Source organism: Pseudomonas sp. BW16M2, from assembly GCF_014268865.1.
GTDB lineage: Bacteria > Pseudomonadota > Gammaproteobacteria > Pseudomonadales > Pseudomonadaceae > Aquipseudomonas > Aquipseudomonas peradeniyensis.
Genome location: NZ_JABWRI010000014.1, coordinates 1 through 114,494, shown reverse-complemented (window position 1 = coordinate 114,494; position 114,494 = coordinate 1). Strand labels below are relative to the sequence as shown.

The 114,494-nt window shown below is 66.0% G+C and carries 99 protein-coding genes (1 of these 99 running past the window's edge); 43 read left to right on the top strand and 56 right to left on the bottom strand.

All coding sequences use genetic code 11. The features are described 5' to 3' along the window. The 4 genes from HU735_RS14840 to HU735_RS14825 form a co-directional block, all read right to left on the bottom strand. A protein-coding gene (locus HU735_RS14840) for a cytochrome c (RefSeq protein WP_186714116.1) crosses the window boundary here: on the bottom strand, positions 1-902 show its 5' portion. Its footprint begins 310 nt before the window's first position; the window shows 902 of its 1,212 coding nt (coding positions 1-902); the start codon lies at positions 900-902; its stop codon lies off the left edge, out of view. Between the two features lie 2 nt (positions 903-904). Further along, complete coding sequence (locus HU735_RS14835) at positions 905-1,444, bottom strand: (2Fe-2S)-binding protein (RefSeq protein ID WP_110738705.1); 540 nt, start codon at positions 1,442-1,444, stop codon at positions 905-907. Further along, entirely contained in the window at positions 1,437-4,268 is a 2,832-nt protein-coding gene (locus HU735_RS14830; protein ID WP_186714115.1) for a xanthine dehydrogenase family protein molybdopterin-binding subunit, read from the bottom strand. Before HU735_RS14830 ends, HU735_RS14835 begins: the two co-directional genes overlap by 8 nt. Positions 4,269-4,629: 361 nt before the next feature. Continuing rightward, complete coding sequence (locus HU735_RS14825) at positions 4,630-5,973, bottom strand: OprD family porin (protein ID WP_186714114.1); 1,344 nt, start codon at positions 5,971-5,973, stop codon at positions 4,630-4,632. 279 nt (positions 5,974-6,252) lie between these two features. On the opposite strand from HU735_RS14825, the gene HU735_RS14820 reads away from it, so the two are divergent. After that, positions 6,253-6,576 carry a DUF2790 domain-containing protein gene (locus tag HU735_RS14820; protein ID WP_110739211.1) on the top strand — a complete coding sequence of 108 codons (324 nt, stop codon included), beginning with the start codon at positions 6,253-6,255 and terminating at the stop codon, positions 6,574-6,576. A gap of 1 nt (position 6,577) precedes the next feature. Here HU735_RS14820 and HU735_RS14815 read toward each other — a convergent pair whose 3' ends face one another. Together HU735_RS14815 and HU735_RS14810 are read right to left on the bottom strand one after the other, a co-directional pair. Then, positions 6,578-7,732, bottom strand: a complete 1,155-nt coding sequence (locus HU735_RS14815; RefSeq protein WP_186714113.1) for a GGDEF domain-containing protein — start codon at positions 7,730-7,732, stop codon at positions 6,578-6,580. 120 nt (positions 7,733-7,852) lie between these two features. Continuing rightward, a complete protein-coding gene (locus HU735_RS14810) occupies positions 7,853-8,737 on the bottom strand; it encodes a LysR substrate-binding domain-containing protein (protein ID WP_186714112.1) in 885 nt (294 codons plus the stop codon). Between the two features lie 104 nt (positions 8,738-8,841). On the opposite strand from HU735_RS14810, the gene HU735_RS14805 reads away from it, so the two are divergent. The 10 genes from HU735_RS14805 to HU735_RS14760 all read left to right on the top strand — a co-directional run bounded on the left by HU735_RS14805 (position 8,842) and on the right by HU735_RS14760 (position 19,147). Further along, a complete protein-coding gene (locus HU735_RS14805) occupies positions 8,842-9,798 on the top strand; it encodes a DMT family transporter (RefSeq protein ID WP_186714111.1) in 957 nt (318 codons plus the stop codon). Positions 9,799-9,906: 108 nt separating this feature from the next. Beyond that, positions 9,907-10,743 (top strand): glutathione-dependent disulfide-bond oxidoreductase, encoded by an 837-nt coding sequence (gene yghU / locus HU735_RS14800; protein WP_186714110.1) that lies wholly within the window; start codon positions 9,907-9,909, stop codon positions 10,741-10,743. A gap of 174 nt (positions 10,744-10,917) precedes the next feature. Then, positions 10,918-11,481, top strand: a complete 564-nt coding sequence (locus HU735_RS14795) for a hypothetical protein (protein WP_050705157.1) — start codon at positions 10,918-10,920, stop codon at positions 11,479-11,481. 16 nt (positions 11,482-11,497) lie between these two features. Beyond that, positions 11,498-12,082, top strand: coding sequence for a hypothetical protein (locus HU735_RS14790; RefSeq protein ID WP_186714109.1), 585 nt, complete (start codon positions 11,498-11,500; stop codon positions 12,080-12,082). Positions 12,083-12,267: 185 nt separating this feature from the next. Then, positions 12,268-13,971 carry an amidase gene (locus HU735_RS14785; RefSeq protein ID WP_186714108.1) on the top strand — a complete coding sequence of 568 codons (1,704 nt, stop codon included), beginning with the start codon at positions 12,268-12,270 and terminating at the stop codon, positions 13,969-13,971. Between the two features lie 142 nt (positions 13,972-14,113). Continuing rightward, on the top strand, positions 14,114-14,800 hold the full coding sequence (locus HU735_RS14780) for a PAS domain-containing protein (protein ID WP_186714107.1): 687 nt from the start codon (positions 14,114-14,116) through the stop codon (positions 14,798-14,800). 15 nt (positions 14,801-14,815) lie between these two features. Further along, a complete protein-coding gene (locus HU735_RS14775; protein WP_186714106.1) occupies positions 14,816-15,730 on the top strand; it encodes a pyridoxal-phosphate dependent enzyme in 915 nt (304 codons plus the stop codon). Between the two features lie 84 nt (positions 15,731-15,814). After that, positions 15,815-16,429: a TetR family transcriptional regulator C-terminal domain-containing protein gene (locus tag HU735_RS14770; RefSeq protein ID WP_186714105.1), complete on the top strand. Its 615-nt coding sequence runs from the start codon at positions 15,815-15,817 to the stop codon at positions 16,427-16,429. 345 nt (positions 16,430-16,774) lie between these two features. Then, positions 16,775-17,872 carry a carboxynorspermidine decarboxylase gene (gene nspC, locus HU735_RS14765; RefSeq protein WP_186714104.1) on the top strand — a complete coding sequence of 366 codons (1,098 nt, stop codon included), beginning with the start codon at positions 16,775-16,777 and terminating at the stop codon, positions 17,870-17,872. 30 nt (positions 17,873-17,902) lie between these two features. Continuing rightward, positions 17,903-19,147 (top strand): saccharopine dehydrogenase family protein, encoded by a 1,245-nt coding sequence (locus tag HU735_RS14760; RefSeq protein ID WP_028691662.1) that lies wholly within the window; start codon positions 17,903-17,905, stop codon positions 19,145-19,147. Between the two features lie 41 nt (positions 19,148-19,188). On the opposite strand, the gene HU735_RS14755 is transcribed toward HU735_RS14760, so the two are convergent. From HU735_RS14755 to HU735_RS14720, 8 genes are all read right to left on the bottom strand, one after another. Next, entirely contained in the window at positions 19,189-19,905 is a 717-nt protein-coding gene (locus HU735_RS14755; RefSeq protein ID WP_186714103.1) for a putative DNA-binding domain-containing protein, read from the bottom strand. Next, positions 19,898-20,731 (bottom strand): DUF692 domain-containing protein, encoded by an 834-nt coding sequence (locus HU735_RS14750; protein ID WP_050705156.1) that lies wholly within the window; start codon positions 20,729-20,731, stop codon positions 19,898-19,900. The genes HU735_RS14755 and HU735_RS14750 overlap by 8 nt, the downstream gene beginning before the upstream one ends. A gap of 94 nt (positions 20,732-20,825) precedes the next feature. After that, entirely contained in the window at positions 20,826-21,317 is a 492-nt protein-coding gene (locus HU735_RS14745; protein WP_050705144.1) for a hypothetical protein, read from the bottom strand. Between the two features lie 167 nt (positions 21,318-21,484). Further along, on the bottom strand, positions 21,485-22,051 hold the full coding sequence (locus tag HU735_RS14740; RefSeq protein WP_186714102.1) for a DUF4174 domain-containing protein: 567 nt from the start codon (positions 22,049-22,051) through the stop codon (positions 21,485-21,487). Positions 22,052-22,258: 207 nt separating this feature from the next. Beyond that, on the bottom strand, positions 22,259-26,728 hold the full coding sequence (locus tag HU735_RS14735; RefSeq protein WP_186714101.1) for an NEL-type E3 ubiquitin ligase domain-containing protein: 4,470 nt from the start codon (positions 26,726-26,728) through the stop codon (positions 22,259-22,261). A 94-nt stretch (positions 26,729-26,822) separates the two neighbouring features. After that, positions 26,823-31,265 (bottom strand): NEL-type E3 ubiquitin ligase domain-containing protein, encoded by a 4,443-nt coding sequence (locus HU735_RS14730; RefSeq protein ID WP_186714100.1) that lies wholly within the window; start codon positions 31,263-31,265, stop codon positions 26,823-26,825. A 77-nt stretch (positions 31,266-31,342) separates the two neighbouring features. Beyond that, positions 31,343-33,703: a DNA polymerase II gene (locus HU735_RS14725; protein ID WP_186714099.1), complete on the bottom strand. Its 2,361-nt coding sequence runs from the start codon at positions 33,701-33,703 to the stop codon at positions 31,343-31,345. Between the two features lie 168 nt (positions 33,704-33,871). Next, positions 33,872-35,077, bottom strand: coding sequence for an MFS transporter (locus HU735_RS14720; RefSeq protein ID WP_186714098.1), 1,206 nt, complete (start codon positions 35,075-35,077; stop codon positions 33,872-33,874). A 114-nt stretch (positions 35,078-35,191) separates the two neighbouring features. Here HU735_RS14720 and HU735_RS14715 point away from each other — a divergent pair, with 114 nt between their 5' ends. Next, positions 35,192-36,103, top strand: a complete 912-nt coding sequence (locus tag HU735_RS14715) for a LysR family transcriptional regulator (protein ID WP_186714097.1) — start codon at positions 35,192-35,194, stop codon at positions 36,101-36,103. Here HU735_RS14715 and HU735_RS14710 read toward each other — a convergent pair. After that, positions 36,084-37,004, bottom strand: a complete 921-nt coding sequence (locus HU735_RS14710) for a LysR substrate-binding domain-containing protein (protein WP_050705137.1) — start codon at positions 37,002-37,004, stop codon at positions 36,084-36,086. The two genes, HU735_RS14715 and HU735_RS14710, sit on opposite strands and share 20 nt — an antisense overlap. 189 nt (positions 37,005-37,193) lie before the next feature. Between HU735_RS14710 and HU735_RS14705 the strand changes: the two genes are divergently transcribed. The 5 genes from HU735_RS14705 to HU735_RS14685 all read left to right on the top strand — a co-directional run bounded on the left by HU735_RS14705 (position 37,194) and on the right by HU735_RS14685 (position 41,175). Further along, positions 37,194-37,970, top strand: a complete 777-nt coding sequence (locus HU735_RS14705; protein WP_186714096.1) for a YqcI/YcgG family protein — start codon at positions 37,194-37,196, stop codon at positions 37,968-37,970. Positions 37,971-37,972: 2 nt separating this feature from the next. After that, positions 37,973-38,605, top strand: coding sequence for a LysE family transporter (locus HU735_RS14700; protein ID WP_186714095.1), 633 nt, complete (start codon positions 37,973-37,975; stop codon positions 38,603-38,605). 26 nt (positions 38,606-38,631) lie between these two features. Then, positions 38,632-39,732 carry a hypothetical protein gene (locus tag HU735_RS14695; protein ID WP_238349822.1) on the top strand — a complete coding sequence of 367 codons (1,101 nt, stop codon included), beginning with the start codon at positions 38,632-38,634 and terminating at the stop codon, positions 39,730-39,732. A gap of 91 nt (positions 39,733-39,823) precedes the next feature. Next, the gene (locus tag HU735_RS14690; RefSeq protein ID WP_186714094.1) at positions 39,824-40,549 is read left to right on the top strand and encodes a sel1 repeat family protein; all 726 of its coding nucleotides are present in this window, start codon (positions 39,824-39,826) and stop codon (positions 40,547-40,549) included. Between the two features lie 128 nt (positions 40,550-40,677). Then, entirely contained in the window at positions 40,678-41,175 is a 498-nt protein-coding gene (locus HU735_RS14685; RefSeq protein ID WP_186714093.1) for a DoxX family protein, read from the top strand. Between the two features lie 87 nt (positions 41,176-41,262). On the opposite strand, the gene HU735_RS14680 is transcribed toward HU735_RS14685, so the two are convergent. From HU735_RS14680 to HU735_RS14670, 3 genes are all read right to left on the bottom strand, one after another. After that, a complete protein-coding gene (locus tag HU735_RS14680; RefSeq protein WP_186714092.1) occupies positions 41,263-44,409 on the bottom strand; it encodes a CusA/CzcA family heavy metal efflux RND transporter in 3,147 nt (1,048 codons plus the stop codon). Positions 44,410-44,424: 15 nt separating this feature from the next. Next, positions 44,425-45,621, bottom strand: a complete 1,197-nt coding sequence (locus HU735_RS14675; protein WP_186714091.1) for an efflux RND transporter periplasmic adaptor subunit — start codon at positions 45,619-45,621, stop codon at positions 44,425-44,427. A gap of 105 nt (positions 45,622-45,726) precedes the next feature. Beyond that, positions 45,727-46,929 (bottom strand): TolC family protein, encoded by a 1,203-nt coding sequence (locus tag HU735_RS14670; RefSeq protein ID WP_186714090.1) that lies wholly within the window; start codon positions 46,927-46,929, stop codon positions 45,727-45,729. Between the two features lie 333 nt (positions 46,930-47,262). Here HU735_RS14670 and HU735_RS14665 point away from each other — a divergent pair, with 333 nt between their 5' ends. From HU735_RS14665 to HU735_RS14655, 3 genes are all read left to right on the top strand, one after another. Beyond that, a complete protein-coding gene (locus HU735_RS14665) occupies positions 47,263-48,483 on the top strand; it encodes a putative DNA modification/repair radical SAM protein (protein ID WP_186714089.1) in 1,221 nt (406 codons plus the stop codon). Next, a complete protein-coding gene (locus tag HU735_RS14660; RefSeq protein ID WP_186714088.1) occupies positions 48,480-49,343 on the top strand; it encodes a TIGR03915 family putative DNA repair protein in 864 nt (287 codons plus the stop codon). The genes HU735_RS14665 and HU735_RS14660 overlap by 4 nt, the downstream gene beginning before the upstream one ends. Positions 49,344-49,449: 106 nt before the next feature. Beyond that, positions 49,450-51,615 carry a TonB-dependent siderophore receptor gene (locus HU735_RS14655; protein WP_186714087.1) on the top strand — a complete coding sequence of 722 codons (2,166 nt, stop codon included), beginning with the start codon at positions 49,450-49,452 and terminating at the stop codon, positions 51,613-51,615. Positions 51,616-51,791: 176 nt separating this feature from the next. On the opposite strand, the gene HU735_RS14650 is transcribed toward HU735_RS14655, so the two are convergent. From HU735_RS14650 to HU735_RS14630, 5 genes are read right to left on the bottom strand one after another with little or no spacing between them, the layout of a single operon-like run. Beyond that, positions 51,792-52,547: an ABC transporter permease gene (locus HU735_RS14650; RefSeq protein WP_186714086.1), complete on the bottom strand. Its 756-nt coding sequence runs from the start codon at positions 52,545-52,547 to the stop codon at positions 51,792-51,794. Next, a complete protein-coding gene (locus HU735_RS14645; RefSeq protein WP_069017216.1) occupies positions 52,547-53,752 on the bottom strand; it encodes an ABC transporter substrate-binding protein in 1,206 nt (401 codons plus the stop codon). Before HU735_RS14645 ends, HU735_RS14650 begins: the two co-directional genes overlap by 1 nt. Beyond that, complete coding sequence (locus HU735_RS14640) at positions 53,739-54,560, bottom strand: ABC transporter ATP-binding protein (protein ID WP_186714085.1); 822 nt, start codon at positions 54,558-54,560, stop codon at positions 53,739-53,741. Before HU735_RS14640 ends, HU735_RS14645 begins: the two co-directional genes overlap by 14 nt. Continuing rightward, positions 54,557-55,621, bottom strand: coding sequence for an acyl-CoA dehydrogenase family protein (locus HU735_RS14635; RefSeq protein ID WP_186714084.1), 1,065 nt, complete (start codon positions 55,619-55,621; stop codon positions 54,557-54,559). The genes HU735_RS14640 and HU735_RS14635 overlap by 4 nt, the downstream gene beginning before the upstream one ends. Before the next feature lie 47 nt (positions 55,622-55,668). Beyond that, entirely contained in the window at positions 55,669-56,229 is a 561-nt protein-coding gene (locus HU735_RS14630; RefSeq protein ID WP_186714083.1) for a carboxymuconolactone decarboxylase family protein, read from the bottom strand. Between the two features lie 102 nt (positions 56,230-56,331). On the opposite strand from HU735_RS14630, the gene HU735_RS14625 reads away from it, so the two are divergent. Next, the gene (locus HU735_RS14625) at positions 56,332-57,240 is read left to right on the top strand and encodes an AraC family transcriptional regulator (RefSeq protein WP_186714082.1); all 909 of its coding nucleotides are present in this window, start codon (positions 56,332-56,334) and stop codon (positions 57,238-57,240) included. An 11-nt stretch (positions 57,241-57,251) separates the two neighbouring features. Here HU735_RS14625 and HU735_RS14620 read toward each other — a convergent pair whose 3' ends face one another. The 4 genes from HU735_RS14620 to HU735_RS14605 all read right to left on the bottom strand — a co-directional run bounded on the left by HU735_RS14620 (position 57,252) and on the right by HU735_RS14605 (position 61,555). Then, a complete protein-coding gene (locus tag HU735_RS14620) occupies positions 57,252-58,130 on the bottom strand; it encodes a DMT family transporter (protein ID WP_186714081.1) in 879 nt (292 codons plus the stop codon). Positions 58,131-58,298: 168 nt separating this feature from the next. After that, complete coding sequence (locus tag HU735_RS14615) at positions 58,299-60,398, bottom strand: EAL domain-containing protein (protein ID WP_186714080.1); 2,100 nt, start codon at positions 60,396-60,398, stop codon at positions 58,299-58,301. Positions 60,399-60,539: 141 nt separating this feature from the next. Beyond that, positions 60,540-61,040 (bottom strand): GNAT family N-acetyltransferase, encoded by a 501-nt coding sequence (locus tag HU735_RS14610; protein WP_186714079.1) that lies wholly within the window; start codon positions 61,038-61,040, stop codon positions 60,540-60,542. Positions 61,041-61,135: 95 nt separating this feature from the next. Beyond that, positions 61,136-61,555 carry a RidA family protein gene (locus HU735_RS14605; protein WP_050706097.1) on the bottom strand — a complete coding sequence of 140 codons (420 nt, stop codon included), beginning with the start codon at positions 61,553-61,555 and terminating at the stop codon, positions 61,136-61,138. Between the two features lie 133 nt (positions 61,556-61,688). Here HU735_RS14605 and HU735_RS14600 point away from each other — a divergent pair, with 133 nt between their 5' ends. After that, positions 61,689-62,438 (top strand): NAD-dependent deacylase, encoded by a 750-nt coding sequence (locus tag HU735_RS14600; RefSeq protein WP_186714078.1) that lies wholly within the window; start codon positions 61,689-61,691, stop codon positions 62,436-62,438. Positions 62,439-62,482: 44 nt separating this feature from the next. Here the strand turns inward: HU735_RS14600 and HU735_RS14595 are convergent, their stop codons facing one another. Together HU735_RS14595 and HU735_RS14590 are read right to left on the bottom strand one after the other, a co-directional pair. Then, complete coding sequence (locus tag HU735_RS14595; RefSeq protein ID WP_186714077.1) at positions 62,483-62,950, bottom strand: FAD/FMN-containing dehydrogenase; 468 nt, start codon at positions 62,948-62,950, stop codon at positions 62,483-62,485. Positions 62,951-63,011: 61 nt separating this feature from the next. Continuing rightward, complete coding sequence (locus HU735_RS14590) at positions 63,012-63,626, bottom strand: LysE family translocator (protein ID WP_186714076.1); 615 nt, start codon at positions 63,624-63,626, stop codon at positions 63,012-63,014. A gap of 112 nt (positions 63,627-63,738) precedes the next feature. On the opposite strand from HU735_RS14590, the gene HU735_RS14585 reads away from it, so the two are divergent. The 3 genes from HU735_RS14585 to HU735_RS14575 all read left to right on the top strand — a co-directional run bounded on the left by HU735_RS14585 (position 63,739) and on the right by HU735_RS14575 (position 67,521). Further along, positions 63,739-64,191 carry an Lrp/AsnC family transcriptional regulator gene (locus HU735_RS14585; RefSeq protein WP_186714075.1) on the top strand — a complete coding sequence of 151 codons (453 nt, stop codon included), beginning with the start codon at positions 63,739-63,741 and terminating at the stop codon, positions 64,189-64,191. A gap of 394 nt (positions 64,192-64,585) precedes the next feature. Beyond that, positions 64,586-65,998, top strand: coding sequence for a cytosine permease (locus HU735_RS14580; RefSeq protein WP_186714074.1), 1,413 nt, complete (start codon positions 64,586-64,588; stop codon positions 65,996-65,998). A 170-nt stretch (positions 65,999-66,168) separates the two neighbouring features. Then, on the top strand, positions 66,169-67,521 hold the full coding sequence (locus HU735_RS14575) for an SPFH domain-containing protein (protein WP_186714073.1): 1,353 nt from the start codon (positions 66,169-66,171) through the stop codon (positions 67,519-67,521). A 198-nt stretch (positions 67,522-67,719) separates the two neighbouring features. On the opposite strand, the gene HU735_RS14570 is transcribed toward HU735_RS14575, so the two are convergent. Then, entirely contained in the window at positions 67,720-68,949 is a 1,230-nt protein-coding gene (locus HU735_RS14570; RefSeq protein WP_186714072.1) for an acyl-CoA dehydrogenase, read from the bottom strand. 139 nt (positions 68,950-69,088) lie between these two features. Here HU735_RS14570 and HU735_RS14565 point away from each other — a divergent pair, with 139 nt between their 5' ends. Beyond that, on the top strand, positions 69,089-70,030 hold the full coding sequence (locus HU735_RS14565; protein WP_050706105.1) for a LysR family transcriptional regulator: 942 nt from the start codon (positions 69,089-69,091) through the stop codon (positions 70,028-70,030). Positions 70,031-70,075: 45 nt separating this feature from the next. After that, on the top strand, positions 70,076-70,294 hold the full coding sequence (locus HU735_RS14560) for a DUF2970 domain-containing protein (protein WP_028691446.1): 219 nt from the start codon (positions 70,076-70,078) through the stop codon (positions 70,292-70,294). 407 nt (positions 70,295-70,701) lie between these two features. Here the strand turns inward: HU735_RS14560 and HU735_RS14555 are convergent, their stop codons facing one another. Beyond that, positions 70,702-71,778 (bottom strand): ABC transporter substrate-binding protein, encoded by a 1,077-nt coding sequence (locus HU735_RS14555; protein WP_186714071.1) that lies wholly within the window; start codon positions 71,776-71,778, stop codon positions 70,702-70,704. 217 nt (positions 71,779-71,995) lie between these two features. Here HU735_RS14555 and HU735_RS14550 point away from each other — a divergent pair, with 217 nt between their 5' ends. The 3 genes from HU735_RS14550 (at position 71,996) to HU735_RS14540 (ending at position 75,861) form a co-directional block, all read left to right on the top strand. Continuing rightward, a complete protein-coding gene (locus HU735_RS14550; RefSeq protein ID WP_186714070.1) occupies positions 71,996-73,648 on the top strand; it encodes a nitrite/sulfite reductase in 1,653 nt (550 codons plus the stop codon). Next, positions 73,632-74,126, top strand: a complete 495-nt coding sequence (locus HU735_RS14545; protein WP_028691443.1) for a DUF934 domain-containing protein — start codon at positions 73,632-73,634, stop codon at positions 74,124-74,126. Before HU735_RS14550 ends, HU735_RS14545 begins: the two co-directional genes overlap by 17 nt. Before the next feature lie 169 nt (positions 74,127-74,295). After that, on the top strand, positions 74,296-75,861 hold the full coding sequence (locus HU735_RS14540) for a hypothetical protein (protein ID WP_186714069.1): 1,566 nt from the start codon (positions 74,296-74,298) through the stop codon (positions 75,859-75,861). A gap of 77 nt (positions 75,862-75,938) precedes the next feature. On the opposite strand, the gene HU735_RS14535 is transcribed toward HU735_RS14540, so the two are convergent. Both HU735_RS14535 and HU735_RS14530 read right to left on the bottom strand, forming a co-directional pair. Continuing rightward, entirely contained in the window at positions 75,939-76,799 is an 861-nt protein-coding gene (locus HU735_RS14535; RefSeq protein ID WP_186714068.1) for an AraC family transcriptional regulator, read from the bottom strand. A gap of 131 nt (positions 76,800-76,930) precedes the next feature. After that, positions 76,931-77,977, bottom strand: a complete 1,047-nt coding sequence (locus HU735_RS14530; protein ID WP_186714067.1) for a methyltransferase domain-containing protein — start codon at positions 77,975-77,977, stop codon at positions 76,931-76,933. A 195-nt stretch (positions 77,978-78,172) separates the two neighbouring features. On the opposite strand from HU735_RS14530, the gene HU735_RS14525 reads away from it, so the two are divergent. From HU735_RS14525 to HU735_RS14515, 3 genes are all read left to right on the top strand, one after another. Beyond that, entirely contained in the window at positions 78,173-78,661 is a 489-nt protein-coding gene (locus tag HU735_RS14525) for a signal peptidase II (RefSeq protein ID WP_186714066.1), read from the top strand. A 171-nt stretch (positions 78,662-78,832) separates the two neighbouring features. After that, on the top strand, positions 78,833-79,393 hold the full coding sequence (locus tag HU735_RS14520; RefSeq protein WP_186714065.1) for a hypothetical protein: 561 nt from the start codon (positions 78,833-78,835) through the stop codon (positions 79,391-79,393). Beyond that, complete coding sequence (locus HU735_RS14515) at positions 79,383-79,580, top strand: hypothetical protein (protein WP_050706115.1); 198 nt, start codon at positions 79,383-79,385, stop codon at positions 79,578-79,580. Before HU735_RS14520 ends, HU735_RS14515 begins: the two co-directional genes overlap by 11 nt. A gap of 47 nt (positions 79,581-79,627) precedes the next feature. Here the strand turns inward: HU735_RS14515 and HU735_RS14510 are convergent, their stop codons facing one another. Together HU735_RS14510 and HU735_RS14505 are read right to left on the bottom strand one after the other, a co-directional pair. Next, a complete protein-coding gene (locus tag HU735_RS14510; RefSeq protein ID WP_186714064.1) occupies positions 79,628-80,482 on the bottom strand; it encodes a type 1 glutamine amidotransferase domain-containing protein in 855 nt (284 codons plus the stop codon). A 14-nt stretch (positions 80,483-80,496) separates the two neighbouring features. Beyond that, the gene (locus HU735_RS14505; RefSeq protein WP_186714063.1) at positions 80,497-80,802 is read right to left on the bottom strand and encodes a putative quinol monooxygenase; all 306 of its coding nucleotides are present in this window, start codon (positions 80,800-80,802) and stop codon (positions 80,497-80,499) included. Positions 80,803-80,889: 87 nt separating this feature from the next. Here HU735_RS14505 and HU735_RS14500 point away from each other — a divergent pair, with 87 nt between their 5' ends. Further along, positions 80,890-81,816, top strand: a complete 927-nt coding sequence (locus HU735_RS14500; protein ID WP_186714062.1) for a LysR family transcriptional regulator — start codon at positions 80,890-80,892, stop codon at positions 81,814-81,816. Here the strand turns inward: HU735_RS14500 and gspF are convergent. From gspF to gspG, 7 genes are read right to left on the bottom strand one after another with little or no spacing between them, the layout of a single operon-like run. Continuing rightward, on the bottom strand, positions 81,797-83,002 hold the full coding sequence (gene gspF, locus HU735_RS14495; RefSeq protein WP_186714061.1) for a type II secretion system inner membrane protein GspF: 1,206 nt from the start codon (positions 83,000-83,002) through the stop codon (positions 81,797-81,799). The genes HU735_RS14500 and gspF overlap by 20 nt on opposite strands. Continuing rightward, entirely contained in the window at positions 83,002-84,423 is a 1,422-nt protein-coding gene (gene gspE, locus HU735_RS14490) for a type II secretion system ATPase GspE (protein ID WP_186714060.1), read from the bottom strand. Before gspE ends, gspF begins: the two co-directional genes overlap by 1 nt. Continuing rightward, a complete protein-coding gene (gene gspD / locus HU735_RS14485) occupies positions 84,420-86,789 on the bottom strand; it encodes a type II secretion system secretin GspD (RefSeq protein WP_186714059.1) in 2,370 nt (789 codons plus the stop codon). Before gspD ends, gspE begins: the two co-directional genes overlap by 4 nt. Then, a complete protein-coding gene (gene gspM, locus HU735_RS14480) occupies positions 86,786-87,307 on the bottom strand; it encodes a type II secretion system protein GspM (protein WP_186714058.1) in 522 nt (173 codons plus the stop codon). Before gspM ends, gspD begins: the two co-directional genes overlap by 4 nt. Next, positions 87,297-88,217: a type II secretion system protein GspL gene (gene gspL / locus HU735_RS14475; protein ID WP_186714057.1), complete on the bottom strand. Its 921-nt coding sequence runs from the start codon at positions 88,215-88,217 to the stop codon at positions 87,297-87,299. Before gspL ends, gspM begins: the two co-directional genes overlap by 11 nt. Further along, positions 88,214-89,146: a type II secretion system minor pseudopilin GspK gene (gene gspK / locus HU735_RS14470; RefSeq protein ID WP_238349821.1), complete on the bottom strand. Its 933-nt coding sequence runs from the start codon at positions 89,144-89,146 to the stop codon at positions 88,214-88,216. Before gspK ends, gspL begins: the two co-directional genes overlap by 4 nt. A 24-nt stretch (positions 89,147-89,170) precedes the next feature. Next, positions 89,171-89,617: a type II secretion system major pseudopilin GspG gene (gene gspG / locus HU735_RS14465; protein ID WP_186714055.1), complete on the bottom strand. Its 447-nt coding sequence runs from the start codon at positions 89,615-89,617 to the stop codon at positions 89,171-89,173. Positions 89,618-89,765: 148 nt separating this feature from the next. Here gspG and gspI point away from each other — a divergent pair, with 148 nt between their 5' ends. Continuing rightward, positions 89,766-90,125, top strand: a complete 360-nt coding sequence (gene gspI, locus HU735_RS14460; RefSeq protein ID WP_346655366.1) for a type II secretion system minor pseudopilin GspI — start codon at positions 89,766-89,768, stop codon at positions 90,123-90,125. A gap of 10 nt (positions 90,126-90,135) precedes the next feature. Here gspI and HU735_RS14455 read toward each other — a convergent pair whose 3' ends face one another. Beyond that, the gene (locus HU735_RS14455) at positions 90,136-91,134 is read right to left on the bottom strand and encodes a bile acid:sodium symporter family protein (protein ID WP_186714053.1); all 999 of its coding nucleotides are present in this window, start codon (positions 91,132-91,134) and stop codon (positions 90,136-90,138) included. 142 nt (positions 91,135-91,276) lie between these two features. Here HU735_RS14455 and ampC point away from each other — a divergent pair, with 142 nt between their 5' ends. From ampC to HU735_RS14425, 6 genes are all read left to right on the top strand, one after another. Next, positions 91,277-92,416 (top strand): class C beta-lactamase, encoded by a 1,140-nt coding sequence (gene ampC, locus HU735_RS14450; RefSeq protein ID WP_186714052.1) that lies wholly within the window; start codon positions 91,277-91,279, stop codon positions 92,414-92,416. Position 92,417: 1 nt separating this feature from the next. After that, on the top strand, positions 92,418-93,041 hold the full coding sequence (locus HU735_RS14445; RefSeq protein WP_186714051.1) for a glutathione S-transferase: 624 nt from the start codon (positions 92,418-92,420) through the stop codon (positions 93,039-93,041). Positions 93,042-93,348: 307 nt separating this feature from the next. Beyond that, entirely contained in the window at positions 93,349-93,681 is a 333-nt protein-coding gene (locus tag HU735_RS14440) for a hypothetical protein (RefSeq protein ID WP_186714050.1), read from the top strand. Positions 93,682-93,819: 138 nt separating this feature from the next. After that, complete coding sequence (locus HU735_RS14435; protein ID WP_186714049.1) at positions 93,820-94,599, top strand: DNA/RNA non-specific endonuclease; 780 nt, start codon at positions 93,820-93,822, stop codon at positions 94,597-94,599. A gap of 112 nt (positions 94,600-94,711) precedes the next feature. Continuing rightward, positions 94,712-95,164: a hypothetical protein gene (locus tag HU735_RS14430; protein WP_186714048.1), complete on the top strand. Its 453-nt coding sequence runs from the start codon at positions 94,712-94,714 to the stop codon at positions 95,162-95,164. A gap of 149 nt (positions 95,165-95,313) precedes the next feature. Next, the gene (locus HU735_RS14425; protein WP_186714047.1) at positions 95,314-96,648 is read left to right on the top strand and encodes an MFS transporter; all 1,335 of its coding nucleotides are present in this window, start codon (positions 95,314-95,316) and stop codon (positions 96,646-96,648) included. Positions 96,649-96,763: 115 nt separating this feature from the next. Here HU735_RS14425 and katG read toward each other — a convergent pair whose 3' ends face one another. The 6 genes from katG to HU735_RS14395 all read right to left on the bottom strand — a co-directional run bounded on the left by katG (position 96,764) and on the right by HU735_RS14395 (position 105,421). Further along, positions 96,764-98,998 (bottom strand): catalase/peroxidase HPI, encoded by a 2,235-nt coding sequence (gene katG, locus HU735_RS14420; protein ID WP_186714046.1) that lies wholly within the window; start codon positions 98,996-98,998, stop codon positions 96,764-96,766. 316 nt (positions 98,999-99,314) lie between these two features. After that, on the bottom strand, positions 99,315-100,727 hold the full coding sequence (locus HU735_RS14415; protein WP_186714045.1) for a DOPA decarboxylase: 1,413 nt from the start codon (positions 100,725-100,727) through the stop codon (positions 99,315-99,317). Between the two features lie 124 nt (positions 100,728-100,851). Then, positions 100,852-101,796 carry a LysR family transcriptional regulator gene (locus tag HU735_RS14410; protein WP_186714044.1) on the bottom strand — a complete coding sequence of 315 codons (945 nt, stop codon included), beginning with the start codon at positions 101,794-101,796 and terminating at the stop codon, positions 100,852-100,854. A gap of 86 nt (positions 101,797-101,882) precedes the next feature. Continuing rightward, the gene (locus HU735_RS14405; protein ID WP_028688730.1) at positions 101,883-102,593 is read right to left on the bottom strand and encodes a YebC/PmpR family DNA-binding transcriptional regulator; all 711 of its coding nucleotides are present in this window, start codon (positions 102,591-102,593) and stop codon (positions 101,883-101,885) included. Between the two features lie 105 nt (positions 102,594-102,698). Continuing rightward, complete coding sequence (locus HU735_RS14400; protein WP_186714043.1) at positions 102,699-104,090, bottom strand: FAD-dependent oxidoreductase; 1,392 nt, start codon at positions 104,088-104,090, stop codon at positions 102,699-102,701. A 14-nt stretch (positions 104,091-104,104) separates the two neighbouring features. Next, on the bottom strand, positions 104,105-105,421 hold the full coding sequence (locus HU735_RS14395; RefSeq protein WP_186714042.1) for an MFS transporter: 1,317 nt from the start codon (positions 105,419-105,421) through the stop codon (positions 104,105-104,107). A gap of 246 nt (positions 105,422-105,667) precedes the next feature. Here HU735_RS14395 and HU735_RS14390 point away from each other — a divergent pair, with 246 nt between their 5' ends. Then, complete coding sequence (locus tag HU735_RS14390) at positions 105,668-106,537, top strand: LysR substrate-binding domain-containing protein (protein WP_062363416.1); 870 nt, start codon at positions 105,668-105,670, stop codon at positions 106,535-106,537. Positions 106,538-107,476: 939 nt separating this feature from the next. On the opposite strand, the gene HU735_RS27115 is transcribed toward HU735_RS14390, so the two are convergent. The 5 genes from HU735_RS27115 to colR form a co-directional block, all read right to left on the bottom strand. After that, positions 107,477-107,707 carry a hypothetical protein gene (locus HU735_RS27115; protein WP_050703873.1) on the bottom strand — a complete coding sequence of 77 codons (231 nt, stop codon included), beginning with the start codon at positions 107,705-107,707 and terminating at the stop codon, positions 107,477-107,479. Continuing rightward, complete coding sequence (locus HU735_RS14385) at positions 107,704-108,405, bottom strand: lipopolysaccharide kinase InaA family protein (RefSeq protein WP_186714041.1); 702 nt, start codon at positions 108,403-108,405, stop codon at positions 107,704-107,706. Before HU735_RS14385 ends, HU735_RS27115 begins: the two co-directional genes overlap by 4 nt. 6 nt (positions 108,406-108,411) lie before the next feature. Further along, positions 108,412-109,092, bottom strand: coding sequence for a class I SAM-dependent methyltransferase (locus HU735_RS14380; protein ID WP_050703871.1), 681 nt, complete (start codon positions 109,090-109,092; stop codon positions 108,412-108,414). Positions 109,093-109,199: 107 nt separating this feature from the next. Continuing rightward, the gene (locus HU735_RS14375; protein ID WP_186714040.1) at positions 109,200-110,528 is read right to left on the bottom strand and encodes a HAMP domain-containing sensor histidine kinase; all 1,329 of its coding nucleotides are present in this window, start codon (positions 110,526-110,528) and stop codon (positions 109,200-109,202) included. Then, positions 110,518-111,201, bottom strand: coding sequence for a two-component system response regulator ColR (gene colR / locus HU735_RS14370; protein ID WP_028689695.1), 684 nt, complete (start codon positions 111,199-111,201; stop codon positions 110,518-110,520). Before colR ends, HU735_RS14375 begins: the two co-directional genes overlap by 11 nt. A gap of 179 nt (positions 111,202-111,380) precedes the next feature. On the opposite strand from colR, the gene HU735_RS14365 reads away from it, so the two are divergent. Next, positions 111,381-112,115: a phosphatase PAP2 family protein gene (locus HU735_RS14365; protein ID WP_186714039.1), complete on the top strand. Its 735-nt coding sequence runs from the start codon at positions 111,381-111,383 to the stop codon at positions 112,113-112,115. 126 nt (positions 112,116-112,241) lie between these two features. Here the strand turns inward: HU735_RS14365 and groL are convergent, their stop codons facing one another. Together groL and HU735_RS14355 are read right to left on the bottom strand one after the other, a co-directional pair. Continuing rightward, positions 112,242-113,882, bottom strand: coding sequence for a chaperonin GroEL (gene groL / locus HU735_RS14360; RefSeq protein WP_186714038.1), 1,641 nt, complete (start codon positions 113,880-113,882; stop codon positions 112,242-112,244). Between the two features lie 48 nt (positions 113,883-113,930). Next, the gene (locus HU735_RS14355) at positions 113,931-114,224 is read right to left on the bottom strand and encodes a co-chaperone GroES (protein WP_028689692.1); all 294 of its coding nucleotides are present in this window, start codon (positions 114,222-114,224) and stop codon (positions 113,931-113,933) included. Positions 114,225-114,494: the final 270 nt, after the last annotated feature.

Here is a 114,494-nt window from a genome sequence, read left to right as displayed (position 1 = left end):
CGGCCGCGCTTGGCGCTCTCGCCCATGGTCTCGTGGGCGACTGCCTGCACCACCTTGGCCGCCGGCGGCTGGTCGCCGAGCAGGTAGGTGGCCATGGCCGACAGGTCGCTGTCTTCCAGATGCTGGGTGCTGTGGTGCACCACCGGGTACATCTCGTTGAACATGCTGCCCTGGGCGCTGACACCGTGCTTGAGGAAGGTCGCCAGGTCCGCATGGTTCCAACCGCGGTCGGCCAGGTCCTGGGCCAGCAGGCTCGGCGCCAGGTAGCCCAGCAGCAGGCCGCCGGTCAGGCGCTTGTCCTGCTGCAGCGCGCCAATCGGGTTGCGCGGGGTGTGGCACTCGCCGCAGTGGCCAAGCACCTCGACCATGTACTGGCCGCGCTTCCACGCCTCGCTGTTGCCCTTGCCCTCCTCCAGCTGCACGCTCTTGCCGTACAGCAGGTTCCAGCCGATCAGGCCGGTGCGCACGTTGAACGGGAAGCTCAGGCTGGTTTCCGGGGCCGGACGGTTGATCGGCGCCACGCTCATCAGGTAGGCATGGATCGCGTCGGAATCCTCGCGCTTGACCAGGTGGTACGAGGTGTACGGCATGGCCGGGTACAGGTTGGCACCGTCCTTGCGCTTGCCCTCGGTGAGGGCGGCGAAGAACTCGTCGCGGCTGTAGTTGCCGATACCGTACTGCTTGTCCGGGGTGATGTTGGTACCGTAGATGGTGCCGAACGGCGAATGGATCGGCAGGCCGCCGGCATACGGCGCGCCGCCTTCGGCGGTGTGGCAGGCCATGCAGTCGGCGGCGCGGGCGAGGTATTCGCCGCGCTTGATCAAGGCCTCGTCCGCCGCCTGGGCGTTGAAGGTGACCAGTGCGCCAATGGCCAGGGCCAGGCTGCTCAGAACGCGCGTCATGCTCAACCCTCCTTGACCAGGCCGAGGTCGCCCAGCACTTCGCGGGTCGCCTCGTAGTAACGCACGTAGCCGGTGCAGCGGCACACATGGTGGCCGAGGCTGGCCTCGATGGCGCCCTCCAGCTCGCTCTGCTTCAGCGGCTTGCGCTGGGCCTTTTCCACCAGCACCGTGGCGGCGTTGACGAAGCCCGGCGCGCAGTAGCTGCACTGGAAGGCGAAGCGGTCGACGAACTTCTGCTGGATCGGGTTCAGCTCGCCGGGGTTGCCGGCTTCGTCGAGCTTGGCGTGGCCTTCGATGGTGCGGACTTTCTTGCCCTCGAAGTAATGCGCGCCGGTGATGCAGGTGCGCACTTCCTCGCTGGTGCCGTCGGGGTTGTCGACGATCACCACGCAGGCGTGGCAGATACCCTGGCCGCAGCCCAGGCGGGAGCCTGTGAGGTTCTGGTATTCGTGCAGGAAGTCGATCATCGCCAGGTCATCGGGGACCACTTCGGTGACGACAGGTTGACCGTTGAGGGTCAGTTGCAGCTTGCGGTCAGCCATTGAGGGCCTCCTTGACTCGGGCGGGGGTGATGGGCAGGTCGCGTACGCGCTTGCCGATGGCATGGGCCACGGCGTTGCCGATGGCGCCGACCACCGGGATCATCACCACTTCGGCGATACCCTTGGATGGGTCGGTCGGCGACAGCGGCGGCAGGATCTCCGAGGTCTGCTTCCACACCGCCACATGCCTGGCCATCGGCAGGCGGTAGCGGTTGAAGTTCCAGTCGCCCTCACCCGGGCCACCCTCGTACAGCGGCATTTCCTCCAGCAGCGCGTGGCCGATGCCCATGGCGATACCGCCCTCGAGCTGGCCCTTGACCAGCTCCGGCACCAGCACCCGGCCGCACTCGACCCAGCTGTGGTGGTTGAGCACCGTCACCTCGCCGCTGCCCTTGTTGACCTTGACCTCGACGATGGTCGCCACCGGGCTGTAGTAGGTGACCATGGCGTTGTTCAGCTGGGTGGCCGGGTATTCGGCGTTCTGCCGGTCGAGCAGGTGGAAGCCGGCGCTGTTCATCTGCGCCTTCTTCGCGTTCACCGCACCGTCACCGTATTTCACCGCCACGGCATCGAGCGGCAGGCGCTCGCGCACGCCATCGATGACGAAGTCGGCCTCGGCCCAGCTCCAGCGGTTGAAGCCGTGCACGCTGACACCGGTGACCAGGCCCATTTCGTGGGCTTTCTTGGCCAGCGTGGCGAACGGGATCGGCGCCAGGCCGTTGCCGGTCAGCTCACCGTTGACCCACACCGCGTTCTCACGGCGCACCACCAGCGGGTTGGCCTGGCCGCCATACGGGCCCTGGCTCCACAGGGCCATGGCCGCCGGCCACAGGCCGTGGTTGAACAGCACACGGGCCGCTTCGCGGGTGGCGTGGCTGAAGTAGAACGCCGAGTTGGTCGCCGACGAAGGCGAAGCCAGCTTGCCGACCCAGCGCGGGTTGCGCAGCGCGGCGTCCTGCTCGGCCTGGCTGATCAGGTAGGGGTTGCCGCTGGTGGTCAGCGCCAGCTCCGGCCATTCGGTCTGGGCGGTCATCACCTCGTCGGCGACACGGCCGAGGAAGTCGCTGACCACCAGGGCCTGGGAGGTGGACATGCCAGTGCCCAGCTCGGTGCCGATATGGCGCAGGCTGATGCGACCGTCAGCGCTGAACTCGACCGCCGCCATCGGCGCCTCGGAGCCGGTGCCGAAGTCTTTCTGGGTGATGGCAAAGCCCACGCCGTACCAGTTGTCGTGGTCCTTGGCGTCCTCGGCCTGCTTGCGCGCGTGGCGGTTCTTCCACCAGTCGTGCGCGGCGGCCTTGTCGAGGATCTCGTGCAGACGCAAGGCACCGGCGGGCACTGCGCCCTGGGTGTTCTTCATGCCTGACTTGAGCGCGTTCTTGCGTCGCAGCTCGATGGCGTCAACGCCCAGGCGGTCGGCGATCTCGTCGACCATCATCTCGGTGGCGGCCATGCTCTGCAGGGTGCCGTAGCCGCGCATGGAGCCGGCCTCGACGCCACGGGAATGGTAAGCGGTCACCGACAGGTCGTTCTGCGGCATGTAGTAGATCGACTGCGCCGCGGTGGCGCCCACGGCGGCCACCGACGGGCTGTAGTTGATGCGCCCGCCGCCGTCGACGCTCATGTCGGCGCGGAAGATCTTGAAGCTCATGTCCTTCTTGTCGACGGCCAGCTGGTAGCGGATGTCGAACGGGTGGCGCTTGATGCCGCTCTGGAACTGCTCGTAGCGGTCGTTGGCCAGGCGGATCGGCACGCCTGCGCCGTACAGCGCGGCGACGGCGGCGTAGAACACGAAGATGTTGTTGTCCTTGGAACCGTAGCCGACGGTGTAGCCCGGGTGCATGTTCAGGTGCTTCAGGCCGAAGCGCGACGGCTTGATCATGTGCACGCATTCCTGCGCCACTTCGAACGGGCACTGGGTGGCCACGACGAAATGCAGGGTGCCGGTGGCCGGGTCGAACCAGCCGTTGCCGTTGTCCGGCTCGAGGGCCGCGGGCTCGATCGACGGGGTCTTGTAGCGCTCGTCGAACAGCAGCCAGTCTTCCGGCGGCTGCTTGAGCTGCTCGTCGATGCGCTGGGCGTAGAACATGCCCTGCTCGGTGAGGGTGCCGTGCTGCTTGGGCTCGGCGGTCCATACCGGCTTGCGCGCCAGGATGGTGGGGAACAGCATGGTGTTCTTCAGGCTCGAGTATTCGTCCTCGTCGAACGGCGTCTTGCCGCCCACGCGCACGAAACGGAAGCTGCCGTAGGGGTCGCGCTGGTACAGCGGGGCCTGGGCGCCGTAGCGGATCGCCTGGTCGTTGAATTGCAGCTTGAGCTTGGCCTTGCGGAAACGCTCGAAGTCGTTCCAGATCAGGATCGCCACCGGGTGGCCGATGAACATCGGCACCTGGCCCGGGGGCAGCAGCGGGTCCGGCGAATGGGCTTCGGGCCAGGCGATGCCGTCCTTCTTCAGGTCGTCGGCGGTGACGATGCGGTCCGGCTGCAGCTCGGCGCCCAGCAGGGACAGGTCGTAGCCTGCGTAGAGGCGGTCGGCCTTGGTGGCCTTGAGCAGCATGGCGTGGCCCTGCTGCTGCGGCCAGCCGGGCATGTCCTTGGCGCGGATGTCGCGGGCGAACACTTTGTTGCCACAGACCTTGGACAGCGCGTCGTTACGGAAGCGCGCCTTGCCGTCGTGGTTCATCCACTTCTGCGGCGAGGTGGTGACCTTGTTTTCCATCAGGGCGGCGAAGGCCTGGCTGCCGAGCGGCGCCAGGGTCACGCCGACACCGGCGATCAGCCCGCCTTGCAGGAACGAGCGCCGGGAAATATCACGGTTGGACATGGTTGATCCTCTGGGTAGCTCTTGGGCTGCCCATGCTTTTTCTGGTGCTTGAGAAACTGGGAGGGCGCGCACGATCACAAAAACTGACTACGAAGTCAAGTTAACGATCGTAGGATGCCTCTGCAAGTCAAGCAGACAACTTGTCGCGGGGTGAGGCCTTCGATTGGATAGGGCCCATGGCGAGGGCAACCGAGGAATCGCTACTGCTTGGCACGGGCGTTGCCCGTGATCGCGGGACAAGCCCGCTCCTGCAGGTGGGGGCGTAATCGGGGGCAAAAAAAGGCGCCTCATCAGAGGCGCCAAGACATTCACCTGTAACCAAAGGAGCACGTGGGCTTCTCAAGGTGAATTCGGGAAATACTCAGAGGATCGACAGTGGGTACTCGACGATCACCCGCACCTCGTCCAGGTCCGATTCGAAGGCCGTGGCCCGGGTGGTGGCTTGGCGCACGCGCAGCGAAAGGTCCTTGGCCGCGCCGGTCTGCACCACGTACTTGACCTCGATGTCGCGCTCCCAGCGCTTCTGGTCGGTGAGCGGGTCGCCGTTGTCGTCGCGGCGCATGTAGTAGGCGTTGGCATGGCTGTAGTCGGCGTCGCTGCCACGGCCGTAGCGGGTCATGAACGACAGCCCCGGCACACCGTAGGCGGCCATGTTCAGGTCGTAGCGCAGCATCCATGAGCGCTCCTTCGGCGAGTTGAAGTCGCTGTACTGGATGGAGTTGTCGAGGAAGATCGAGTCGGACTGGCGCAGGTAGTCGAAATCGTCGTCGCCGTTGTTGCGCTGGTGGGTCAGCGCGAGGGTGTGGGCGCCGTAGCGCACGCCGAGCTTGGCGCTCCAGATGTCGTTGTCGAACTGCCCCAGGCGCTGACGCCCTTCATCCTTGGCATTGTAGAAATTGAACCCGCCGATCAGCGCCAGTTCGTCCGACAACGGCCAGGTCACGCTGGTGCCGGCGTAGTACTGGTTCCACACGTCCTTCAGGCGGCTGCCAAACAGGCTCACGCTGACGTTTTCGTTGATCGCGTAGTCGCCGCCGCCGTAGGCGATCCATGGCGAGTCCACCGGGCCGCCGTAGAAGGTCACGAAGTTCTCGCGCAGGTCGCTGGACACCGGCTGGCTCATGGCGTGCAGGCGCCCGGCCTGCAGCGTCAAGCCTTGCAGGCTGGTGTTCTCCAGGGTCACCCCGCGAAAGCTTTCCGGCAGCAGCCGCGAGTCGCCGGCAGCGACCACCGGGTTGACCGGGAACACATCGCCCACCCGCAGCACGGTGTCGAACAGGCGCACCTTGGCCGCGCCCCCGACCTTGCTGTATTCGTCGCGGGCCTGGCCATCACGGTCCACCGGCAGCACGTCGAACGAACTGCGCCCGCCGTTGCGTCCGCCACCAGTATCGAGCTTGAGCCCGAGCATGGCGAAGGCATCCACGCCGACACCCACCGTGCCCTGGGTGAAGCCGGATTCGAAGCGGGTGATGATGGCGTGGGCCCAGGCTTCGGAGTAGCCGTTGTCGCTGGCCTTGCCGGGGTTGTAGGTGGGCGCGCGACCGTCGCGATGGTCTCGATTGAAGTAGTAATTGCGGTTGAGCACGCTCAGGCGGCTGCCCTCGATGAAGCCCTCCTGCTGCTCTTGCGCGGCCCAGGCCGCCGGGCCGAAGCCGGCCAGCGCCACCAGGGCGGCCAGGGAAAGTGTTGGATTGCTTGTCATCCGATGCTCCTTCGATTGCGGCTGTTCTTGTTGTCGGGCCTTGGCGCTGGAGCGTCCCTGGTCTGGCCAGATGCGTGCGCACCCAGCCCCGTTGGCCGAGCCTGATGCTCGCCGCTGGCGGATAACGGGAAGGTGATGGGAGGATTACAATCGTGTCATTCGCGGCCGTGGAATCGGCATCCCCGGCCACCTTTCATATCTGTAACCCGGGCGTCATGCCGCTGTCGGCTGCCCATCGCTAGCGTGGACTGCGAAACGAACCTTTCGGAGACACGCACCATGCTACGACCGACCCTGATCGCCGCCCTGCTGGCGCTTTCCCTTTCGGCCCAGGCCACGGGCTTTTCCAGGCAAGACAGCGAGCAGCTGCTCGAAGACCACCAGCAGGCCGTGGCGGCCTACGCGGCGCAACGCGCCAAGCCGATGCCGGAGATCGTCGACTACCGCTATGGCATGAAGCTCGACGTCGCCCGCCTCGTGCGCCAGTCGGGCGACCCGCGCACCTGCGAGGTGGTACCCCGGCTGATGACCTTCGAGGACAGCCAGGGCACCCTGCGCACCGTGCGCTACTCGGTGCAGTCGCAATGCATCAACAACAAGTAGCTCAGCCGCGCAGCCCGTCCACCAACTGCAGGCTGTTGCGCCCGCCGCGCTTGGAGGCGTACAGCAGCACGTCCCCCTGCTCGATCAGGGCCGCCAGGCTGGCCGGTGGGCGGTCGAACAGATTGGCGCCAATGCTCAGGGTCACCGCCTCGGGGGTGCGGAACGATTGCTCGGCCGTGGCCTGGAACTGCCGGCGCAAGGTATCGGCCAGCTGTTCAATGGCCTGGCGCGAAGCATCACCCAGCAGGATGACGAACTCGTCACCGCCCAGGCGCGCGGCGATCGCCCGCTCCGGCAGCAATGCCCGGATCATCTCGCTCAAGGCCACCAGCAGGCGGTCGCCGGCGGCGTGTCCGTGCAGGTCGTTGACCAGCTTGAAATGGTCGATATCGATCAGCAGCAAGGCGCCCGGACGTTGCGGCGAGACCTCCTTCAGCAGGTTCGCCGCCCGCACCTCCAGGGCGCGACGGTTGTACAGCGCGGTCAGCGGATCGCGCGCGGCCAGGCGCTCGATGCGTTCCTCGCGGCGGTAGCGCACGGTGCCGGTCATCGACAGGGCGATCAGCATGATTGCCATGGCACCCTCCACCAGCGACGCCTGGATGATCTGCCCACGGAACGCCGTGAGGTCGATCAGCGTCCCCGGCAGCAGCGCCGGCAAGGTCTTGGCCAGGTAGAACAGGCCGTGCAGCAGCAGGATGTAGCGCAACTGCACCGCCCCCACGCTCAGGGACTTACCGTGCGGGCGCAGCAACGCGCTGGCGTACAGGGTGAAGCTGGCGACCAGCAGCGAGTTGAGCACCAGGAAAGTCTTCGACCACAGCGGCCATTGCGGCAGCAGCAACAGGCCCGACCAGAGCAGCGGTGCCAGGTAGCAGGCCCGTGACAGCCGCGTCTCGGTGAAGCGCGACACCCCCAGCAAAAACAGCCAGTGAGCGGCGACCAGCATGCCGTTGGCAAACCAGATGCCGACGAACAGATAACCGCTGCCGCGCAGCAGGGCAAGCGAGGAGCCGACGCTGATGGTGGCGAAGCTGGCGCTCCAGCACAACAAGGAGGACTCGCGCACGCTGATCCATTCCACGGCCAGGTACAAGGCGGCGACCGCGGCCAGGGCAATGGAGAGGGTCAGCAGGGTGGAAGCGTCGAACGCCATGGGTGGGGGTGGCCTGTGTATTACCGTTCAGAGCGCTGATTGTATGCGCTCGACGGCGTTTGCACAGGCACATTTGATATCCAAATGATGGCATCCTGACGAACAACCCATCCGCCCGCGCTATTGCCCGGAAAGGAAGTTCACCAGCTGCCGCCCATGGGAGCTCAGCGCCTCCCAGCCACGGAAGCAGATGCGCAGTTCCAGGGTCGCCCAACGCTCCTCCAGTGCCACCCGGCGCACCGCCAGTTCCTGCTCGGCGCGCACCGCGGCGGTCTCGGGCAACATGGCGATGCCGGCGTGCTGGGCCACCAGCTGGGCGATGGCTTCGAAGCTGGGCGCGCGCACCCGCACCTTCAGCGGCATGGCCAGGTTCATCGCCAGCTCCTCGACGAAACGCTGCATGGCGCGCTCGGCCGGCAGGCAGACGAAGGGAAACCCCAGGGCATCCGCCAGGCGCAGCTGGCCACGCCCGGCCAACGGGTGATCGAGCGGCACCAGCAGCACCAGGCGCTCGGTGCGAAACGGCAGCGACACCAGGCCATCGTTGACCAGGTTGCCGTCGTACACGCCGATCTCGCACTCCCCGGCCAGCACCACCCGCAGCACATCGATGCTCTTGTGCTCGACCAGTTGCAGGTCCACTTCCGGGTAATCGGCCAGGAACGGCCCGAGCACCGCCGGCAGCAAGGTGCTGTTGGTCACCGTGGAGGCCGCCAGGTGCAGGGTGATGCGTCGCTGGCCGGCCAACTCGCCGAGGGTGTCGTGCAGTTTCTGCGCCTCGCCCAGCACGCCGCGTGCCGACTCCAGCACCAGGCGCCCGGCGGGGGTCAGCTGCATGCCGTCGGCCTTGCGCAGGAACAGGGTCAAGCCACAGCGCGCCTCGAACAGGCGCAGCCGGGTGCTGGCGGCCGACACCGCTACCGGAAAGGTCGCCGCCGCCTTGCTCAGGCTGCCGGTCGCGGCAATGGCCGCGAGCAGGCGCAGGTCCGCCAGGTCAAAGTGCATCAGGGCTTCTCCAAATCAGAACGCCATGTTCGAGAAAAAGCGATTCTAGCCTGCCTGCGTTCTGCGCAGAATAAGCCACGCCCCCTTGCCGTCACGGACCTGTCATGACCCGCCTGCCCGCCCCGCTCCACCGCGCCCTCGCCAACGGCAGCCTGTATGCCGTGCTCGCGGCCCTGGGTTTCAGCTTCAAGGCCATCTTCGTCAAGCTCGCCTATGCCGCCGGCCCCGTGGACGCCATCAGCCTGCTGGCGCTGCGCATGGCCTTGTCGCTGCCGCTGTTCGCCTGGCTGGTGTGGGCCAGCCGCGGCCAGGGCGGCGCGCCGCTGAGCGCCGGCGATGGCCTGCGGGTGGCCCTGCTCGGCCTGTTTGGCTACTACCTGGCCAGCCTGTTCGACTTCTATGGGCTGCAGTTCATCAGCGCCGGTCTCGAGCGCCTGATCCTGTTCACTTACCCGACCCTGGTGCTGGTGATCCAGGCCGTTGTTCAACGCGAACGCCCCACCCTGCGTACGCTGGCGGCCATGGGCCTGTGCTACCTCGGGTTGGGCATTGCCTTCGTGCATGACATCGGCAGCACGGGCGCCGGCAACCAGGTGCTGGTCGGCTCGCTGTGGGTGTTCGCCAGCGCGGTGACCTACGCCCTGTACTATTCCGGCACCGGGATGATGCTCAAGCGCATGAACTCGATGCGCCTGGCCGGCCTGTGCGGCAGCGCCTCGTCGCTGATGGTGCTGGCCCACTACCTGCTGGTGGCGGATGTCGCGCCGTTGCTGCAGTTGCCGAGCACGGTGTGGCTCAACGCGACGCTGATGGCGTTGTTCTCCACCGTGCTGCCGATCTACTGGGTGGCCCTGGCGATCCAGCGCATGGGCCCCACGCACACGGCGGCGGTGGGCAACCTGGGGCCGGTGCTGACCATGCTGGCGTCGTGGCTGATCCTCAGCGAGGCTGTTTCACTGTACCAGGTGGCCGGGTTGGTGCTGGTGCTGTTCGGGGTGTCGCGGCTCAAGCCTGCGAAAAAGCCCGAGCCCCAGGCAGCAGCCCCTGCACGGTCCCTGTAGGAGCGGCCTTGTGTCGCTCCTACAAAGAGCATGTCGCGCTTGTGACAATTGGCGAAACCATGGCATAGAAAGCAGTCCACCTGCATAGCGCCTACTTGGAGACTCCCCATGAGCAAGCCCTACGTTCCGCCCAAGGTCTGGACCTTCGAGGCGCCCTCCGGCGGCCAGTTCGCCAGCATCAACCGCCCGGTGGCCGGCCCCTCCCACGACAAGCCGCTGCCCACCGGCAAGCACCCGCTGCAGCTGTATTCCCTGGCCACGCCCAATGGCGTCAAGGTCACCATCCTCCTGGAAGAACTGCTGGCCCTCGGCCACGGCGGCGCCGAATACGACGCCTGGCTGATCCGCATCGGCGAGGGCGACCAGTTCGGCAGCGGCTTCGTGCAGGTCAACCCCAACTCGAAGATTCCCGCCCTGCTCGACCACGGCATCGAACCGCCGGTACGGGTGTTCGAGTCCGGCGCAATCCTGCTGTACCTGGCGGAAAAGTTCGACGCCTTCCTGCCCAAGGACCTCGCCACGCGCACCGAAACCCTCAACTGGCTGTTCTGGCAGATGGGCTCGGCGCCTTACCTGGGCGGTGGTTTCGGCCATTTCTACGTCTACGCGCCGGAAAAGTTCGAGTACGCCATCAACCGCTTCACCATGGAAGCCAAGCGCCAGCTCGACGTACTCGACCGCCGCCTGGCCGAAAGCGCCTACCTGGGCGGCCCCGAGTACAGCATCGCCGACATCGCCGTGTGGCCCTGGTATGGCCAGCTGGTGCGCGGCAACCTGTACGGCGCGGCGGAGTTCCTCGCGGTACACGAATACCCGAACGTGCAGCGCTGGGCCGAAGCCATCGCCCAGCGCCCGGCCGTACAACGCGGCACCCGGGTCAATCGGACCTGGGGCGACGAAGCCAGCCAGGTGGCGGAACGCCATTCGGCGGCGGACCTTGCCTGATATCGAACGGGGTCGATTGCCGGCCCTGCTCCCAGGGCAATATCAATTTAATATCACTGCATCCTAAAGTTCCCTGCAACGCGGCCGTCATCCTGCTCAGATTTCAAACCTGCGCAAGGGAGTCCCACGTTGAACACACTGCTGCGAGCCGCCACCCTGGCGGCTCTGCTGTCCATGACCGGTTGCATTTCCTATAACGTCACCGGCCCCGTCGGCACCCCGCCACACCCTGCCACCATCACCAGCCCACGCACCGCGCAGATTGCCGATGTGGTGGTGTCCGCCCCCGGCATCGACGAAGCCACGCGCACCACCATCAGCCGCTCGCTGACCAGCCAGCTCGGCCAGTATGTGGAAAAAGGCGGCTACTTCAAGGCAATCAGCGAGTACCCCACCCGCCTTGACGAGCAGGACGTGTTGCTGAAATTCGACATGACCTCCCTCAAGGGTCGTCGCGCCCCGCATCCGGGCTACTTCCCCGGCGCCTTGCTGACGCTGACGCTGTGGATCTGGGTCAATGGCCCGATCTATGTCGACAGTTTCGATGTCGCCGGCGACCTGGTCATCGTCGACCGCAACGGTACCGAGCTGGCCAGGGCCAAGGACCAGGTCAAGCTCGAGCGCAATGTCGGCCTGTATGGCCGCGAATACTGGGCACCGACCATGGGTTCGAAACAGCTCAACCAGCTGGTGACCGAGCTGATGGATACCGCCACCGTGCAACTGGCCAAACGTTGAAAGCAGGGATCGCCCCATGAACGGCTTCAAACACCTGCTGCTGCTCGGCGCACTGCTGCTTGGCGGCTGCGTCTCCTACTCCACCGGCGACCTCGCCCCGGTCGACACCTGGCCGCCCAAGGCCAGCATCGAGGCGGTCAAGCCCAATGCCTACCTGCGCAACACGTCGCTCTTCAAGGCCAACAACAACCCGGCTACCGCCGCCGCCGGCGCGCAGGCGCAGATGTGGGAAAAGACCCTCACCGAGACTTACCAGGAGTCCGGACGCTTCACCCAGGTGACCACGCAGAAAGGCACGGCCGACCTGTACGCCGAATCGACCCTGACCAACCATGAGCAGTTCGTCGTGGCCTCGGCGTTCATCACTGGCTTCACCTTCTTCATCGTGCCGTCGACCGCCAAGAACACCTTCACCCTGGAGACCGTGTTCAAGGACAAGGACGGCAAGGAAATCGGCCGTGTCAGCAAGAGCGAGTCGGTGCGTACCTGGATGCAACTGGTGCTGATCGTCGGCCTGCCATTCCAGGCCGATACCCGCGACGTGGTCCGCGAACTGGCCCGCAGCACCCTGGACGAGGCGGTACAGCGCAAGTTGCTGTAATCACCAAAGCCCATCGATAACGGGGGAGCGGCGGTTCGCCGCTTCCCCGTTATTCTGCCCTGCCCCGCAAGCGCCTGAATGCCGCGCTGCAACGAAGCATTTCCCCGCTGCATGCCTGCGCCCATCAGGACCTTCTTGCTACACTCGCGCCATGATTTTTCCACCTGCACAACTGTGGTGACAGCATGATCGAGGTAACCGAGGTTTCCATTGCCGAGCTGCGCGACGCGCTCGAGTCCGGCCGCACGACCGCCGTCGAGCTGGTCAAGGCCTACCTGGCGCGCATCGACGCCTACGATGGCAAGGACACCGCCACCGCACTCAATGCCGTGGTCGTCCGCAACCCTGAAGCGCTCAAGGAGGCCGAAGCCTCCGACGCCCGCCGCGCCCGTGGCGAGACCCTCGGCCCGCTGGACGGCATTCCCTACACCGCCAAGGACAGCTACCTGGTCAAGGGCCTGACCGCCGCCTCCGGCAGCCCGGCGTTCAAGGACCTGGTCGCCCAGCGTGACGCCTTCACCGTCGAGCGCCTGCGCGCCGGCGGCGCCATCTGCCTGGGCAAGACCAACATGCCGCCCATGGCCAACGGCGGTATGCAGCGCGGCGTCTACGGCCGCGCCGAAAGCCCGTACAACGCCGCCTACCTGACCGCGCCCTTCGCCTCCGGCTCGTCCAACGGCGCCGGCACGGCCACCGCCGCCAGCTACAGCGCCTTCGGCCTGGCCGAGGAAACCTGGTCCAGTGGCCGTGGCCCGGCCTCGAACAACGGACTGTGCGCCTACACCCCGTCGCGCGGGGTGATCTCGGTGCGCGGCAACTGGCCGCTGACGCCGACCATGGACGTGGTCGTGCCCTACGCCCGGACCATGGCCGACCTGCTGGAGATCCTCGACGTGGTGGTGGCCGACGACGCCGACAGCCGCGGCGACCTGTGGCGCCTGCAGCCGTGGGTGCCGATCCCGGCCGCCTCGAGCGTGCGTCCGCAGTCGTACCTGGACCTCGCCGTGGGCGCCGAGTCGCTCAAGGGCAAGCGCTTCGCCGTGCCACGCATGTACATCAACGCCGACACCGAAGCCGGTACCTCGGAAAAACCCGGCATCGGCGGCCCGACCGGCCAGCGCATCAACACCCGCGCCAGTGTGATCGAACTGTGGCAGCAGGCCCGCCAGGCCCTGGAAGCGGCCGGCGCCGAAGTGGTCGAGACCGACTTCCCGCTGGTCTCCAACTGCGAGGGCGACCGCCCGGGCGCGCCGACCGTGTTCACCCGCGGCATCGTCAGCAAGGAATTCCTCCATGACGAACTGTGGGAGCTGTCCGGCTGGGCCTTCGACGACTTCCTGCGCGCCAACGACGATCCCAAGCTCAACCGCCTGGCCGATGTCGACGGCCCGCAGATCTTCCCCCACGACCCAGGCACCCTGCCCAACCGTGAGGACGACCTGGCCGCCGGCATGGACGAATACGTCAACATGGCCAAGCGCGGCCTGAAGACCTGGGACCAGATCGCCACCGTGCCCGATGGCTTGCGCGGCCTGGAAGCCACCCGCAAGCTCGACCTGGAAGACTGGATGGACGCCCAGGGCCTGGACGCGGTGCTGTTCCCCACCGTGGCCGACGTCGGCCCGGCGGACGCCGACGTGAACCCCGCATCGGCGGACATCGCCTGGAGCAACGGTATCTGGGTGGCCAACGGCAACCTGGCGATCCGTCACCTGGGTGTGCCGACCGTGACCGTGCCGATGGGCGTGATGGCCGATATCGGCATGCCGGTGGGGCTGACCTTCGCCGGCAAGGCGTACAGTGACAACAATCTGTTGAAATTCGCTGCCGCCTTCGAGTCGACCGGCTCGCGCCGCATGATCCCGCCGCGCACGCCCAAGCTGGCCTGATCGCTAGACATCGCGGGGCAATCTCCGCTCCCAAACGCACAATTGCGTGGGAGCGGGCTTGCCCCGCGATGCTTTCTACCTCAGTGGAATTTTTCAACAAGGCATGCAAAAATCAACTAACTGTTGATAATGCGATGCCACCATGACGCCTTCCCAAGAACGCCAACTCACCCTGACAGTCCTCCAGGCCACCCTGCAGGCCCTGGGCAGTGTCGTCCCACGCAACGTCGAAATCCTTCTGCATAACCTCGAGCACCCGGAGCGCTCGGTGGTGGCGATCGTCAACGGCCATCTCTCCGGCCGCCGCGTCGGCAGCCCGATTCTCGCCGCACCCGAGCAGGACCAGGGCTTCAAGGCGCTGATGCAGGCCTCGGCCGACCAACAGGGCTCTGCGCCAGTGGTGCTGCCCGACTACCCCACCACCCTCAAGGGTCGCAGCCTGCGCAGCGCCACGGCGATCTTCCGTGATCGCGATGGCCAACCCTTCGCCAGCCTGTGCGTGAACACCGACGTCACCGGCCTGGACGCGGCCATGGCCTTTCTCCAGCACTTCCAGCCACTGGGCGCCACACCGGCGGTGGTCGACGAGGCGGCCGACATGCCCGCGCTGATGGCCGGGATCATCCAGGACGCGCTGCAACGCAGCGGCCAGGGGCGGATGAACAAGCAGGCCAAGGTCGAGGCCGTGCGCATCATGCAGGAGCGCGGCCTGTTCATCGTCAAGGGTGGCGTGGAGAAAGCCGCCGAAGCCCTCGGCGTGACCCGCTATACCGTCTACAACTACCTGGAGCAGCTGCGCGGCGAGCCCGCCACGGCTGCCCGCGACTGAACCCCGGAGCCCCTCATGCCGCTGCACATTCCTACCCCGCTGATCGAATCCCGCCCGCTGTCCCTGAGCGCCGGCCGCCCGGTGTGGCTCAAGCTCGAAGCCCTGCAACCGTGCGGCTCGTTCAAGCTGCGCGGCGTCGGCCATGCCTGCGAGGTCCACCATGCCCGGGGTGCCCGGCATTTCGTCTCGTCGTCCGGTGGCAATGCCGGCCTGGCGGTGGCTTATGCCGGCCGCAAGCTCGGCGTGCCGGTGACCGTGGTGGTGCCCGAGACCACCACCGAACGGGCCAGGGAACTGCTGCGCCTGGAAGACGCCAGCGTGGTCGTGCGCGGCAGTTCCTGGCAGGAAGCCAATGAACACGCCCAGACCCTGGTCGGCGCGGACGACGCCTTCATCCACCCGTTCGACGATCCGCTGCTGTGGACCGGCCACGCCAGCATGATCGACGAAGTCGCCGCAGCAGGTTTCAAGCCCGACGCGGTGGTGCTTTCGGTGGGCGGCGGCGGCCTGCTCCGCGGGGTGGTCGAGGGCTTGCAGCGCAACGGCTGGCACGACGTGCCGGTACTGGCGGTGGAGACCGATGGCGCGGCGTCGCTGCATGCCGCCATGGCCGCCGGACATACCGTGGAACTGCCGCGCATCGCTTCAGTGGCCACTTCGCTGGGCGCCAAGCGGGTCGCCGAGCAGGCGTTGGCCTGCACCCGCCAGCACCCGGTACTCAGCCACCTGGTCAGTGACCGCGAAGCCCTCGATGCCTGCGAGCGACTGCTGCGCGACCATCGCCTGCTGGTGGAGCCGGCCTGCGGCGCCGCGCTGGCCCTGCTCGAGCGCCCCGAGGCCATCGCGGCCTACGGCAATGTGCTGGTGATCGTCTGCGGCGGCGCCACCGCCACGCTGGAACAGATCCGCGCCTGGCGAGCGGCCTGCTGATCCAGGCTGAATCTGCGCAGCTGTCGGCGAACACGTTATCGATATATACTTTTGAACATATCGATTCAGAAGTACGTGTTTGCCATGCCCAGTATCCGTGACCGCAACCTGCAACTGATCCTCGCCGCCGCCAGCGAAGAGTTCGCCCATCACGGCTTCGCCGCCGCCCGGGTCGATGACATCGCCGCCCGCGCCGGCCTGCCCCGGGCCAATGTGTTCTATTACTTTCGCAACAAGCGCCTGCTCTACGCGGCCGTGCTCGACCTGGTGATGGAGCCCCTGCTGCGCGCCGCGCGCAGCCTGGTGCCGGACGCCCACCCCGAGCAGGCCCTGCCCCGCTACTTCAAGGCCAAGGCCGAGGTGGCGCGGCGTCATCCCGGTGCCGTGCGGGTCTGGCTCAAGGAAATGCTGCATGGCGCCCGGCAACTGCCAAGCGAGCGCGCCGAACTGCTGCAGCAGAGTGCCCGGCAGACCCTGGCCTGCCTGGCGCAGTGGATGGACCGGGGGCTGATCGTGCGGACCGCGCCGGAACATCTGCTGCTGTTCCTCTGGTCCACGTCGCTGGCGACCTTCCGCTTCGGCATGGCCCCCGGCAGTTCGGGCCAGATCAAGCCGACCCACGCATCCACCCAGGCCCAGGCCGACCTGCTGCTGCGCAGCCTGCGCCCGGAACCGTGGCCACTGGGCAGGATCGCCTGAACGCTATATCGCTAGAAACATAACGATCACCCTGTCCGCCAAGCATTGAGTGATCGCTCTCTTCCCGCGCTCATCGGATTCTCCCTGCGCCCGGGAACAGCCGATTACGATAGTCACATTTGTTTGTTCGACTTGCCGATGCCCCAGCAGGAAAAGGCTGTCGGTCGGCCATCGCGGCACGGACCGGTCCGGCACCAGGGACGGCACAGCCACGGGCCTGATGGCGCTTCGCCAACGAAGTGCGCGCGCAACTCGGACGAAATGCGCCTCGCGCCCTTTCGTAGCGCGGCAAGTGAAGGCACAATGCGTGTCCTTTTTTTGGCCGGCCTGGCCGGGGGCCTTTAAATGATCAAGACGCCGTACTACCTCATCGATAAACAGAAACTGCTGGGCAACATGGAAAAGATTGCCTACGTGCGCCAGCAGTCCGGGGCCAAGGCCCTGCTCGCCCTCAAATGCTTCGCCACCTGGTCGGTATTCGACCTGATGCAGCAGTACATGGACGGCACCACCTCGTCCTCGCTGTACGAGCTCAAGCTCGGCCGCCAGAAGTTCGCCGGCGAAACCCACGCCTACAGCGTGGCCTGGGCCGACGATGAAGTCGAAGAGATGCTCGAGAACTGCGACAAGATCATCTTCAACTCCATCGGCCAGCTCGAGCGCTTCGCCGAGCAGTCCGAGGGCAAGGTGCGCGGCCTGCGCGTCAACCCGCAGGTGAGCAGCTCCGACTACCTGCTGGCCGACCCGGCACGCCCGTTCAGCCGCCTCGGTGAGTGGGACCCTGAGAAGATCGAGAAGGTGATCGAGAAGATCTCCGGTTTCATGTTCCACAACAACTGCGAGAACGGCGACTTCGGCCTGTTCGACAAGATGCTCACGCACATCGAGGAGCGCTTCGGCCACCTGCTGCACAAGGTCGAGTGGGTCAGCCTCGGTGGCGGCATCCATTTCACCGGCGAAGACTACGCGGTGGACGCGTTCTGCGCGCGCCTGAAAGCCTTCTCGCAACAGTACGGCGTGCAGGTCTACCTGGAGCCGGGCGAAGCGGCCATCACCAACAGCGCCTCGCTGGAAGTGACCGTGCTCGACACCCTGTACAACGGCAAGCACCTGGCCGTGGTCGACAGCTCGATCGAGGCACACCTGCTCGACCTGCTGATCTACCGCCTCAACGCCAAGATGGCGCCCAACGACGGCGCGCATACCTACATGGTCTGCGGCAAGTCGTGCCTGGCCGGCGATATCTTCGGCGAGTATCAGTTCGACAAACCGCTGCAGATCGGTGACCGCCTGTCGTTCGTTGACACCGCCGGTTACACCATGGTCAAGAAAAACTGGTTCAACGGTCTGAAAATGCCGTCCATCGCGGTCAAGCAACTCGACGGCAGCGTCGAGGTGGTGCGCGAGTTCGGGTTCGAAGACTACGTTTCGAGCCTGTCGTAAGACAGGCTTTCATGAAGGAGAAAAGCTGAATTGAAGAAGAACGTTCTTATCATTGGTGCAGGAGGTGTCGCCAAGGTGGTGGCCCACAAGTGCGCACAGCATAACGACGAACTGGGTCGTATTGCGATTGCGTCACGGAACATCTCCAAATGCCAGGCCATCATCGACAGCGTCAAGGCCAAGGGTAGCCTCAAGGTACCCGCCGACATCCAGGCCTTCTCGCTCAACGCCCTCGATGTCGAGGCAACCAAGGCACTGATCCGCGAGACCGAATCGCAGATCGTGATCAACGTTGGTTCCGCCTTCCTCAACATGTCGGTGCTGCGTGCCTGCATCGATACCGGTGTCGCTTATCTTGACACCGCGATTCACGAAGAACCGGGCAAGATCTGCGAAACCCCGCCCTGGTATGGCAACTACGAGTGGAAGCATCTCGAAGAGTGCCAGCAGAAGAACATTACCGCCATTCTCGGTGTCGGCTTCGACCCGGGTGTGGTGAACAGCTACGCGAAACTCGCGCAGCAGCAGTATTTCGACCGCATTGATTCAATCGACATCCTCGACGTCAATGCCGGTTCCCACGGCAAGTACTTCGCCACCAACTTCGACCCGGAAATCAACTTCCGCGAGTTCACCGGGCAAGTCTGGAGCTGGCAGAACAGCCAGTGGACCAGCAACACCATGTTCGAGGTCAAGCGCACCGACGACCTGCCGGTGGTGGGTTCGCAGAACCTGTACCTGACCGGCCACGACGAAGTGCACTCGATCTCGAAGAACCTGAACGTACCGAACGTGCGTTTCTGGATGAGCTTCGGCGAGCACTACATCAACGTGTTCACCGTGCTGAAGAACCTCGGCCTGCTTTCCGAGCAGCCGGTGAAGACCGCCGAAGGCCTGGAAGTGGTACCGCTGAAAGTGGTCAAGGCCGTGCTGCCGGATCCGGCTTCGCTGGCCCCGGGCTACACCGGCAAGACCTGCATCGGTGACCTGGTCAAGGGCACCAAGGACGGTCAGCCGCGCGAGGTGTTCATCTACAACGTGGCCGACCACGAGGAAGCCTACGCCGAGACCGACAGCCAGGGCATCTCCTACACCGCCGGCGTGCCGCCGGTGGCCGCGGCGCTGCTGGTTGCCCGTGGCGAGTGGGACGCAGGGCGCATGGTCAACGTCGAGGAGCTGCCGGCCGAGCCGTTCCTCAAGGCGCTGGACGTGATGGGCCTGCCGACCCGCGTCAAGGATGAAAAAGGCGATCGTCCGTGGGACGCTGAAGCCTAAGCTGCACGACGAAGGGGCGCCAGATGGCGCCCCTTCTGTTTTTACGGCACCGCGCGCTGCACGGTCCCGACAATGATGCCCTGCTCGCGCAATTGTCGCAGCAAGAGCAGCCCCTCCTGCAGATGCTGATCGCCCAGCGCGCGCAAGCGCTCGCGGCCAGTGCCGGGCAGCCCCATCAGCAGCTGCCAGGCCAGCGGCGCCAAGCGGGCGAAACGCACCTGCAGGCCGGCGTCGCGGTACACCAGCAACAAGGTGGGTTGGTCCGCTGCCTCGTTCGGCTGGTGGTCCGGGCCGATGCGCTCCACTGGCCAACGGTAGGCCAGCACCCGTGCCACGCACGACAACAATGGCTCGCCTTCGAGCAGGTCACCCTCAGGATCGTGCGGCGGATCCTCGGCATCGCTCAGGTACAGCTGCGCCTCGATCCATTCATAGTGCGCCAGTTCCAGCTGCCAGGGCGTATCGGGCTCGACACCCTGCAGGTAGTCGATGAATGCCTCGGCGACTTCGGTGAACAGCGGTGTCTGGCTGCGGTAATGGGCGTAGAAATCGCGCACCCGCGCATGCCAGCGCTGATCGCCCAAGGTCCGACGCAGCACCGGGAAGCTACCGGCCAGCAGCCCTTCGATGGCGCCGTAGAACAGCTCGCGATAGACCTTCAGACGCCGTGCCTCGATGCCGGGCGGCGGCGGGTTGGCGGTCGGGTCGCGCAGGTGGCGCGCCAGGGTGAACTGCTGGGTGCGCAGGGTCTCAGTCATGGCCTGGCGCTCCATGGGCACGTTGCAGGCTGCGGATCCGCGCCGTCTCGGCCAGCAGCTCGGCCAGCGGCGGGTAGTTGAAGTCGCGCTCGAGCACGGTGGGCTGTGCCCCGAAGCGCCGGCAGGCGTCGGCGAACAGCACCCAGACATCCTCCTTGACCGGCGCGCCGTGGGTGTCGACCTTCAGGTCCGGCGCCTCGTCGTAATGACCGGCCACATGCATGCCCACCACCCGCTCACGGGGGATGCCGGCGAGGAAGGTTCGGGCGTCGTAGCGGTGGTTGCAGGCATTGACGAAGACATTGTTCACGTCCAGCAGCAGGTCGCAGTCGGCCTCGTCGAGCACGGCTCGGACGAAGTCCAGTTCGGGCATCGCCTGGTACGGCGCAGCGTAGTAACTGATGTTCTCCACGGCGATGCGCCGGCCTAACACATCCTGGGCCTGGCGGATGCGTGCGGACACATGGTGGACGGCTTCTTCGGTGAACGGGATCGGCATCAGGTCGTAGAGGTGGCCGTCGTCGCTGCAGTAGCTCAGGTGCTCGCTGTACATCCGCACCTGGTGGCGGTCGAGGAACTGGCGGGTGCGCTCTAGGAACCCCTGGTCCAGCGGCGCGGTACCGCCCAGTGACAACGACAGGCCATGGCAGGCGATGGGAAATCGCTCCGCCAGGCGCGCCAGGCCCTGGCCGAAGGCGCCGCCGACGCCGATCCAGTTTTCCGGGGCGCACTCGAGAAAGTCCACCGCGCCCGCCTCCATCGTCAGCAGGTCGGGCAGCAGGCCACGGCGCAGGCCGAGGCCGGTGTGCAATTGGGGATGGGGCATGATTGCAGGGCTCCGTGAGGCGTTGAGCGGCATCGCGGGGCCAGCCCGCTCCCACGCATGGCAGTGTGGAAGCGGGCTGGCCCCGCGATAAGCTTCAGGACTTGCTGGTCAGATGGCTGAACAGCCCATCAGGCATGGCCTTGCCGTTGGCCTTGTAGATCGCCGCCAGGTGATCGTGGGCCTCCTGCTCGGAGATGAAGCCGTCGTGATTGCGGTCGATCTTGTCGAAGTCGGCCGCGCGGTCCTTGGCCACGGCCAGGAATTCCTCGCGGGAGACCTTGCCGTCGTGATTGCTGTCAGTGCGGGCGAACGAGGCGTCGCCGCACTTGCCCTCACCGCACTTGCCCTCGGCTCCGGCCTTGGCGCTGGCGCCACACTTGCCTTCGCCGCACTTGCCTTCACTCTGCGTGGCCTTGCCGCCGGCACCACACTTGCCCTCGCCGCACTTGCCTTCGCCCGGGGTCTTGGCGGCGGCCAGCTGGTAGCCTTGGGCCAGGGGTTCTACGGCAAAAGCACTGTTGCCCAATACCATGCCGCCGAGCAGGGTGGCGCCGAGCAGGCCGAGGGTTTGACGGGTCGTTTTCATGGTGTCGCTCCACTGTGGTTGGAAAGTGGAACCATTGAGCCGCAGCGGTGTGTCGCGGATGTATCGAGGCAGGCGATGTTTTGTATGCCAATGGGTCGAGGCGAAGCGCAGATACACAGTGATACATGAACGACCCCCTGATTGCGCAGAGGGCCGTGATAGAGCGGTCAGTCCTCCAGCGGCTTGGGCGGTGCGGCCGGCTTGGCGGGCTTGGCCTTGCTGTCCTTGGTCTTGCTGTCCTTGGCCTTGGGCTCCTCGGGTGCGGCGGCGACGGGCTCGGGCGCGGTGACTGCCTTCTCGCTGGCCGGCAGTTCGTCGACCGCCTTGAAGATCACCTGCGGGTCGAGCTTCGCGCCGCTGTCGTCGTCCTTGAGCACATGGCGCTCGCCGTCCTTGCCCACCAGGATCACCTTGGTGCCCTTGCTCGCACCCAGCTTGAGCTCGCGGATCAGGGCCATGGTGGTCTGCTGCTCGAGGTTCTTGTCCTCGCGCTTGCCCATCATGTTGGCGACGCTGTACAGCACCAGGTTGCGCTCCTTGAAGCCGGCCTGGGTGGCGGAGTCTTTCAGTGCCTCTTCCAGGCCGCGCAGGGTCGGGTCGGCGGAACTCGGGGCAATGACCACCAGGGGCCTGGCCTTGCCCAGTTCCTTGGCCAGGGGCGCGTCGCTGTCGGCGGCGTACAGAGGGCCGGCGACGGCGAGCAGGGTAGCGAGGGTCAGTGACCGGACGAGCATGGGCATCTCCTTATTCTCTCGATAAAACCAAAGACTGCGGATCAGGGAGAAAGATCCGACGCGCGGGAGCCTAAACCACCCGGGCAGGCCGGTGCTTGGGCTAAAGGTAACTTGCCATTACCGGATCCTTCCTGACTGGCCGTTGCCTCCCGGAAACCGTCTACGGCTGAGCTGAGCATAGTTCAATGCCCGCACCCGTGAGGCGCTTCAATGCAGCGGCACCTGCCAGGTCCGCGCGTTCCTGGCCAGGGCCTCGCGGGTCAGCGCCACCAGGGTGTCGTGCTCGCGCCGCAGGATCCGCGCATGCAGGCGGTCGATGGCCTCCTCCGGGGCATCCAGGGCCAGCAGGTCGTCCAGGGTGTCGTGGTCGGCCTGGGGAACCCGCAGGCGTTCGGCAAAGGTCGTTTCCAGGTATTGCCGCCAGAAGCGCAGACCCACCATCCACTCGCTGATCGCATTCTCGGTCTGCGCCGCCCGGATCCAGTTGCGCGCCCAGGCCAGATCCGCCGGCTTGAGGTTGGCCACACCGCGGTAGAGCATGTCGCTGAGCTCGACCGGCAAGTCTAGCTCGTCGCGCAGGTCGATCCGATAGGCCAGCGCCACCTCCAGCGACTCCACGCCCGCGGTCGGCATGAGCTCGGCGTGGGTCCAGGCCAGTTCGTCGAGTCGCTGCAGGCGCCAGAGCTGGCCGCCCAGATGCAGCAGGGCCTGTTCGCGCTGGCCAGGCAACTTGCCCTGTTCGGCCTGCCAGACTTTCAGCCGTACCTCCAGGTCACTGAAGCGAAACGTCGCGCTGTCCTCGCAGCGGGTCACCACCGAGTTGTCGAACAGTTCGTCTCGCAACGCCGGGCTCTCCTGCATCGCCTGCAACATGCGCAACAGTCGCGCCGCCAGGTAGCGAGCAGCGAACTCGCCTTGAAAGTCCGCAGAATCGGTGAGTTCGGCCAGCAGGTTGAAGAACTCTGCGGAGTTGGCCTGCCCCTCCAGTTGAGTCCAGAGCGCCGCCATGTGGTCGCGCACGTCGCGGTCCACCAGATCAAGCCAGCGCAACTGATAAGGCACCCGGGTCTGCGAGACAGGGTTCCAGGCATTCACCGCATCCGCGCTCGCGGCCAGGAGATTGCCGAACAGCCTTACCCTGCCCTCGCGCCACAGGTGGGATTGGTAAAAGTCTTCGGGCAGCGTCTCGATACCATTGTCGCTGAGGTCCAGCGTGTGCAGGCGCGGAGCTTGCAGAACCCCATCGGGCAAAGCGGTCGCCTCCGTGTTGCTGAGCAGCAAGGCATTGAGCTGCGGCATGCCCCGGACAGAGAACGACCTGCGCAGCGGGTTGTACGACAGGTTCAGGTAGAACAGCGATCTGCAGTTGGCCAGGGTCCGTTCCTGCTCGGCATCCAGGGTGATCCGGTTACCGGACAGATCTAGCACTTCCAATCGCTCGTTCAGCGACGCCGGCAACTGCTGCAGCTTGCAGTAGGTAATCTCCAGAGTTCGCAAATTGGGAAAGGCGTGCAGAAACGCGTCGGGAATCTCACGTAGCCGCATGGCCCGCAGCGCCAGGCTCGACACATGGGGAAAACTGACCTGGGCTGGGAGTGTCGGCAGTTGTTGCAGGCGACTGCGGGTCTGGGTCAGCAGATAGCCTCCCGTCGGCTGCGCGGCATTGGCCTGTTCGGGAATCAGGAACCGCCAGCAATCCATCAACCCGCGCCCCAGGTCGCGTCGCGCCTCCCATTCGGTGGTGGCGAACGCCTTGCGCTTCCAGGTGGTCAGTGTCTTCTTCAGCAGGGCATGCTGCTGCTCCAGCTCACCCAGCGCGGTATCGGCATCCCGGCCGGTCTGCTGCAATTGTTCGAGCCATTGCTGGAGCTGGGTATCGCTGTACGCTGGATACAGATCGCGCAGTCTGGCCGTCAATGCGCGCGGCCGGTTGTTGCTGATGCCCAACCAGCGGCGCCAGCCGCTGAGTGGATAACCGAGGCGACCGTCCTCGAGCCGTTGTGGGACCATGAACGAAACCGGGGCGCGATCCAGGCCCAGTAGGCTCGCGACGGACTGACGTTGCTGCAACGCCTGCCGGGCCAGCGCCGCCTGCAGGAGCTCGGCGAACGGTTCACCAACACCAGTCGCCGCCCGCTGATCGGCGTCGTAACCCTGAGCCAGCACCGCGAACAGCTCACCCGGCTGGCCAATGGCGGCACCGTTGTGGTCCGCGAGCTGGAAGTCGCCGTCGCGATGCACCAGTTGCCACGCCCTTCCCGCGCCCTGCGTGCCAAGCAAGGGCTCACCGGCAGCACCATCGTAAAGCCGCCAGGCCGGTGCCATGACCGAGCCGGGCATCTTGTCGAGCAGCATCAGGACAACCTTTGCCAGGTCGAGATTCTGCGGCGTATCGAAGGTCAGCGCCTCCAGCACCCTGGCCAGGCGAATGCGCCGAACCCGCGTGCTGGCCGCCTGGGCCATCGCCAGGGGCACCTGGCGATCAGCGAGCAGCCGTTGCCGGTCGCTGTCGCTCGCCTCACGCAGCAACGCCTGCGCGGATGGCTGATGCAGGCTGGCGAAGTCCCGACGCAAAAGCCGCGTGGCTTCCGTACCGAGATGCGGTTCATCGTACAGCTGCCGGAACACGATCCGGCGCCCCCTCCAGAGATGCTCCGCCAACTCCTGTTGGCTCATTTGGCCGGCGCCCGGCAGGCCTCTGGCTTTCTCCAGCACGTCTGTATCGACAACCTGAGCGCCCGTACGCAATTGAGCGACCACATCCTGAATCCGTTCGGCAAGCACCAGGCGCTCCACCGTATCGACCAGTTCCGCCTGCGGTGCCCTGCCGTAGACATGCACGCCTCGCAGATGACTGCCATCCAGGCCGTGAATCGCCAAGGCCTGGTCGATCCGCGCATCGTCCAGGCGCTCGAATACACCGCCAAGTCGGCGAAACATCCGGTGCCAGTCCTCCCACTCGCCCGGTGACTCACTCCACAGCCGCCAGGCACCCGCGCCGTTATGACGCAGCAAGGGTCCATGGCCCTGGCGCGGGCGCAACTGCCATTGCTCGTCGCTCGCCCGCCAGCGCACCGGATAGTAGTGCCGCTCCATGCGGATCCAGCAGTGCTCGCCCAGCCGCAAGACGCCCTGCTCGTCCATTTGCGCCGCTGCGGGGGGTGCTTTACTGCGAAAAGGCGCAAGCTCGCCGTTCCACAGTTTCTCGCTGCCATCCTCCAGCCGTGCCGGCACCAGTTCGTCCACCCAGCTCCAGGCCCGCCGCACCGCCACCACGCCGGCCACTGTCGCCCCCACCAGTGCCATGCTCCTGCCCACCGTCAACAGGTGCTCCAAGGCGGCGCTGGTATCGCCTTCACGCCAGTCCTCGACGGCCTGGAAGGTCTCTTTCAGCAGGTCCCAGGCCATGACCGCCAGTAGCGCGATACCGACCTGGGGTATGAACAACCCGGCCAGCCCAAGCAAGGTCCAGCCTTCGGCCGCCAGGCGTTTGTCGTGCTCGACCTGCATCGCACGGTCAAGCTGGGCCACGGGCGGCGCGATCATCGCGGCGTCGTCCTTGATCTGGGCGATACGGGCGCTGGCCAGGTGCTCGAACAATGCACCGGGGTAGGCCTGCATGTGCTCGTCCAGGTCCCGGGTCGCCCAGTCGGCTAAGTCCCCCAGCCGCTCCTGGACCTTGGTGAAGAAGGCCTGGCTATCGCGCCTGCGCACAAAACGTCGGAAAAAGCGTTGGTATTCGACTTCACGCAGGCGCTTGCCGAGCACTCGTCGGGCAAAATCCTCCAGGTCCCCACGGGCGCTCCAGGGGCCGTGGGGGTCGCCCGGGATATACACCAGCACGCGCTTGCTGGTATCGCGCAGCCAACCCTTGTCGATCACATCCAGCACGACGATCTGCTGCAGGTCGCAACCGAATGCCCTCATCTGTTTGGCGACCACCGGAGCACCGGCGAGCGTGCCCGGCTTGTCATCGTGATAGAGGCCGATGATCAACGTCAGCTCGGCCTCGGTGAGTACACCCTCGGCCCTGGCCTTGCAGGCATCTACCAGCAGGTTGGCCCCCTGCGATTGCCTGAGCAGCGCCTTGACGTTCTGCCCGGCGGCAGTTGAATCCAGTACTCCGGCGAGATGGCGTTGATACTGCGCACCCAGGTCGAGCGCGCGGCACAAGGCGGCAAAACCCTTGGCGTCTGGAGCAGCCAGAGCCGTTCCCGCGTCGTCGACCACCGCATTGCGCCGCGGCTGCCCGTTGACGCCAGCTTCCTGTGCGGTGAAGTTGCACAAGGCCGCTTCCAGCAAGGGAATCTCGTAGTCACTCGTGCCCTGCAACGGGTAGCGCCCGGCAATCAGGCCACCTTCATTGGCAAAGTGGAAATACTGTCGGCGAAAGAACAAGGTATCGACATCCTGCACGACACCCTGCCGGTCGCGCAGCGCCTGTTGCAGCAAAGGCCTGGCGAAGTGATCGATGCCCTGGATTCGAGCAAGCGCCTTGCTCAAGCCCTGTCGGCAGCGCAGGCTGGTCTTGAGCGCTTCGCCCAGCACGGCGAGCTGCGCCTGGTTCAGCCCACGCAGCCATGACGGCAGGTGCCGGGCGACCAGGCGGTCCTGATAGGCCTGCTCGATGGCCAGCGTATCGATCTGCCTTGTTGCCCCTTTGACTGCGCTGCCCATGTCGTTACTCCGCCTCGGAAAGGTGTAGGAGCCTAACGGACACATCGGCTAACCTGGCGCTAGCTAATTACCACCTTTACGCATTCCAGTTTGCTCATGAAGCGCCCAACGATATTGTCCTGGTCCGGCCCATGGCCTCGCGAGTCAACTGCAGCATCACCTCATGCTCCCGTTGCTGGTTGTCGATATGCAGACGTGCGATCTCCTGTTCCCTGTCGCCCAGATCCATAAGCCGTTGCAGCTCTTCATGCATGCCAGATGGCACCCTGAGCCGTCCGGCATAGTTGGCCCGCAGGTGATCCTGCCAAAACGGTTGCCTGGCCAGGTACTGAGCAAGGTTGTTCGCCGATTGCTCGGCGATGACAGCATGCGTGGCATTGTGCAGGTCCCAGGGAGTGAGGTTGGGAATGCCAAAGTAGAGCATGTCATCCTGCTGGATCGGCAGGTCGAGCTTGCTGCGCAGCGCAATGCGATAGGCCAGGGCGAACTCGATCGACTCGTTGCTCGCGCCCGCCCTGAGCGCATGCTCGGCGGCGAATTGATCCAGCACGTTCATCCGCCAGAGTTGCCCGCCCAGGTGCAGCAGTGCCTGTTCCGGCTGGCGCGCCAATTCACTGTGCCGCGCACGCCACACCCGTACACGCAATTCGAGGTCGGTGAAGCGGATAGTCGCGTTATCCTGGCAATCGGTCACGGCGGCGTTGTCGAACAACTCCCGCTTGAGCACAGGGTCCCGACTCATGAATTCGAACATGTCCAGCAGGCGCACCGCGAAATTCCTGGCCAATGGCGCCGACTTGAAGTTACCCGATGAAGTCAGCGCGGCCAGCGTGTTGAAAAAGTCGGCAGAGCCCTGTTCCGTTTCCAGCTGCGTCCACAAGGCAGACATATCGTCGCGCCTTTCGGCTGGCACGACATCCAGCCAGCGCAGGCGGTAAGGCACGCGACTGGCTTCCAGCCAATGCCATCGACTCAAGGATTCCGGCGCTGCGGCGAACAGGTTGCCACGCAGGTTCACCCTGCCCACCCGCCACAGATCCGACTGGTGAAAATCCTCAGGCAACTCATAAAGCGCGTTGTCCCTGAGGTCCAGTGTGTGCAGCTCCGGGCTGTCCATGACGCCGTAGGGAAAGGTGTCCAGCTGGCTGGCTTGAAGGTGCAAGGCATTGAGCCTGGGCATGCCGAAGACCGAAAAGCTCCTGCCCAGTGGATTGAACGAGAGATTGAGGTACACCAGCGACTGGCAGCTGGCCAGGACCAGGGCTTGCCCCTCATCCAGGGCAATCTGGTTCCCCGACAGGTCAAGCACCTCCAACTGCGCGGCCAGGGTTTGCGGCAGGGGCAGGCGCTTGAGCCGGCACTGGGTGATTTCCAGACTACGCAAATTGGGGAATGCCTGCAGAAAGTCATCCGCAATCACCTCCAGACGCATGGCATGCAATCCGAGGATAGAGATATGGGGAAAACTGACTGACGGCGGAATGCTCGGCAAGCGCTGCAGCCGACTGCGGGCCTGAAACAACATGAAGCGTCGTGGTTCCTCCAGGCCACCCTGCATCTCCGGGACCAGCCAGCGCCAGCAGTCGATCAGGCCCTTGCGAAATGCACGCCGGGCCAACAGTTCGAACGTGGGAAATGCTCCGCGAACCCACTGATTCAGGTGGGTATTCAGTACGTTGTACTGTTGCTCCAGCGCTTCCAGGCGCGCCTGCGCGCCCTCTCCTTCAAGCCAGCGTCCGATCTGCTCGTCGCTGAACGCCGGATACAGGTCTCGCAGCCGCGCCTGAAGGGCCCGCGGCGGGCGTTGACCCATGGTTGCCCAGAATCTGCCGCCGCTCAACGGATAGCCGACCCTGCCGTCACCAAGCGGCAACGGGGCCAGAAACGCACTGCTTGGCTGATCCGCGCCAAGCCACGTCGCGATCAAGTTCCGCAGGCTGCCGGCATCCGTCGCCAGTCGTGCGCGCAATACGGACGCATGGGGCTCGTCAAACCCCAGCGAGGCCCACTGCTCGTTACCGTAGGCTTTGGCCAGGATGTCGAACAGATCACCCTCGGTCGCCTGGGGCTCAGCGCCTGTCATACGACAGCTGAACACGCCATTGCGGTGGATCAGATCGAACGGTGTTCCATGCCCCGCAATGCTCAACAACGGTTGGTCGGCATCGCCATCGTACAGCCGCCAGCCAGGCCTGGTCGCAGCCCCCGGCAAACGGCCGAGCAGATTCAGAACGACCCGTCCGAGGTCCAGTGTCTGCGGTGTGTCGAATAGCAGCGCTTCGTACACACGCGCCATACGGATGCCCATGACCTGGCGCCTGGCGGACTGTGCCATGGACAATGGTACACGCCGCGTGTCCAGCAAGGCCGCCTGGTCGTCGGCACTGGCCATGCGCCAGACCTCGTCTGCCGCCAGACGGTGCAGGCTGGCAAAACTGCCGCGCAGGATGGAACTGGCTTCGGTATCGGGAAAATCCGAGTCATACCATTGCTGCAGCAGGACACGGCGCTGACGCCATACCACCTCGGCCAGGGACTGACCGTCCTGCCCCTCTGCCCCAGGCAGGCTACGCGCGCGCCGAAGCAGCGTGGCGTCGGTGATGGCCGCGCCACTGCGCAACTGCTGAGCCAGTTCACCGATGCGGCTTGCCAGCAGGATGCGACTGGCCGTGTCGGTCAGTGCCGCGTCCGGGCGGCGGCCATAGACATGCAAGGCCCGCAGGTGGTCTTCTTGCACATCGTGAATGGCCATGACGTGGTCGATCTGTTGCTCATCGAGCGAACTGAACGGCCTGCCTAGCCGGCGAAACATCATGTGCGAACCGCTCCACTCGACCGGTTGCTCGTGCCAGAGCCGCCAAGCCCCCGCACCGTTGTGACGCAGCTGCGGGCGGTGTCCGCGATAAGGCAATAGCCGCCAAGGCTCGCCAGCACGGTCCTGGCCGACCCGATACCAGTACCCCTGCATCTCGATCCAGCGGTTCGCTCGATGCCGGTGGATTCCTTGCTCGTCGATGACGGCGTCACTCGGCGGCCCTTGGTCGCGGTAGGGCTGCAGATCACCGTTCCACAGTTTTTCACTGCCATCGTCCAGCCGCGCCGAGACCAAGCGGTCCACTTTGCTCCAGCCGCGGCGAACCACGGTGACGGTTGCCGCAGTCGCAGCCAGCGTCACCACGCCCTTGCCAACGTTCAACCAGTGTTCGAGTGCGGCATCACGCTCGTCGTTGCGCCAGTCGTCGATGGCTTGAAAGGACTCGCGCAGCAACTCGTAGACCATCAGCGCCGCCAGCGCCGCGCCAAGCAATGGCACGAACAGTCCGGCCACGGTCAGCAACATCCAGCCTTCGGCCCGCAGGCGCCTGTCGTGTTCAGCCTGCACCTGACGGTCCAGTTGCGCCACGGGCGGGGCGATCATCACAGCGTCATCCTTGATCTGTGCAATCCAGGCGTCCGCCAGATGATCAAACAGCGGCAGCTGGTAGCCTGTGGTCTGCTCGTCGAGATCGCGGGTCGCCCAATCCGCCACGTCATCCAGACGCTGGCTGAGCGCGGTAAATACCCGATGGCTGTCGCGACGGCGCACAAAGCGGCTGAAGAATCGACGGTAGTCCTTGTTGCGCAGCCGTTTGCCAAGCACGTGACGTGTGTAATCCTCAAGATCGTCATTGGCGCTCCAGGCACCCCGCGAATCACCCGGGACATACACCAGTACCCGCTTGCTGGTATTGAAGACCCATCCCTCATCAATGACATCCAGCACCACGACACGCTGCACCGGGCAACCGAAGATCTTCAGTTGCCGGGCATGCACCGACGCACCCTCCAGGCTGCCAAGCTTGTCATCGCGGCACAGGCCGATCACCAGTTGCAGCTCGGCCTCGCTCAGCCCCCCTTGCGCCTTGGCCTGCAAGGCATCGGCAAGCATGCTGCTGCGCAGGAACTGCGCCAGCAGTGTCTTGACACTGTGGGCGCCTGTGCCTGCGAGCAGAATCGAATCCAGGTGATCCTGATACTGCTTCCCCATGTCGAGCGTTCGACACAGTCTGGCGAAGGTCAACGCGGATAGCCCCCCCTGACGAACACCTTTGCCATCTACCACGGCATTGCGCCGAGGTTGCTGTCGACTCTCAGTTTCAGGGAAGTTGTAGAGCGCGGCCTCCAGCAATGGCAAATCGTAATAGTCACTGTCCGGAACGAGCACACGACCTGCCAGGTAGCTGACCGTGTTTGCCTCGTAGACATACCAGCGCCGAAAGTACATCGCCCCGGGATCAAGGTTGCCGTGAGCTTTGAGCGCCTGTTGCAACAAGGGCTTGGCGAAGACATCGATATTGCTGATCCGGGCAAAAGCGGCCGAAAGCTTTTGCTCGCAGTCCAGGAGACTGCGCAGGGGATCACTGAGCAGCGTGAACTCGGCCTCGCTCAACCGCGTGACCCACTCAGGCAGACGCTTGACGATCAGTTGGTCCTGGTAGGCCTGGGCCACCGCCAGGGTATCGACTGCAACCGATGGCTGCTGGTTACTGCTCTGCATGCTGACCTCCGTAGTGCGTGGAGGCCCGAGGCTAGGCTAAGCGAGGCGATAGCAATGATTAGATAGCTAACACCCGCTCAGAACAGCAGCAGTTGTCGATCAGTCAGACGGGTGAAATCATCGTTGACGAACGGCAGGATGGCATCCGCCACTGGCTGCAGCTGGCGGCTCAGGTAATGCTGGTAGTCGATCGGTGCCTGCAAATCTTCCAGCGGTTGCGGGCCGGCGGTGGTGATCAGGTAGCTGATCCAGCCGCCGCGCTGGTACTGCAAGGGCCGGCCGAGACGGCTGTTGTAATCGTCCGCCAGCCTCGCCGCGCGCACATGCGGCGGCACGTTGCGCTGGTAATCGGCCAGCGGCCTGCGCAGGCGCTTGCGGTAGATCAGCAGCTCGTCCTGTTCGCCGGCCAGGGTGCGTTCGACGTAACCACGCACATAGTCACGGTACGGCTGGCCACGGAACACCCGGCCGTACAGCTCCTGCTGGAACTGGCGGGCCAGCGGCGACCAGTCGGTGCGTACCGATTCCAGGCCCTTGTAGACCATCTCCTCACTGCCGTCGGCGCGGCGTACCAGGCCGGCGTAGCGCTTCTTGCTGCCCTCGTCGGTGCCGCGGATGGTCGGCATGAGAAAACGCCGGTAGTGGGTTTCGTACTGCAACTCCAGGGCACTCTCCAGGCCGAGGGTATCGGCCAGGTGCTGCTGCCACCATTGGTTGACCTCGGCCACCAACCCGCGGCCGATGCGCGCGGCGGCATCCTCGTCCTGGGCCCCCTTGAGCCAGACGAAGGTGGAGTCGGTGTCACCGTAGATCACATCAAATCCCCGCGCCTCGATCAGCGCCCGGGTCTGGCGCATGATCTGGTGCCCGCGCAGGGTGATCGACGAGGCCAGGCGTGGGTCGAAGAAGCGACAGCCACTGGAGCCGAGCACACCGTAGAAGGCGTTCATGATGATCTTCAGTGCCTGCGAAAGCGCCGCGTTGCCCGCGCGCTTGGCCGCCTCGCGCCCCTGCCAGACGCGCTCGACAATCGCCGGCAGGCAATGCTGGCTGCGCGAGAACCGTCCACCGCGAAAACCCTCCACCGAGTGTGCGTCGTCCGGCTGGCGCAGGCCCTCGACCAGGCCCACCGGGTCGATGAGGAAGGTGCGGATGATCGAGGGGTACAGGCTCTTGTAGTCGAGCACCAGCACCGAGTCGTACAGTCCTGGCCGCGAGTCCATGACGAAACCGCCTGGGCTGGCCTCGCCCTCGCCGCCGACGAGGTTCGGCGCGACATAGCCCAGGCGGTGCATGTGCGGGATGTACAGGTGGCAGAACGCGGCCACCGACCCGCCGCTGCGGTCCACCGCCAGGCCGGTGACCGAGGCGCGTTCAAGGAGGAAGTCCAGCAAGCGGGTATGGGCGAAGATCCGCGTCACCAGCTCGCAGTCCTTGAGGTTGTAGCGGGCCAGGGCCGGCTTGTCCTCGGCGAAGCGGCGGTTGATCTCTTCCATGCGCTGGTACGGTGTGTCGATGGCCTTGCCCTCGCCCAGCAACTGTTGCGCGACGCTCTCCAGGCTGAACGAGGGGAAACTCCAGGTCGCCGAGCGCAAGGCCTCGATGCCGTCGATCAGCAATCGGCCTGGGGCCTCGGCAAAAAAGTGGCTACGGCTGCCGTGCTCGCGCAGGTGCATCGGCGCGCCGTCACGGCCCAGGCACAGCGGCACCTTAAGGCGCTGGGCATGCTCGTGCAGCAGGCGCAGGTCGAACTGCACCAGGTTCCAGCCGATGATCGCGTCGGGGTCGTGGCGGGCCAGCCACTGGTTGAGGCAGACGATCAGCTCGGCGCGGTCGGCGCAGTAGTGCAGGTCGAAGTCCAGCTCGTCCGCCTCGCCATTGGCCGGACCGAGCATGTAGACCTGGCGTTGGCCACAACCTTCCAGGGCGATGCTGTACAGCTCGCCGCGTTCGCTGGTCTCGATGTCCAGCGACACCAGGCGCAGCGGCGGGCGGTAGTCCGGGTCGGGCTTGAGCTGGGCATCGTGCAGGACGCCCTGGCTGTCGGGGCGGCCATCGAAAAGCACCGGGGCGGTGATGAAGCGCTCCATCAGATAGCGTTCCGGGGGGCGGATGTCGGCTTCGAACACCTCGACACCGGCAGCGCGCAGGCGCTTTTCAAGGGTGATCAGCTGGCGGTGCTGGCGGCAGTACAGGCCCATTACCGGGCGCAGATCGAAGTCGCGCAGTTGCAGCGGCTTGAGTTCGACGCCCTGTTCATCGGCCAGCAGCGCCCGGGCGTAGGCGGCCTGGGCCGCGGCGATGAACGCCACCGAGGGCTGGGCGGCCAGGCGCAGGCGCCGTGGGCCCTGGTCGGTGGCCAGCCAGAATTCCACGCAGGTGCCCTCGGGCGTGTCATGCCAGTGGCGGGTCAGGACGAAGCCTTGTTGCAACGGCACTGCGGGGACCTCGGATCGCTGCTTTTCTCACATAGGCCGATTGTACCGTTCCTCTTGCCATAAAGGGGTATTTCCAGGTCTGGCCCTATCGCGGGGCAAGCCCGCTCCCACGCCCTGCCAGGATTCGAACGTGGGAGCGGGCTTGCCCCGCGATTGCGTCCGATCAGGCTAACGTGCGCCCGCGACGAACCCGGTCCGCCGCCCGCTCAACACCAGCAGCCACGCCAGCGCCACCAACCCCAGCACCACCGCACCAAACGACCCGACCCCGGCGCCGACCAGCAGCAGCCCGCCAACAACCCCGCCCAGGGCAATCGCGCTGTTCCACACCGTCACCAGCATCGACTGCGCCACATCCCCGCCCTCACCCGCCGCATCGGCACAGGCGGTCTGCAACAGCGTCGGCGCACCGCCATAGGTCATCCCCCACAGCGCCACGCTGACATGCACCAGCCAGGCAGCACCCTGCGCCTGCCCCAAGGCCAGGGTCGCCAGGGCGAACCCGGCCAGGCACAGCAACACCAGCCCGCGCAGATGACGGTCGACACCCAGGCCCACCAGCACGATGCCGGCCAGCGAGGCCAGGCCGAAAGTCATCAGCACCTGGCCCACCTCGGCTGCCATGCTCGCCGCCGCCAGCAGCGGCACGATGTAGGTGTAGAGGATGTTGTGCCCGAGGATCCACGCCAGGATCACCAGCAACACCCGCGCCACGCCCGGCGTGCGCAGCACCGCCAGTGCCGCGGGGCGCTTGCCGGTGGCCTGGCCGGGGAAATCCGGCACCGCCCGCACCACCCAGACGGTCAGCAGCAACGCCGCGACCGTGACCACCACGAAGGCCGCGCGCCAGCCCAGCCAGGCGCCGAGCCAGGTGCCGATGGGCAGGCCCAGCGACAGCGCGATGGGCTGGCCCAGCATCGCCACCGCCATGGCCCTGCCCTGCTGGGCCGGCGCCACCATGCGTCGTGCATGGCCGGCAATCAGCCCCCAGGCCAGCCCGGCGGCGGCACCGGTGAGAAAGCGCAGGCACAGGGTGAGGGTGTTGTCCGGCGACACGGCGGTCAGCCCGTTGAACAGGACAAAGCCGGCGATCGCCAGCAGCAGTGCGCGGCGTCGCCACCAGCCCTGGGTCAGGGTTACCAGCGGAATGGCGGTGAGCAGCGAACCCAGGGCATAGGCCGTGACCCACTGCCCGGCCATGGCCTGGCTGATCTGCATGCCGTCGGCGATCTGGTCGAGCAGGCCGGCCGGCAGGGTTTCGCTGAGGATGGCGATGAAGCCGGTCAGGGCCAGGGCCAGCAGGCCACTCAGGGGCAGGCGCGTGGCGCTGGCGGGGGATGCGGCGACGCTCGCGGTCGGGGAAGGTGAATGCATGGTTGTCTCCGGCTATCGATCAAGGCAGGCATGGTGCGCCGCTGAGGTATTGCGGAAAAAGCCGGGTACAATTCCACTCAGTCAGGACATCAATGTCCGCAATCGGAGAGCAGCATGGACAGCCTCAGCGGCTTCATGATCTTCAACCGGGTCGCCGAGACCCGCAGTTTCGTCGCCGCCGGCCAGTCGCTGGGGATCAGCGCCTCCGCCGTGGGCAAGCGCGTGGCGCGGCTGGAAGAACGCCTGGGCGTGCGCCTGTTCCACCGCAGCACGCGCAGCATCACCCTGACCGCCGAGGGCACGCTGTTCCTCGAACGCAGCCGGCGCATCCTCGCCGAAATCGAAGCCACCGAACAGGAACTGTCCCAGGCCAGCGGCGCGCCTCGCGGCCGTCTGCGGGTGAGCCTGCCGCAGGTGACCGGGCTGGTGATGCCGGCGCTGGCCGAGTTCATGGCGCGCTATCCCGAGATCGAACTGGACCTGGACTTCAGCGACCGCATGGTGGACATCGTCGGCGAAGGCTTCGACGTGGTGATGCGCGGTGGCCAGCCGCTGGATTCGCGGCTCAACGCCAAGTTCCTCGGGCACTTCCAGCATCGCCTGGTGGCGTCCCCGGAGTACCTGCGCGAGCGCGGCACGCCGCAGCATCCCCGTGAACTGGCCGGGCACAGCTGCCTGCACTACCGCTTCCCCAGCAGCGGCAAGCTGGAGGCCTGGCCGCTGCGCCGGGAGCACCCCGAGCAGGACTACGCGATTCCCATCTCGATGGTCTGCAACCACGTCGAGACGCGCATCTGCTTCGCCCTCAACCACCGTGGCATCACCTGCCTGCCGGACTTCAGCGTGCGCAAGGAACTGGCGGCAGGCAGCCTGGTGAGCGTGCTCGACAGCTTCATGGAGCGGCGCGGCAGCTTCTACCTGCTGTGGCCATCGGGTCGGCAGATGCCGCCCAAGCTGCGGGTGTTCATCGACTTCATGCTCGAACGCGTGCTGCCCGCCACCGACCTCAGCCGTACAGGTAGCTGATGTCCTTGTGCGACAACGCCGGCACCTGCGCCACCAGGTAGTCGCGCAGCTTGTGCATCTGGTGGGCCTTGGGGCTGGCCTTGAGCCAGGTCATGTAGTAGCCGTCGCCGGTGGCCACTGCGTGGGGGAACGGCGTGACCAGGTTGCCCGCGGCCAGGTCGGCGCTGGCCAGCACCAGGTCGACCACCGAGATACCCAACCCCTGCTGGGCGGCCGAGATGCCTTGGTCGAGGGTGTCGAATACCTGGCCCTGGTCGATGCTGATGTCCAGCGCGTCCATGCGCGCCAGCCAGCGCCGCCAGTCGCGGCGGTCCGGCGAGGGGTGGAGGAACTCGCAGCCGGAGAGCACCGACAGTTCCGGTCGGGCCTGCTCGAGGTAGCTCGGGTGGCACACCGGGATCAGCCATTCATCGAACAGCTTCAGGCTCTCCACGTCTGCCGGGAAGCGCCCGTTGCCCAGCAGGATGGCGCAGTCATAGGGTTCGGAATAGAAGTCCACCGCGTCGATGTCCATCCACACGCTGGACAGTTGCACCGAGCAGCTGTTGTCGACCCGCTTGAAGCCGTCCAGGGCCCTGAGCAGCCAGCGCACGGTGAGCGTGGACGGCGCCTTCAGGCGCACGCCGTAGCGGTCCTGGCGCAACAGCGCGCAGGCGTTCTCGATGATCTTGAAGCCGACCTTGAGTTCCTGGGCCAGCAGCCGGCCATGCTCGGTCAGGCGCAGCTTGGGGCCGCGACGCTCGAACAGGTCGCAGCCGAACAGGGCTTCGAGGGTCTTGATGTGGTGGCTGACCGCGCCCTGGGTCAGGGCCAGCTCCTGGGCCGCGCGGGTGAAGGAGCCGTAGCGCGAGGCCACTTCGAAGGCGCGCAGGGCGTGCAAGGCTTGAATCCGTTCCGACATGGCGCCTTCCAGAGCATGAGTTAAGCTAATAGTAGGTCATAGATCCAGGCGTTTTACAACGCGCGAACCATCTCGGAAAATGCCGGTAAATAACAATTAAATATAGCAAACCGGCTGAGATGTAACGAAAACGATCTATTGAACGAGAAGTCCTACTAAACACTGCATACGGATATGCCTGGGGAAATCATGTTTACGGGTTATGGAAACTGCTACCGCCTGGATGCGCTGGAGCTCGCCGATGAACATGTCCAGAACCGCCACCACTGGACGCACAAGACCATAGAACATTTCAAGGAAACCCTCGCCAACCCCGACTTCCCGTGCCTGTTCGGGCGCAAGGCGGTCAATGCGCGCACCTGCCATATCGTCTTCGCCCGTGCCGATCGGCTGGCCGACGATATCGCCCGGGGCCTGGGCGACTACATCCGCACCATCGAACCGATTCCGCTCAAGCAGCGCATCGGCAACCCGCTGATGGTGTTCCTCGAAACGGCGCCCGACACAACGCTGCAGGCGCAGCAGGCACTGGCGTGGGATGTGCTGAACCAGGTCCATGCACGCGACCCGCAGCCCTGGCCCGAAGAGGTACCGCAGGACCCGCACGACACGCGCTGGTCGTTCTGCTTCGCCGGCATGCCGCTGTTCATCAACATGAGCTTCCCCGCCCACCGCTTGATGAAAAGCCGCAACCTGGGCCGGCACATCGCCTTCGTCATCAACCCGCGGGAAAGCTTCGACGAGGTCGCCAGCGCCAGCACCGAAAGCGGCCAGCGCATCCGCGCACGCATCCGCGATCGGGTGCGCCACTACAACGACGGCGTCATGCCCGACACCCTGGGCTTCTTCGGCCAGGACGACAACTTCGAATGGAAGCAGTACCAACTGCAGGAGCCCGGTTCGCCGAGCCCGGCGCGCTGCCCGTTCCATGCCCACGCAACCGCTGCAACCCTCACCGAGAACTGATCGTGAATACCGCACTGACCGCCACCTACGCCCTCACCGTCCTGCTGCTGATCGCCACACCCGGCCCGGTGGTGGCCCTGATCGTCAACACCGCCGCCGCCTCGGGCTCGCGCAAGGCCCTGTTCACCGCCGTCGGCACCAACTGGGCGTCACTGGTGCTGATCGGCGCGGCCGCCTGGATCATTCTCACCAGCGCGGCCATCGACAAGACCTGGCTCAGCGCCATGAGCCTGCTGGGCTGCCTGTTCATCGGCTACATCGCCCTGGGCACCCTGCGCGAGGCGCTGCAGGCCCCGGTCGACAGCTCCCCGCAGGCCCCGGCCAGCACGCAAGCGGGCCGCGGGGGCCTGCTGCAGGGCTTCATGGTCGGTATCTCCAACCCCAAGGACATCATCTTCTTCATCGCCTTCTTCCCGCAGTTCATCCAGATCACCGAGTCGTTCGGCAAGAGCATGGTGGTGCTGTCGGCGCTGTGGATCGCCATCGATTTCGCCGTGCTCAGCCTGTACATCTTCGCCATCGGCAAGATCGCCTCGCCGCGCAGCAACCGGGTGATCAGCCTGGCCTCGGGCGTCGCCCTGCTGCTGATCGCCGCCGTCGGCCTGGCCTACAACCTCAAGGAGCTGGCCGCCTGAGCCAACCCCGAAAAGAAGGAGCGCCCATGACCCCGATCGACCCCGCCGCCACCGGCAGCATGGGCACATCCGACCCCCTGGCGCAGGATTACCAGCGTTTCCTGCAGTTGGGCAGCCGCCGCGCGCCGCACACGCTGTACGTGCACGAGCGCGGCTATCGCTCCGGCACCATCAACACCGATGCCCTGGGCATGCGCTACAGCCATTGCGCCGGCAAGCGCTTCTCGGTGGCCGAGCGCGGTGGCGCGGCGCGGGTCAACCTGCTGGTGGGCGGCTCCACCGCCATGGGCATCGGCGCCAGTTCCGACGAACACACCGTGGCCTCGTACCTGTCGGTGCTGACCGGCGAGATCTGGCTGAGCCTGGCCGGCTGCGGGCTCAACGCCACCCAGGAACTGCTGATGTTCCTCACCCATCAGCACCGTTTCGGCCAGATCGGCCACGTGGTGGTGCTCAGCGGCCTGAACACGCTGGCCCAGGAGGCCCTCGCCGAGGTGCTGTCCGGCGCGCAGGACCCGCACCGGGCGCAGGCCTACCAGGATTTCCTCAACCGTTTCAACGAAGGCGTGCAAACGCCAGGCGAAGCGCGCCGCGAATCATTCTGGCAACGCCTGGGCCAGCTCCTGGCGCCGGCCCGGGAGGCACACTGGCCGCAGGTGGAGCCGCTGTCGAGCCCGGACAAACGCCTGATCCGCGCCGCCGATGCCGTGGGCCGTACCCTGCGCCAGTGGGACCGCCTGCTGGCGGACGGCCACACCACCCTCACCTTCATCCTGCAACCGCTGCTGCCCTGGTGCCGCGAGGCATTGCCCAGGGCGGAACAGGCCATGCTCGCAAATCTTGAGCGCCAGCCGTCGAATTTCGACCGCCTGCTCGGCGACACCTTCGACAGCCAGTTGCACATGGCCTTCTTCCGTCGCATCAAGAGCCAGGCCGACCCGGTTCCCTGCTACGACATGAACAGCATGCTCAGCAGCTCGCCGGTGTTCGCCGAGCACCTGTTCGTCGACCGCCTGCACTTCAATGATTTGGGTAACAACGCACTGGCCAAGGTGATTACCGCCAAGCTGGGGCTGGCCCAGGAAAGACAGGCCCTGCGCAAGGTCGCGCCGATAAAGCTGGTCTGATGAGCGGACACCGGGCTTTCGGGGAAGGCACGCGGACGGATAGAATAGGCCGTCGTCGCTCCTGATTCGCCCGAGGCACCGTGTAACTGCCATGACCATTCCCGCCGTCCCCTCGCTTCTGGCCCGCCCCCGCGCCTGTCTGGTCGCGTCGTTGCCGTTGCTGCTGGCCGCCACAGGCGCCCAGGCCCTGGACGTGAACATCGACCCCCATGCCGACCTGCTCTATCGCCAGGCATTGCCGCTGCTGGAGCAGGCTGACAGCCAGGACGACGGCGCCAGCCCGCTGCGCACCGCCGGCGGCGACCCCGAGCTCAGCCGCCAAGGCCAGGCGATGGCCCACACGCTGCCAACGGCGGTGGCCCTGCTGAAGAGGTCCGTGGCCCTCGGCCACCCGGTGGCGCAGTACCGCCTGGCGCTGTACTACACCACCTATCTGCCGGCAGGACAGATCGCCGAGGCCGCCTGCCCGTTGCTGGAGGCCAGCCTCAAGCAAGGCTTCGCCCCGCCTGCACTGGCCATCGCCCACTGGTGTTCACCGTACAATACCAGCCCCGCCTACCGCGAGGCCCTGGAGGCGGTCCCCAGCATGGCCACCCTGTACGCCGCCTACTACCCCCAGCCGGCCACCCGCCTGGCGTGCAGCCGCACCCGCCCGCAAGGCCTGCAAATGCAGTGGGGGCGCCAGCGCGACTACCAGGCCGAGATCTACCGGCTGCTCGGTGAGCTCGACCCCCGCCAGCGCCAGGCCTTCCTGCAGAAGGCGGTGGACATCAACGGCTGCGCGGCGGCGCAACAGCGCCTGACCAGCAACCGCTAAGCCTCGCTACACAGCGATACATAAACCCATCGCTCCCGACACACTGCCGATACCCCCGCCCTACACACTCCCGGCCACAACAGCGCGACGGCACCCCGCCGTTGCCGCCTGCACCGGGAAGCCTACCCATGAAAGCCCTGCCACTGTTTGCTGAATGGAAGCTGTTCAACGCCCTTGATCACACCGGCAACTGGAGCGCCGACCTGCCACTGCGCCTGTTCCTGGCCTGGGAGTTCTTCGAATCGGGCCTGGAGAAGTTCAACGGCGCCAACTGGTTCGCCGACCTGCAAGGTAGTTTTCCGTTCCCGTTCAACCTGCTGCCGGCAGACCTCAACTGGCAGCTGTCGATGTGGGCCGAATTGATCTGCCCGCTGCTCCTGCTGTTGGGGCTCGGTACCCGGCTGGCCTCGGCGGTGCTGATGATGGTGACGGTGGTGGCGATTGCCGCGGTGCACTGGCCGAGCCAGTGGTCGAGCCTGGCGGAACTGGGACGGGGGTATGCGATCACCGACCAGGGCTTTGGCAACTTCAAGCTGCCGCTGATCTACCTGGTGGCGTTGCTGCCGTTGCTGTTGAAGGGGGCTGGCAGGTTGAGCCTGGATCACTGGCTGTGGCGGCGGCGCTAAAACCATCGCGGGGCAAGCCCGCTCCCACGAAGCGACACCTTCGTGGAAGCGGGCTTCGTGGGAGCGGGCTTGCCCCGCGAAAGGGCCCTACGCTACCCCTGGTTCATCCCGCCGATGCGCCCACTGATACAACGCCGGCAACACCAGCAAGGTCAGCGCCGTCGACGACAGGATCCCGCCGATCACCACCGTCGCCAGCGGCCGCTGCACCTCGGCGCCGGTGCCGGTGGCCAGGGCCATGGGAATGAACCCCAGCGACGCCACCAGCGCGGTCATCAGCACCGGCCGCAGACGTGTCAACGCACCCTCTTCCACTGCCGCGCGCAGGCCCCGGCCTTCCTCGCGCAGGTTGCGAATGAAGGCAATCATCACCAGGCCGTTGAGCACCGCCACGCCCGACAACGCAATAAAGCCCACCCCCGCCGAGATCGACAGCGGGATATCCCGCAGCCACAGCGCCAACACCCCGCCGGTCAAGGCGAAGGGGATACCGGTGAACACCAGCAGGCCATCCTTGAGATTGTTGAACATCATCAGCAGCAAGGCCATGACCAGCAGCAACGAGACCGGCACCACTACCCGCAGGCGCTCGGCCGCCGACTGCAGCTGCTCGAACTGGCCACCCCAGCGGGTCCAGTAACCCGGCAGGATCTGCACCTGGTCGATCAGCGTCTGCGAGGCCTGTTCGACGAACGAGCCCAGGTCACGCCCGCGCACGTTGGCGCTGACCACCACCACGCGCTTGCCATCCTCGCGGCTGACCTGGTTGGGGCCCAGTTGCAGGTTCAGGGTAGCCACCTGCGACAGCGGGATGAAGCCGATCTGCGAGGCACCGGCGGCCGCGCTGGCCGGAACCGGTATAAGCAGGCCAGACAAGCCGTCGACATCGGTGCGCAGCGCCTCCGACAGGCGCACCACCATGTCGAAACGGCGGTCGCCTTCGTATAGGGTGCCGGCAGTGCGCCCCCCCACGGCGATGGCGATGGCGTCCTGCACGTCGCCCACGTTCAGGCCGTAACGGGCCGCCTTGTCACGGTCGATATCGATGGTCAGCACCGGCAGGCCTGTGGTCTGCTCGACCTTCACCTCGGAGGCTCCCGGCACCTGCTGCAGGCTCGCGGCGATCTGCGCGGCGGTACGGTTGAGCACCTCCATGTCGTCGCCGAACACCTTCACCGCGACATCGCTGCGCACCCCGGAGATCAGTTCGTTGAAGCGCAGCTGGATCGGCTGCGACAGCTCGTAGTTGCTGCCCGGCACGCTGGCGGCGGCGCGCTGCACCTCGGCGATCAGCTCATCGCGCGGCTTGCCCGGGTCCTGCCATTGCTCGCGGGGCTTGAGCATCACGTAGGCATCGGAGATGTTCGGTGGCATCGGGTCGGAGGCGATCTCGGCGGTGCCGGTGCGGGCGAACACCCGCTCGACTTCCGGCACCTGGGCGATGATGGTCTTCTCCAGGCGCTGCTGCATGTCCACCGACTGCGACAGGCTGGTGCCCGGTACACGCAGGGCCTGCAGGGCGAAATCGCCCTCGCTGAGGCTGGGGATGAACTCGCTGCCCATGCGGCTGGCCAGCACACCGGACAGCAGTACCAGAGTGGCGGCGCCGGCGAAGGCCAGGTTGCGCCGGCCCAGCACCCAGTCCAGCACCGGGGCGTAGCGGCGGCGGGCGGTGCGCATGACCACGCCCTCCTCCTCCTTCACCTTGCCGGTGACGAACAGCGCCAGGGCCGCCGGCACGAAGGTCACCGAGAGGATCATCGCCCCCAGCAGCGCCATTACCACGGTGAAGGCCATGGGATGGAACATCTTGCCCTCGACCCCGGTCAGGGCAAAGATCGGCAGGTACACCACCATGATGATCAGTTGCCCGTAGATCAGCGGGCGGCGCGCCTCGCGGGCGGCGGCGAACACTTCGTGGAAGCGCTCGGAACGGGTCAGCATGCGGCCATGATGCTGCTGGGCATGGGCCAGGCGGCGGATGGCGTTCTCGACGATCACCACCGCGCCGTCGACGATGATGCCGAAGTCCAGCGCACCCAGGCTCATCAGGTTGGCGCTGACCTTGTTGCTGAACATGCCGGTGAAGGTGAACAGCATCGACAGCGGGATGACCATGGCGGTGATCAGCGCCGCGCGGATGTTGCCCAGGAACAGGAACAATACGGCGATGACCAGGATCGCGCCTTCGATGAGGTTCTTCTTCACCGTGGCGATGGCTTTTTCCACCAGGTTGGTGCGGTCATAGACGGTGATCGCCACCACGCCCTTGGGCAGGCTGCGGTTGATCTCCTCGAGCTTGGCCGCTACCGCCTGGGATACCGTGCGGCTGTTCTCGCCGATCAGCATGAACACCGTGCCCAGCACCACCTCGCGACCATTCTCGGTGGCCGCGCCCGAGCGCAGCTCCTGGCCCAGGCCGACCTGGGCGACATGGCTGACGCGGATCGGCGTGCCATCGACGCTGGAGATGACGATGTTGGCGATGTCCTCGGCCGAGGCCACCTGGCCCGGGGCACGGATCAGCAACTGCTCGCCGTTGCGCTCGATGTAGCCGGCGCCGACGTTGGCGTTGTTGCGCTCGAGCGCCGCGACCAGGTCGTTGAGGGTCAGCTTGTAGGCCGCCAGGCGCTTGGGCTCGGGGGCAATCAGGTACTGCTTGGCATGGCCGCCGATACTGTTCACCTCGGCCACGCCCGGCACGTTGCGCAGTTGCGGCTTGATGATCCAGTCCTGGATCACCCGCAGGTCAGTGGCGGTATAGGGCGTGCCGTCATCCTTCAGCGCGCCCTCCTTGGCCTCGACCGTCCACAGGAAGATCTCGCCAAGGCCGGTGGAGATCGGCCCCATGGCCGCCTCGATGCCTTCGGGCAACTGCTCGCGGGCCACCTGCAGGCGCTCGTTGACCAGCTGGCGGGCGAAGAAGATGTCGGTGCCGTCATCGAAGATCACCGTCACCTGGGACAGCCCCGAACGCGACAGCGAGCGGGTCTGCTTGAGGCCCGGCAGGCCGGCCATGGCGGTCTCGATGGCGAAGGTGATGCGCTGCTCGGTCTCCAGCGGCGAGTAGCCGGGCGCGGCGGTGTTGATCTGCACCTGCACGTTGGTGATGTCGGGCACGGCGTCGATGGGCAGCTTCTGGTAGCTGTGGATGCCCACGGCGGCCATCAGCACCACGGCGAGCATCACCACCAGGCGTTGCTCGATGGCGAACTGGATAAGACGTTCGAACATGAATGGCGTCCCCGGTCAGTGGCTGTGTTCGGCCGAGCCTTTGCCCAGCTCGGACTTGAGGACGAAGCTGCCAGCGGCGGCGACCACGGTGCCGGCGGCCAGCCCTTCGCGCACTTCCACCTGGCCGGCGTCGCGACGCCCGGTCTTCACCGGGCGGGCCTCGAAGCCCTCGTCGGTGCGGGCGAACACCACGGTCTGCTCTTCCCAGGTCTGCAGGGCGCTTTCCGGCACCACCACGGCGGCGTCGAAACGCTCGACGGTGACCGCGATGTTGACGAACAGCCCGGGGCGCCAGGCACCATTGGGATTGGCCAGGGTGGCGCGCACGGTGGCGGCGCGGTTCTGCTCGCCGAGCAGGCTGCCGACGTAGTTGACCTTGCCCTCCACCTGGGCACCGAGGTCCGGCGCGCTGACGCTGACGCCACGGCCGCTGACCACCTTGTCCAGGTCGCGTGGAGCAACGGCGAAGGTGGCCCAGACCCGACTGAGGTCAGACAGCGTGAAGGCGTTGCTGGTCTCGTCCACCACCTCGCCCACGGTCAGGTGCTTTTCCACCACCACCGCGTCGAACGGCGCGCGCAACTCGTAGCGGTTGCCCTTGCCGGCCGGCGCCACGGCGGCGACCTTCTGCCCGGCGTTGGCGGCGGCGATCTCGGCCTCCTGCAGCGCCTGGCGGGCCTGCAGGTAGTCCTGCTCGGCGCTGATGCGCTCCTGCCACAGCTGCTTCTCGCGCTCGAAGGTCAGGCGCGCCAGCTCCAGGCGGCGCTGGGCGGCCTGCTGCTCGCTGCGCAGTTCGGAGATCTGCTGGCTGGCGATCACCGCCAGCACCTGACCGCGCTTGACCGCCTGACCTAGCTCGGCCTGGACCGACTCGACCACGCCGGGGACGCGGGGCACCACGTGGGCGGTGCGGTCCTCGTCGAAGCGGATCTCACCGGGGAAGCTGATGGCGGTGCCCAGGGTGCGCGGGCCGGCGGTGGCCAGCTGCACGCCGGCGGCCTGGATCTGCTCGGCGGAGAGGTGCAGCTGGCCCTCTTCGTCGGCATGCTCCTCTGCCTTTCCTTCTTCATGGCCATGGCCTTCCTCGCCATGGTCGTCGTGCTGGGCCTGGTCGCTGCCGGCCTTGCCGAGGGTGCCGGTCCAGGCCGCGCCACCGAGGCCGAGAACGGCCAGGGCAGCGGCGAGGATGGCGAGCTTGCGTGGGTTGGTCATTGTTGCTCCTGCTGGAAAAGTCGTTGCAGTTCAGGGCCCATCGCGGGGCAAGCCCGCTCCCACGCATTCCCGTGGGAGCGGGCTTGCCCCGCGATGGGTCGAAGCTCAAAGCTCGCCGTAGATTCGTTCCACCTGCGCCCGGGCATCGGTCGCCTGGGCCAGCGCCTCGAGGTACAGCCCGCGTGCCTCAATCAGCGTGCGCTGGGCATCGAGCACATCGAGGAAGGCGAACTTGCCCATCTCGAAGCCACGGGTGGCGGTGTCCACCGCCTGCTGGGCGGCGGGCAGGATGGTGCGGTCGTAGGCCTGGACCTCACCCATGGCCGTGCCCCACTGCTCCAGGGCGCTGCGGGTTTCGCTGCGCAAGCGCAGATCCACGGCGTTGCGCAGGTCGCGGGCCTGGTCGGCGCGGCGGGCGGCGGCCAGCACGTTGCCCTGGTTGCGGTCGAACAGCGGCAGCGGCATCGACAGCCCGACCACGTTGACCCGCTCACGGTCCTCGCGGCTGTACTGGCTGCCCAGGCTGACGGTCAGGTTGGGAATGCGCTGGGCCTTCTCGGAACCGAGGCTGGCATCGCCACGCTCGACCTGCGCTGCGGCCAGGCGCCATTCGGCGGTCTGCTCGACCTTGGCCAGCAGGGGCTCGCTCTGCGGCGCCGGGCCGGGCGAGAGATTACTCGCGTCGAGCCGCTCGAAGCGGGCCTCGGCACTGCCCGTCAGGCGCGCCAGGGCCTGGTTGGCCACGCCTCGTTCGGTGCGTGCCCGACGCACTGCCGCCTCGGCCTGGGCCAACTGGACCTGGGCACGGGTGGCCTCCACCGGCGAGGACTGCCCGGCCCGCACCCGCCCTTCCACCACCCGCAGGCCGCGTTCGGTCAGCGCCTGCGACTGTTGTGCCAGATCCAGCGCGGTCTGTGCCCGCAAGGCGGCATGGAAGGCCTGGATCACATCGGCGCGCAGGCTGTTGCGCTGGCGTTCGAGCTCCAGCCGGGCGATCGCCTGGCCGGCCTCGGCGACTTCGATCCGCGCGCCGCGCTTGCCGCCCAGCTCCAGGGCCTGGCTGAGGGTCACGGTGGTGGTGCTGGTGTCGCGGCGGGTGTCCTCGACCTCCCAGGACAGCTCTGGGTTGGGGATCAGCCCGGCCTGGCGGCGCTCGCCCTCGGCGATGCCGATTTCGCGGCCGATGGCGGCGAAGTCCGGGTTCTGGGCGAAGGCGGCGTCGAGCGCCTGGTCCAGGCTCAGGCCCTGGGCACCGGCGGGGCCGGCCAGCAACAGGCAGAGCAAGGCGATCTTGCGGGGGATGGGCACGGCGGAAGTCCTCGTCGACAAGCGGCGGAATGCTTTGGCGAGGGACTTTAGGCAGGGGTGGTTATCGGGGGGGTGGCGGGAAGATTACAATTTTGTAATCAGGGATGCCGAGGGTGGATCGCCTTGAGATGAGGGTCTTTCAGGGGGTTCGACGTTAGAGTTGCAGCGCCTATCAGATCGAGCGCCGCGCGGGCGGCGCTCGATCTGATAGGCGCTACAGAACTCTCGCCAGGCACCTCTGTGCCATCACGCAATCAAAACCCGCCCGCAAACACTTGCCATCAGCTCAATCTCGAAATACTGTATGAATAAACAGTAATCTCGGGCAATCCCATGCAGCTCATCGCCAAGCTCGGCATCCTCGCCGACGCCGCCAAGTACGACGCGTCCTGCGCCAGCAGCGGCGCCCCCAAGCGCAGCTCCCGTGGTCGCGACGGCCTCGGCGCCACCGACGGCATGGGCATCTGCCACAGCTACACCCCCGACGGGCGCTGCGTGTCGCTGCTCAAGGTACTGCTGACCAACTTCTGCCTGTACGACTGCCAGTACTGCGTCAACCGCCGTTCCAGCAACGTGCCGCGGGCGCGCTTCAGCCCCGAGGAAGTGGTGCGCCTGACCTTGGACTTCTACCGGCGCAACTGCATCAGCGGCCTTTTTCTCAGCTCCGGCATCATCCGCTCGACCGACTACACCATGGAGCAGTTGATCCGGGTGGCCCGCCTGCTGCGCGAAGAACATGACTTTCGCGGCTACATCCACCTCAAGACCATCCCCGACGCCGACCGGCTGCTGATCGAGGAAGCCGGGCGCCTGGCCGACCGCCTGAGCGTGAACATCGAGCTGCCCACCGACGCCAGCCTCGAACGCCTGGCCCCGGAAAAACGCGCCAGCACCATCCGCCAGGCCATGGGCGTGATCCACCACGGCCAACTGGCCGTCGCCGGCGAACCAAGGGCGCCACGCTTCACCCCCGCCGGGCAGAGCACCCAGGTCATCGTCGGTGCCGACGCCACCGATGACAGCTCCCTGCTGCGCAACGCCGAGTCGCTGTACCAGGGCTATGGCCTCAGACGCGTCTACTACTCCGCCTTCAGCCCGATCCCCGACAGCCCGTCCAGCGTGCCCCTGGCCGCCCCGCCGCTGCTGCGCGAACACCGCCTGTACCAGGCCGATTTCCTCCTGCGCGGCTACGGCTACAAGGCCGGCGAACTGCTGGGCGAAACCGGCAACCTGGCCCTGGATATCGACCCCAAGCTGGCCTGGGCGCTGGCCAACCGCGAGGTGTTCCCGCTCGACGTCAACCGCGCCGAGCCGGCCCTGCTGGCGCGCATCCCCGGTATCGGCCTGCGCAGCGTGCAGCGCCTGGTGGCCCTGCGCCGCGAGCGGCGCATCCGCTACGACGACCTGATCCAGTTGCGCTGCGTGCTGGACAAGGCCCGCCCGTTCATCGTCACCAGCGACTACCGCCCGGCCCAGGCCGAACTGCGCAGCGGCCTGCTGCGCGCCCGCCTGCGCGAACCCCAGGCACCGGTGCAGATGGGCCTGTGGGGATGATTGCGCTGGATTGCGGTGACGACTTCGCCACCTGGCGCGACCAGGCGCGGCAACTGCTCGGCCATGGCATCGACCCGGCCACGGTGACCTGGGGCCAGGCGCGTATGGACGACCTGCTGGCCGTGCCCACGCCCCTGCCCGCCGGCCCCGGTCCGTTCCGCGCCCGCGTGCCGGCGGCGCTGCTGGCCCAGTTGGAACAGGCCGGTCGCTACCGCGGCGAGCAACGCTGGAACCTGTTGTACGAAGTGCTGTGGCGCGTCGCCCATGGCGACCGCACCGCCATGCTCGCCGGCGACCGCCTGGGCAGCGAGATGCAGCGGCGCATTCGCCAGGTCGGCCGCGAAGCCCATCACCTGCATGCCTTCGTGCGCTTCGTGCCGCTGCCCGAGGCACTGGCCAAGCAGTTGCAACTGGACCTGGTGGCCTACCACGAACCGGCCCACGATATCCTCGACAGCGCCTGTGGGCATTTCGCCGATCGCCTGGGGCGTCAGCGCTGGTTGATCGCCACGCCCCTCGACGGCGTGCGCTTCGACGGCCAGCATTTGGACTACCGACGCCAATGCCCGGAGCAATGGCGGCAGTGGGCGCGCAACGCCGAGGACCCCGGTGCCGAGCTGTGGCTGGCCTACTACCGGCACACCTTCAACCCCGCCCGGCTCAACCCCGGCGCTTTGCGCCAGCACCTGCCCGGGCGCTTCTGGCGTCATCTGCCGGAGGGCCCGCTGATCCCCGAACTGGTCGGCCAGGCGCGGCATGGCAAGCAGCGTGACGGACAGGCGCTGGAGGTCGGGCGCCAGCGGGGAAAACGGATTGCCTCATGGAGCCACTCAACCAATCCAAATGAATTGAATTTGTGAAAAACTCATCATTTCCAGCTTCGAATGCATTGTTGCGGGCCTGACAATCCGACACACTTATTGCTAATTATTCTCATAAGCACTAGCAATAAGGATAAAGCCCGGCATGTCACTGCACGTCTCCCCTCACCGCTTTACGCCCACCCGCAACCTGCTGGCCATGGCCATCTGCATGACGACCCTCACCCCGGCGCTGGCCGAGGAGCAAGCGCCGGCCGTGATCGAGCTGGGCGCAACGGCCATCAACGACAGCAGCTTGGGCAGCACCACCGAGGGGTCGAAGTCGTACACCACCGGCTCCATGGCCACCGCCACCAAGCTGCCGCTGACCATGCGCGAAACGCCCCAGGCGGTGACCGTGATCACCCGCCAGCGCATGGACGACCAGGGCATGACCAGCATCAACGATGTGGCCAGGTACACGCCGGGGCTGTTCCTCAACCAGTCCAACGGTCCGGGGCGGCAGACCTACAAGGCCCGCGGCTTCGACGTCGACAACATCATGTACGACGGCATCCCCAGCGCCTACACCGGCTGGGTGGTCGGCGCCCAGCCCAACCTGGCGATGTTCGACCGGGTCGAGGTGGTGCGCGGCGCCACCGGCCTGGTCACCGGTTCCGGCACGCCATCGGCGGCCATCAACCTGGTGCGCAAGCGCCCGCTGGCGGAGCAGAAAGTCACCCTCACCGGCGCCGCCGGCAGCTGGGACAACTACCGCGGCGAACTCGACGCCTCCAGCCCGCTCAACGACAGCGGCACCCTGCGCGGCCGCGTGGTGGCCTCGTACCGCGACGCCAACGGTTTCCGTGACGGGCAGCAGGAAGACCACGGGCTGTTCTACGCGATCACCGAGGCCGACCTGGGCGAGGACACCACCCTGACGCTTGGTCTCTCCCACCAGAAGGACAAGACCAACGTGTTCTGGGGCGCAATCCCCACCGACCTCAATGGCCACCACCAGGACCTGCCGCGCTCGTACAACCCAGCCACCGATTGGGAGGTCAAGGACCAGGAGATCAACACCCTGTTCGCCGAGCTGCGCCAACGCCTGGCCAATGACTGGAAGCTGCAGGTCAATGCCATCTACAGCGAGCAAAACGCGCTGTTCCGCGGCTCGTACCAATCGCGCTGGGACCTGGCCAAGCCGCTGAGCCGCACGGTCTACCAATCGGCCCACGACGAGAACCAGCTGGGCCTGGACACCTTCGCCAGCGGCCCGTTCGAGGCCTTCGGCCGCAGCCACGAGCTGGTGGTCGGTGCCAGCAAGCGCATCTACGACATGACCGAACGCAACTACAGCCCCTACGACCTGGACTACCCCATCGATGGCGGCAAACCGGACTTCCTGCACACTAGCAGCAGCCGCTACCTGATCAACCAGGAAGGCGTGTACACCACCACCCGCCTGAGCCTGGCCGACCCGCTCAAGCTGATCCTCGGCGGGCGTCTTGACTGGTACGACTACGACCAGCGCGGCAGCAACGAGGGCGACTACAAGGTGACCCGCAACGTCACCCGCTATGCCGGACTGATCTACGAGCTGGACGAGCACCACTCGCTGTACACCAGCTACACCGACATCTTCCAGCCTCAGGACAACAAGGACCCCAGCGGCACGCCGGTGCGGCCGATCGAAGGCAAGAACTACGAGGTGGGCATCAAGGGCGAGTACTTCGACGGCGCGCTCAACGCCAGCCTCGCGGTGTTCCGCATTGATCAGGAGAACCGCGCGGTCGAGGTGGACAAGAGCCTGTGCCGGGCCGGCCAGTTCGCCTGCTACGAGGCCTCCGGCGAAGTGCGCAGCCAGGGTATCGACTTCGAGCTGCAGGGCGCGTTGACCGAGCAGTGGCAGATCGGCGCCGGCTATACCTATGCCCGTGTGCACACGGTCAAGGACGCGAAGAACCCGGACAAGGTCAACAAGCCGTTCGAATCCGACACGCCGCAGCACCAGTTGAAACTGTTCACCACCTACCACTTCCAGGGCCCGCTGGAGAAACTACGGGTCGGTGGTGGCGTCACCTGGCAGAGCCGCATGTACAACGACTTCACCGTGGCCGACGGCAGCAGCTACCGCCTCGAGCAGGGCGCCTACGCCGTCACCGACCTGATGGCCGGCTACGCGGTCAACCAGCACCTGGACCTGCAGCTCAACGCCAACAACGTGTTCGACCGCAAGTACTACTCGTCGATCTCCAAGTCGGTGAACTATGGCGGCGATACCTTTGGCGATCCGCGCAACCTGATGCTGACGGCCAAGTACAGCTTCTGAATCCGAGGGTGCAGGGGAGCACTGGTCGCCAACTTTCAGGCTCCACGCGTTCCCCTGTAGGAGCGGCCTTGTGCCGCGAAAGGGCCGCAAAGCGGCCCCAGCGATCTTTGCATCAATACCGAAATCCTGGGGCCGCTACGCAGCCCTTTCGCGGCACAAGGCCGCTCCTACAGGCTTCAAGCATGCACCCAGCGCCGATGCAGCCCGCGCGCCAGGGCATCGAGCATGAACCCCAACACACCGATCAGCAGCACCATCGCCATCAGCTCCGAGTAGGCCAGCCGATCGCGGGTATCGAGGATGAAGTAACCCAACCCGGCGCTGACCCCGAGCATCTCGCACGGCACCAGCACGATCCACAAAATGCCGATGGCCAGGCGCACGCCGGTCAGCACATGGCCGATCACCCCAGGGATGATCACCTTGCACAAGGTCTCCCAGCGCGTGGCGCTGAGGCTGCGGCTCAACTGCAGCCAGCGCGGGTCGAGCTGACGCACTCCGGCGGCGGTGTTGAGCAAAATCGGCCACAGCGCGGCGAAGGCCAGCAGGAAGTAGATCGGCTGGTCGCCCACGCCCATCAGCATCACCACCACCGGCATCCACGACAACGGCGAAATCATGCGCAGGAACTGGAACGCCGGCGTGGTCGCCGCCTCCAGGTGCCGGTAGCTGCCCACCAGCAAGCCCAGCGGCACGCCGATCAGCAGCGCCAGCAGCAGGCCGATGAGGATGCGCTTCAAGCTCACCCAGATATGCCCGTAGACCTCGCCCTGCCCCAGCAGCTCCACCAGGCTCTGCAGCGTGGCCTGGGGCGCGAAGCGCGCCGACAGGCCATCGGCGGCGCCGAACAGGCGCACGCCCGCCCACCACAGCAACAGCAGCGCCGCCAGGCCCGCCAGGCCCAGGGCGCCATGCACGACATGCCTGCGCATCAGACCGCGAACTCCTCGCTACGCTGGAAGTTCTCGGCGATGCCGAACGCGGCCGGGCCGCCAACGGCGGCGATGGCATTGCGCACGAAGCGCTCGTCCACCAGGTCGCGGGCAGTCTGCGCCGGGTCCAGGCCAGCGAGGAAATCGCTCTCGCCGACGATCAGGGTGTTCTTCAGGCGCTTGACCAGTTCCTCGGTGTAGCTGGGGAACGGGTAAGGCTGGAAGTCAATGCGCTTCTCGTCCCACTGCTGGTGCTGGATCGCGCCGCTGGCGATGTAGCCGGCGCGGTCTTCGGCGGAAGGCGCCAGCACCTTGGTCAGCACCGCCGGCTCGTGCGGGGTGTACTTGTTGGGGCCGGCCTTGGACAGCAGCGCGGCGGCCTCGGCGCGGTGCTCGCGGGTCCACTGCTGGGCCTTGACGATGGCGTTGACTACCTTCTGCGACCACTCCGGGCGATTGTTCAGGTCATGCTCGTGCATGAACACCACGCAGCAGGCATGGTTGCGCCAGACATCGCCGGTGAAGCGCTGCACGCGGCCGACCTTTAAGTTCTCGGCCAGGGCGTTGAACGGCTCGGCGACGATATAGCCGGCGATGCGCTTGCTGGCCAGGGCCGGCGGCATGTCCGACGGCGGCAGCACCAGCAGGTTGACCTCGTTGTCCGCCAGTTGCGCGTCGGCCGGTTTGGACACGGGCTTGAGGCCATTGTCGCCGAGCATCTGCTGCAGCACCACGTTGTGGATCGAGTACCAGAACGGAATGGCCACGGTCTTGCCGCCGAGCTGCTTCATCTCGGTGATGTCCGGGGCCACGGTCAGGCCCGAGCCGCCGACGTGGTTCCAGGCCACGACCTTGGCTGGTACCTTGCTGCCATAGCGTGCCCACACGGTCATCGGCGACAGCAGGTGGATGACGTTGACCTGGCCGGAGATGAACGCCTCGATCACCTGTGCCCAGCTGCGCAGCAGCACCGGGCGCTCGGCCTTGATGCCCTCGGCCTCGAACAGGCCGTTGTTGTGCGCCACCAGCAAGGGCGTGGCGTCGGTGATCGGCAGGTAGCCGATGCGCACCGGCGCGTCCGGCTCGGCGGCGGCGCGGGCCTGCAGGCTCGACAGCAGCGGCACGGCGCCGGCGGCGGTGAGCATGGCGCTCAGCTTGAGAAAATCGCGACGGGACGTCGTGGAACAGCAGTCATCCATGCACATGGACAGCCTCCGAGGGCAAGGGGGATGGAGTGGGTTCGGCTGTGCGGCTTGCCCGCCGAAGGGTTTTCAGGATCTCGATGCGCAGCGCGCCCAGTTCCTCGACCCGCTGCGCGCGCGGCTGCGGCAGGTCGATGTGCCACTGGCCGAGGGTGCGCGCCGGGTGGTTGCCCAGTAGCAGCACGCGATCGGACAGCAGCAGGGCTTCGTCGATGTCGTGGGTGATCAGCACGGCGGCAGTGTTGTGGGTGGCGATCAGCTGCAGCAGCAGTTGCTGCATGTCGGCCCGGGTCACCTCGTCCAGCGCGCCGAAGGGTTCGTCCAGCAACAGCACCTCGGGCTGGCGCGCCAGGCAGCGGGCCAGCGCGGTGCGCTGGGCCATGCCGCCGGACAGCTGCGCCGGGTACTGGCCACGGGCGTGAGCCAGGCCCACCGCGTCGATGGCGTGGTCGATCCGTGCGCGCCGCTCGGCCGCCGGCAGCTTGGGCTGGAGGGCGAAGTCGAGGCCGAAGGCGACGTTCTTCTCAAGGCTCAGCCAGGGCAGCAGGCTGGGGTCCTGGAATGCCACCGCCAGTCGCGGATGCGGCCCCTGCAACGGCTCGCCGCGCAACTGCACGCTACCGCCACGGGCCTGCTGCAGGCCGGCCAGCACGCGCAGCAGGCTGGACTTGCCGACCCCGCTGGGGCCGAGGATGCTGACCACCTCCCCCGGCGCCAGCGCCAGGTCGAACTGCTCCAGCACCGCCTGCCAGCCACCCTCGCGCGGGTAGCCCAGGCTGATGTCGCGGGCTTCGAGTAGCACCTCGGTCATGCAGAGGCCGCCTGGCGTTGCAGCTCGGCGCGCAGTTGCACCAGGCTCGGGGTGACGATCGGCACGAACGCCGACTCGCGCCAGCGGCGGGCAAAGCCCTCGCCGTAGGCCGTCAGGTAGGCCTTGCCACCGCTGGCCTGCAGCTCCAGCTGCACGGCGTCGGCGGCGCATTCGGCGAGGGTGATGCGCAGTTTGAACAAGGCGGCCGGCTGGCTCTGGAAACGGTCGTCGAGCAGCCCCTGCTTGAGTTCGGCGACAGTGTTCTCCAAGCGCTCGGCGAGCACCTGGCGGGCCTCATCAAGGAACGCGCCGCGCCCCTGCAGGTGTGCCTGTGCCTCCTCAAGGGCGCGGCGAGCCAGGCCGATGGCCATGCCGCACTGCAGCGCCAGGAACGCCGGACGCACCCTGGGCAGGAACACACGGGCGTTGTCATGCAGCAGCCAGTCGCGGGCCAAGGGTACCTGGTGGAAGGCCAGCGCCGCGGTGTTGCTCGATTGCAGGCCCATCAGCTGCAGGTCGTCGGAGCGCTCCAGGCCCGGCGCGTTCGACGGGATGGCGACCACGAACGGCGCGCCGCCGGCGTCGTCCTCGATGGCCGCGGCCACCACGAAGCCGCGCTTGCGCAGGTTGGTCACCCAGTGCAGGCGCCCCTCCAGGTTCCAGCCGTCGCTCGCGGCGCGGCCACGCACCTGCAAGGCCTCGATGCCGGAGAGGAACTTCATGGCGTTGGACAGGCCGGTGGCCCCGGCCAGTTCGCCCTTCAGCAGGTCGGGCAGCAGCCGTTCGCACAGCGCCCGGTTGGGGCTTTGCAGCAGGTATTCGATGAAGGCGCGCTGGCCCCAGCAGACAAAGGCCGCGGCCAGCGAACGGCTGGCGATGGCGGCGATGGCCTCGACCGCCGCGCTGACGTCGCCACCCGAGCCGCCCAGGCCCGGGTCGACGCCGATGCGCAGCAGTTGCGATTCGGCGATATGCGCCAGCACCAGGTGTGGATCGCACTGGCCCTGGTCGATGGCCTCGGCATTGGCATCCAGCCAATGTCGAAATGCATGATCAAGCATGTCCCTACTCCTGTTGAAACGCCGGGCTCGCCGGCATCAGGCCCCGATCAGGCCGAAGGCTGCCAGCGGTACTTGCCGAGCTCGTCGTTGAGCGGCGTCTGGGCGAACACATTAGCAAAGTTGCACAGGGTTGCGAGGCTCACCCCGAGAATCACTTCCAGGGCGTTGCCTTCGCTGAAACCGGCATCGCGGAACGCCTGGTAGGTGGCGTCGGAGACATTGCCACGCGTGGCGATCACCTCACGGGCGAAGGCGGCCAGGGTCTCGTAGCGGGCATCGGGCAGTTCGCCACGGGCGCGCAGGGCATCGACCACCTCCTGGGGCAGCTTGGCCTTGTTCAGCGCCACGGCGGTGTGGCCGGCGACGCAGAAATCGCAGCCATGCTGGGTGGCGGCGATCAGTTGCACCACTTCGCGCTCGGCCAGGGTCAGCTCGGACTTGCCGTTGAGCGCCGAGACGGTGACGTAGGTTTCCAGCGCCGCCGGGGCGTTGGCCAGGATCCCCAGCAGGTTGGGGATGAAGCCGGAGTTCTTCTGTGCGTTCTCAAGGAACGGGCGGGCGGCTTCCGGAGCGGTCTGCAGGCTGTGTAGAGTGATGCGCGCGGACATGGAGTGGTCTCCTTTGATGTAGGTCGCTACAGTCTGTTGGTTATAAGAAGTAGCATCCATATTCATCAGTCGCCTTTCCTTGCTCCAGAGTCCTTGCATTAGATGATTTCTTCCAGCCCCCTCGTCGATTGGTTATTAGAGAGCCTGGAGCTCGACGCCAGCCTGTTCCATGTCGGCCGCTACTGCGGCGGCTGGCACGCGAGCACCCAAGGTATGGGCCGGGCCAGTTTCCACCTGGTGGTGCAGGGCCATTGCTGGCTGCATATCGATGGCCAGGCGCAGCCGCTGCGCCTGGAGAGCGGCGATGCGGTGTTCCTGTTGCGCGACCTGGCCTATCGACTGTCCGGCGACGAGCATGCCGCCGATGCCTGCGCCCAGCCGCGCCGGAGCATGCAGGCGTTGGATCTGGAAGCCGGGGACGGCGTGGGGCTGGTGTGCGGCTTCTTCCACTTCCAGTCGGGGTTGTCGTCGCTGATCGTCGACGGGCTGGCGGACTGGATCCTGCTGCGCGCCAACGACCCAGCCGCCGGCGCGGCGCGGGCATTGTTCGGGCTGATCCTCGAGGAATGCCGACGCCCGCAACCTTCGCAGGCGCTGCTCGAACGCCTTACGCACCTGTTGTTCCTCTACGTGTTGCGCCAGCAGGTGCATGCCGGCCTGTCACTCGGTGGCCTGGTCGCCCTCGCCCGCCAGCCGGCCTTCGCCGGCTTGCTGGAACGCCTGATCGAGGAGCCGGGACAGCCCTGGACGCTGGAAAGCATGGCCGCCTGTACGGGGCTGTCGCGTTCGGCATTCTTCAAGCGCTTCAATGAACTGGCCGGGCAGTCGCCCGGGCAAGTGTTGCTGGCGCTGCGCATGCGCCATGCCTGCCAGTTGCTCAAGGCGGGCAATACCGTCGAACAGGTGGGCGCGCAGGCGGGCTATCAGTCGGTGGCGGCGTTCACCCGGGCGTTCGCCAAGGCGGTCGGCGTGCAGCCGGGGGCCTATCGCAAACAGCAGGGTGCGGGTTAAAGGCTTACCCCTCAGGCCCGTCGCTGCATCCAGGCCGCCCCCAGCCCGCTGAGGCAGATCACCGCGATGCCGACCAGGCTCGTGCCGTCCGGCACCTGGCCGAACACCACCAGCCCCAGCAACCCGGCGAACACGATCTGGCAATAGCTGAACGGCGCCAGCAACGCCGGCGCGGCATGGCGGAACGCCTGGGTCAGTAACAGGTGCGCGGTCATTCCGCAGCCGCCCAGCGCCAGCATCAGCGGCATATGGGGCCATTGCGGCGCCTGCCAGAAGAACGGCATCAATGCCGTCAGGATCAGGGTGTTGCACAACCCTGCGTAGAAGTTGCTGGTGGTCGGGCTGTCGTGGGCCGCCAGCTTGCGCGTCAGCAACTGGTAGAAGCAGAACCCCAGCGCCGAGCCGAAGGGAAACAGGATGGCCGGGGTGAACATTGCCCCGCCCGGATGCACCACCACCAGCACCCCGATGAACCCCAGCACCACCGCCGCCCACTGGCCAGGCGTCACCCGCTCCTTGAGCAGCGGCACCGACAGTGCGGTGACCAGCACCGGCGCGAGGAAGTTGACCGAGGTCGCCTCCGCCAGCGGCAGGTACTGCAGCCCGGCGGTGAACAGCAGGCTGGTGCTGAGCAGGCTCAGCGCGCGCAGGGTCTGCAATAACGGCCGACGAGTACGCAGCACCGCCAGGCCCGCCTTGGGCAGGAAGATCCCGGCCATCAGCAAGGTGTGCACCAGGTAACGCACCCAGACCACCATGATGATCGGGTAGATCCCACCGAGGAATTTCGACAGCGCGTCGTGGCTGGCGAACAGGAAGGTAGCCACCACCACCAGGGCGATGCCGCGCAGCGGCTGGTTGACTCCGGACAGCGGAGAACTGGAACTCATGAGGCTCTCGGGCGATGGCCCCGGCATGGTGCCGGGGCATGGCCGGATTCTAGAAGAGATCCCGTGGGCGCGACAAAGCCTTGTGGTCCAACTGGTACATTTTGTTCGCTGATCGACCACTTTTGCCTAAGCGCTGCATGGCCTCTGTAGGAGCGCGCAGCCCCCCTGTCAGGCTCGCGGCAGCACCTGCGTCAAACGCTCGCTCGCCGGCGCTGGCCGGCCGTACAGATAACCCTGGAAATGCGAGCACCCCTCCGCCAGCAGACGCTCCATCTGCTCGGCCGACTCCACCCCTTCGGCCGTGGTCTTGATCATCAGGCTGTTGGACAGCTCGGTGATGGCGCGGATGATCGACATCGCCTCGCGGCTTTCGCACATGTCGTGGACGAACGACTTGTCGATCTTGATCCGGTCGAACGGGAACGAGCGCAGGTAGCCGAGCGAGGAATACCCCGTGCCGAAATCATCGAGGGAAATCGACACACCCAGATCCTTCAATGCCCGCAGGGTGCGTACGTTCTCCTCGCTGTTGCCCAGCAGCACCGACTCGGTGATCTCCAGTTCCAGGCGCGTGGCCGGCAGCCCCGAGTCAGCCAGGGCCAGAGCCACGGTGTGCACCAGGTTGGCGTTCTTGAACTGCACCGCCGACAGGTTGACCGACACCGTCTGCTCGGTGCCCCAGCTGGCCGCCTCCTGGCACGCCAGGTTCAGCGCCCGGGCGCCGATCTCATGGATCAGGCCGGTCTCTTCGGCGATGGGGATGAAGTCCATGGGCATGATCATGCCGCGGCTCGGGTGCTCCCAGCGCAGCAGGGCCTCGTAGCCGGTGACGCTGGCGCTCTGCTGGTCCACCACCGGCTGGTAGTGCAGTTGCAGCTGGCCCAGGTGCAGCGCGGTGCGCAAATCAGTCTCGACCAGGCGGCGCTGGCGGGCGGCGACATCCAGTTCGACATGGAAGCACTCGTAACGGTTGCGGCCATTGCGCTTGGCCTCGTACAGGGCCATGTCGGCGTAGCCCAGCAACTGCTCGGCCTGGTCGTGGTCGTCGGGCGCGATCGCCACGCCGATGCTCACCCCCACGCTGAACTGATGCCCTTCGATGTGGAACGGCGGGCAGATCGCCTCGATCAGGCGTTGGGCGGTATTGCGCGCCGCATCGCCAGTCTCCAGGCCCGACAGCACCACGGCGAACTCGTCGCCACCGAGCCGGGCCAGGGTATCGTGCTCGCGCAGCTCGCGGCGCAGGCGCTTGCCCAGAGCGCGCAGCAGCTTGTCGCCGAAAGCGTGGCCAAGGGTGTCGTTGATGTTCTTGAAGTTGTCCAGGTCCAGGCACAAGGCGGCGGTCAGCTTGCCGCTGTCCTCGCCGCGCAGCAGCGCCTGCTTGAGACGCTCGTGGAACAGGGTGCGGTTGGGCAGCCCGGTCAGGGCGTCGTGGTGGGCCATGTGGTGGATCTGGGCATGGGCGGCCAGTTCCTCGGTGGCGTCCTCGGCGACGAACAGCACGTAGTCCCCCTGCCCTTCACGGTTGTCGCAGAGCGTGGCACGGCTGCGCAGGGTGCGCGGCCCCATGGCGGTGTCGACCCGGGTTTCGGCGGCGTAGCCCTTGGTGCTGCGAGCCCCGCGCGCCAGCTGCTGTTCGAGGTAGTCGACGGCCGCCGGCACCAGGCACTGGCCCGGCAACTGGCCGACCATGCGCGTGCCCTGGCGGCCGAACAGGCGCTCGGCCTGCTGGTTGGCCAGGAGGATCTGCTGGCTCTGCAGGTCCTGGACGATGACGCTGGCGGGGATGTTGGCAATCACCGAGTCGAGGAACTGCGACAGGGTGGTCATCTCCTGGCTGTACTGCTCGGCCAGCTCCTTGGCCTTGAGCAGCTCCAGCTCATGCTGGCGGCGCTCGGACATGTCGCGGGTGATCTTGGCATAGCCGATCAGCTGACCGCTGTGCTCATCCTTGATCGGCTCGATCACCACGCTGGTCCAGAAGTGCGAACCGTCCTTGCGCTGGCGCAGCCCTTCGGCCTGGAAGCGTCCTTCGTTGCGCGCGGTGTCCAGGCTGAGCGCCGGCAGGCCGGCATGGCGGTCCTCGTCGGTATAGAACACCGAGAAGTGCTGGCCGATGATCTCCTCGGCCTGGTAGCCCTTGGCCCGCTGCGCGCCCGGGTTCCAGTTGGCGACGATACCCTCGGGGGTAAGCTGGTAGATGGCGTAGTCCGCCACGCTCTGGATCAACAACCGGTACATCATGTCGGGATTGGCGGCGAGCGGCATGGGAATGACCTGAATCCTTCACTGCAGGAATAGGAAACCTCCGGACCGTACGTCGGAACAGTCCGAAATAACGAAGTGCTGGCATTATGCCGCTCGACGCAGGGTTTTTGTGAGGTGCGTCACAAAAATTCTGCGGGAGCGTCAGTGCCGCTGCCGGGTCACCAGAAAGTTGCGCAGTGGCGGCTCGTCATCCAGCGTGATCTCCCGCACCGCACGCGGCAGGTCCGCCAGCACTGCCTGGCAGAACGCCAGGGCCGGGGCATCCCCGGGATAGCAACGCACCAGCCAGTCGCTGTCGCCTTGGCACAGTGTCTGGCGCGCCACCGCCAGGCCCACGCCCTGACGGCGGTACTTCTTGAGGATGAACAGGTCGGCCAGTTCGCAGGCCTCGATGCCGGGCAGTTCGCTGCGCTCGACAAGCATGAAGCCGGCGATGAAGCCGTCCACCAGGATCAGGCTGGCGCTCCAGCCGGGGGATTGCCAGTAGCGGGCGAAGTGCGGCTCGTGGATGTAGAAGCGCCCGTCCACCTCGACGTCCTCCTGCTCCCAGTCGGAGGACTCGTAGGCATAGAACTGGTAGAGGTTGCGCACCAGTTCGGCGTGCTCGGGGCCGGTCTGGTGCAGTTCGACAGGGACGGTCATGGCGCAGGCTCGATCGATTGGCAAATCGCGAGTCTATCAGTCCACCGTGGGCCAGGGCTTGCACGCTCCTACAGGGATTGTGCAGGGCCGATCGCTCACGCCTCAGGCAGCGCCGCCACCGCATCCACTTCCACCAGCATCCCGTCCAGCGCCAAACGCGGGACCGGAATCAGCGTGCAGGTCGGCGTCATCCTGCCACCCCAGGCGCGCTCGGCCTCGGCCACCCACTGGCTCAGGCGCGCCTCGGAATGGTCGACCACCAGCAAGGTGAGCTTGAACACGTGCTCGAGGGTGGCCCCGCGGGAGGCCAGGGCGATCTTCAGGTTCACCAGGGCCTGGCGCGCCTGCTCGTCGAAACGCGCCGACAGGTTGCCCTGCAGGTCCTCGCCGCCCTGCCCGGCGATGTACAGCAGGCGGCTGCCGGCACGCACTTCGGCGACATGGGAATAGGCATTGCCACTGGGGTCGTAGAGGCCTTCGGGGTTGCTCAGGGCGAAGGCGGCTGGCTGGGTCATGGTATCGCTCCGTCGATGGAATGAGCGGCCGAGTATCAAACCTCAGGTTAAGTCGAGGTCAAGCCCCCAGTGCTTGTCGCCTTCGCACCCCACTGGCACAGTGACGCCCTCGCCCCGTCGTCCTGGAGCCCCCATGCCGTTCGATCCAACCTTGCTCGCCCAGGCCCGCCATGTGGTGGTGTTCACCGGCGCCGGCGTCTCAGCGGAAAGCGGCATCGCCACCTTCCGCGATAAGCTGACCGGGTTGTGGGAGCACTTCGACCCGGCGCAACTGGCGAGCGCCGAAGGTTTTCGCGCTGACCCGGCGCTGATCTGGGGCTGGTACCAGATGCGCCGCGCCGGGATCGCCCAGGCCACGCCCAACCCCGCCCACCTGGCCATCGCCGCGCTGGCGGCGCGGGTGCCGAAGCTGACCCTGGTGACGCAGAACGTCGACGACCTGCACGAGCGCGCCGGCAGCCAGGATGTGCTGCATTTGCATGGGCGGCTGGACGCGTTCCGCTGCCTGGACTGCTCACGCCCGGCGGACGGGCCTGTGGCCCTGCCCGAGGACGCCCTGCAAGGCCGGCGCATCGAGCCACCGCGCTGCAGCCGTTGCACCGGGCCGCTGCGGCCCGGGGTGGTGTGGTTCGGCGAGATGTTGCCGGAGCAGACGCTGGAGCGGGCGTTCGACGCCGCGCAGCAATGCGATGTGCTGTTGTCGGTGGGAACGTCCGGCGTGGTGCAGCCGGCGGCCTCGATTCCACGGCTGGCGCTGGCGGCGGGGGCGACGGTGGTGCATGTCAATCCGCAGCCGGCGAGCGAGGGGCATGCGCGGGAATTCGCGCTGGCCGGCAAGGCGGGCGAAGTGTTGCCTGAGTTGATGCGCCAGGCGTTTTCCTGAGTCTGCCGCACTGTCGCTGACGGCCCCGTCGCGGGGCCTTCGGTTCAGTGGCTGGCCTGCTCCAGCGCCGCTTTCAGGTCATCGGCAGCGGCATAGGTCTTCTGTCCGACCAGTACGCCCTTGTCCAGCGACAGCCACAGCACCTTGCCCTCCTCCCCGGCATAACGAGTGGCTACCTGACCTTCACGGTCCAGCAGCACCCGGTAGCTGTAGTCGCGCATGGCCGGGATGGCGAACAGCTTGCTGATCAGCGCCGGCATGCGCTGGATATCCGCGACGAACACCGCATTGCGTGCCTCCAGGTAGCCCTTGGGTTGCTCGGCCAGGGCCGCCTTCACCAGCTTGGCGCCGTCCATGTCGCGGGCGACCAGCAGAATGCGGGTGTCGCTGCCCAGGCTGTAGGGCTGATCGTACTGGTCGAGCAGGGTCCAGGGCGCGAGGGGTTCCCCGGTCTGCACGGCATGGGCCAGCAGTGGAAGCAGGCTGAGCAGGAGTGCGGCGGCGTATTTCATGGTTGGCGATTCCGATTCATGAGGGCCGTCAGCATAGCCCAAGCCGCCGCCGTTGACAGGTTCAGCGCAATTGCCCGGCAATCAGCTCCACGGCGATCAGGATCATCACGCCGCCGGACAACCGTCCCACCACCCGCGCCGCCGCGGGCCGAGTGCGCAGCACGGCCTTGGCGCCGTAGCCGACCATCAGGTAGATCACCAGCGAGCTGCCCAGGTGCACCAGCCCCAGCAGCAGGATCTGCAACGGCAACGGCCAGCTCGACTGCGGGTCGGTGAACTGCGGCAGCAACGCCAGGAACAGCAGGAAGACCTTGGGATTCAGCCCACTGACGCACAAACCCTTGAACGCCCAGCGCGACCCCGAGTCGCGCTCGCCGCCCTCGCCCGCCTCGGGCACCGCCGGGCTCAACAGCAGGTTGCCGCCCAGCCACAGCAGGTAGAGGCAGCCGGCCAGGGTGAGCAGGGTCAGCGCCAGCGGATGCCCCGCGAGCAGGCTGCCGACCCCGGCCGCCACCACCAGGGTGACGAGAAAATGCCCGGACAGCATGCCGGCCACCGCCGGCACCACCCAGCGCCCGCGCATGCCGGCCGAGATGGCATAGGCCCAGTCGGCACCGGGGGTGATCACGAACAGCAGGGAAACGGCCCAGAACGCCGCCAACACACTCATGGTCATATCGACCCTTCCTTTCACGCAGGTTTCGGTGAAAGAAAGACTACGGATATCGCCCGGGGATTTTCTTTCGTATATTCCCCAAATCAAACCAAACACTGGAAGATTCTTCCCCATGGATCGAACCGATCGAAAGATCCTTGCCGAGCTGCAAAAAGACGGACGCCTGTCGGTCACCGAACTGGCCGACCGCGTGGGCCTGAGCCTGTCGCCCTGCCACCGCCGCCTCAAGGCCCTGGAGGAATCCGGCGCCATCCTCGGTTACCACGCCCGGCTGGCCCCGGCGGCCCTGGGCCTGAACTTCGCCGCGTTGGTGTTCGTCACCCTGCGCGAAGTGACCCGCCAGCCGGTGGCGGACTTCGAGGCGGCGCTCGGGGAAATCCCGCAGATCGTCGAGGCCCAGCGCCTGTTCGGCGATCCGGATTACCTGCTGCATGTGGTGGCCAAGGACCTGCCGGCGTTCCAGAAGCTGTACGACGAACAGCTGACCAGCATTCCCAATGTCAAACGCCTGAGCTCGACGCTAGTGATGAAGGAGGTGATCCAGGACCGGTTGTTGCCGATGTAGCCGATCGCCCAGTCCGTTGGACTGCGCTATCGCGCAGGGAACAATGCTGCGAACATCACCAGCGTGGGAGCGGGCTTGCCCCGCCATCACTGCAATTGCCCGCCACCGGCATGCCCGGCTATCGTGCATCACGCACCACGACGGGGCCCCCGCACTACCCTCGCACAACGCCCAGTCCCCGCCCGTCAGGGCCTCCCGCCACTTGGCACCGTCCTTGCTCCCGTCCCCCGCTTAACCTTTTGCCAGCCTTAGGTTTTTTAAGGTTCATGAGCACAAATTTACTAATTTCTCGATACCCGCCCGCCCCGCATCATCGCTCCAACAAGAACGCGTCGCCCCTTGCCGGCACGCACCCGGGCCTCCCCCGATGCCCCACCTTGCCTTGGAGTCAGTCATGACCAGTGCAGCCAATTCGGCACCCCTCATCGAGAAACACACGATCGGCTACGTGCCGCCGCAAGACCGCCATGGAAAGGTAAGGGATCTGTTCACATTGTGGTTCGGCGGCAACATCGCGCCGTTGCCCATCGTCACCGGCGCCCTCGGCGTGCAGCTGTTCCACCTCAACCTGGTCTGGGGCATCGTCGCCATCCTCGTCGGCCACCTGGTCGGCGGTGTGCTCATGGCCCTGCACTCGGCCCAGGGCCCGCAGATGGGCATCCCGCAGATGATCCAGAGCCGTGCCCAGTTCGGCTCGCTCGGCGCCCTGCTGGTGGTGGTGATCGCCGGGGTCATGTACATCGGCTTCTTCGCCTCCAACATCGTCCTGGCCGGCAAGTCCCTGCACGGCGTGGTCGACAGCGTGCCGGTGCCGGTGGGCATCGTCATCGGTGCCCTGGGCTCGGGCATCATCGGCATCATCGGCTACCGCTTCATCCACGTGCTCAACCGCATCGGCACCTGGGTGCTGGGCATCGGCATCGTGGTCGGCTTCGGCTACATCTTCAGCCATGTGCAGAGCGACGACTTCCTCACCCGCGGCGGCTTCAACCTGGCCGGCTGGCTGGCCACCGTGTCGCTGGCGGCGCTGTGGCAGATCGCCTTCGCCCCCTACGTGTCGGACTACTCGCGCTACCTGCCGGCCGACGTGAAGGTGTCCTCGACCTTCTGGACCACCTACCTGGGCTCGGCCCTCGGCTCGAGCCTGTCGTTCATCTTCGGCGCGGTCGCGGTGCTGGCGATCCCGGCCGGGATGGACACCATGGACGCGGTCAAGCTCGCCACCGGCACCCTCGGCCCGCTGATGCTGGTGCTGTTCCTGCTCAGCGTGATCAGCCACAACGCCCTCAACCTGTACGGCGCGGTGCTGTCGATCATCACCCTGGTGCAGACCTTCGCCTACCGCTGGATCCCCACCGCCAAGAGCCGCGCCGTGCTGTCGCTGATCGTCCTGGCCGCCTGCTGCGTGGTGGCGGTGTTCGCCTCGGCGGACTTCATCGGCCACTTCGTCGACATGGTGCTGGTGCTGCTGGTGGTGCTGGTGCCGTGGACGGCGATCAACCTGATCGACTTCTATGTCATCCACAAGGGCGACTACGACATCGACTCGATCTTCAAGGTCGACGGCGGCATCTACGGCCGCTACAACCCCCAGGCGCTGATCGCCTACGCAGTGGGCATCGCGGTGCAGATCCCGTTCATGAACACGCCGCTGTATGTCGGGCCGGTGTCCGAACACATCAATGGCGCCGACCTGTCGTGGCTGGTGGGGCTGGCAATCACCTCGCCGCTGTACTGGTGGCTGGCCAGTCGCGACAGCGCGTATCGCCGTCGCCAGGTGAGTGCAAAGCTGGCGGCGGGGGTCTGAATCCGCCGGGCTGATGATCGACAGGAAGACCCGCCACGGCGGGTCTTCTGCCATTGCCAGGCATACTCACAACTCATCAAGAAACGTCCTACATAGCAAGCGGACCCAGCTGACTACTCCAGGCAAAACACCTTGGCGAGCATACGCACTTCCCGCACAAGGAGTGTCCCATGCAAAAATTGCCAGCCCCCGACTTCACGATCCTGCGCAAGAAACGCAAGCTGATTGCCGCCATCGTCCTGCCGGTGCTTGCCCTCGGCGCCATCGCCGCCGTGTTCAACGAAGTGTTCTTCTACAACGAAGCGGGCCAGATGACCCACGTGCGCACGATCTTCGGCGAGGAAAAGGTGGTCGAGGATGTCGGCTACGCGACAAAGTGGTTCGGCCGCAGCACGGTCTGGCGACGCACCATTGGCGTCCAGTCCGCCCTGCGGGTGGACAACCAGGAGGACAATCGCAGCGGACAACCCTCGGTGATCCTGGAAAACCTGCCGATCGTGTTTCTCGGCAACGTCGATGCCAAGGCCGAATTCAGTACCCAGTTCCGCCTGCCCTCGGGCGATGCCTTCCTGAAGATTGCCCAGGAGTACCGCACCCCCGACAACTTCCTGCAACGCGCCCTGCTGCCCGCCGTCAAGGAAACCCTGCAGGCCACCGCCTCGCTGATGAGCGCCGATGACTACTACGCCGGCAACCGCAGCCACTTCGGCGCCGAGTTCGAGAACCAGCTGCGCAACGGCCTGTACCTGACCAGCCGCAAGGAGATTCGCGTGCAGCGCGACAACCTGCCGGCACAGACCGCGATACTCCAGTCGGGCACCGACCAGGGCAGCTTCGGCGACAACTCCGCGACCCGCTTCGTCATCGAAAAGAAACTCGACAAGGATGGCCAGGAACTGCGCAAGCAACAGCAGTTCCGCCTGTTCGGCGTCGAGGTCGTCGATGCCCGGGTAACGCACATCGACCCCAACCCCCAGTACCAGGAGCGCATGGTGAGGGTGCAGCAGGCCCTGGCCGAACTGGCCGTGGCCCGGCAGAACCGGCTCAAGGAAGAAGAAGAGAAAGAGCTGGTGTCCGCCCGCGGCGCCAAGGACGTCGAGGCCAAGCGCCAGGAAAGCCTGCGCCAGCAGATCGAACGGACCACGGAAGCCGAGACCGAGAAGCAGCTCACGCTGATCAACGCCGAACGGGAAAAACGCCGCGCCGAAATCGACAAGCAAACCGCCGAGTTGCTTCGTGACAAGGCCAAGGTCAACGCCGAGGCCACCAAGATCACGGCCGATGCGGAAGCCTATGCACGCGAGGCCTCGCTCAAGGCCGACGGTGCCCTGCAGACCAAGCTCGACGCCCTGGTGCAGATCAACCGCGCCTGGGCCAACGCAGCAGCCCAGGCGCCGGTGCCCAGCGTGATGATGGGAGGCTCCGACGCGGTGCTTGGTCGTCAGGACGAGATGGGCAAACTGATGAGCGTGCTCGCGACCAAGGCGGCGAAGGATCTGGTGCTGGACCTCAAGACGCCTTGAGTAAACACGCCCCGCATGGGTACCTGAAACGCTACCAATGCGGGGTGTGCTGTTCGGACCGGTATGCTGTGCGAAGAGCAAGAAACTAGCAGCACTTTTCTCCTGTCGAGGGCAACAAGTCCCAGCTCGGGAAACGCCCTACATCAAAGCGCGAAACCTCCCCCATAGAATGGTCAGAGGAGACTTCCTTTCGTTGCATCAATGCCCGCTACGCAACATCTCCTTCGGCACATACTTGCCAATCTCATACTTGCCGATCGCCGCCCGGTGCACTTCATCCGGTCCGTCGGCCAGGCGTAGGGTGCGTTGCATCGCATACATGTACGCCAGCGGGAAATCACCGCTCACCCCGGCCCCGCCATGGATCTGGATGGCCCGGTCGATCACCTTCAGCGCAACATTCGGTGCCACCACCTTGATCTGGGCGATCTCGCTGCGCGCCACCTTGTTGCCGACGGAGTCCATCATGTAGGCGGCCTTGAGGGTCAGCAGGCGGGCCATGTCGATCTCCATCCGCGAGTCGGCGATCTTGTCGACGTTGCCCCCCAACCGCGCCAGGGGCCGGCCGAAGGCGGTGCGCTCGACCGAGCGTTTGCACATCAGCTCCAGGGCGCGCTCGGCCATGCCGACCGAACGCATGCAGTGGTGGATGCGACCCGGGCCGAGGCGGCCCTGGGCGATTTCGAAGCCGCGGCCCTCGCCGAGGAGCACGTTTTCATAGGGCACGCGCACGTTCTCGAACAGCACCTCGGCGTGGCCGTGGGGCGCGTCGTCGTAGCCGAACACCGGCAGCGGGCGGACGATCTTCACCCCAGGTGCGTCGGTGGGCACCAGGATCATCGAGTGCTGCTGGTGGCGCTGGCCGTCCGGGTTGGACAGGCCCATGAAGATCATCACCTTGCAGCGCGGGTCGCAGGCGCCGGAGGTCCACCACTTGCGGCCGTTGATCACCCATTCATCACCGTCGCGCACGGCGGTGGCGGCCATGTTGGTGGCGTCCGAGGAGGCCACGTCCGGCTCGGTCATGGCGAACGCCGAGCGGATCTCGCCGCGCAGCAGCGGCTCGAGCCACTGACGCTTCTGCGCCTCGCTGCCATAGCGCACCAGCACCTCCATGTTGCCGGTGTCCGGCGCCGAGCAGTTGAATGGCTCGGGCCCCAACAGCGAACGGCCCATGATCTCGGCCAGTGGCGCGTATTCGAGGTTGGTCAGCCCCGCGCCGTACTCCGACTCCGGCAGGAACAGGTTCCACAGCCCCTCGGCACGGGCCTTGGCCTTGAGTTCCTCGACGATCGCGGTGGGCTGCCAGCGGTCGCCCTCGGCGACCTGGCGCTCGAACACCGGCTCGGCCGGGTAGACGTATGCATCCATGAATGCGCTGACGCGCTCGCGCAGTGCCTGGACCTTGGGCGAATAGGCGAAATCCATCGGGGCTACCTTCAGTCAATGAAGAACATGGACCTGAGCCTAGAACAGCCACCCTTCATCCACCTAGTCTATTTTCTACGTGTATAAACATTCATAACCAATATATGATCACCCGATAACTCCAACAAAGAGCGGCGCCATGAACCTCAGCAAGGTCGACCTCAACTTGTTCATCGTCTTCGACGCCATCTACACCGAAGCCAACCTGACCCGCGCCGGGCAGATCGTCGGCATCACCCAGCCGGCGGTGTCCAACGCCCTGTCGCGCCTGCGCGAGACCTTCAACGACCCGCTGTTCGTGCGCACCGCCCAGGGCATGGTGCCCACGCCCATGGCGCAGAACATCATCGGCCCGGTGCGCAACGCGCTGTCGCTGCTGCGCACCTCGGTACAGGAAAGTCGCATCTTCACCCCGCTGCAGGCCAGCAAGACCTTCCGCATCAGCATGACCGACCTCACCGAGGCGGTGATCCTGCCGCCACTGTTCCAGCGCCTGCGCCGCCTGGCCCCGGCACTGGTGATCGAGAGCTTCCTGTGCAAGCGCCGCGAGACCACCAAGGAACTGGCCGCCGGGCGCCTGGACTTCGCCGTCGACGCGCCGCTGAACACCGACCCGCAGGTGCGTCACGTCAAGCTGATGCAGGACCGCTACGTCTGCGCCATGCGCCCCGGCCACCCGCAGGCCGACGGCAAGCTGACCCTGGACAGCTACCTGGCCATGACCCACATCCATATCTCCAGCCGCCGCAACGGCCTGGGTTATGTCGACCTGGCCCTGGGCAAGATGGGCGTGCAGCGCCGTGTCGCGCTGCGCTCGCAGCACTACCTGATGGCTTCGCAGGTGCTGCAGCAGACCGACATGGTCATGACCGTGCCCGAGCGTTTCGCCCGTCGCCACCAGCTGCGTCACCAGCCGCTGCCGGTGGAGGTGCCGGCGCTGGAGACCCACCTGTACTGGCACGAAAGCACCGACCAGGACCCGGCCAACCGCTGGATGCGCGAGCAGATCATCGAGCTGTGCGAACGGGTGGTGGCCCAGGATGAGCAGGAACAGGCGGATCCGGCCATGGCCTCGGCCTGAATCGCCTACACTGTCGGTGATTGCCTCTGAACCAGGGAGCCACTCATGGACGACCACCAACACGGCAAGCCACCGACCTTCTGGCAGATGCTGCAGAGCATCCTCGCCGCCGCCTTTGGCGTGCAGAGCGGCAAGAACCGCGCCCGCGACTTTACCTACGGCAAGGCCAGCCATTTCATCGTGATGGGGACGCTGTTCACGCTGATCTTCATCTTCGTGCTGATCGGCCTTGTGCAACTGGCGCTGCACCTGACGGCGCGCTAGCCGCGCGAGGGCTTGCGCCTCTTCAGACCATGCACGCCCCTCTGTGGGAGCGGCCTTGCGTCGCGAAAGGGGTGCGAAGCACCCCCACGATTCGTGCATCAAGCTGATATCGCATGGAGATGCATGCATCGACCCAAACGCAATCCGCCCGCGGATATCCCTTCCGCGGGCGGTTCAGGTGTTACTCACGGTCTCGAGCAGTTTTCCGCTACTGATGGCTGACCCAGTACACCGCAGTGACCACCACCAGCACGATCAGACACAGGATCGCCCAGGCATCGACACTGCTGTCAGCTTTGCGGACCTTGGTAGAGTTTCCCATTGCATTGCCTCTTGTAGTGGTTATGGGAATGCACTTCACAAGCAGCAGTTAAGTCCAGCAATGCCCTTCCCTCAAGCAGGGGCTTTCAGTAGTCGACGGGTGACGTGAGAAAGGGGTAACGAAAGTCCGTCGGCCTGCCCTCGGCACTGAAACGGTGGAAGTCGATGCCGTGGTTGTCCTGTTCCAGCAGCTTGAGCCAGCGTCGGGCCTTGTCCGCGTCGATCAACTGCAAGGCCGGCACGCTATGTTCACGCTGGCCGTCGCGCCCCACCGCCAGCCCCTGGGCGTCATCGTGCAACATGACCATGGCCCAGCCGCCCAGGGTGAAATGCCCGCCCATCAGCACGCTCAAGCGTCCGTCGATCCGCGCCCGCAGGGCCTCGGGCGAGCTGTTGACCGCACTGAACAGGGCATCGCGCCCCGGCACCTTGCCCAGCGCCTCGAACGCCTGCATGGCGCCGAACGCCATCTGGTCGTTGGCCGACCACACCAGGCGCGTGTCGGGATAGCGCTCCAGCAGCATCTGCGCCTGCTCGAAAGCACGCTGGCGGCTCCAGCCGCCATACACCACCTGGCGCAGGCGCACCTGGGGAAACTCCGCCAGCGCCCGGCGCATGCCTTGCACACGCAACTGCGAGGCCGGCGTGGTCTTGACCCCGGCGAAGGCCAGCAAATCAACCTGCCCCGCGTCAGCCGGCAGCTGCGCCGCCATCGCCTTGAGCATCTGGTAGCCGGCCTCCTCGTCGTTGCTGACCAGGGTACCGAGCACTTCGGGGTACTTGTCCGGCTGCGCCTGGATGCTGTGCGCCTGGCTGTCGGTGAGGCCGTTGTTGACCAGGAACAGCTTGACCCCGGTGCCCCGCGACAGGCGGATGATCTCCGGGGCGACATACTGCTCGTTGACCAGCACCAGGTAGTCCGGGCGCTGCGGTCCTTGCAGCACCTCGCGGGCCTGGGTCAGCGCGAGGTCGGCGCGGCGCTCGCTGTACTGCACGCGCAAGGCCATGCCCAGGTCGTTGGCGGCGGCCTGCATGAAGCGCGAGTAATCGACCCAGAACGTCTCGTTGGAATAGCCCGGGTTGAGGAACACCACGGACGCGGCCTGTGCGCTCGCTGCCAGTGGCAGGCTCAGGCACAGGCTCTGGCACAAGGCCTTGAGCATGCTGTTACTTCCCTGCGGAGCAAACCCCGGATTATAGCGCCGCGATGTACCGGCGCGGACAAATGCCAGTCAGTCTCACTTAGTCCAAATGGTTCTTTTCATATGCAAAAACATCACTTTAGCGCATAAACCCACTCTGCTATCGTGCCTCGGCTCCGACCCGGAGTGCGCGGCCGTGCGCGCGATTAGCTGCATGCTAGCCTGAGACAGGACTTATATGTACGTATACGACGAGTACGATCAGCGGATCATCGAGGACCGCGTCAAGCAGTTCCGTGATCAGACCCGCCGCTACCTGGCCGGTGAGCTGAGCGAAGAAGAATTCCGCCCTCTGCGCCTGCAGAACGGCCTGTATATCCAACGTTTCGCGCCGATGCTGCGTGTCGCCGTGCCCTATGGCCAGCTGAACGCCCGCCAGACCCGCATGCTGGCGAAGATCGCCCGCGACTACGACAAGGGCTACGCGCACATCAGCACCCGCCAGAACGTGCAGTACAACTGGCCGGCGCTGGAAGACATCCCGGAGATCCTCGCGGAGCTGGCCACCGTGCAGATGCACGCGATCCAGACCAGCGGCAACTGCCTGCGTAACGTCACCACCGACCAGTTCGCCGGTGTCGCCGCCGACGAGTTGGTGGACCCGCGCCCTTGGTGCGAGATCGTCCGCCAGTGGACCACCTTCCACCCGGAATTCGCCTACCTGCCGCGCAAGTTCAAGATCGCCGTCAACGGTTCCAGCGACGACCGCGCCGCCATCGAAGTGCACGACATTGGCCTGGAGCCGGTGCGCAACGCCGCCGGTGAGCTGGGCTTCCGCGTGCTGGTCGGCGGCGGCCTGGGCCGTACCCCGGTGATCGGCTCGTTCATCAACGAGTTCCTGCCCTGGCAGGACCTGCTCAGCTATCTGGACGCCATCCTGCGCGTGTACAACCGTTACGGCCGCCGTGACAACAAGTACAAGGCGCGGATCAAGATCCTGGTCAAGGCCCTCACCCCGGAAGTGTTCGCCGAGAAGGTCGAGGCCGAGATGGCCCACCTGCGCGGCGGCAGCACCACCCTGACCGAGGACGAAGTGCAGCGCGTTGCCCGCCACTTCGTCGACCCTGACTACCTGGCACTGGAAAACGTCGACTACAGCGCCCTGGACCAGGAACACCCGGGCTTCGCCCGCTGGCGCTCGCGCAACACCCGCGCGCACAAAAAGCCGGGTTATGTTGCCGTGACCCTGTCGCTCAAGCCCACCGGCGTCGCCCCGGGCGACCTGACCGACAAGCAGCTCGATGCTGTCGCGGACTTCGCCGAACGCTACAGCTTCGGCTACCTGCGCACCTCCCACGAGCAGAACATCATCCTCGCCGACGTCGAGCAGCGCCAGCTGCACGCGCTGTGGCTGGAACTGCGCGAGCAAGGCTTCGCCACCCCGAACATCGGCCTGCTGACCGACATCATCTGCTGCCCGGGCGGTGACTTCTGCTCGCTGGCCAACGCCAAGTCGATCCCGATCGCCGAATCCATCCAGCGCCGCTTCGACGACCTGGACTACCTGTTCGACATCGGCGAGCTCGACCTGAACATCTCCGGCTGCATGAACGCCTGCGGCCACCACCACGTCGGCCACATCGGCATCCTTGGCGTGGACAAGAAGGGCGAGGAGTTCTACCAGGTCTCGCTGGGCGGCAATGCTGCCCGCGACGCGAGCCTGGGCAAGATCCTCGGGCCCTCCTTCGCCCAGGACGACATGGCCGACGTGATCGAGAAGCTGATCAATGTGTACGTCGAGCAACGCACCGAAGACGAGCGCTTCATCGACACCTACCAGCGGATCGGCATCGACCCCTTCAAGGAACGCGTCTATGCAGCGAATCATTAAGAACAACCAGATCGTCGACGAAACCTGGCACCTGCTGCCCAAGGACGTCTCGATCGACGAGTTGACCAACTGCGACGACTACATCGTGCCGCTGCAGCTGTGGCGCGATCATCCGAGCCTGCTCAAGGCCCGCGATGGCGGTCTGGGCATCTGGCTGGACAGCGACGAGGAAGCCGAGGAAATCGGCGAGGACGTCGAGCACTTCCAGGTCATTGCCCTGAACTTCCCGGCCTTCACCGACGGGCGCAACTACTCCAACGCGCGCTTGCTGCGTGACCGCTACAAGTTCAAGGGCGAGCTGCGCGCCATCGGCGACGTGCTGCGCGACCAGCTGTTCTACATGGCCCGTTGCGGCTTCGACGCATTCGCCATCCGTGCCGACAAGGACCCGGAAGACGCGCTGCAGAGCCTGAAGGACTTCTCGGTGACCTACCAGGGCGCCACCGACGAGCCGCTGCCGCTGTTCCGCCGCCGCTGATCGTCGCTTGCAGTCCGCTCGGCCCGCCTTCTGGCGGGCCGATTCATTTCTGCGCCGGCAATCCGACTACTCCGGCTATGGCCGAGGAAAAGCCCTCACGCTCGCTCAGGTTTTCTGATGGCATGCCGATATCAGGGCATATCCTTTTCACTCCGCAAGGAAAGCGACGATGAGCCCGATCACTTCGGCACTGCGACTGACGCCGATCCAAACGCCACCCGCTCCCGCGCAGAACCTGATCGTTCGCCAGCCCGCGAGCGTCGCCAGCGCCCCTGGCACCCAGGTCAGCCTGGGTCAGGACACCCGCATTCCCGATAGCGAGACCTACACCTCGCGAGGCACGCTGGACAGCGCGCAGCCCAGCTACACCTGGGAACAGGACGGGCTGGACAAGCTGAGCATGTACATGTTCAGCGCGGTCAAGTCGTCCACCACCGCCGCCCGCTTCCAGGGCCTGGGCAGCGCCCTGGTGGAACAACTGGCGGCCAATGGCGGCCAGCGCGTCTCCCAATCCGCCTTGCAGCTTAACGAGACCGACACTACCCCACTGAGCCTGCAGCAGGCACGCCTGCGCGAGTTCGCCAGCAATACCGTCACCCTCAGCCTCACCACCGCCTCCGGCGCCACGGTGAAACTGGGCTTGTACAACGGTGAACGGGGCCTGGCGGTCGACGCCGAAGTCCAGGGCGGCGAGCTGAACGCCAACGAGCTCAAGGGCCTGGCCGCCCTGGCCGACGGTTTCCAGTCGGCGATCAATGGCCTGACCCGGCAACCGCCGAGCCTGCAGCTCGGCGCGCTGGTCAAGCTCGACCCGAGCCTGTTCAGCGGCCTGCAGATGAACGCCAAGCTGGATTTGCCCAGCGGTGGGCAACAGACCTTCGACTTGCGCCTGGACGGCTCCACCCGCAGCCTGAAACTCGATGGCCCGAGTGGCCAGGTACAGCTGGACCTCGATAGCCAGGGTGGCGCGCTGCTGGGCGGCAAGGCCCAGCGCCAGGCCGCCCTGGACAACTACCTGACCCAGTTCGACGAGGCGCAGAAACGCGGCAAGGGCGATGCGCAACTGACCTCGCTGCTCAAGGATGCCTTCAGCCAACTGAACAGCATCGACGACAACAGCCCACGCCCGGCGGGCCACAACGACGCGGTGAACACCTACAGCCGTGCGTTGCTCAGCGGCCTGGCCGACTTCAAGGCCTCGATCGTGCAACCGTCCAGCCGTCCGAACGCACGGCGCCTGGACGAGGAAGACCGCTTCGCCTACCAGGTGTCGCAATCGACCTCGACCAGTGGCCAGGGCACCACCATCGCCCGCCAGCAACGCCAGGAGGCCAAGCTGGACGCCGCCTGGCATTCGAGCCTGTCGTCCGCGGCCAAGCTCACCGAAGCGGATCCGTTCGACGAGAAAAACTACCGCTACCACACGCTCAGCGAAACGGCGAGCAGCACCACTGAGCTGTCGTTCGTCGACAACGTGCTCAAGGAAGCCAAGGCCACCCAGGAAGCCACCAGCAACAAGCGCGTATTCACCTACGAGGGTGGCAAGCTCGAGTCGGATGTCAGCACGCCCGAGTCGGTGAGCCGCTCGCGCAACCTGCTGAACCTGCTCGACGATCTGTTCAAGACCGATGAGAAGGCCCGGCGCAACGGCAGCCCGTACGACCTCGATGCGCAACTGGCGGCCCATGCCGGGCTGTGGCAGTTGCAAACCGACCCGGCGAAGATCCGCGACTGACCAAGGCGCCGCCGCGCAGACAAGCCCGCCCCCGCAAGGACTGCGGGGGCGGGCTTGTCTGCGCTCGGCCCTGGCGCTCAGCGCAACGGTACGTAGATATCCGTCTGCCACTGCTCCAGCGGCGTCTGCGGGTAGATGCTCAGGTAATGGAAGAACAGCGGATGATCGCGCAGCTCTTCGCCACTGGCCGGTAGCCAATCGCGGTAGATCGGGTATATCGTCTCGCCGATATGATCCGGTGAGCCGACATGCCGCACCACGGCGCAACGCCCGGCGGGCAGGCCCGACTCCAGCACGCCCTGGGCGTTGGGCGCCACCGCCTCGTGGACTTCCCCACAAATAGCGAAGCGAAAGTCCTCCGGTGCCGTGGTATCCGGGTTGTTGAAGGGGATGCCGAAACTGCGACTGCTGGCCACGGGCGATTGCCCGCTGCTCATACGCCAGTCGATGAAGCGGCGCACGGTCTCGCTGACCTGGCTGGCCGGCCCGCGATGCTCCAGCGCCGCAAGGCGCACCGCGGCGAAATCGACGATTCGTACCTGCATGGTGATGCTCCTGGAAAAATGAGGGATGGCAAACACCGTGTTCCATACCTGCCAGTCGGGCCGGCGGCGGAACGCGCTGGGCGCGTGCCCGAATGCCCGCCGGAACGCCCGACTGAACGCCTCCGGGCTTTCAAAGCCCGCCTCCAGCGCTGCCTCCAGCACCGAGTGCCCGGGCTGGCCGACCAGCCGATGCGCCGCACGACGCAAACGCATCAACTGCACATAGCGGGCCACCGGTACACCCACATAGGCGCTGAACTGGCGATGGAAGTGGAACACCGAAAAGTGCGCCACCACACTCAGGGCCTCCACCGACAGATCGCCTTCCAGGTTGTCCTGGATGTAAGCGAGCACAGTGTCGAAGCGGGTCTTGTAATGGGCATTGACGGACAAGCTCGGTTGCTCCTGGAATCACGGCAGGCCACAGGTTCGCCGATCCGTCCCTGGGCCCGCCTAGCCGTATTTGCTCAAACACCCCTTGGTAGTCGGGCTTGCCCCGCACCGAGAACCGTACCGACGAATCTCTACTTCCTGGCCTCCAGAATCAAGTTGAACGGCGTCTGCGTCGCCCTGCGGAACTGGCGGAACCCGGCCTCTTCGAACACCGCCCGCAGGCGCGCCTCGCCCGCCTGGGCCCCCAGTCCCAGTCCCACTTCCTGGGACAGCGAGTTGGGCGTGCAGATGAAGGTGGACGCCGCATAGAACAGCCTGCCGACCGGATTGATGTTGGCATCCAGCGTATCCTCTGCGAACGGCTCGACCAGCATCACCGTGCCGTCGTCCTTGAGCGCCCGGTAGGCATGCCGCGCCGCCCCCACCGGATCGCCCATGTCATGCAGGCAATCGAAGAAGCACACCAGGTCCAGGTCGCGGCCGGGATAGTCCTTGGCCGAGGCCTGCTGGAAGCTGACCCGGTCGGCCACGCCCGCGTCGCGGGCCCGTTCGCTGGCAGTTTGCACCGACGGTGCATGGTAGTCGTAGCCGGTAAAGCGCGAGGCCGGAAATGCCTCGGCCATGACGATGGTCGAGGCGCCGTGGCCACAGCCGACATCGGCCACCTGGGCGCCAGCCTGCAGCTTGGCCACCACCCCTTCCAGTGCCGGTAGCCAATCGGCCACCAGGAAGGTCCGATAGCCCGGCCTGAAGAAGCGTTCGGTACCGCTGAACATGCACGGATGATGATCGCCCCAGGCAAGCGCGCCGTCGCCGCGCATGGCCGCGACCAGCTTGTCCTTGTCATGGAACAGCGCCGCCAGCACCGAGGCGCCGCCGGCCATATAGACCGGGGAATCCTCCAGGGCCAGTGTCATGGCCTGCTCCTGCGGCAGGGTGAACTGCCCGTCGTGGTGCACCAGGTAACCCGCCGCGGCCTGGCCATTGAGCCATTCGCGCACCAGCCTTGGCTGGCAACCGGTGCGTTCGGCCAGCACCTCGGGGGTGACCGGCTGGCTGTCGGCCATGGCCCGGTACAGCCCGAGTTCATCCCCTAGAATGACATTGGCCAGCGTCGCCGCCGCGCCCATGTCGCCCACCAGCTTGCCCATGAATGCCTGAAGCCGTGCCTCGTCCATGACCTGCCCTCCTCTTGCCAGAAGGCCACCGTCGGCGACGTCCGGTCCGGGAGGCGGTGGTCGGATGGATGATCGGGCCGCGTCTGCAACCGACCCGGACTTTAAGTCTAGACCCGCCTGCGCTATCTTCGCCGCGCTGCCGGCAGCCCCGCCAATACCGGACGGCCGCGCCCGCGCAGCGAAGGAATTGCCTGCATGCTCTCCAGCCGTACCCTCGTCCTGATCCTCGGCGTCGCCTTCATCATGCTCGACCAGTGGGTGAAACTGATCGCCCTGGTCGCCCTGAACAACCACAGCTATGTGGTCGGCAACCAGTTCGTCTGGCTCGACCTGGTCCTGAGCCTGAACCCGGGCGCGTTCCTCAGCCTCGGCGCCAGTTTGTCGCCGGGCCTCAAGCAACTGATCTTCGTCGCCGCGGTGGGCGTGGCGTGCTGCTGGGCCGTGACCTGGGCGCTCAGGCACTGGCAGGCGACCCCGGTGAAGGCCGGCGCGGCCTACTTCATCGCCGTGGGCGGACTGGCCAACCTGATCGACCGGGTGCTGCGCGACGGGCATGTGGTCGACTACCTCGTGCTCAACCTTGGGCCGCTGCATACCGGCGTGTTCAACCTTGCCGACATCGCCATCATGGCGGGTGCGCTGGTGCTGGCGTTAGGTGCATTGAAGAAACCGGCCAGGATCTGATTCCCCCTTGCCAGGAGGTCGAGCGCCAGACAGCGTCCGACCTCCAAAATCGCTTGGCCAGATACTGGCCACACAAGCCCAGGAAACTTCCTTCAACTCTCAAGGCCCAGTCCGAGAGCAACTCGAGTTAACTTCACGCTACCTCAGTTTTCCTGCATTCGAGGGCAGCGCATGGACGGATGGCAACTGGCCGAGCTCGCCGGGCTCAAACAGGCCGCACGCGGGCAGATCACCCAGGACACCTGGCAGAAGAACAGCGCACGGGCCATTCGGCTGACAGTCGACGAGATCGATGAGCGCGCCATCCTGGCGCATGAAGCCTGGCACCCGGATCACTACGACTTCGGCTGGGACCGTATCCTGAAATGGAAAAACCGCCCCGCTCATGCCCGCGCACTCGATATCGCACTCTGGCATGACGATCAGCTCGCAGGCATGTGCTGGGCATCGCCCCAGGCCAGCAAGGAGAAGATCATGGTCCTCTATCTGCAGCGCAACCCCGACAGCACCCTGCCGACCAGAGGCTATGTCGCACCTCTCTGTCTGAGCGGCGTACGCTACTACGCACTGATGCTGGGCTTGCAATGGGTCGTCATCCGCAACCCTCTGCCTCAGGCGCGGGCTGCCTACGAACTGGATGGTTTCCGCCAGGTAAAAGGCATCGGCCTTGCCTACGAATTGACCCGTGGCTATGCTTCCCCCACTCTGGAGGGCCTTCCCAATGGTGAATGATCCCGGCGACTTCAACGCCAACGTGGCCCGTTTCAAGGCCATTGCCGACAAGCAGATGGCTCGCTTTCGAGCATCGGCGCAATACGATGATTTCCTGTCGGATGATGCCATCGACGCTTTTGCCAAGGTCGAAAGCTCTGCTTATGCAGGCCGACCGCACAAGCCACGCAAGCCATCTGCCGCCTGAACGAAGACGGCCCGCGTCAAACGCTGCGGGCCTCTTCGCTTCATTGTTCAACCATCCTTCTTCGCACCTGCCTCCAACCGCTCCAGCAGCGCATCGGCCAACGCCTTGTCGGAGAACGGGTTCTGCCCGGTGATCAACTCACGATCAACCACCACATGGGGCTGCCAGGCCTCGGCATAACTCATGTCACCTCCCGCGCCGGCCATGGCCTTGGCCGGATAGAACTGCAGGCGCTGGTCCTTGAGCGAACCTTCGAACACCTGCTCCTCCGGGTCGGAAAAGATGGTCATGCGATAACCCTGGTAGCTCCAATCTCCGGCTGCCGGGGTTTCGCCACGGGCCAATGCGGCGCGATAGGCGACCGGATCCTGCTGCGCCGACAGCAGCGTGATCGGGCCGTGGCAGATGGCGGCCGTGGGCTTGCCGGCCTGGTGGAAATGACGCAACAAGGTACCAACGTCCGGGTTGTTGGCCAGGTCGATCAGCGGCGCATGGCCACCTGGGATGAAGATCCCAGCATATCGGTCCAGATCACCCGCCAGCACCTCCTTCAACGACAGCGTTTCGTGAATGTCCGGCAGGCTTTCGACCACCTGGCGGATTCGCTGCATCTCGCCGGCATCGCCGCCGAAGTACATCGGGTCGATCGAGCGTTCGTCGACACTCGGTGCATTGCCCCTGGGCGTCACCAGCACCAGCTTGTAGCCGGCCTTGAGCAAGCGGTCGGCGGGCACGCCGAACTCGTTGAGGTAATAACCGGTGGGATACGGCTTGCCGTCCTTGAGCGGCAACTGGTTCTCGCTGGACAACAGCACCAGCACCTCGCCCTTCGCGGCAGCGGCGGCGTGGCCGCTCAGCAAGGCGCCGGCCAGCGCCAGCGCAACGGGAGCAATCTTGTTCATGGTCGATTCCTGATTCAGCTGAATGGTGCGATGTCCAGCGGGCGGGCAAGCTGCACCTGGGTCGGCGCGGCCAGCCATTCGGCGGTGGCGGCGCGGTAGGCCTGGTAGTGGGCGCTGCGGCGATGGGCCTCGACGGCGACCTCGTCGACGTACAGCTCGAACAGATCGAACGCCAGCGTCCCGCCCTCGCGCACGAACAGGTCGTAGCGCAGGTTGCCGGGCTCGGCACGGGTCAGCTCGACCATCCGGCGCAGGGCCTGCTCGGTGGCGTCACGGTATTCGGCGAGGGGCTGGATGGTGGCGAAAATGGCGATGGTCATGGGCGACTCCTTCAACAGGTTGGGCCCATCCTAACCATCGCGCTATGATTCGATAATTCGAAAGCATTTATTCCTGCGATTCAATTTATGAATATCAGCAACAAGGACCTCAACCTGCTGCACCTGTTTCAGGTGCTCTACGAAGAGCGCAGCGCCTCCCGTGCCGCGCAACGCCTGGCGCTAAGCCAGCCGGCCCTGAGCCACAAGCTCAACAAGCTGCGCCATCAGTTCGGCGACCCGCTGTTCGTGCGCGCGCCACGCGGCCTCACGCCCACCCCCAGGGCCCACGAGCTGGCACCCGAGGTGCGGCAGTTGATCGGGCACCTGCAGGACTTCTTCAGCCGCTGCGACGGCGAGCACTTCCTTGAACGCCCGGTCCAGTTGCACCTGTACAGCACCGACTACCTGGAGCAGACCTTGCTGCCCGGGCTGCTGCCGATTCTTCGCGGCCAGGCGCCGAACCTGACCCTGGTCACCCACAACACCCGTGGCGACCTGCCCCGCGAGGCGCTGGAGAAAGGCACCTGCGACCTGGCCATCGCCGGTTTCTACAGCGACCTGCCGGACACCTTCCACCAGCAGCGCCTGCTCAGCGAGGACTTCGTGGTGCTGGCCGCCGCCAACAACCCGCATCTGATCGACGGCCTGACCCTGGAGGCATTCGTGGCCTGCGAGCACCTGTTGACAACCCTGAGCGGCGATCTCGACGGCCGGGTCGACCAGGCCCTGCGGGCCCTCGGCCGGCAACGCCGGGTGGTGGCCGGGCTGTCCAGTTTCATCGCTCCCACGCGCCTGGTGCGCGGCACCGACCTGCTGCTGACCTGCCTGCGCTCGCTGGCCATGGAGGCAGTAGAACGCGATCCCGGCTTGCGCCTGCACGCCCTGCCCCTGGTGCTGCCACGGGTCGAGGTGATGCAGATCTGGCATGCGCGCACCCACGCCGATCCCTTGCGCCACTGGTTCCGCCAGCAGGTGTGGCAGGTGGCGCAACAGGTCATTGCACCAGCTGGTTGATCTCGATGATCGGCATCAGCACGGCCATGACGATCAGCAGCACCACCGCGCCCATGACCACGATCATCAACGGCTCCAACAGCGCGGTCATGCCCATGGCGCGGCGTTCGATGTCCTTGGCCAGGCTGTCGGCGGCGCGGTCGAGCATCGGCGGCAGGTTGCCGGTCTTCTCGCCGCTGGCGATCAGGTGGATGAGCAGCGGCGGAAAGACCTTCTCCACCGCCAGCGCCGAGGCCAGCCCGGCGCCCTCGCGCACCCGCGCCGTGGCCTCATTGACACACTGGTCGAGGCGGTCGTTGCCCAGGGTCTGGCGCGCCGCCTCCAGTGCCCGCAGCAGCGGCACCCCGGCGCTGCCGAGGATCGCCAGGGTGGAGGCGAAACGCGCCGTATTCAGGCCCAGCACGAAGCGCCCGAACAACGGCAGCCGCAGGATCCGCCCATGCCACGCCAGGCGCGCCGCCGGGGCGCGCAGGTAGACCCGCCAGCCCCAGAACGCTCCGGCCATCAGGGCGAAGCACAGCACACCCCATTCTCGCACGAAGTCACTGGCCGCCAGCATGGCCAGGGTCAGCCCAGGCAGGTCCTGGCGCGCCTGGGTGAAGGCGCTGACCACCTGCGGCACCACGTAGCTGAGCAGGAAGATGACGATGCCCACCGACACCAGTCCCACCACCCCGGGGTAGATGAATGCCGTGAGGATCTTGCCACGCAGGGTGTTGCGGTCCTCGATGTAGTCGGCCAGGCGCTCCATCACCTGGGCCAGGTCGCCGGATTCCTCGCCCGCCGCCACCAGTGCCCGGTAGATATCGGGGAAATCCCTCGGCCGCTCGGCCAGGGCATCGGCCAGGCGCATGCCGCTGCGCACGTCGCCGCGTACCGCACCCAGCAATTGCGCCACATGCTTGCGCTCGGCCTGCTCCAGGGTCGCCCCCAGCGCCGCCTCCAGCGGCAGGCCGGCGGCCAGCAGGCTGGCCAGCTGACGGGTGGCCCAGGCCAGGTCGCCGTCGGACAGCTTCGCACCGAACAAGCCACCGCCCTGCCCGGCCGCAGCCTGGACTTCGACCTCCAGGGTGGTCAGGCCCAGGGCGCGCAGCTGGGCCATCGCCGCCCCCTGGCTGTCGGCTTCGAGCAGGCCCTTGACCACGCGGCCCTGGGCGTCGGCGGCTTCATAGCGATAGCGGTTCATCAGGCGTCCCGTGTCACGCGCAGGATCTCTTCCAGGCAGGTGCTGCCGCTGTCGACCCAGCGCTGGCCGTCCTCGCGCATGCTGCGCATGCCATTGCGCCGGGCGGCGGCGCGCAGGGCCTGTTCGTCCGCGCCCTGGTGCACCAGGCTGCGGACCTCGTCGTCCACGCAGAACAACTCGTGGATGCCGGTACGGCCGCTGTAGCCGCAATGGTTGCAATGCGCACAGCCCACCGCGCGGTACTGCCCGGGCGTTGTCGGGTCGGGCTCGCGACAGTGCGGGCACAACCGGCGCACCAGGCGCTGGGCCAGCACCCCGAGCAGCGCCGAGGCCAGCAGGAACGGTTCGACGCCCATGTCGATCAGGCGGTTGACCGCCGACACCGCATCGTTGGTGTGCAGGGTGGCCAGCACCAGGTGCCCGGTCAGCGAGGCCTGCACGGCGATCTGCGCGGTCTCCAGGTCGCGGATCTCGCCGATCATGATCACGTCCGGGTCCTGGCGCAGGATGGCGCGCAGGGCCACGGCGAAGCTCATGTCGATGCGCGCGTTGACCTGGATCTGGCTGATGCCCGGCAGGTCGTATTCCACCGGATCCTCCACGGTGAGGATGTTGCTGACGCTGGCGTCCAGCCGTGCCAGGGCGGCGTACAGGCTGGTGGTCTTGCCTGAGCCGGTGGGGCCGGTGACCAGCACGATGCCATGGGGCTGACGGATCAACTGATCGAGCCGCTCCAGCAGGCTGGCGTCCATGCCCAGCGCCTCCAGGCGCAGGCGCCCGGCCTGCTTGTCGAGCAGGCGCATCACCACCCGCTCGCCATGACCGGTGGGCACGGTGGAGACGCGGATATCGATCGGTCGCCCGGCAACGCGCAGGGCGATGCGGCCGTCCTGGGGCAGGCGCTTTTCGGCAATATCCAGCTGCGCCATGATCTTGATCCGCGACACCAGCGCGCCGTGCAGCGCCTTGCGCGGCGAGACCACGTCGCGCAGGGTTCCGTCGACCCGGTAGCGCACCAGGCAGTGGCTCTCGAACGGCTCGATATGGATATCGCTGGCCTGGTCGCGCGCGGCCTGGGTGAGCAAGGCGTTGATCATGCGGATCACTGGCGCATCATCCTGGGCCTCGAGCAGGTCGGTGACTTCCGGGATGTCCTGCAGCAGGCGATCCAGGTCCACCTCGTTCTCCGCCGCGCCCACCACCGCCGCCGCGCTGCCGGTGTCGGCGTAGGCGCTGACCAGCAGCGCATCCATCTGCGCATCGTCGAGCGCCTCGACCCGCGCCGGGCCATGACGCCTGCGCACCTCGGCCACTGCCCAGGCCGGGCTCGACGGGCAGCGCGACAGCAGCGCCCCGGCCTCACCGTCCACCCGCAGCACCAGGCGCTGGGCCTTGGCCCAGGCGTATGGCAGGCGGCTCAACGCGCCACCTCGTCCACCGGTACCGCGCGAATCGCGGCCCGTGGTGCACGCAGCGCCGCCGGCTGGGTGCGGCCCTGATCAGGCACGCCCTGCTCCACCGGCGGCAATAGCGGCATGTCCATGTCCGGCAAGGCCCAGGAGTGCTCGGGCTTGAGACTGCCCTGGGCGCGGCGGATGAAATCGTAGCGGTTCAGGGTGATGCTGCGCCCGACTGCGGCATCGCGCACGATGTACGGACGCAGGAACACCATCAGGTTGGTCTTGTTGCTGGCGCGGCGCTCGCTGCGAAACAACGCACCGACCCCCGGCAGCCCGGACAGCCACGGAATGCCCTCGTTGGTCTGGGTGTAGCCGTCCTGCAGCAGGCCGCCCAGGACCATGATCTGGCCATCGTCGAGCAGGATGCTGGTGTCGATGGCACGCTTGTTGGTCACCGTGCCGGCCGCGCTGGAGGCACGCTGGTCGACGCTGCTGACCTCCTGGTAGACGTCCAGCTTGACCGTGCCGCCCTCGGAGATCTGCGGACGCACGTTCAGCCGCAGCCCCACCTCCTCGCGCTGGATGGTCTGGAACGGGTTGTTGCTGTTGCCGCCGCCGTCGGTGACGTACTGGCCGCTGACGAAGGGGATGGTCTGGCCGACGAAGATGCTCGCCGCCTCGTTGTCCAGGGTCAGCAGGTTGGGTGTCGACAACACGTTGCTGCCGCCCTTGCTCGTCAGCGCCCGGGCCAGCACCTTGAGGTCAAGCACTTCGCCGATGCCCGGGATCTTCACCGTGCCGTCGACCACCCCTACCGACAGCCCCTTGGGCAGCACGTCGATGCTGCTGGGTCCCTTGACCAGGCCGCTGCCGCCGAGGTTGGCGCCGCCAAACACGCCATTCTTGCCAAGGTTGCCGGCCTGCCACTGGATGCCGAACTCGTTGGCATCGTCCTCGCCGACCTCGACGATCAGGCTTTCCACCACCACCTGGGCGCGGCGCTGGTCGAGCTGGTCGATGACTTCGCGCAGGCTGCGGTACAGCGGCTCGGGCGCGGAGATCAGCAACGTGTTGGTGGTCTTGTCGGCCTGGATGGTCGCGCCACCGGCGGAGAACGCGGTGCCCTGGTCGTTCTGCTGGGTGCTGCTGCCATAACCATTCGGTGTAGTGCCGGCGCTCTGGTTGCTACTGCGGCTGGCATTGGCGTTGCTGTTGGCACTGTTGCCCTGCGCGCTACTGCCATTGCCGCTGGTGCCGTTGCCACTGCCGCCGCTGAGCATGCCGCCGCCGCTGAGCAGCGCGCGCGTGGCGTCGTTGCCGGCACTGTCGCTCTCGCCGGTCAGCAGCCCGCGCAGGCTCTGCGCCAGCTTGTCGGCCTGGGCATTGCGCAGGTACACCACATGCAGGTTGCCGGCGCTGTTCTGGGCGTTGTCGAGCTTGTAGATCAGGTCACGTGCCAGCTGGGTGCGCTCGGGGCTGCCGGAGCGGATCACCACGCTGTTCGAGCGCGGGTCGCCCAGCACGCTGATCTTCTGGGTCGGGTCACTGCCCTGGCTGTCGAGCAGTTCGTTGACCATGCCGGCGATGTCGCTGGCGATCCCGTTGTTGATCGCCACCACGTCGGTGTCGATGGCCGTGGGAATGTCGACCCGGTCGAGGATCTGCGCCACCCGTTCGAGGTTCTCGGCGTAGTCGGTGACGACCAGGGTGTTGTTGCCGGGGTAGGCGTTGATCGGGTTGTCGGGCGAGACGATCGGGCGCAGCACCGGGATCAGGTTGACGGCGTTCTCGTACTGCAGGCGGAAGGTACGGGTGACCATACCGTTGCCGGCGTCGCGGTCCCCGGTCACCAGCGCGCCGCCGAGCAGCTTGGCGTCAGCCTGGGGCACCACCTGGGCCACGCCGCCGACATCGACCACGCTGAAACCCTGCATGCGCAGGGCCGACAACAGCATGCCATAGGCTTTGCTGGCGGGGACCTCGCCCTCGGAGACCAGGGTCAGCTGGCCCTTGACCCGCGGATCGACCAGGAACTGCCGCCCCGTGGCACGGGACAGGCCGCGCACCACGGCCTGGATATCGGCGTCGACGAAGTTCAGCTGTACCGGCTGGTCACCCAGTGGATTGGCCTGGGGCGGCGCTGCCACGGCACGACTGTGGCGCTGACCGACCCGAGGGGCAGGCTGACGCGTTGCCGGGCGGATCTGCGCCTCGGGCTGCGCACGATGGTCCAGCACACCCGTCGAGGTACTGGCCTCGGCCAACGGGCGACCCAGCTCGCTGCTGGCCAAGGGGCGTTGCACACTCGGCGCGCTGCTGCAGGCGCTGAGCGCCAAGGCCAGGAGCAAGGGCGCGAACGGCAGTCGCGGTGAACGGAGGCACGTCATGAAGGGTCCTTAGCGCCATGCGCCTGATCCATGCGAAGGGTTCCGGAGAAGGTCACCGGGCTGCCCGGCTCGGTAGCCGGGTCGCGGCGCAGCGCCAGTTGGCCGATGCCAAGTCCCAGCCGTGGCGGTACGCCCTGTAGCCAGGCCATCGCCGCTTCGGCCGGCGCTCGCTGCCAGCTCAGGCGCCAGGCATCGCCGTCAGCGTCGAGGTGTGTCTGTGCCAGCAGACCCGCCTGTTCCAGGCTCTGGCGCAATGCCAGAGCGATGTCTGCCGGGCGCTGCGCCAGACGCTCGCCAAGCAGGGCGTCAAGCGCCTGGGCCTGGCCGCGCAGTTTGGGTGTCTCGGCCTGCCAGTGGTCGATCTTGGCCAGGGCCGGCTGGACCAGCACCTGCCAGCAGAACAGCACCCCAAGCAAGCCGCCGCCCAGGGCGACGGCACGACGTTCCCGCGCGGCCAGGGCTTGCCAGCGCTGCCGCGCCTGTGCACGCAGGGTAGCCAGGCGCGCCTTAGTCGACATGGGCCAGCTCCTCGCCAGACGGGTTGGTCGCGCGCAGTGTCCAGCCTTGGCCGCTGGCCTGGCCATCGATGCCACGGGCGGCAAGATCAGCCTGCCAGGCGCTGCCCGCCGGGGCCTTGCCGCCGTCGGGCAAGGGGGTAATACGCAGCTGGCCATCCTGGTAATCCATGGCCTCGACATTGCCGGCCAGGAACGGCATGACCTGCCCGGCCCCCTCCAGCAATGCCGTCAGCCCCGCCGCCGCGCTACCCTGCCCGCCCTGCAACTGCTGGCGCGCCTGCTGCAACGGGTTGAGCACAACCGGCAACTGTGGGAAGGCCATGCGCACCTGAGTGACCATGCGGGTACGCAATGCTTCGCCCTCGCGAGCCAGATGAACCGCGTAAAGATTAAGGCCCAGGCACCAGACCAGCGTCGCCGCCGCCCAGATGCCCAGCGTGCGTCCCCAGGCCATCGGCTTCGCCGGCCCGACCAGGCCGCCGGACAGATCCGCCGCCGACGGTGCATCGTCCTGACGGGCGTGCAACCCGGCCGGCTTGATCCCACCGATCTGCAGCCACGCTTGCAGCCGTGCCAGTTCCGCCAAGCCGAGCCAGGCCACCGCGACCTGCCCATCGACACGACGCGGCCCGTGGGCGACATGGACCTGCCCGGCATCCCCCAGCACCAGCCCCTGCACCGCGCAGCCCACTGCCGCCGACAGGCGCTTGCCGGTCAGGGGCGGCATGGCGATATCCAAGGCCAGGCTATCCTGCTCGTGCAGGTGCAGACGCCAGGGTGCACCCTTGGCCTCCCGGAGCAGTTGCCCACGGCTCGCCTGCCCACGCCGATCCGCCAGGCGATAATCCAGCAGCGAAGCCTCATCCAGTTCGGCCAGCGGTGCCAGCCACACTTCCATGGCCGTATTCATGCGCCCACCCGCCGCCAAATGACATCCGGCAACTGCCCCTCGCGCTGGCGCAGCAGCGCCTGCAGGGCAAGCTCGCGATTGCCCAGGCGCGCCAGGCCATGCAGGCGGAACCAGTCGCTGTTGATCCCCACCCGCACATTGGCCATGGCCAGGGATGGCATGCGCAGGCGATTGACGAAATCGCCGCGATTGATGAACCAGCGCCCGCCATCGCGTTCGGCCACCAACGCGGCGGCCTGCTGCAGCGACAGGCCCGGTACCTGGGCGGCCAACACCTCGGCACTGGCGGTGTTGCCGTTGACCCAGGTCAGCGCCGGCAGCACCGTGACGAACCGGCGCAGGCGCGCCAGGGCTTCGCCATCCATGCCCTTGAGCCCAGCCAGGGCCTCGACGCTGCGCAGCATCGGGCGCCTGGCCGGCAACGCTGCGGTGGTGCTGGACGGTGAAGTCGCACGGCCACTGTCCAGGCCCAGACCGGGATTGGAGGGCGTGGCCAGCAAGCGCTGTGGGTAGCTGTCGATCACCTGCCCGGCAATGGCCGTGGCCAGTCGCTCATTGATCCCGATCAACGCGCACAGACGCTGGAAGGTCGCCAGCGCCTCGGCATCCACCTGGCCATCGACCACCAGATTGCGCAGGTTGAACTTGCCCTGCTCGTCCTCCAGTTGCCCGTCGAAACGCACGCTGCCGGACGGCACATCGCGCATCGGTCGGGACCAGGGCTGGCCGCCGCGCACCAGAGGATCGCGCAGGCGCTGTTCGAGCAGCACCTGACGGCTAAGCTGCAGGCCGCCTTCCAGGGCCCACTGGCCCTGCAATGCCAACTGGCGATTCTCCACCTGACGGGTCAGCAAGCCCTGACGCTCGATCATGCCGGCGGCAATCACCGCCACTACCGCGGCGATCAGCAACGCACTGATCACGGCCATGCCCTCCTGGCGCGCCATGGCCGGTCACAACTGCCAGGAGCCGAGATCGGCATTCACCCCGTCGCCGCCGGCCTGGCCGTCGGCGCCCAGTGAGAACACATCGATCTCGCCGTTGGCGCCCGGGTTCAGGTACTGGTACGGGCGCCCCCATGGGTCGTTGGGCAGGCGGTCGAGGTAGGCGCGCCATTGGCCGTCCTTGGCCTGGGCCGGCTTTTCCACCAGCACCTTCAGACCCTGGTTCTGGCTGGGGTAGGCGCCGTTGTCCAGCCGGTACAGCTTGAGCGCCTGCATCAGCCCGCCGATGTCCTGCCGCGCCGCGGTGGCCCGGGCCTGGTCGGGGCGATCGAGCACCTTGGGCACCACCATCGCCGCGAGGATCCCGAGGATCACCACCACCACCATGATCTCGATCAGGGTAAAACCCTGTTGGCGGATACGCTGGGCGGGCATGTTGCGGCGGGCGATCTGCATCTCGGCATTCCTTGCGTGAGTTCGAATCGGGGGCCGATTGTGGCAAGCCGGTATGTCACGGATATTGAAAAAGCTCGGGAGTCAACGACGTCAAACTGTCATCGCGCCGCTCTACAGTGCCGCTTTGCCCTGCGCGAATGGAGTTCCCGTGCGCACCACCGAGGCCGGTTTCACCCTGATCGAAGTGCTGGTGGCGCTGACCATCGTCGCCGTGGCCATGGCCGCCGCCGTGCGCACCACCGGGTTGATGACCCAGGGCAACGGGCTGTTGCGCGACAAGGGGCTGGCTCTGCTGGCGGCCCAGGGGCGCTTGGCCGAACTGCGCCTGGAGGGCGGCGCGAAGCCCGGCGTCAGGCAGTTCGAATGTGACCAGGGGCGCTTGCGCCTGCGCTGTGAACAACGCCTGTCGCGTGCGCCGGGGGCAATGCTGGAAGTGTCGCTGCAGGTTTTCGACCGCCAGCGCGAAGGGCCAGCGCTGGCGCGATTGCAGACATTGGTGAGTCAGTGAGCGCAGCGCATCATTTCAGCGTGACGCTCGCCTCCGGATGCCCCGCCTCAACCCGCGCCGCATACCGCTGCGCCAGCACCGCGCAGACCATCAGCTGGATCTGATGAAACAGCATCAACGGCAGGATCATCGCCCCGATGCCGCCTCCCACGAACAGCACTTGCGCCATGGGCACGCCCGTCGCCAGGCTCTTCTTGGAGCCGGCGAACAGGATAGTGATGCGGTCCTCGACATTGAATCCCAGCAGCCGCCCGAGCAACCGCGTGCCCAGCAGTACCACCGCCAACAGGATCCCGCATACGGCGAACAGCCCGGCCAGGTGCTGCGGCGACACCGTGTGCCACAGGCCGGTGACCACCGCTTCACTGAAGGCGGTGTAAACCACCAGCAGGATCGAGCCCTGGTCCACCACCTTCAGCCAGCGCGCATTGCGCTTGACCCAGGCGCCGATCCAGCGGCGGGCGACCTGCCCGGCGACGAAGGGCACCAGCAACTGCAGGGTGATCTTCAGCACTGCATCCAGCCCGGAGCCGGTGTCGCCCGAGGCGCCCAGCAGCAGCATCACCAGCAGCGGCGTCAGGAAGATCCCCAGCAGGCTCGAGGCCGCCGCGCTGCAGATCGCCGCCGGCACGTTGCCCCGGGCCAGCGAGGTGAAGGCGATGGCCGACTGCACCGTGGCCGGCAAGGCGCACAGGTACAGCACGCCCAGGTACAGCTCGTTGCCCACCAACGGCACGAACAGCGGCTTGAACGCCAGCCCCAGCAACGGGAACAGCACGAAGGTGCAGGAGAACACCAGCAAATGCAGGCGCCAGTGACCGGCACCGGCGATGATCGCCTCGCGCGACAGTTTGGCGCCGTGCAGGAAGAACAGCAGGCCGATGGCCAGGTTGGTCAGCCAGCCGAACAGCAGCGCGCCCTCGCCGGAGCACGGCAGCACAGTGGCGATGAACACCACCCCGAGCAGGGCCAGGGTGAAGTTGTCGAACAGCATCCGTAGATATCTCATCTCAGTTTCCGTCTTGTCTTTGTGCAAGCCTGGACGATAAGGTCTTGGCCTTTGTGCCGCTAACGCCGGAACCCCTGTCGGTGTCGCCCAACGGACACCTCGCTTTGCCACGCCCCTGATCCACGACAAGGAACGCCCCACCATGAAACGCCCCCCACACCTGCTGCTGGCCGCCACCCTGACGCTGGCCGCGCCGCCGCTGCTGGCCAACGACCTGCAAGCCACCGTCGATGGCGTCATCCCACCGCTCATGCGCGAGCAAGGCATCGCCGGCATGGCCGTGGCGGTGTACGCCAACGGCCAGTCGCATTTCTTCAACTACGGCCTGGCCGACAAGGCCAGCCGCCAGGCAGTGAGCCGCGACACGCTGTTCGAAGTCGGCTCGGTGAGCAAGACCTACACCGCCACCCTCGCCGCCCTGGCCAGCGCCGAAGGCAAGCTCGACCTTGCGGCCCCCGCCAGCCGCTACCAACCGGCCTTGGCCAAAGCCTCGATCGGCAGCGCCAACGTATTGGAGCTGGGTGCCTACAGCGGCGACTGCCTGCCCTTGCAGTTCCCCGATGAAATAAAGACGCCAGCCCAGACCCTGACCTGGTTCCAGCACTGGCAACGCCGCTTCGCGCCCGGTACCCACCGCTGCTACTCGAACCCCAGCCTGGGCCTGTTCGGCGACCTCGCGGCCCGCGCCCAACAACGGCCCTTCGCCGAACTGATGACCCAACAGGTGCTGCCCCGCCTTGGGCTCAAGCACACCTACCTGGAGGTACCAGCCAGTGCCCGCGGGCTCTACGCGCAAGGCTACGACGCCAATGACAAGCCGGTGCGGGTCAACCCGGGCCCCTACGCCGAGCAGGCCTACGGCATCAAGACCAGTGCCAGCGACCTGCTGCGCTATGTGCAATTGCAGCTGCAGCCGGACACCCTCGACCCGGCCATGCGCAAGGCCATCGCCATCACCCAGTCCGGTTACTTCCAGGTCGGCGCGATGACCCAGGGTCTGGGCTGGGAGCGCTACCCCTACCCGGTCAGCCTCGACACCCTGTTGGAATACAACGGCGCCAAGATCATCCGCGGGGAAAACCCGATCCAGGCGTTGAACCCGGCGCTGCCCGCCGAGCCCGCCGCCTGGTACAACAAGACCGGCGCCACCGGCGGCTTCGGTGCCTACGTGGCGTTCGTGCCGTCCAGGCAGATGGGCATCGTGCTGCTGGCCAACCGCAACTACCCCAACGAAGAACGCGTGCGCGCCGCGCAACGCATCCTTTCCAGCCTGGAGCCGTGACATGCTGAAGATCCTGGGCAAGGCCTCGTCAATCAACGTGCGCAAGGTGCTGTGGACCTGCGCCGAGCTGAACCTGCCGTTCCAGCGCGAAGACTGGGGCAGCGGCTTTCGCGCCACCGACACCCCCGAGTTCCTGGCGCTGAACCCCAACGCCATGGTGCCGGTGATCGTCGACGGCGACTTCGTGCTGTGGGAGTCCAATACCATCCTGCGCTACCTGGTCAACCAGTACGGCGGTGAGTCGCTCTACCCCGGCGCCCCGCGCGCCCGCGCCGCAGTGGACCAGTGGCTCGACTGGCAGGCCACCGACCTCAACGACGCCTGGCGCTACCCGTTCATGTCGCTGGTGCGCCAGTCGCCGGCGCACCAGGATCCCACGTTGCTGGCTGCCAGCAGCGCCCAATGGACGGCCAGGATGCGCCTGCTCGAAACACGTCTGCAGGCCACCGGCGCCTATGTCGCCGGCGACGCCTTCAGCCTCGCCGACGTGGCCATCGGCCTGTCCCTCAACCGCTGGCGGCGCACCCCGCTGGAGCACGCGGAGCTGCCGGCGCTGGAGGCCTATCATGAGCGACTGCGGCAACGCCCCGGCTACCTCGAGCACGGCGACAACGGACTGGCGTGACAGAACCGGCAGGATTGTCCGACAAGATGTAGTGACTAAAAATAATCACTACAAAACGGTTGACGCCCTTCCCGCGCCTTGTGCATGATGAGGCCGTCTCCCCGATCGGGAGCGGTGGCAAGGGTGTTCCAGACGGCCTGCGCGGTAACGCAGGCCGTCCGTGGAGAGGGAAACTGCCCAGAAGGCAGCGTGAGAAAGCCCCTGTTGCGATGCTGCTGTAGCAGCCTTGGTTAGCGCGCTACATGGTGTGGCGCCGAATGTGAACTTCAGCCGAACTTCACCAACGAATGAGAGTAATGGGGGCTTTATGATGAACTTGAACAACAATCCAACCATCGACCAATTGGCCCGGCTGTTCGCCGCACGCAAGGACAGCCTCGACGACCACCTGCTGTGGGTCAGCCAGTCCGGCGAGGTCCGCCTGGATCGCCTGCCGCCGAACACGGTCGAAGCCGAATTCGAATCGCACATGCCCAGCATGCGCGCCCGCTTCAAGGTCTACCGCCGTGGCCAGGGCTACGTCGGCAGGAAGGCCGCCGCCGACACCTCCTTCGTCGGTCGCGTGCTGCAGACCCTGCAACAAGAATGGCCCGCCGCCCGCGAGCGGCAGGCAATCAAGGTGATCGACTCGCTGAACTGAATGCGTCGGCAGTCCACCGTTGCTTGAGCCCGGCCCGTAAAGGCCGGGCTTTTTCATGCCTGATGGCCACCCCTTTCACAGGCAACCAATCCGCAGACTGTTGTACCATCGCGCGCCTTTGATCAAGGAAGACGCGCCATGCGCCGTTTGCTGTTCCTGCTGTTGGCCCTCAGCCTGACCTCCTGCGCCCCGCGCCTGCCCTCCCCGCCAGCTCCAGAACCTGCCGCACCGCTGCTCACCCTGCTCGATCACGGCCGCTTCCGGCTCTGGTACGACTGCCAGCGCGGCGAGCCGCACCGCTTCGCGTTCACCCTATGGAAAGACCAGGGCCATTTGCAGCGCATCGACAACTTCCGTATCGACCGTAGCCTGCCCGAGGGTTGCAGGGGTCAGTTCTCGGCCAAGGCCTACTCGATTCCCAAGGGTTACCACCGCGGACACTTGGCGGCCAACAATCATTTCGACGACGACCGCGCGGCGATGGATGCCTCCAACCTGATGAGCAACATCGTCCCGCAACTGGCTTCGCACAACAGCCGCACCTGGTACCAGACCGAGCTGCTCACCGAGTGCTACCGCGACCTGCACCCGGTGACGGTGATCGGTGGCGTGGTGTTCGGTCATGCCGGCGCTGCGCTGGATAACGACGCCTTCGTCACGTCCCACGGCATCGCCACGCCCGAGGTGTTCTGGAAGGTCCTGCTGACCGAGAATGACCAGGGCCAGCCCCAGGTCATCGCCTGGTGGATCCCGCACCAGGCCGGGCTGGGCACCGACCTCGACCCGTATCTGCGCAGCGTTGGTGAAATCGAGACGTTGCTCGGTCCTGACGAGCTGCCGATCGATGTTCCCGAGTCGCTCAAGAACCTGCGCGCATCGCACACCTGGCCGCTACCTGCACGTTGCGATCGGCAATGACCGCAACCTGTTCCCTGAAGATCATCGCCCCGGCCTCGTTCATCCAGCAGGCCTCAGCCCTTTTCCAACCTGGTACATGAACGTACCGAAGCGCTCAACCAAGGATGTTTCCGTGTCGCAGAACCACCGCCTCACCCTGCTGCCCCTCGCCGCCCTCGGCCTGGCGACCCTCATGGCCTGCAGTGCCCCCCCCCAGGCAAGCGCCAAGGTCGACGCCGCCAACATGACCGCGTTCACAACCGCGATGCAGAGCGCGCTGATCAACCGGATCGATGCCGCCAACCAGGGCACCCTGGTTGGCGTGGTCACGCTCAAGCTCTCCCTGGACCGCAACAACCGCCCCATCGCCTGCAAGGCCATGCGCAGCTCTCCCGCCGTCGAACGGCTGCTGCCCGTGCTGACCGTTGCCTCCGACTTCAACCAGCTGGCGCAACTGGTCGAGCGCCAATGCTGGCACACCACCTATCCACCCGTGCCCGAAGGCCTGTTCGAGAATGACCAGGTCGAGGTGATCGCCCCCCTGGTACTGATGCCGCGCCTGCCGAGACCGCTGGCGCAACCCTGAGAACGATGGGGGCGGTGCTAACGGATATCCGGAGGTCGCCCCCGACAAAGCCTCCTCGCTCTGCCGCTTGTCTACTGGCCGCACAACAACGACGGCGCGCCCCGAGCGCGCCGCATCCGCCCAGGCTGCCAGAGCAACGGAGAGCATCCATGTCCATCCCCCATGAGGTCCCGCCCGCCACCTTGCGGCGGGTGATCGCCGCCTCGGCCATCGGTAACTTCGTCGAATGGTTCGACTTCGCCGTCTACGGCTTTCTCGCCACCCTGATCGCCAGCCAGTTCTTCGCCAGCGAGGACGCCAGCGTCGCCCTGCTCAAGACTTTCGCCGTGTTCGCCGTGGCCTTCGCCCTGCGCCCGCTGGGCGGTATCGTGTTCGGCGCGCTGGGCGACCGGCTCGGACGCAAGCGCATCCTGTCGCTGACCATCCTGCTGATGGCCGGCTCCACCACCCTGATCGGCCTGCTGCCGACCTACGCCAGCATCGGCGTGCTGGCCCCGCTGCTGCTCACTCTTGCCCGCTGCCTGCAAGGGTTTTCCGCGGGCGGCGAATATGCCGGCGCCTGCGCCTACCTGATGGAGCACGCGCCACGGGGCCGGCGGGCGTTCTACGGCAGCTTCGTGCCGGTCTCGACATTCAGCGCCTTCGCCTGCGCGGCGGTCATCGCCTACGGCCTGGAAGCCAGCCTCACGCCCGAGGCGATGAATGCCTGGGGCTGGCGCGTGCCGTTCCTGGTGGCCGCGCCCCTGGGCCTGGTGGGCCTGTACCTGCGCTGGCGCATGGAGGAGACCCCGGCGTTTCGCCAGGCGCTGGCCGAAGGCAAGGCCCACGCGCACTCGCCGCTGGGCGACACCCTGCGCCACCACGGCCGCACCATCCGCAACCTCGGCGCGTTCATCTCGCTGACGGCGCTGTCGTTCTACATGTTCACCACCTACTTCGCCACCTACCTGCAGACGGTCGGCCACCTCAGCCGCGCCCAGGCGCTGCTGGTCTCGACCGTGGCCCTGCTGTTCGCCGCCGCCGGCTGCCCGCTGGCGGGTGCCTTCAGCGACCGCGTCGGCCGGCGCCGGACCATCGGCTTCACCTGCCTGTGGGTGATGCTCGCGGTGTTCCCCGCCTACTGGCTGGCCAGTTCCGGTTCGCTGTCGGGGGCATTGCTGGGGGTAATCCTGCTGGCCATCGGCGCGCTGATGAGCGGCGTGGTCACTGCCGCGCTACTGTCGGAATGCTTCCCCACCCGCAGCCGCTACACCGCCTCGGCGATCACCTACAACGTCGCCTACACCCTGTTCGGCGGCACCGCGCCGCTGGTGGCGACCTGGCTGATCGAACAGAGCGGCAGCCGCCTGGCACCGGCCTTCTACCTGGTGGTGATTGCCTTGCTGGCGTTGGTGGGCGGGTTGGCGTTGCCGGAAACCTCGCAGGCTTCATTGCATGAGGACACCCCAGGCAGCGACCAGCCTGGGGTGTCGCAGGACCTGTAGCTGATTGTCCTGCGGCTTCTCGTGGGAGCGGGCTTGCCCCGCGATGATGGCCATCAACCGTTCAGGCCTCATCGCGGGGCAAGCCCGCTCCCACAAACATCTCCCACGCCTTTCCTCAGGCCAGGTCGAAGCGGTCCAGCTCCATCACCTTCACCCATGCCGCCACGAAGTCCTTGACGAACTTGTCCTTGGCATCGCTGCTGCCATACACCTCACTCAGGGCACGCAACTGCGCATGGGAGCCGAACACCAGGTCGACCCGGCTGGCGGTCCATTTCACCTGACCGCTCTTGCGGTCACGGCCTTCGAACGCCTCGTTGTCGGCCGAGGTCGGCTTCCACTCCACGCCCATGTCCAGCAGGTTGCGGAAGAAGTCGTTGCTGAGCACGCCGACCTTGTCGGTGAACACGCCGTCCTTGCTGCCGCCATGGTTGGCGCCGAGCACCCGCAGGCCGCCGATAAGCACGGTAAGCTCCGGTGCGGTGAGGGTCAGCAACTGGGCCTTGTCCAGCAGCAGCTTCTCGGCCTTGACGCTGTAGCGGGCCTTGCTGAAGTTACGGAAACCGTCGGCCAGCGGCTCGAGCACGGCGAACGACTCGACGTCGGTCTGCTCCTGCGAGGCATCCACGCGCCCCGGATGGAACGGCACGCTGATGTTGTGCCCGGCATCCTTGGCGGCCTTCTCCACCGCCGCGCTGCCGGCCAGCACGATCAGGTCGGCCAGGGAGATCTTGTTACCGCCCTCGCTGCGGATCTTCTCCAGTGCCGTCAGCACCTTGTCCAGGCCCTGGTTCGCCGTCCAGCCGTTCTGCGGTGCCAGGCGCAACCGCGCGCCGTTGGCGCCACCGCGCTTGTCGGAACCGCGGAAGGTCGAGGCCGAGGCCCAGGCGGCGGAAACCAGTTCAGGGACACTCAGCCCCGAAGCCAGCACCTTGGCCTTGAGCGCGGCGATATCGGCGTCGCTCGGTTGCGGTCCCGATTTGGGCAGCGGGTCCTGCCACAGCAGCTCCTCGTTGGGCATTTCCGGCCCGAGGTAGCGGGCCAGCGGGCCCATGTCGCGGTGGATCAGCTTGTACCAGGCGCGGGCGAAAGCGTCGGCGAGCTGGTCGGGGTTGTCCTTGAAGCGCCGGGCGATGGGTTCGTAGATGGGGTCGAAACGCAGCGCCAGGTCGGAGGTGAGCATCGATGGCGCGTGCTTCTTGCCGGGGTCATGGGCATCGGGCACGGTCCCTGCTCCCTTACCATCCTTCGGCCGCCACTGGTGGGCACCGGCCGGGCTCTTGGTCAGCTCCCACTCGAAGTTGAACAGGTTGTTGAGGTACTCATTGCTCCACTTCGTCGGGGTCGAGGTCCAGATCACTTCCAGGCCACTGGTGATGGTGTCGCCGCCCTTGCCGGTACCGAACTTGTTGTGCCAGCCAAAGCCTTGCTGTTCCAGGCCCGCCGCTTCCGGCTCAGCGCCGACATTGTCGGCGGGGCCGGCACCGTGGGTCTTGCCGAAGGCGTGGCCACCAGCGATCAGCGCCACGGTCTCTTCATCGTTCATGGCCATGCGGCCGAAGGTGTCACGAATATCCTTGCCCGAGGCGACCGGATCAGGATTGCCCTCCGGCCCTTCCGGGTTCACATAGATCAGGCCCATCTGCACGGCGGCCAGCGGGTTCTCCAGGTTGCGCTCGCCCGCCAGGTTGCGGCCCTGCTCTTCCGGGCGCTTGGCCGGCTCGGCCACCAGGTCGCCCTTGCCCGGAGCCTCGGCCTTGCCGTAGCGGGTGTCACCACCGAGCCAGACTTTTTCCGAGCCCCAGTACACGTCTTCGTCCGGCTCCCACACATCGGCGCGACCACCGGAGAAGCCGAAGGTCTTGAAGCCCATGGATTCGAGGGCGACGTTGCCGGTGAGCACGATCAGGTCTGCCCAGGAGATCTTGTTGCCGTACTTCTGCTTGATCGGCCACAGCAGGCGCCGGGCCTTGTCCAGGCTGACGTTGTCCGGCCAGCTGTTGAGCGGGGCGAAGCGCTGCTGGCCGGAGCCGGCGCCGCCACGGCCGTCGCCGATACGGTAGGTGCCGGCGCTGTGCCAGGCCATGCGAATGAACAGCGGGCCATAGTGGCCGAAGTCGGCCGGCCACCAGTCCTGTGAGTCAGTCATCAAGGCGGTCAGGTCTTTTTTCAGGGCCTGGAAGTCGAGGCTCTTGAACGCCTTGGCGTAGTCGAAGTCCGGGTCCATGGGGTCGGACTTGCTGGAGTGCTGGTGGAGGATCTTCAGGTTGAGCTGGTCAGGCCACCAGTCACGGTTGCTGGTGCCGCCACCGGCGGTCTGATGGAACGGGCATTTCGATTCGTTCGCCATCTGCTTCTACCTTTTGGGTCGGTTCAATTCAGATTTCCGGGCGTTCTTGTATTTTCGCTGCCAGGTGTTGGAACAGGCGCGCCCGCAAGCGCGCCACTCCTCATCAGTTGTGGCCGGGCACGCCTGTGCACCGGCTTTTCGCGGAACCAGCAGAAAGACTAGTCGAGCCTGGACAGAGGTCTAATAGAGGCGCTATTGGGGGGTGATAGCCTTGCTCTGTCAGCCTTGCAAAACGTGTCGCGGGGCAAGGCCACCCCCACAAACACGTGGGAGCGGGCTTGCCCCGCGACAGGGTCCAGCGCCTGGATTTTCCGCGTTACTCGGCCACCACCGCCTGCAACCGGGCCCACAGCCGCTCGACATGCTCACGCTCGGTCGGCAGCGCCCCCACCGACACCCGCACCATCCAGCGCCCGTCCAGGGTTGCCGGGGTCACGTAGGCATCGCCCGAGGCGTTGAGGCGCTCGGCCCAGCTGCGGGTGTGGGCATCCAGCGCCTCGCCCTCGAGGCCCACCGGGCGATGGCGGATGCACAGGGTCTGCAACTGCACCGGCGCCAGCACTTCCCACTGCGCCGTCGACTCGATTTGGGCGGCCAGCCAGCGGGCGTTTTCCAGGTCGCGGCGCAGGCGTTGCTGCAGGGCCTCGACCCCTTCGCTGCGCAGCATGAACCACAGTTTCAGCGCCCGGAACCGACGCCCCAGCGGGATGCCCCAGTCGCGCAGGTTCTTCACCTCGCCATCGACCGCCGACTGCAGGTAGCTGGGGTTGGTGCTCATCACCCGGATCAGGTGCTGCGGATCGCGCACGTAGTAGATCGAGCAGTCGAAGGCCACGCCCAGCCACTTGTGGGCGTTGACCACCACCGAGTCGGCCAGCTCGATGCCGTCCCACATCCAGCGGCATTCCGGGAGGATCATCGCCGAGCCGGCCATGGCCGAGTCCACGTGCAGCCACAGCTGGTTGGCCTGGGCGATCTCGCCGATCGGGCGCAGCGGGTCCAGCGCGGTGGTGGTAGTGGTGCCGGTGGTGGCGACCACGGCACAGGGCTGGTTGCCGGCGGCCAGGTCCTGCTCGATGGCTTCGCGCAGTGCCTCAGGACGCATGGCGTAGCGCGCGTCGGTGGGGATCAGGCGGATGTTGTCGCGGCCGAAACCGGCCAGCAGCGCGGCCTTGTCCACCGAGCTGTGGGCGTGGGCGCTGACGTAGACGATCAACGGCTTGGCCTGGGCCTGCAGGCCGCCGTGCACCTGGGCGTGGTCGGTGGCGCGCTCGCGGGCGCTGATCAGCGCCACCAGGGTGCTGGTCGAGGCGGTGTCCTGGATCACCCCGCTCCACTGCCCGCTCAGGCCCAGCAGTTGGCGCAGCCAGTCGAGGGTGGTTTCCTCCAGCTCGCTCAGGGCCGGGCTGGACTGCCACGACAGGCCGAGCACGCCCAGGCCGGTGCTGAGGAAGTCGCCGAGCACCGACGACAGGGTGCCGTTGGAGGGGAAGTAGCCGTAGAAGTCCGGGTGCTGCCAGTGGGACAGGCCGGGCATCACCAGCTTGTCGACGTCGGCGAGGATGGCTTCAAATGGCTCACCCTGCTGCGGCGCGCCCTCGGGCAACGCGGCCTTGAGATAGCCCGGCTGGACCTGGGCCATGACCGGACGCTCGCCGACGGTCTGGCGGTAGTCGGCGATCAGGTCGATCAGTTGGTGGCCGTACTGGCGAAACTCTTCTGGGGTCATGCGCGTTCTCCTGAGAGGTGTCCGCTGCCTGTGCTTGCCCCGCGAAAGGGCCGGCACAGGCAACACAATGCCCGCAGTCTAGGCGCCCGCCGGCCTGCGAATAACCCCGCTTCGCGCATAGCTGCTATGGCGAAGGCGCATGCCCACCCTGCACGCCGAACTGCGACTGGCGCCACACCTCGAACACCCGGTTGCGCAACCAGCGGTGCTCGGCCGAGGCCTGCAGGCGCTGGTGCCACACCACCCAGTAGCGCTGAGTGTGGTCGATGAAGCCCATCGGCCGCCAGCTCAGGCCGTGCAGTCGCGCCAGTTGCCGGGCGATGTGCTCGGGCACCGTGGCCAGAGCCTGGCCATTGCCAAGCACCTGGACCATGGCGCTGAAGAACGGCACCTCCAGGCTGATGCGCCGCTGCAGCCCCTGGGCGCGCAGATGACGGTCGATGAAGCTGTCCTTGTCGCCGCCCCCTGACACCCGCACGTGCTGGAAGGCCAGGTAATCGTCCTGGCTCAGCGCGACGCGGGCGCTCAGCGGATGATCACGGCGCATCAGGCACACCGCCCGGTCCTCGCCCAGCAACCGGCCATGCAGGTTGGGCGGCGACTCGTCGAACAACGTGGTGGCCAGGTCGATCTCGCCACTGGCGAGCAAGGCGTACTGCCCGGCCTGCCAGGTGCGGTACTCCAGCGACACCCCCGGCGCCTCCTGCTCCAGCACGTTCACCAACTGCGGCAGCATGTGTTCGGCCACATAGTCGGAGGCCGCCAGGCAGAAGCGCCGCTCGCAGCGCGCCGGGTCGAACGCCGCGGGCTGGCGCAGGGCGTTGAGTTCTTCCAGCACCTGGCGCAACGGCTCGACCAGCGCCTCGGCGTGCTCGCTGAGCACATAGCCACGGCCCTGGCGCACCAGCAGCGGGTCGTCGAAGGCCTCGCGCAGGCTGGCCAGCTGACGACTCAGGGCCGATTGGCTGCAGCCCAGGCGCTCGGCGGCGTGGCTGAGGTTCTTCAGTTGCAGGAGGCAGTCGAGGGTGCGCAGGTGGGCGAGGCTGAGGGAGGCGAAGGTGGGGTGCATGGCACAGGTCCGGAAATGATCGCGGGGCAAGCCTGCTCCCACAGATATGCTGGGAGTGGGCTTGCCCCGCGAGGATGACGCGCGGATCAGTCGGTCAGGCCGACATAGACGTTCTGCACGTCTTCGTTCTCGTCGATCGCCTCGAGGAAGGCCTCGACCTCGGCCAGCGCTTCAGCGCTCAGGCCGGCGGCGCTCACCGGATTCTTCGGGGTGTAGCCGATCTTCGCCGAAGTAACGGTGAAGCCATGCTCCGGCAGGGCCTTCTGCACGGCGTCCAGGTCGGTGGTGTCGGTGATGAACAGGGTCGAGCCCTCTTCCTCGCCGTCCTCGAAGTCCTGGGCACCGGCTTCGATGGCCGCCATTTCCGGGTCGGCGTCGCCTTCCGGAGTGGCCTCGATCAGGCCGACATGGTTGAAGTCCCAGGCCACCGAGCCGCTGGCGCCGAGCTGACCCTTGCGGAACAGCACGCGGATCTGAGCCACGGTGCGGTTGATGTTGTCGGTCAGGCACTCGACGATCAGCGGCACCTGGTGCGGAGCGAAGCCTTCGTAGCTGACGGCATGGTACTGCACGGCCTCGCCGTCCAGGCCCGCGCCTTTCTTGATCGCGCGTTCCAGGGTCTCACGGGTCATCGAGGCTTTCTTGGCCTGGACGATGGCCAGGCGCAGGCGCGGGTTCATGTCCGGGTCGGCGCCCGACTTGGCAGCGATCTGGATCTCCTTGGCCAGCTTGCCCATGATCTTGCCTTTGGCATTGGCCGCTGTTTCTCTATGTTTGGCTTTCCACTGTGCGCCCATATCGACTCTCTTTGTTTCCGCGGCCGGTTCAGGAAGCGACCGGCCTTAAAGTGGGGAGAGTTTATACGCCCTGCGCACCGGGTTCGACAAGAAATCGCGTCAGCTTCAGCCCTTGTCCGCCTTCCCCGCCGCCGCCGCGAACTTCGCCAGGCGCACGTCGAGCCGCCGCGGTCGCACGCCACGGTCCTCGGCGCGTTCCTTGCGGCGGATGGCGTTGCGCACCAGCAGCGATCCCAAGTAGCGCACCGGCTCCGGCGGAAACTGCCCCAGCGGCCCCTTGACCAGCGGCGAACGGGTCCAGGCGTTGTCCAGCCCCAGTGCCAGCGACGACAGGATCTGCCCGCCCATGTGGCACGGTCCCACCCCGCTGCCGGAGTAGCCGAAACCGTAGAACACGTTGCCCTGCCCATCGAGCCGACCGAAGAACGGCAGCCCGGTCACCGAACGGTCCGACGGCCCGTTCCAGCTGGCCGCCAGCGGCACCTCGGCCAGCGCCGGGAAGAACTCGCCCAGGCTCTCACGCAGCAGTGGCTGGTACGGCGACGGCTGGTCGAACACCGGCAGCATGCGCCCGCCGTAGGCGAAGGTATTGCCGCCCTTGCCGAGCATCAGCCGGCCATCGGAGGTGTTGTGGTAGTAGTGCACGAAGATCCGCGAGTCGAGCACGCTGACGCCGCTGTCCAGGCCGATCCGGCGCAGCAGCTCGGGGCACGGCTCGGTGATCACCATGTCGCTGGAGACGATCGCCACGCTGCGTTCGAACTGCGGGAAGGCCCGCGCCATCCAGGCATTGAGGCCCAGCACCACACGGTCGGCGCGGACGGTGCCGGAGCGGGTGCGCACCTGCACCGGCGCGCCATGTTCCAGGCCGGTCATCGCCGTGCCCTCGTGGATGCGCACGCCGCGCTGCAAGGCCACCCGGCGCAGACCACGCACCAGCCGTCCCGGCTGCACCGTAGCCGCGGCCGGCGAATACCAGCCCTCCAGGTGCCGTTCGGAGCCGGCCAGGCGCTGTACCTGCTCCAGTGCCAGGCGCTGGAACGAATTGATGCCCTGTTGCTCCAGCGCGGCGATCACCGCATCGGTGCCACCGAGCTGGGCCTGGTTGGTGGCGGTGTAGAGCGTGCCGTCCATGCGGTAGTCGCAGCGGATGCCGTTGGCCGCGCAGAACTCGCCGATGGCACCGATGCTGCGCTCGGACTCGCGCACCAGGCGTACCGCCTCGGCGACCCCGAACAACCGCTCGAGGGTGAAGTACTTGGCCGACCAGGACAGCGCGCAGCCACCGTTGCGCCCGCTGGCCCCGGCGCCGCAGATATCCGCCTCGAGCAGCAGCACCTCCAGCTGCGGCGCCTGTTCCTTGATCATCAGCGCGGTCCACAGGCCGGTGTAGCCACCACCGACGATGCACACATCGCAGCGCACATCGCCCGCAAGCGGCGGGCACAGCCCCTCGTCTTCCTGGTCCAGGGCCTGTTGCAGCCAGAAGGGTCTCATCTACTCGCTTTCCTTTAAGTACGCAGTGGCTTGATCGCCATGCTGGTATTGGGTGCCACGTCATTGGCCTGCACGGCGGTCGCTGGTCGGCTGTTCCAATGCGGCAGCAGCACCAGGGCGGAGAACAGCGCGGTGCCGGCGAAGACGATGAACACCGTGACGCTGTCGAAGTAGCCAGGCAGCAGGCCGCCGAGCACCGCGCCCACCGAGCCGCAACCGTTGACGAAGCCGGCCGCAGTGGCGCCGGCCTTGGCCGTGCCGAAGTCGATGGCCGCGGCGCCGCTGATCATCGAGTCCGGGCCGTACAGGGTCAGGCCCATGACGAACAGCAGGGCCACCACCAGCAGCACGCTGCCGCTGTGCATCGCCGCCATGAAGCCGGCCAGGGTCAGGGTCAGCAGCACCAGGCTGATCACGCAGGCCGGCATGCGCCGGGCGCCGAACAGCTTGTCCGAGGCCAGGCCGATGAGGATCGGCCCGAGCAGCCCGGCCAGTTCGAAGGCCGTGGGGATGATCGCCGCGCCGACCTTGCCCACCGACGGCATCTGCTCGAAGACGATCACCGGGCCCCACAGCAGGATGGCGTAGCGCGCCGGTTTGAGCATGAAGTAGGCCAGGCCAAGGGTCAGCACCGTGCGGTTACGCAGGATCTCGCGCAACGGTGCCCAGACGCTGCACAGGTTCGCCCCCGGGACCATGCTCTGCGGCTCGGGCTCCACCGCCGGCAGGCCGACGTCCTCGGGCTTGTTGCGCTGGAAAATGAAGAACAGTACCGCCACCGCGGCCACCACCACGGCGCTGGAGAAGAATGCCGCATGCCAGGTGCCGACCAGGGTGTAGGCCCACCAGCCGGCGAACGGCGAGGCCACCAGGCCGCCGAAGGCGTAGCACGAACTCCACAGTCCCAGCACCCGTCCGCGCTGGGAGGCCGGGAAGAAACTGCCGATGTTCTTGCACAGCCCCGCCCAGCCGGTGGACTGCGCCAACCCCTGAATCAACATGCAGGTGGCGAAGATCGGGAAGGTCGCGTAGCTGCCCATCACCACCGCAGCCGCCGCCGAGATCAGCAACCCGCCCAGCACCACCACGCGGGGACCGAAGCGGTCGGCGAGCATGCCCCAGGTGAACTGGCCCACGGCGTAGGCGGCCAGGTAGATCGCGTCGAGGTTGGCCATGGCGGCCTTGTCGAGCATGAAATTCGGATCCTCGCCGATGCCGAGCTTGGCCACCGAGAAGGCCTTGCGGGTGAAGTAGAAGGCGGCGTAGGCCAGCCAGGTGATCGCGAAGATCTGCACGCGCCAACGCTTGATGGCGCCCAGGGATTGATTCATTGACTCTGACCTCTTGCTTGAGTGTGCCGGCAGAATGTGAAGAAACGCCTGTCTTGTTGTTGTGTTGCGCACTGCGTGACGGAGGGACGTCACCTGGTCAGATGGCGGTGGTGCCGCCATGGCCGACATGCCGCCGCTCGTGGCTGGCGTGGTCGGGTTGAAACACATGGAAACAGCTGCTGACTGATAAATAAAATCGATTTATCGTATTTCACACATAAGTCCAGCTTTTAAGCGGAGTGTTCGATGTCGGTCTCCCATGCTCAACTCAAGGCCTTTCATGCAGTCGCCGAACAGGGCAGCTTCACCCGGGCGGCGCAAAAGCTGTTTTTGACCCAGCCGGCGGTCTCCGACCAGGTACGCAAGCTCGAGGAGCGCTTCGGCGTGCTGCTGTTCCAGCGCAACAAGCGCTCGGTGCAGCTGACCGACCTGGGCGAGCGCCTGCTGGGCGTGACCCAGCGCCTGTTCGCCTGCGAGGCCGAGGCCGTGGAGCTGCTGCAGGACTCCCGCGCCCTGCACACCGGCAGCCTGACCCTGGCGGTGGACGCGCCAGTGCACGTGCTGCCGCAGATCGCCCGGTTCTGCCAGCGCTATCCGGGGATCCAGGTGAAGATCGAGACCGGCAACACCGACGAGTCGCTGGCCCGGCTGTTCAGCTACCAGGCGGACCTGGCCCTGCTCGGGCGCGATGTCGATGATGAGCGGTTGTTCTGCGTGCCGATGCGGCGTGACCCGATGGTGGCGTTCGTTTCGCACAACCATCCGTGGGCCAGCCGGGGGCAGATCAGCCTGGCGGACCTGGACGACACGCCATTGGTGCTGCGGGAGCCAGGGTCGGTGACGCGGCAGACGCTGGAGGAGGAAATGCAGCGGGCCGGGTTGCGGATCCGGCCGGCGATCCAGGTCGAGGGGCGGGAGGCGGCGCGGGAAGCGGTGGTGGTGGGGATTGGCGTTGGGGTTGTCTCGGCGGCGGAGTTTGGGGCTGATGCGCGGGTTTGTGCTTTGCCAATTGTGGATTGTCGGCGGCATTTGACTGAGACGCTGGTTTGTTTGAGTGAGCAGAGGACGCGGCGGGTGGTGGCTACGTTTTTGGAGATGGTTTTGGAGGGGGTTTAGGGCTGGGGCTGGTTACTTGGTGATTGTTTTGATTTTTGTATGCTCATTCGTAGACGATATCGACATTTAGTCACCTTTTCGCCTTTACGGCGACCTACTTTTCTCTAGGGAAAAGTAGGCAAAACCGTTTCGCTCCGTTCATCCGGCCCCTGCGCTGCGCTCCGGGGTTCCCTCGCTCCGTTCTTGCTCCCGGGAGGACCGCGCTGAACGCCCCATCCTGGGGCGCAGCGCTTGACGGCCATCCATGGCCGTCACCTCCCTCCGCAAGAACTCCGCTCGGCCTCCTGAAGTCGCAATTGGTGTTGCCTGAACTACCGCGTGCTTAGAAGCAAGAGCAAGAGCAAGAGCAAGAGATGCGAAGTTAGTTGTTTGACAGTTAGTTATGTATTGGCTGTTCCGGCCCTTTCGCGGGACAAGCCCACTCCTACAGGGCTATATATAACGGCGACTATTGCGTGGAAGCGGGCTTGCCCCCCGAAACAATCGAGAGATCAACTAAAAAACAACTAGCGACAGCTGCGTCAGTCCAGGCGCCGCTCGTAACTTCGCGACTTCAGGAGGCCGAACGCAGGACTTGCGGAGGGAGGTGACGGGCATGGATGCCCGTCAAGCGCTGGGGCCCAGGATGGGCCCTGCAGCGCGGTCCTCCCGGGAGCAAGGCCGGAGTGAGGGGACCCGGAGCGAAGCGTAGGGCCGGATGAATGGAGCGAGGATTTTTTGGTGACTTTTTGATCCAGCGATGTGTCCGGTCTCTACAGATCCTTCAAAAAGTTACCCGCCGTAAGGGCGGAAAGGTGAATAAGCGTCGACATCGCAAATGAATGCGCATACAACTTCAAAAACAAAACACCAACCAACCAACCAACCAACTACGAACCCCAAATAAACAAACGCCAGAGATCCATAAACAAACCCCTGGCGCAAAACACAAAACCCACGTCAACCAAACGGCCGCAACCCCTGCCTCATCCCAAACAAGAACAACAGAAGATCATGATCCGGCTCAGCCCGCCCCCGCTCTTCCCTGGCCACCCGTGGCAACGGACACACCCCACCGACCTCAGCCTTGCTGAAGACCGTAGGCCGCGGCTGCTCCCAGGCCGCCGCCGCCGCCGTGGTCACCGCCAACGCCGCGACCAGGAATAAAGCTCGAGCGATTTCTAGTTTCATTGCTCTAAACCTTTGACCGCGCTGCCAAACGCCATTTGGTAAAAATAGAGCAAGGTCTGCCATTCCGCCTCGTTGAACGACGAGTGGCGGCGCAACTGCCGCAGGTCGTTATAGGCCGCCCGCTGGCAACTGATCCGCCGCCGGCACTTCTCCAGGTCCAGCAACGCCACTTCCACCCGCGCCTGCTCGCCCTCGCCCAGCACCTTGACGAACACATGCTTGCCGTACAGGCAACCATGCTGCCAATGCCCCAGGTGCATGCGCGCCAGGTTGTCAGCGAGGTCCTTGAGCATGCGCTCGTGCACCGCCTGCGGGTAATGCTCACGGGCCCCGGAGGCATGCCAGGCATCGAGGTCGACGAAACCATCGAGCGCCTCGCTGACCAGCAACGCCCGCCACTGATGATCCGCGTCCCGCTCGGCCCCGGCGTAGACGATTCGCGGTACCCGCACGCCCAGTTGCTCGAAACTGTTCAGCGCATCGAGTTCGCGCAACACCGTAGGGCGCCCGAACGGATGCAGCAGGCTGCGGTAGATGTGCCCGACCTGACGTTTGGCATACAGCAGATGCCCATCGCCATCGCTCAGGCGCTGCACGCCACTCTCGCCGCCACGCCGCTGGTTGGGCTCCTCGACCCACTCCCCCTGCTGCTGCCAGTAGTAGTCGAACTGCCTGGACTGATTCTGGGCTACCGCCATCACTCATTACCCCTTGCGCAATACGTACACTCGCCACATGGCATAGAACGGCAGAAAGTCGAGTCGTTCCTGAATTCTGAATCCCGCTGACACAAATTCTTCTTCAACTGTAGCCGCCGGTAACACGAAGCGGTTCTGGTAGCTGTCCTGCGCGGCCCGGGCACTGCGCCTGGCTTCGAGCTTGCGGCGGCGCCAGGCCTTGAAATTGCCATCCACCCACAGTGAAAGGATCACGCTGTCGCGGCTAACTCGTTGAAACTCCGAAAGAATTGTCTTCCGATGGGCCGGATCACCGATATGGTGGAACAGGCGCATGCAAAAGATGCTGTCGACCGCGTTGTCCGGCAGGTCGATGGCGAACGCGGAAGTCTGCAAGGGGCGTACCCGCGCAACCACCTCTGGCGGTTGTGACGCACAGGCTGTCTCGATCATCGCCGCCGAATTGTCGGCACCGATGATCACGCGGTTGGCCTTTTCGGCCAGCAGCGGCCAGAACCGTCCGGCGCCGCAGGGCAGGTCGAGCACCAGGCCAGGCTCACCGGCCAGCGCCAGGGCGCGGCGGGCCAGTTGCTCGTCACGCTGGTGGGACAGGCGCCGAGCCAGGCCATCCTGATGCTTGAGGAAGTACTCCCGGGCGTGATTGCGGTCGTACTTGTCCGAGAATTCGAGTTTGATGGGGCTACGCATTGGACATCTCCTGACTCCAGTGCGCTCACCTTAGGTAGGCAAGCGTTGGAATCAGGTCATGTCGATGTGAAAAATCTGTCAGCGCCCAATGCAGGTGTTACAGGACGTTAATCAGGATCCAATAGCCCATCCCGGCCTTCACCGTCCTGCACCACTTTCGTGCCCTGGCTCAGGTCGACCTGGAAGCGGCAGCCATGGGGAAGCGTCGCGGTCAGGGTAACGCGCCAGCCCTGGTCGTCGCAGATGCGTTGCACCAGCGACAAGCCCAGGCCCAGGCCCTCGCCACGGCGCTCATCGCCCCGCACGAACGGCCGGAACATCGCCTCGCGCTGCTCCTCCGGAATCCCCACGCCACTGTCCTCGACACTGAAGCCATTGGCCTCCAGGCTAAGGCGAATGTAACCGCTGTCGGTGTAGTGCGCCGCGTTACGCAGCAGGTTACCCATCACCGACTGCAGGAACGTGGCGTTGTACAGCACCGGGCTGGCACTGACCCGACCATCGTAGTAAAGCGCCAGCCCCTTCTGTTCGATGGTGTCACGCCATACCCCTATCAGATCGTCGCCCACCTCGCGCAAGCTTGCCCGTGAAGCGACGGCACCTTCATCGCGCTGGGCACGGGCAAGCATCAGGAAGGTCTTCACCAGTTCGCGCATTTCCTCGGTTGCCCGGGCAATGCGTTCGACCTGGCTGCGCGCCCGCGCATCGAGGCCGGGGTTTTCCATCAACAGCTCGCACGAAGTCGCCAGGACCATCAACGGCGTGCGCAGCTCATGACTGACATCGCTGGTGAACAGCCGCTCGCGGGTCAGGGCATCACGCAGGCGCCCCAAGGTATCGTCGAAGGCGACGGCCAGCTGGCCGACCTCGTCCGCCGCGTAGTCCGGCGCCAACGGCGGCGCCAGGCCCAGCAACTGGTCACGGTGGCGCACCTGGCGCGCCAGGCGGATCACCGGCGCCATCACCCGCCGCGCCAGCAACCAGCCGAGGATCACCGCCAGGGCCAGGCTGAGCACGAAGCCGACCACCACCACGGCGAACAGCACCCGCTCGCGCTCCTCGAAATCGCTCTGGTCCTGCAGCAGCACATAGCGCCGACCGTCGACGATCTCGACCATGGCATGGTACGAAAGCTGGTCGCGAAACACCTCGTGGAAGCCCGCATCCAGATGACGCAGGTCCTTGGGCAACTCGAAGTCATCGCGCCCGCCACTGAAATAGAACAGCTGGTCGGGCCGTGGCCGGTGGCTCCAGTCGCTGACGCTGTCCATGCGCAGCAGGCGCTGCAGGTCACCGCCGAGCACCGAGGAGATCAAGCGTTCCTCGACCAGGTGCACCGTGGCGACGATGCCGAAGGCGAAGGCCCCGGCCACCAGCGCGCTCATCAACGCGAATGCGATGATGATCCGCTGGGCAAGGCTCTGCTTAAACTCCATCGCGACCCTCGGCGAGGCGATAGCCGACGCCATGGACGGTATGCAGCAGGGGCTTGTCGAACGGTTTGTCGATCACCTGGCGCAACTGGTGGACGTGACTGCGCAGGCTGTCGCTGTCCGGGCAGTCGTCGCCCCACAGCGCTTCCTCGAGTACTTCCCGACGCAACACATGAGGGCTCTTCTGCATCAGCACGGCCAGCAGCTTCAGGCCGACCGGGTTGAGCTTGAGCAGGCGGCCCTGACGGGTCACCTCCAGGGTATCGAGGTCGTAGCTCAGGTCGGCGACCTGTAGGGTACGCCTCCCTCCACCTTGGGCGCGGCGCAGCACGGCCTCGATGCGCGCCGCCAGCTCGGACAGAGCGAACGGCTTGAGCAGGTAATCGTCCGCGCCCGAGCGGAAGCCCTGCAGGCGGTCGTCCAGCTGGTCGCGGGCGGTGAGCATGATCACCGGCGTGTCGCGCCGTGCATCCTCGCGCAGACGCTTGCACAGCGTATAGCCATCGATGCCCGGCAACATGATGTCGAGCACGATCAGGTCGTAGTGTTCGGTCGCGGCCAGGTGCAGGCCGGACAGGCCATCCTGGGCACAGTCGACGGTGTAGCCCTTCATGCCGAGGTAGTCGGCCAGGTTGGCCAGAATATCGCGGTTGTCTTCAACCAAAAGAATGCGCATCGAGGTCTCCTGTGCGGCGCTTCGCCGGGCGCGGCAGGCGCAGCTTACGGCCAATGCCCGCATGGTGCCATGCCCTGGCTCGAAATCACCGAACTTGACAGTTTTTTCACCGATCATTCACGCACTCAGGATAGCGGGCACCTGACAATGCACGGTCTTTTCCATCCTCTGGAGTCACCATGCAGGCATCCGTGCGCCCTCGCCCGATCAACCCGTGGCTTTACCTGGGCATCCCTTTCGTCACCGCCATGGCCTTGATCCTGCTCGAATGGACATCGCTGGACATCGATGTGGCCAACCTGTTCTACGACCCGGTTGCCGGTCAGTTCATCGGTCGCCACAGCTATCTGCTGGAGACCATCCTGCATGACCGGGTCAAGCAGGGCGTGATCATCTTCGGGCTGCTGGCCGTGGTCGGCTTCGCCCTGAGTTTCTTCTGGCAGCGGCTGCTGGGCTGGCGCCGCGAGCTGGGTTGCCTGGTGTTGGCGCTGGGGCTGTCGACCGCTTTCGTCACGCCGCTGAAGAAGGTGACCCAGGTGCAATGCCCATGGAGCCTGACCCAGTTCGGCGGCAAGGAAACCTACAGCAAGCTGCTGGAGCCGCGCCCTGCCACCGACAAGCCCGGACTGTGCTGGCCGGGTGGGCATGCCGCGACCGGATTCTGCCTGTTCGGCTTGTTCTTCATGCTGCGCGACCGCCGTCCGCGCCTGGCAAGGGTGGCGCTGGCGGTGGCCTTCGTGGCCGGCTCGGTACTGTCGATCGGACGGATGATGCAGGGCGCGCATTTCCTGTCGCACAACGTGTGGACGGCGGTGTTCTGCTGGTTGATCGGGCTGGGGTCGTACTACCTGGTGCTGTATCGCCGGGGCCGCCTTACGGCCCTTTCGCGGCACAAGGCCGCTCCTACAGGGTAATGCGATTTCCTGGAGCGGCCTTGCCGCGAAAGGGCTGCAAAGCAGCCCCACTGCACCTTGAGGTAAATGAAAAAGCCCCGGTTCTCGCGAACCGGGGCTTTCCTTGGCGCAGGGGGTAAGGCTGGCTTACATCATGCCGCCCATGCCACCCATGCCGCCCATATCAGGCATGCCAGCAGCTGGCTTGTCTTCCGGCAGGTCGGCAACCATGGCTTCGGTGGTGATCATCAGACCACCGATCGAAGCTGCGGCTTGCAGGGCCGAACGAGTGACCTTGGCTGGGTCCAGGATGCCCATCTCGATCATGTCGCCGTATTCGCCGGTAGCGGCGTTGTAGCCGAAGTTGCCCGAACCTTGCTTGACCTTGTCAGCGACAACGCTTGGCTCGTCGCCGGCGTTGGCAGTGATCTGGCGCAGCGGGGCTTCGACGGCGCGACGCAGCAGGGCGATACCGACGTTCTGGTCTTCGTTGTCACCCTTGAGGTTGACAATGGCCGCCAGGGCGCGCACCAGGGCAACGCCACCGCCAGGCACCACGCCTTCTTCGACGGCTGCACGGGTAGCGTGCAGGGCGTCTTCGACGCGGGCTTTCTTCTCTTTCATCTCGACTTCGGTGCCGGCACCGACCTTGATTACGGCAACACCGCCAGCCAGCTTGGCCAGACGCTCTTGCAGCTTCTCACGGTCGTAGTCCGAAGTGGTGTCGGCAACCTGGGCGCGGATCTGGGTAACGCGAGCCTGGATGTCGGCTTCTTCGCCAGCACCGTCGATGATGGTGGTGTTTTCCTTGGACAGGATCACGCGCTTGGCGTTACCCAGGTGCTCCAGGGTGGCGGTTTCCAGGGACAGGCCGATCTCTTCGGAGATCACGGTACCGCCGGTCAGGACGGCGATGTCCTGCAGCATGGCCTTGCGGCGGTCGCCGAAGCCCGGGGCCTTGACCGCGGCAACCTTGACGATGCCGCGCATGTTGTTGACCACCAGGGTGGCCAGGGCCTCGCCCTCGACGTCCTCGGCAACGATCAGCAGCGGACGGCCGGCCTTGGCAACGGCTTCCAGTACTGGCAGCAGCTCACGGATGTTGGAGATCTTCTTGTCGACCAGCAGCAGCAGAGCGCCTTCCAGCTCGGCAACCATGGTGTCCGGCTTGTTGACGAAGTACGGCGACAGGTAGCCACGGTCGAACTGCATGCCTTCTACGACGGACAGTTCGTTTTCCAGGCCCGAGCCTTCTTCAACGGTGATCACGCCTTCTTTACCGACTTTTTCCATGGCTTCGGCGATGATTTCACCGATGGAGTTGTCGGAGTTGGCGGAGATGGTGCCGACCTGGGCGATGGCCTTGGAATCGGCGCATGGCTTGGACAGGTTTTTCAGTTCGGCAACAACGGCAGCAGTGGCCTTGTCGATACCGCGCTTGAGGTCCATCGGGTTCATGCCGGCAGCGACGGCTTTCAGGCCTTCGTTGACGATGGCCTGGGCCAGGACGGTAGCGGTGGTGGTGCCGTCACCGGCAGCGTCGTTGGCCTTGGAAGCGACTTCCTTGACCAGCTGGGCGCCCATGTTCTCGAAGGCGTCTTTCAGTTCGATTTCTTTGGCGACGGAAACGCCGTCCTTGGTGATGGTCGGCGCGCCGAAGCTCTTGGCCAGGACCACGTTGCGGCCTTTCGGGCCCAGGGTCGCTTTTACCGCGTCAGCCAGAACGTTGACACCAACCAGCATTTTCTTACGGGCGGAATCGCCGAATTTTACGTCTTTAGCAGCCATGATCGTTTAATCCTTGGAATTCTTTGGAGTAACGGGAAGTCGGGGAAATCAGGCTTCGATAACGGCCAGGATTTCGTTCTCGGCCATGACCAGCAGGTCTTCGCCATCGACTTTCACGGTGTTGCTGCCCGAGTAAGGGCCGAAAACCACTTTGTCACCCACTTTCACGGCCAGCGCGCGTACTTCGCCGTTGTCCAGGATACGACCGGTGCCGACGGCAACGACTTCACCGCGGTTTGGTTTTTCAGCGGCCGAACCCGGCAGGACGATACCGCCAGCGGTTTTCGATTCTTCTTCGCTGCGACGGATGACGACGCGGTCATGCAGAGGACGAAGCTTCATTGTCGATCTCTCCCAAATTGTGGTTTTCATCGGCCGGTGTCGACACCGGCGGGTTGATTCGATCCGGCGTTGCCGGGCGTGGCCCGCACAGGGCGAACCACCTATGTCATGTCTGGTGTCGCCACCAGAAACCTTGCGGTGACACATACATGAGGCCGGGATATTCGATTACAAGGCTTGCTACAGAAAAATTTTCATAAGGTGTGAGAATCATCGTGGGAGCGGGCTTGCCCCGCGATCAGGGCGACCGGCCCCATCGCGGGGCAAGCC

What these genes read in the sequence shown, in the direction of transcription:
- HU735_RS14835 (WP_110738705.1), bottom strand. Translation starts at nt 1,444, where the DNA reads ATGGCTGACCGCAAGCTGCAACTGACCCTCAACGGTCAACCTGTCGTC.
- HU735_RS14830 (WP_186714115.1), bottom strand. Translation starts at nt 4,268, where the DNA reads ATGTCCAACCGTGATATTTCCCGGCGCTCGTTCCTGCAAGGCGGGCTG.
- HU735_RS14825 (WP_186714114.1), bottom strand. Translation starts at nt 5,973, where the DNA reads ATGACAAGCAATCCAACACTTTCCCTGGCCGCCCTGGTGGCGCTGGCC.
- HU735_RS14820 (WP_110739211.1), top strand. Translation starts at nt 6,253, where the DNA reads ATGCTACGACCGACCCTGATCGCCGCCCTGCTGGCGCTTTCCCTTTCG.
- HU735_RS14815 (WP_186714113.1), bottom strand. Translation starts at nt 7,732, where the DNA reads ATGGCGTTCGACGCTTCCACCCTGCTGACCCTCTCCATTGCCCTGGCC.
- HU735_RS14810 (WP_186714112.1), bottom strand. Translation starts at nt 8,737, where the DNA reads ATGCACTTTGACCTGGCGGACCTGCGCCTGCTCGCGGCCATTGCCGCG.
- HU735_RS14805 (WP_186714111.1), top strand. Translation starts at nt 8,842, where the DNA reads ATGACCCGCCTGCCCGCCCCGCTCCACCGCGCCCTCGCCAACGGCAGC.
- yghU (WP_186714110.1), top strand. Translation starts at nt 9,907, where the DNA reads ATGAGCAAGCCCTACGTTCCGCCCAAGGTCTGGACCTTCGAGGCGCCC.
- HU735_RS14795 (WP_050705157.1), top strand. Translation starts at nt 10,918, where the DNA reads ATGACCGGTTGCATTTCCTATAACGTCACCGGCCCCGTCGGCACCCCG.
- HU735_RS14790 (WP_186714109.1), top strand. Translation starts at nt 11,498, where the DNA reads ATGAACGGCTTCAAACACCTGCTGCTGCTCGGCGCACTGCTGCTTGGC.
- HU735_RS14785 (WP_186714108.1), top strand. Translation starts at nt 12,268, where the DNA reads ATGATCGAGGTAACCGAGGTTTCCATTGCCGAGCTGCGCGACGCGCTC.
- HU735_RS14780 (WP_186714107.1), top strand. Translation starts at nt 14,114, where the DNA reads ATGACGCCTTCCCAAGAACGCCAACTCACCCTGACAGTCCTCCAGGCC.
- HU735_RS14775 (WP_186714106.1), top strand. Translation starts at nt 14,816, where the DNA reads ATGCCGCTGCACATTCCTACCCCGCTGATCGAATCCCGCCCGCTGTCC.
- HU735_RS14770 (WP_186714105.1), top strand. Translation starts at nt 15,815, where the DNA reads ATGCCCAGTATCCGTGACCGCAACCTGCAACTGATCCTCGCCGCCGCC.
- nspC (WP_186714104.1), top strand. Translation starts at nt 16,775, where the DNA reads ATGATCAAGACGCCGTACTACCTCATCGATAAACAGAAACTGCTGGGC.
- HU735_RS14755 (WP_186714103.1), bottom strand. Translation starts at nt 19,905, where the DNA reads ATGACTGAGACCCTGCGCACCCAGCAGTTCACCCTGGCGCGCCACCTG.
- HU735_RS14750 (WP_050705156.1), bottom strand. Translation starts at nt 20,731, where the DNA reads ATGCCCCATCCCCAATTGCACACCGGCCTCGGCCTGCGCCGTGGCCTG.
- HU735_RS14745 (WP_050705144.1), bottom strand. Translation starts at nt 21,317, where the DNA reads ATGAAAACGACCCGTCAAACCCTCGGCCTGCTCGGCGCCACCCTGCTC.
- HU735_RS14740 (WP_186714102.1), bottom strand. Translation starts at nt 22,051, where the DNA reads ATGCTCGTCCGGTCACTGACCCTCGCTACCCTGCTCGCCGTCGCCGGC.
- HU735_RS14735 (WP_186714101.1), bottom strand. Translation starts at nt 26,728, where the DNA reads ATGGGCAGCGCAGTCAAAGGGGCAACAAGGCAGATCGATACGCTGGCC.
- HU735_RS14730 (WP_186714100.1), bottom strand. Translation starts at nt 31,265, where the DNA reads ATGCAGAGCAGTAACCAGCAGCCATCGGTTGCAGTCGATACCCTGGCG.
- HU735_RS14720 (WP_186714098.1), bottom strand. Translation starts at nt 35,077, where the DNA reads ATGCATTCACCTTCCCCGACCGCGAGCGTCGCCGCATCCCCCGCCAGC.
- HU735_RS14715 (WP_186714097.1), top strand. Translation starts at nt 35,192, where the DNA reads ATGGACAGCCTCAGCGGCTTCATGATCTTCAACCGGGTCGCCGAGACC.
- HU735_RS14710 (WP_050705137.1), bottom strand. Translation starts at nt 37,004, where the DNA reads ATGTCGGAACGGATTCAAGCCTTGCACGCCCTGCGCGCCTTCGAAGTG.
- HU735_RS14705 (WP_186714096.1), top strand. Translation starts at nt 37,194, where the DNA reads ATGTTTACGGGTTATGGAAACTGCTACCGCCTGGATGCGCTGGAGCTC.
- HU735_RS14695 (WP_238349822.1), top strand. Translation starts at nt 38,632, where the DNA reads ATGACCCCGATCGACCCCGCCGCCACCGGCAGCATGGGCACATCCGAC.
- HU735_RS14690 (WP_186714094.1), top strand. Translation starts at nt 39,824, where the DNA reads ATGACCATTCCCGCCGTCCCCTCGCTTCTGGCCCGCCCCCGCGCCTGT.
- HU735_RS14685 (WP_186714093.1), top strand. Translation starts at nt 40,678, where the DNA reads ATGAAAGCCCTGCCACTGTTTGCTGAATGGAAGCTGTTCAACGCCCTT.
- HU735_RS14680 (WP_186714092.1), bottom strand. Translation starts at nt 44,409, where the DNA reads ATGTTCGAACGTCTTATCCAGTTCGCCATCGAGCAACGCCTGGTGGTG.
- HU735_RS14675 (WP_186714091.1), bottom strand. Translation starts at nt 45,621, where the DNA reads ATGACCAACCCACGCAAGCTCGCCATCCTCGCCGCTGCCCTGGCCGTT.
- HU735_RS14665 (WP_186714089.1), top strand. Translation starts at nt 47,263, where the DNA reads ATGCAGCTCATCGCCAAGCTCGGCATCCTCGCCGACGCCGCCAAGTAC.
- HU735_RS14660 (WP_186714088.1), top strand. Translation starts at nt 48,480, where the DNA reads ATGATTGCGCTGGATTGCGGTGACGACTTCGCCACCTGGCGCGACCAG.
- HU735_RS14655 (WP_186714087.1), top strand. Translation starts at nt 49,450, where the DNA reads ATGTCACTGCACGTCTCCCCTCACCGCTTTACGCCCACCCGCAACCTG.
- HU735_RS14650 (WP_186714086.1), bottom strand. Translation starts at nt 52,547, where the DNA reads ATGCGCAGGCATGTCGTGCATGGCGCCCTGGGCCTGGCGGGCCTGGCG.
- HU735_RS14645 (WP_069017216.1), bottom strand. Translation starts at nt 53,752, where the DNA reads ATGTGCATGGATGACTGCTGTTCCACGACGTCCCGTCGCGATTTTCTC.
- HU735_RS14640 (WP_186714085.1), bottom strand. Translation starts at nt 54,560, where the DNA reads ATGACCGAGGTGCTACTCGAAGCCCGCGACATCAGCCTGGGCTACCCG.
- HU735_RS14635 (WP_186714084.1), bottom strand. Translation starts at nt 55,621, where the DNA reads ATGCTTGATCATGCATTTCGACATTGGCTGGATGCCAATGCCGAGGCC.
- HU735_RS14630 (WP_186714083.1), bottom strand. Translation starts at nt 56,229, where the DNA reads ATGTCCGCGCGCATCACTCTACACAGCCTGCAGACCGCTCCGGAAGCC.
- HU735_RS14625 (WP_186714082.1), top strand. Translation starts at nt 56,332, where the DNA reads ATGATTTCTTCCAGCCCCCTCGTCGATTGGTTATTAGAGAGCCTGGAG.
- HU735_RS14620 (WP_186714081.1), bottom strand. Translation starts at nt 58,130, where the DNA reads ATGAGTTCCAGTTCTCCGCTGTCCGGAGTCAACCAGCCGCTGCGCGGC.
- HU735_RS14615 (WP_186714080.1), bottom strand. Translation starts at nt 60,398, where the DNA reads ATGCCGCTCGCCGCCAATCCCGACATGATGTACCGGTTGTTGATCCAG.
- HU735_RS14610 (WP_186714079.1), bottom strand. Translation starts at nt 61,040, where the DNA reads ATGACCGTCCCTGTCGAACTGCACCAGACCGGCCCCGAGCACGCCGAA.
- HU735_RS14605 (WP_050706097.1), bottom strand. Translation starts at nt 61,555, where the DNA reads ATGACCCAGCCAGCCGCCTTCGCCCTGAGCAACCCCGAAGGCCTCTAC.
- HU735_RS14600 (WP_186714078.1), top strand. Translation starts at nt 61,689, where the DNA reads ATGCCGTTCGATCCAACCTTGCTCGCCCAGGCCCGCCATGTGGTGGTG.
- HU735_RS14595 (WP_186714077.1), bottom strand. Translation starts at nt 62,950, where the DNA reads ATGAAATACGCCGCCGCACTCCTGCTCAGCCTGCTTCCACTGCTGGCC.
- HU735_RS14590 (WP_186714076.1), bottom strand. Translation starts at nt 63,626, where the DNA reads ATGACCATGAGTGTGTTGGCGGCGTTCTGGGCCGTTTCCCTGCTGTTC.
- HU735_RS14585 (WP_186714075.1), top strand. Translation starts at nt 63,739, where the DNA reads ATGGATCGAACCGATCGAAAGATCCTTGCCGAGCTGCAAAAAGACGGA.
- HU735_RS14580 (WP_186714074.1), top strand. Translation starts at nt 64,586, where the DNA reads ATGACCAGTGCAGCCAATTCGGCACCCCTCATCGAGAAACACACGATC.
- HU735_RS14575 (WP_186714073.1), top strand. Translation starts at nt 66,169, where the DNA reads ATGCAAAAATTGCCAGCCCCCGACTTCACGATCCTGCGCAAGAAACGC.
- HU735_RS14570 (WP_186714072.1), bottom strand. Translation starts at nt 68,949, where the DNA reads ATGGATTTCGCCTATTCGCCCAAGGTCCAGGCACTGCGCGAGCGCGTC.
- HU735_RS14565 (WP_050706105.1), top strand. Translation starts at nt 69,089, where the DNA reads ATGAACCTCAGCAAGGTCGACCTCAACTTGTTCATCGTCTTCGACGCC.
- HU735_RS14560 (WP_028691446.1), top strand. Translation starts at nt 70,076, where the DNA reads ATGGACGACCACCAACACGGCAAGCCACCGACCTTCTGGCAGATGCTG.
- HU735_RS14555 (WP_186714071.1), bottom strand. Translation starts at nt 71,778, where the DNA reads ATGCTCAAGGCCTTGTGCCAGAGCCTGTGCCTGAGCCTGCCACTGGCA.
- HU735_RS14550 (WP_186714070.1), top strand. Translation starts at nt 71,996, where the DNA reads ATGTACGTATACGACGAGTACGATCAGCGGATCATCGAGGACCGCGTC.
- HU735_RS14545 (WP_028691443.1), top strand. Translation starts at nt 73,632, where the DNA reads ATGCAGCGAATCATTAAGAACAACCAGATCGTCGACGAAACCTGGCAC.
- HU735_RS14540 (WP_186714069.1), top strand. Translation starts at nt 74,296, where the DNA reads ATGAGCCCGATCACTTCGGCACTGCGACTGACGCCGATCCAAACGCCA.
- HU735_RS14530 (WP_186714067.1), bottom strand. Translation starts at nt 77,977, where the DNA reads ATGGACGAGGCACGGCTTCAGGCATTCATGGGCAAGCTGGTGGGCGAC.
- HU735_RS14525 (WP_186714066.1), top strand. Translation starts at nt 78,173, where the DNA reads ATGCTCTCCAGCCGTACCCTCGTCCTGATCCTCGGCGTCGCCTTCATC.
- HU735_RS14520 (WP_186714065.1), top strand. Translation starts at nt 78,833, where the DNA reads ATGGACGGATGGCAACTGGCCGAGCTCGCCGGGCTCAAACAGGCCGCA.
- HU735_RS14515 (WP_050706115.1), top strand. Translation starts at nt 79,383, where the DNA reads ATGGTGAATGATCCCGGCGACTTCAACGCCAACGTGGCCCGTTTCAAG.
- HU735_RS14510 (WP_186714064.1), bottom strand. Translation starts at nt 80,482, where the DNA reads ATGAACAAGATTGCTCCCGTTGCGCTGGCGCTGGCCGGCGCCTTGCTG.
- HU735_RS14505 (WP_186714063.1), bottom strand. Translation starts at nt 80,802, where the DNA reads ATGACCATCGCCATTTTCGCCACCATCCAGCCCCTCGCCGAATACCGT.
- HU735_RS14500 (WP_186714062.1), top strand. Translation starts at nt 80,890, where the DNA reads ATGAATATCAGCAACAAGGACCTCAACCTGCTGCACCTGTTTCAGGTG.
- gspF (WP_186714061.1), bottom strand. Translation starts at nt 83,002, where the DNA reads ATGAACCGCTATCGCTATGAAGCCGCCGACGCCCAGGGCCGCGTGGTC.
- gspD (WP_186714059.1), bottom strand. Translation starts at nt 86,789, where the DNA reads ATGACGTGCCTCCGTTCACCGCGACTGCCGTTCGCGCCCTTGCTCCTG.
- gspM (WP_186714058.1), bottom strand. Translation starts at nt 87,307, where the DNA reads ATGTCGACTAAGGCGCGCCTGGCTACCCTGCGTGCACAGGCGCGGCAG.
- gspL (WP_186714057.1), bottom strand. Translation starts at nt 88,217, where the DNA reads ATGAATACGGCCATGGAAGTGTGGCTGGCACCGCTGGCCGAACTGGAT.
- gspK (WP_238349821.1), bottom strand. Translation starts at nt 89,146, where the DNA reads ATGGCCGTGATCAGTGCGTTGCTGATCGCCGCGGTAGTGGCGGTGATT.
- gspG (WP_186714055.1), bottom strand. Translation starts at nt 89,617, where the DNA reads ATGCAGATCGCCCGCCGCAACATGCCCGCCCAGCGTATCCGCCAACAG.
- HU735_RS14455 (WP_186714053.1), bottom strand. Translation starts at nt 91,134, where the DNA reads ATGAGATATCTACGGATGCTGTTCGACAACTTCACCCTGGCCCTGCTC.
- ampC (WP_186714052.1), top strand. Translation starts at nt 91,277, where the DNA reads ATGAAACGCCCCCCACACCTGCTGCTGGCCGCCACCCTGACGCTGGCC.
- HU735_RS14445 (WP_186714051.1), top strand. Translation starts at nt 92,418, where the DNA reads ATGCTGAAGATCCTGGGCAAGGCCTCGTCAATCAACGTGCGCAAGGTG.
- HU735_RS14440 (WP_186714050.1), top strand. Translation starts at nt 93,349, where the DNA reads ATGATGAACTTGAACAACAATCCAACCATCGACCAATTGGCCCGGCTG.
- HU735_RS14435 (WP_186714049.1), top strand. Translation starts at nt 93,820, where the DNA reads ATGCGCCGTTTGCTGTTCCTGCTGTTGGCCCTCAGCCTGACCTCCTGC.
- HU735_RS14425 (WP_186714047.1), top strand. Translation starts at nt 95,314, where the DNA reads ATGTCCATCCCCCATGAGGTCCCGCCCGCCACCTTGCGGCGGGTGATC.
- katG (WP_186714046.1), bottom strand. Translation starts at nt 98,998, where the DNA reads ATGGCGAACGAATCGAAATGCCCGTTCCATCAGACCGCCGGTGGCGGC.
- HU735_RS14415 (WP_186714045.1), bottom strand. Translation starts at nt 100,727, where the DNA reads ATGACCCCAGAAGAGTTTCGCCAGTACGGCCACCAACTGATCGACCTG.
- HU735_RS14410 (WP_186714044.1), bottom strand. Translation starts at nt 101,796, where the DNA reads ATGCACCCCACCTTCGCCTCCCTCAGCCTCGCCCACCTGCGCACCCTC.
- HU735_RS14405 (WP_028688730.1), bottom strand. Translation starts at nt 102,593, where the DNA reads ATGGGCGCACAGTGGAAAGCCAAACATAGAGAAACAGCGGCCAATGCC.
- HU735_RS14400 (WP_186714043.1), bottom strand. Translation starts at nt 104,090, where the DNA reads ATGAGACCCTTCTGGCTGCAACAGGCCCTGGACCAGGAAGACGAGGGG.
- HU735_RS14395 (WP_186714042.1), bottom strand. Translation starts at nt 105,421, where the DNA reads ATGAATCAATCCCTGGGCGCCATCAAGCGTTGGCGCGTGCAGATCTTC.
- HU735_RS14390 (WP_062363416.1), top strand. Translation starts at nt 105,668, where the DNA reads ATGTCGGTCTCCCATGCTCAACTCAAGGCCTTTCATGCAGTCGCCGAA.
- HU735_RS27115 (WP_050703873.1), bottom strand. Translation starts at nt 107,707, where the DNA reads ATGAAACTAGAAATCGCTCGAGCTTTATTCCTGGTCGCGGCGTTGGCG.
- HU735_RS14385 (WP_186714041.1), bottom strand. Translation starts at nt 108,405, where the DNA reads ATGGCGGTAGCCCAGAATCAGTCCAGGCAGTTCGACTACTACTGGCAG.
- HU735_RS14380 (WP_050703871.1), bottom strand. Translation starts at nt 109,092, where the DNA reads ATGCGTAGCCCCATCAAACTCGAATTCTCGGACAAGTACGACCGCAAT.
- HU735_RS14375 (WP_186714040.1), bottom strand. Translation starts at nt 110,528, where the DNA reads ATGGAGTTTAAGCAGAGCCTTGCCCAGCGGATCATCATCGCATTCGCG.
- colR (WP_028689695.1), bottom strand. Translation starts at nt 111,201, where the DNA reads ATGCGCATTCTTTTGGTTGAAGACAACCGCGATATTCTGGCCAACCTG.
- HU735_RS14365 (WP_186714039.1), top strand. Translation starts at nt 111,381, where the DNA reads ATGCAGGCATCCGTGCGCCCTCGCCCGATCAACCCGTGGCTTTACCTG.
- groL (WP_186714038.1), bottom strand. Translation starts at nt 113,882, where the DNA reads ATGGCTGCTAAAGACGTAAAATTCGGCGATTCCGCCCGTAAGAAAATG.
- HU735_RS14355 (WP_028689692.1), bottom strand. Translation starts at nt 114,224, where the DNA reads ATGAAGCTTCGTCCTCTGCATGACCGCGTCGTCATCCGTCGCAGCGAA.